The 110,108-nt window shown below is 69.2% G+C and carries 111 protein-coding genes and 4 tRNA genes (2 of these 115 running past the window's edge); 50 read left to right on the forward strand and 65 right to left on the reverse strand.

The features are described from left to right. Together ACIO3S_RS10945 and ACIO3S_RS10950 are read left to right on the forward strand one after the other, a co-directional pair. Positions 1 to 397, forward strand: partial view of an alpha/beta fold hydrolase gene (locus ACIO3S_RS10945; RefSeq protein WP_400462899.1) — the 3' portion only. It extends 302 nt beyond the left edge of the window; 397 of the gene's 699 nt are visible here — the last part of the coding sequence; its start codon lies beyond the left edge, outside the window; it ends in the stop codon at positions 395 to 397. 25 nt (positions 398 to 422) lie between these two features. Next, a complete protein-coding gene (locus tag ACIO3S_RS10950) occupies positions 423 to 1,316 on the forward strand; it encodes a transglycosylase SLT domain-containing protein (protein ID WP_400462901.1) in 894 nt (297 codons plus the stop codon). Between the two features lie 142 nt (positions 1,317 to 1,458). Here ACIO3S_RS10950 and ACIO3S_RS10955 read toward each other — a convergent pair whose 3' ends face one another. Together ACIO3S_RS10955 and ACIO3S_RS10960 are read right to left on the reverse strand one after the other, a co-directional pair. Then, positions 1,459 to 1,962 (reverse strand): GNAT family N-acetyltransferase, encoded by a 504-nt coding sequence (locus ACIO3S_RS10955; protein WP_160023509.1) that lies wholly within the window; start codon positions 1,960 to 1,962, stop codon positions 1,459 to 1,461. A gap of 57 nt (positions 1,963 to 2,019) precedes the next feature. Further along, entirely contained in the window at positions 2,020 to 3,048 is a 1,029-nt protein-coding gene (locus ACIO3S_RS10960; RefSeq protein WP_400462905.1) for a zinc-dependent alcohol dehydrogenase family protein, read from the reverse strand. A 139-nt stretch (positions 3,049 to 3,187) separates the two neighbouring features. On the opposite strand from ACIO3S_RS10960, the gene ACIO3S_RS10965 reads away from it, so the two are divergent. The 4 genes from ACIO3S_RS10965 to ACIO3S_RS10980 all read left to right on the forward strand — a co-directional run bounded on the left by ACIO3S_RS10965 (position 3,188) and on the right by ACIO3S_RS10980 (position 7,709). Further along, positions 3,188 to 4,714 (forward strand): UDP-N-acetylglucosamine 1-carboxyvinyltransferase, encoded by a 1,527-nt coding sequence (locus ACIO3S_RS10965; RefSeq protein WP_350844536.1) that lies wholly within the window; start codon positions 3,188 to 3,190, stop codon positions 4,712 to 4,714. 144 nt (positions 4,715 to 4,858) lie between these two features. Next, a complete protein-coding gene (locus ACIO3S_RS10970; RefSeq protein WP_400462909.1) occupies positions 4,859 to 5,731 on the forward strand; it encodes a glycerophosphodiester phosphodiesterase in 873 nt (290 codons plus the stop codon). Further along, positions 5,728 to 7,080, forward strand: a complete 1,353-nt coding sequence (locus tag ACIO3S_RS10975; RefSeq protein WP_400462912.1) for an MFS transporter — start codon at positions 5,728 to 5,730, stop codon at positions 7,078 to 7,080. Before ACIO3S_RS10970 ends, ACIO3S_RS10975 begins: the two co-directional genes overlap by 4 nt. Positions 7,081 to 7,322: 242 nt before the next feature. Continuing rightward, positions 7,323 to 7,709: an RNA polymerase-binding protein RbpA gene (locus ACIO3S_RS10980; RefSeq protein ID WP_008359714.1), complete on the forward strand. Its 387-nt coding sequence runs from the start codon at positions 7,323 to 7,325 to the stop codon at positions 7,707 to 7,709. Between the two features lie 101 nt (positions 7,710 to 7,810). Here ACIO3S_RS10980 and ACIO3S_RS10985 read toward each other — a convergent pair whose 3' ends face one another. From ACIO3S_RS10985 to ACIO3S_RS11010, 6 genes are all read right to left on the reverse strand, one after another. Beyond that, positions 7,811 to 8,287, reverse strand: a complete 477-nt coding sequence (locus tag ACIO3S_RS10985; protein WP_400462918.1) for an FxsA family protein — start codon at positions 8,285 to 8,287, stop codon at positions 7,811 to 7,813. Further along, complete coding sequence (locus tag ACIO3S_RS10990) at positions 8,284 to 9,036, reverse strand: polyprenol monophosphomannose synthase (protein ID WP_201451318.1); 753 nt, start codon at positions 9,034 to 9,036, stop codon at positions 8,284 to 8,286. Before ACIO3S_RS10990 ends, ACIO3S_RS10985 begins: the two co-directional genes overlap by 4 nt. A gap of 545 nt (positions 9,037 to 9,581) precedes the next feature. Further along, positions 9,582 to 9,968: a hotdog domain-containing protein gene (locus ACIO3S_RS10995; protein ID WP_400462921.1), complete on the reverse strand. Its 387-nt coding sequence runs from the start codon at positions 9,966 to 9,968 to the stop codon at positions 9,582 to 9,584. After that, the gene (locus tag ACIO3S_RS11000; protein WP_160023493.1) at positions 9,965 to 10,705 is read right to left on the reverse strand and encodes an OAM dimerization domain-containing protein; all 741 of its coding nucleotides are present in this window, start codon (positions 10,703 to 10,705) and stop codon (positions 9,965 to 9,967) included. Before ACIO3S_RS11000 ends, ACIO3S_RS10995 begins: the two co-directional genes overlap by 4 nt. Further along, positions 10,702 to 12,258: a lysine 5,6-aminomutase subunit alpha gene (locus tag ACIO3S_RS11005; protein ID WP_400462928.1), complete on the reverse strand. Its 1,557-nt coding sequence runs from the start codon at positions 12,256 to 12,258 to the stop codon at positions 10,702 to 10,704. The genes ACIO3S_RS11000 and ACIO3S_RS11005 overlap by 4 nt, the downstream gene beginning before the upstream one ends. Next, entirely contained in the window at positions 12,255 to 13,301 is a 1,047-nt protein-coding gene (locus tag ACIO3S_RS11010) for an L-erythro-3,5-diaminohexanoate dehydrogenase (protein WP_400462931.1), read from the reverse strand. The genes ACIO3S_RS11005 and ACIO3S_RS11010 overlap by 4 nt, the downstream gene beginning before the upstream one ends. A gap of 110 nt (positions 13,302 to 13,411) precedes the next feature. On the opposite strand from ACIO3S_RS11010, the gene ACIO3S_RS11015 reads away from it, so the two are divergent. After that, a complete protein-coding gene (locus tag ACIO3S_RS11015; RefSeq protein WP_400462934.1) occupies positions 13,412 to 14,791 on the forward strand; it encodes a KamA family radical SAM protein in 1,380 nt (459 codons plus the stop codon). A 38-nt stretch (positions 14,792 to 14,829) separates the two neighbouring features. Here the strand turns inward: ACIO3S_RS11015 and ACIO3S_RS11020 are convergent, their stop codons facing one another. The 3 genes from ACIO3S_RS11020 to ACIO3S_RS11030 all read right to left on the reverse strand — a co-directional run bounded on the left by ACIO3S_RS11020 (position 14,830) and on the right by ACIO3S_RS11030 (position 16,804). Then, the gene (locus ACIO3S_RS11020; RefSeq protein WP_160028865.1) at positions 14,830 to 15,273 is read right to left on the reverse strand and encodes an Lrp/AsnC family transcriptional regulator; all 444 of its coding nucleotides are present in this window, start codon (positions 15,271 to 15,273) and stop codon (positions 14,830 to 14,832) included. Positions 15,274 to 15,365: 92 nt separating this feature from the next. Continuing rightward, positions 15,366 to 16,067 (reverse strand): cache domain-containing protein, encoded by a 702-nt coding sequence (locus ACIO3S_RS11025; protein WP_400462937.1) that lies wholly within the window; start codon positions 16,065 to 16,067, stop codon positions 15,366 to 15,368. After that, positions 16,064 to 16,804, reverse strand: a complete 741-nt coding sequence (locus ACIO3S_RS11030) for a FadR/GntR family transcriptional regulator (RefSeq protein ID WP_400462940.1) — start codon at positions 16,802 to 16,804, stop codon at positions 16,064 to 16,066. Before ACIO3S_RS11030 ends, ACIO3S_RS11025 begins: the two co-directional genes overlap by 4 nt. A gap of 86 nt (positions 16,805 to 16,890) precedes the next feature. Between ACIO3S_RS11030 and ACIO3S_RS11035 the strand changes: the two genes are divergently transcribed. From ACIO3S_RS11035 to ACIO3S_RS11065, 7 genes are all read left to right on the forward strand, one after another. After that, positions 16,891 to 17,961 carry an ABC transporter ATP-binding protein gene (locus ACIO3S_RS11035; protein WP_400462943.1) on the forward strand — a complete coding sequence of 357 codons (1,071 nt, stop codon included), beginning with the start codon at positions 16,891 to 16,893 and terminating at the stop codon, positions 17,959 to 17,961. Between the two features lie 26 nt (positions 17,962 to 17,987). Beyond that, a complete protein-coding gene (locus ACIO3S_RS11040) occupies positions 17,988 to 19,163 on the forward strand; it encodes an extracellular solute-binding protein (RefSeq protein ID WP_160023479.1) in 1,176 nt (391 codons plus the stop codon). Continuing rightward, positions 19,160 to 20,020: an ABC transporter permease gene (locus tag ACIO3S_RS11045; protein ID WP_400462947.1), complete on the forward strand. Its 861-nt coding sequence runs from the start codon at positions 19,160 to 19,162 to the stop codon at positions 20,018 to 20,020. The genes ACIO3S_RS11040 and ACIO3S_RS11045 overlap by 4 nt, the downstream gene beginning before the upstream one ends. Next, positions 20,017 to 20,829 (forward strand): ABC transporter permease, encoded by an 813-nt coding sequence (locus tag ACIO3S_RS11050; RefSeq protein WP_400462950.1) that lies wholly within the window; start codon positions 20,017 to 20,019, stop codon positions 20,827 to 20,829. Before ACIO3S_RS11045 ends, ACIO3S_RS11050 begins: the two co-directional genes overlap by 4 nt. Before the next feature lie 24 nt (positions 20,830 to 20,853). Further along, positions 20,854 to 21,762, forward strand: a complete 909-nt coding sequence (locus ACIO3S_RS11055; RefSeq protein WP_400464613.1) for a 5'-3' exonuclease H3TH domain-containing protein — start codon at positions 20,854 to 20,856, stop codon at positions 21,760 to 21,762. Between the two features lie 101 nt (positions 21,763 to 21,863). Next, positions 21,864 to 22,301: an SsgA family sporulation/cell division regulator gene (locus tag ACIO3S_RS11060; protein WP_378831664.1), complete on the forward strand. Its 438-nt coding sequence runs from the start codon at positions 21,864 to 21,866 to the stop codon at positions 22,299 to 22,301. 162 nt (positions 22,302 to 22,463) lie between these two features. Beyond that, entirely contained in the window at positions 22,464 to 23,861 is a 1,398-nt protein-coding gene (locus ACIO3S_RS11065) for an OFA family MFS transporter (protein ID WP_400462953.1), read from the forward strand. Between the two features lie 115 nt (positions 23,862 to 23,976). Here the strand turns inward: ACIO3S_RS11065 and ACIO3S_RS11070 are convergent, their stop codons facing one another. Beyond that, the gene (locus ACIO3S_RS11070; RefSeq protein ID WP_400462956.1) at positions 23,977 to 24,798 is read right to left on the reverse strand and encodes an aminotransferase class IV; all 822 of its coding nucleotides are present in this window, start codon (positions 24,796 to 24,798) and stop codon (positions 23,977 to 23,979) included. A gap of 168 nt (positions 24,799 to 24,966) precedes the next feature. Here ACIO3S_RS11070 and ACIO3S_RS11075 point away from each other — a divergent pair. The 4 genes from ACIO3S_RS11075 (at position 24,967) to ACIO3S_RS11090 (ending at position 25,836) form a co-directional block, all read left to right on the forward strand. Next, positions 24,967 to 25,039: transfer RNA gene (locus tag ACIO3S_RS11075), tRNA-Gly, on the forward strand. Positions 25,040 to 25,074: 35 nt separating this feature from the next. After that, positions 25,075 to 25,145 (forward strand) — tRNA-Cys (locus tag ACIO3S_RS11080). Positions 25,146 to 25,196: 51 nt separating this feature from the next. Then, a tRNA-Val gene (locus ACIO3S_RS11085) sits at positions 25,197 to 25,271 on the forward strand. A 154-nt stretch (positions 25,272 to 25,425) separates the two neighbouring features. Continuing rightward, complete coding sequence (locus ACIO3S_RS11090; protein WP_400462958.1) at positions 25,426 to 25,836, forward strand: DUF6924 domain-containing protein; 411 nt, start codon at positions 25,426 to 25,428, stop codon at positions 25,834 to 25,836. A 145-nt stretch (positions 25,837 to 25,981) separates the two neighbouring features. Here ACIO3S_RS11090 and ACIO3S_RS11095 read toward each other — a convergent pair whose 3' ends face one another. The 4 genes from ACIO3S_RS11095 to ACIO3S_RS11110 all read right to left on the reverse strand — a co-directional run bounded on the left by ACIO3S_RS11095 (position 25,982) and on the right by ACIO3S_RS11110 (position 28,440). Further along, positions 25,982 to 26,257, reverse strand: a complete 276-nt coding sequence (locus ACIO3S_RS11095) for a hypothetical protein (protein ID WP_400462961.1) — start codon at positions 26,255 to 26,257, stop codon at positions 25,982 to 25,984. A 16-nt stretch (positions 26,258 to 26,273) separates the two neighbouring features. After that, entirely contained in the window at positions 26,274 to 26,825 is a 552-nt protein-coding gene (locus ACIO3S_RS11100; RefSeq protein ID WP_400462964.1) for a flavoprotein, read from the reverse strand. A 93-nt stretch (positions 26,826 to 26,918) separates the two neighbouring features. After that, positions 26,919 to 27,389 carry a hypothetical protein gene (locus ACIO3S_RS11105; RefSeq protein WP_400462967.1) on the reverse strand — a complete coding sequence of 157 codons (471 nt, stop codon included), beginning with the start codon at positions 27,387 to 27,389 and terminating at the stop codon, positions 26,919 to 26,921. A 163-nt stretch (positions 27,390 to 27,552) separates the two neighbouring features. After that, positions 27,553 to 28,440: a helix-turn-helix transcriptional regulator gene (locus ACIO3S_RS11110; RefSeq protein WP_160023459.1), complete on the reverse strand. Its 888-nt coding sequence runs from the start codon at positions 28,438 to 28,440 to the stop codon at positions 27,553 to 27,555. A gap of 135 nt (positions 28,441 to 28,575) precedes the next feature. On the opposite strand from ACIO3S_RS11110, the gene ACIO3S_RS11115 reads away from it, so the two are divergent. The 3 genes from ACIO3S_RS11115 to ACIO3S_RS11125 all read left to right on the forward strand — a co-directional run bounded on the left by ACIO3S_RS11115 (position 28,576) and on the right by ACIO3S_RS11125 (position 32,360). Then, complete coding sequence (locus ACIO3S_RS11115; protein WP_160023456.1) at positions 28,576 to 29,892, forward strand: MFS transporter; 1,317 nt, start codon at positions 28,576 to 28,578, stop codon at positions 29,890 to 29,892. A 64-nt stretch (positions 29,893 to 29,956) separates the two neighbouring features. Further along, the gene (locus ACIO3S_RS11120; RefSeq protein WP_400462971.1) at positions 29,957 to 31,585 is read left to right on the forward strand and encodes an AMP-binding protein; all 1,629 of its coding nucleotides are present in this window, start codon (positions 29,957 to 29,959) and stop codon (positions 31,583 to 31,585) included. Positions 31,586 to 31,592: 7 nt separating this feature from the next. Then, positions 31,593 to 32,360, forward strand: coding sequence for a thioesterase family protein (locus ACIO3S_RS11125; RefSeq protein WP_400462974.1), 768 nt, complete (start codon positions 31,593 to 31,595; stop codon positions 32,358 to 32,360). Positions 32,361 to 32,364: 4 nt separating this feature from the next. Here the strand turns inward: ACIO3S_RS11125 and ACIO3S_RS11130 are convergent, their stop codons facing one another. Then, the gene (locus ACIO3S_RS11130) at positions 32,365 to 33,804 is read right to left on the reverse strand and encodes an MFS transporter (RefSeq protein ID WP_400462977.1); all 1,440 of its coding nucleotides are present in this window, start codon (positions 33,802 to 33,804) and stop codon (positions 32,365 to 32,367) included. Between the two features lie 97 nt (positions 33,805 to 33,901). Between ACIO3S_RS11130 and ACIO3S_RS11135 the strand changes: the two genes are divergently transcribed. Next, positions 33,902 to 34,462 carry a TetR/AcrR family transcriptional regulator gene (locus ACIO3S_RS11135; protein WP_400462980.1) on the forward strand — a complete coding sequence of 187 codons (561 nt, stop codon included), beginning with the start codon at positions 33,902 to 33,904 and terminating at the stop codon, positions 34,460 to 34,462. A 16-nt stretch (positions 34,463 to 34,478) separates the two neighbouring features. On the opposite strand, the gene ACIO3S_RS11140 is transcribed toward ACIO3S_RS11135, so the two are convergent. Beyond that, the gene (locus ACIO3S_RS11140; protein ID WP_400462983.1) at positions 34,479 to 36,197 is read right to left on the reverse strand and encodes an AMP-binding protein; all 1,719 of its coding nucleotides are present in this window, start codon (positions 36,195 to 36,197) and stop codon (positions 34,479 to 34,481) included. 218 nt (positions 36,198 to 36,415) lie between these two features. Between ACIO3S_RS11140 and ACIO3S_RS11145 the strand changes: the two genes are divergently transcribed. Beyond that, positions 36,416 to 36,934 carry a potassium channel family protein gene (locus ACIO3S_RS11145; RefSeq protein ID WP_400462986.1) on the forward strand — a complete coding sequence of 173 codons (519 nt, stop codon included), beginning with the start codon at positions 36,416 to 36,418 and terminating at the stop codon, positions 36,932 to 36,934. A 22-nt stretch (positions 36,935 to 36,956) separates the two neighbouring features. Here ACIO3S_RS11145 and ACIO3S_RS11150 read toward each other — a convergent pair whose 3' ends face one another. The 4 genes from ACIO3S_RS11150 to ACIO3S_RS11165 all read right to left on the reverse strand — a co-directional run bounded on the left by ACIO3S_RS11150 (position 36,957) and on the right by ACIO3S_RS11165 (position 41,560). Then, entirely contained in the window at positions 36,957 to 37,436 is a 480-nt protein-coding gene (locus ACIO3S_RS11150; RefSeq protein ID WP_400462989.1) for an OsmC family protein, read from the reverse strand. A gap of 37 nt (positions 37,437 to 37,473) precedes the next feature. Further along, the gene (locus ACIO3S_RS11155; protein ID WP_400462992.1) at positions 37,474 to 38,970 is read right to left on the reverse strand and encodes an MFS transporter; all 1,497 of its coding nucleotides are present in this window, start codon (positions 38,968 to 38,970) and stop codon (positions 37,474 to 37,476) included. A gap of 86 nt (positions 38,971 to 39,056) precedes the next feature. Then, positions 39,057 to 40,226 carry a CaiB/BaiF CoA transferase family protein gene (locus ACIO3S_RS11160; protein ID WP_400462995.1) on the reverse strand — a complete coding sequence of 390 codons (1,170 nt, stop codon included), beginning with the start codon at positions 40,224 to 40,226 and terminating at the stop codon, positions 39,057 to 39,059. Between the two features lie 5 nt (positions 40,227 to 40,231). Further along, positions 40,232 to 41,560, reverse strand: a complete 1,329-nt coding sequence (locus ACIO3S_RS11165) for an SLC13 family permease (protein ID WP_400462998.1) — start codon at positions 41,558 to 41,560, stop codon at positions 40,232 to 40,234. A 110-nt stretch (positions 41,561 to 41,670) separates the two neighbouring features. Here ACIO3S_RS11165 and ACIO3S_RS11170 point away from each other — a divergent pair, with 110 nt between their 5' ends. Both ACIO3S_RS11170 and ACIO3S_RS11175 read left to right on the forward strand, forming a co-directional pair. Then, on the forward strand, positions 41,671 to 42,372 hold the full coding sequence (locus tag ACIO3S_RS11170) for a FadR/GntR family transcriptional regulator (RefSeq protein ID WP_400463001.1): 702 nt from the start codon (positions 41,671 to 41,673) through the stop codon (positions 42,370 to 42,372). Beyond that, on the forward strand, positions 42,369 to 43,130 hold the full coding sequence (locus ACIO3S_RS11175) for a sulfite exporter TauE/SafE family protein (RefSeq protein WP_400463004.1): 762 nt from the start codon (positions 42,369 to 42,371) through the stop codon (positions 43,128 to 43,130). The genes ACIO3S_RS11170 and ACIO3S_RS11175 overlap by 4 nt, the downstream gene beginning before the upstream one ends. A 12-nt stretch (positions 43,131 to 43,142) precedes the next feature. Here the strand turns inward: ACIO3S_RS11175 and ACIO3S_RS11180 are convergent, their stop codons facing one another. After that, positions 43,143 to 43,418, reverse strand: a complete 276-nt coding sequence (locus ACIO3S_RS11180) for a DUF4873 domain-containing protein (RefSeq protein WP_400463006.1) — start codon at positions 43,416 to 43,418, stop codon at positions 43,143 to 43,145. Next, positions 43,415 to 44,095: a TetR/AcrR family transcriptional regulator gene (locus tag ACIO3S_RS11185; RefSeq protein ID WP_400463009.1), complete on the reverse strand. Its 681-nt coding sequence runs from the start codon at positions 44,093 to 44,095 to the stop codon at positions 43,415 to 43,417. The genes ACIO3S_RS11180 and ACIO3S_RS11185 overlap by 4 nt, the downstream gene beginning before the upstream one ends. Positions 44,096 to 44,164: 69 nt before the next feature. On the opposite strand from ACIO3S_RS11185, the gene ACIO3S_RS11190 reads away from it, so the two are divergent. Next, positions 44,165 to 45,052, forward strand: coding sequence for a diiron oxygenase (locus ACIO3S_RS11190; protein WP_400463012.1), 888 nt, complete (start codon positions 44,165 to 44,167; stop codon positions 45,050 to 45,052). Positions 45,053 to 45,061: 9 nt separating this feature from the next. On the opposite strand, the gene ACIO3S_RS11195 is transcribed toward ACIO3S_RS11190, so the two are convergent. Continuing rightward, positions 45,062 to 45,640, reverse strand: coding sequence for a TetR/AcrR family transcriptional regulator (locus ACIO3S_RS11195; protein WP_400463015.1), 579 nt, complete (start codon positions 45,638 to 45,640; stop codon positions 45,062 to 45,064). A 60-nt stretch (positions 45,641 to 45,700) separates the two neighbouring features. Then, positions 45,701 to 46,885, reverse strand: coding sequence for an acyl-CoA dehydrogenase family protein (locus tag ACIO3S_RS11200; protein ID WP_400463017.1), 1,185 nt, complete (start codon positions 46,883 to 46,885; stop codon positions 45,701 to 45,703). Between the two features lie 139 nt (positions 46,886 to 47,024). Here ACIO3S_RS11200 and ACIO3S_RS11205 point away from each other — a divergent pair, with 139 nt between their 5' ends. Genes ACIO3S_RS11205 through ACIO3S_RS11215 form a run of 3 tightly spaced genes read left to right on the forward strand, consistent with a single transcriptional unit; the run spans position 47,025 to position 49,009 of the window. Further along, positions 47,025 to 47,696, forward strand: coding sequence for a YceI family protein (locus tag ACIO3S_RS11205; protein WP_400463021.1), 672 nt, complete (start codon positions 47,025 to 47,027; stop codon positions 47,694 to 47,696). A 39-nt stretch (positions 47,697 to 47,735) separates the two neighbouring features. Further along, positions 47,736 to 48,239, forward strand: a complete 504-nt coding sequence (locus tag ACIO3S_RS11210; RefSeq protein WP_160023390.1) for a sigma-70 family RNA polymerase sigma factor — start codon at positions 47,736 to 47,738, stop codon at positions 48,237 to 48,239. Continuing rightward, positions 48,236 to 49,009: an anti-sigma factor family protein gene (locus tag ACIO3S_RS11215; protein WP_400463030.1), complete on the forward strand. Its 774-nt coding sequence runs from the start codon at positions 48,236 to 48,238 to the stop codon at positions 49,007 to 49,009. The genes ACIO3S_RS11210 and ACIO3S_RS11215 overlap by 4 nt, the downstream gene beginning before the upstream one ends. A 4-nt stretch (positions 49,010 to 49,013) precedes the next feature. On the opposite strand, the gene ACIO3S_RS11220 is transcribed toward ACIO3S_RS11215, so the two are convergent. The 3 genes from ACIO3S_RS11220 to ACIO3S_RS11230 form a co-directional block, all read right to left on the reverse strand. Then, complete coding sequence (locus ACIO3S_RS11220) at positions 49,014 to 50,648, reverse strand: AMP-binding protein (protein ID WP_400463033.1); 1,635 nt, start codon at positions 50,646 to 50,648, stop codon at positions 49,014 to 49,016. Positions 50,649 to 50,701: 53 nt separating this feature from the next. Continuing rightward, positions 50,702 to 52,285 (reverse strand): GMC family oxidoreductase, encoded by a 1,584-nt coding sequence (locus ACIO3S_RS11225; RefSeq protein ID WP_400463036.1) that lies wholly within the window; start codon positions 52,283 to 52,285, stop codon positions 50,702 to 50,704. Between the two features lie 75 nt (positions 52,286 to 52,360). Then, positions 52,361 to 53,323 (reverse strand): tyrosine-type recombinase/integrase, encoded by a 963-nt coding sequence (locus ACIO3S_RS11230; protein WP_400463039.1) that lies wholly within the window; start codon positions 53,321 to 53,323, stop codon positions 52,361 to 52,363. Between the two features lie 101 nt (positions 53,324 to 53,424). Between ACIO3S_RS11230 and ACIO3S_RS11235 the strand changes: the two genes are divergently transcribed. From ACIO3S_RS11235 to ACIO3S_RS11245, 3 genes are all read left to right on the forward strand, one after another. Further along, positions 53,425 to 54,519 (forward strand): hypothetical protein, encoded by a 1,095-nt coding sequence (locus tag ACIO3S_RS11235; RefSeq protein WP_400463042.1) that lies wholly within the window; start codon positions 53,425 to 53,427, stop codon positions 54,517 to 54,519. Positions 54,520 to 54,576: 57 nt separating this feature from the next. Continuing rightward, a tRNA-Gly gene (locus ACIO3S_RS11240) sits at positions 54,577 to 54,652 on the forward strand. A 191-nt stretch (positions 54,653 to 54,843) separates the two neighbouring features. Continuing rightward, complete coding sequence (locus ACIO3S_RS11245) at positions 54,844 to 55,701, forward strand: DnaJ domain-containing protein (protein ID WP_400463045.1); 858 nt, start codon at positions 54,844 to 54,846, stop codon at positions 55,699 to 55,701. On the opposite strand, the gene ACIO3S_RS11250 is transcribed toward ACIO3S_RS11245, so the two are convergent. Then, a complete protein-coding gene (locus tag ACIO3S_RS11250; RefSeq protein ID WP_400463048.1) occupies positions 55,665 to 56,237 on the reverse strand; it encodes a 2'-5' RNA ligase family protein in 573 nt (190 codons plus the stop codon). The genes ACIO3S_RS11245 and ACIO3S_RS11250 overlap by 37 nt on opposite strands. A 75-nt stretch (positions 56,238 to 56,312) precedes the next feature. Between ACIO3S_RS11250 and ACIO3S_RS11255 the strand changes: the two genes are divergently transcribed. Further along, a complete protein-coding gene (locus ACIO3S_RS11255) occupies positions 56,313 to 56,951 on the forward strand; it encodes a class I SAM-dependent methyltransferase (protein WP_400463051.1) in 639 nt (212 codons plus the stop codon). Positions 56,952 to 57,037: 86 nt separating this feature from the next. Here the strand turns inward: ACIO3S_RS11255 and ACIO3S_RS11260 are convergent, their stop codons facing one another. From ACIO3S_RS11260 to ACIO3S_RS11270, 3 genes are read right to left on the reverse strand one after another with little or no spacing between them, the layout of a single operon-like run. Continuing rightward, positions 57,038 to 58,144, reverse strand: a complete 1,107-nt coding sequence (locus ACIO3S_RS11260) for a prenyltransferase (protein ID WP_400463054.1) — start codon at positions 58,142 to 58,144, stop codon at positions 57,038 to 57,040. Positions 58,145 to 58,151: 7 nt separating this feature from the next. After that, positions 58,152 to 58,919: a class I SAM-dependent methyltransferase gene (locus ACIO3S_RS11265; protein WP_160023381.1), complete on the reverse strand. Its 768-nt coding sequence runs from the start codon at positions 58,917 to 58,919 to the stop codon at positions 58,152 to 58,154. 3 nt (positions 58,920 to 58,922) lie between these two features. Continuing rightward, the gene (locus ACIO3S_RS11270) at positions 58,923 to 60,179 is read right to left on the reverse strand and encodes a glycosyltransferase family 4 protein (protein WP_400463057.1); all 1,257 of its coding nucleotides are present in this window, start codon (positions 60,177 to 60,179) and stop codon (positions 58,923 to 58,925) included. A 129-nt stretch (positions 60,180 to 60,308) separates the two neighbouring features. Here ACIO3S_RS11270 and ACIO3S_RS11275 point away from each other — a divergent pair, with 129 nt between their 5' ends. Continuing rightward, complete coding sequence (locus ACIO3S_RS11275; RefSeq protein ID WP_400463060.1) at positions 60,309 to 60,926, forward strand: DUF1707 domain-containing protein; 618 nt, start codon at positions 60,309 to 60,311, stop codon at positions 60,924 to 60,926. Here the strand turns inward: ACIO3S_RS11275 and ACIO3S_RS11280 are convergent. The 12 genes from ACIO3S_RS11280 to ACIO3S_RS11335 form a co-directional block, all read right to left on the reverse strand. Beyond that, positions 60,923 to 62,908 (reverse strand): phosphocholine-specific phospholipase C, encoded by a 1,986-nt coding sequence (locus ACIO3S_RS11280; protein ID WP_400463062.1) that lies wholly within the window; start codon positions 62,906 to 62,908, stop codon positions 60,923 to 60,925. The two genes, ACIO3S_RS11275 and ACIO3S_RS11280, sit on opposite strands and share 4 nt — an antisense overlap. Before the next feature lie 41 nt (positions 62,909 to 62,949). Continuing rightward, entirely contained in the window at positions 62,950 to 64,509 is a 1,560-nt protein-coding gene (locus ACIO3S_RS11285) for an ArnT family glycosyltransferase (protein WP_400463065.1), read from the reverse strand. A 98-nt stretch (positions 64,510 to 64,607) separates the two neighbouring features. Next, a complete protein-coding gene (locus tag ACIO3S_RS11290) occupies positions 64,608 to 65,906 on the reverse strand; it encodes a nitrate/nitrite transporter (RefSeq protein ID WP_400463068.1) in 1,299 nt (432 codons plus the stop codon). Between the two features lie 9 nt (positions 65,907 to 65,915). Beyond that, positions 65,916 to 67,562 (reverse strand): ArnT family glycosyltransferase, encoded by a 1,647-nt coding sequence (locus tag ACIO3S_RS11295; RefSeq protein ID WP_400463071.1) that lies wholly within the window; start codon positions 67,560 to 67,562, stop codon positions 65,916 to 65,918. A 233-nt stretch (positions 67,563 to 67,795) separates the two neighbouring features. Next, positions 67,796 to 69,937, reverse strand: coding sequence for an excinuclease ABC subunit UvrB (gene uvrB, locus ACIO3S_RS11300; protein ID WP_400463074.1), 2,142 nt, complete (start codon positions 69,935 to 69,937; stop codon positions 67,796 to 67,798). 64 nt (positions 69,938 to 70,001) lie between these two features. Continuing rightward, positions 70,002 to 70,427 carry a hypothetical protein gene (locus tag ACIO3S_RS11305; RefSeq protein ID WP_400463077.1) on the reverse strand — a complete coding sequence of 142 codons (426 nt, stop codon included), beginning with the start codon at positions 70,425 to 70,427 and terminating at the stop codon, positions 70,002 to 70,004. A gap of 8 nt (positions 70,428 to 70,435) precedes the next feature. Continuing rightward, positions 70,436 to 72,037 carry a hypothetical protein gene (locus tag ACIO3S_RS11310; protein ID WP_400463080.1) on the reverse strand — a complete coding sequence of 534 codons (1,602 nt, stop codon included), beginning with the start codon at positions 72,035 to 72,037 and terminating at the stop codon, positions 70,436 to 70,438. A 102-nt stretch (positions 72,038 to 72,139) separates the two neighbouring features. Beyond that, positions 72,140 to 73,309, reverse strand: coding sequence for a sulfotransferase family protein (locus ACIO3S_RS11315; RefSeq protein ID WP_400463083.1), 1,170 nt, complete (start codon positions 73,307 to 73,309; stop codon positions 72,140 to 72,142). Next, positions 73,302 to 74,096 carry an SDR family oxidoreductase gene (locus ACIO3S_RS11320; protein WP_400463085.1) on the reverse strand — a complete coding sequence of 265 codons (795 nt, stop codon included), beginning with the start codon at positions 74,094 to 74,096 and terminating at the stop codon, positions 73,302 to 73,304. The genes ACIO3S_RS11315 and ACIO3S_RS11320 overlap by 8 nt, the downstream gene beginning before the upstream one ends. Positions 74,097 to 74,136: 40 nt before the next feature. Further along, positions 74,137 to 76,512 (reverse strand): protein kinase, encoded by a 2,376-nt coding sequence (locus tag ACIO3S_RS11325; RefSeq protein WP_400463088.1) that lies wholly within the window; start codon positions 76,510 to 76,512, stop codon positions 74,137 to 74,139. Positions 76,513 to 76,557: 45 nt separating this feature from the next. After that, on the reverse strand, positions 76,558 to 77,724 hold the full coding sequence (locus ACIO3S_RS11330) for a hypothetical protein (protein WP_400463091.1): 1,167 nt from the start codon (positions 77,722 to 77,724) through the stop codon (positions 76,558 to 76,560). Further along, positions 77,721 to 78,605: a TIGR03619 family F420-dependent LLM class oxidoreductase gene (locus tag ACIO3S_RS11335; RefSeq protein WP_400463094.1), complete on the reverse strand. Its 885-nt coding sequence runs from the start codon at positions 78,603 to 78,605 to the stop codon at positions 77,721 to 77,723. Before ACIO3S_RS11335 ends, ACIO3S_RS11330 begins: the two co-directional genes overlap by 4 nt. 46 nt (positions 78,606 to 78,651) lie before the next feature. On the opposite strand from ACIO3S_RS11335, the gene ACIO3S_RS11340 reads away from it, so the two are divergent. Together ACIO3S_RS11340 and ACIO3S_RS11345 are read left to right on the forward strand one after the other, a co-directional pair. Further along, a complete protein-coding gene (locus ACIO3S_RS11340; protein ID WP_400463097.1) occupies positions 78,652 to 79,137 on the forward strand; it encodes a nitroreductase/quinone reductase family protein in 486 nt (161 codons plus the stop codon). Between the two features lie 14 nt (positions 79,138 to 79,151). Next, entirely contained in the window at positions 79,152 to 79,607 is a 456-nt protein-coding gene (locus ACIO3S_RS11345) for a nuclear transport factor 2 family protein (protein WP_400463100.1), read from the forward strand. A 3-nt stretch (positions 79,608 to 79,610) separates the two neighbouring features. Here the strand turns inward: ACIO3S_RS11345 and ACIO3S_RS11350 are convergent, their stop codons facing one another. Continuing rightward, a complete protein-coding gene (locus ACIO3S_RS11350) occupies positions 79,611 to 80,000 on the reverse strand; it encodes a winged helix-turn-helix transcriptional regulator (RefSeq protein ID WP_400463102.1) in 390 nt (129 codons plus the stop codon). A gap of 63 nt (positions 80,001 to 80,063) precedes the next feature. Here ACIO3S_RS11350 and ACIO3S_RS11355 point away from each other — a divergent pair, with 63 nt between their 5' ends. Then, on the forward strand, positions 80,064 to 80,801 hold the full coding sequence (locus tag ACIO3S_RS11355; protein ID WP_400463105.1) for an SDR family NAD(P)-dependent oxidoreductase: 738 nt from the start codon (positions 80,064 to 80,066) through the stop codon (positions 80,799 to 80,801). A 17-nt stretch (positions 80,802 to 80,818) separates the two neighbouring features. Here the strand turns inward: ACIO3S_RS11355 and pcaD are convergent, their stop codons facing one another. The 5 genes from pcaD to ACIO3S_RS11380 form a co-directional block, all read right to left on the reverse strand. After that, entirely contained in the window at positions 80,819 to 81,601 is a 783-nt protein-coding gene (gene pcaD, locus ACIO3S_RS11360; RefSeq protein WP_400463108.1) for a 3-oxoadipate enol-lactonase, read from the reverse strand. A 92-nt stretch (positions 81,602 to 81,693) separates the two neighbouring features. Then, positions 81,694 to 82,275, reverse strand: a complete 582-nt coding sequence (locus ACIO3S_RS11365) for a hypothetical protein (protein WP_160023363.1) — start codon at positions 82,273 to 82,275, stop codon at positions 81,694 to 81,696. A gap of 149 nt (positions 82,276 to 82,424) precedes the next feature. Next, positions 82,425 to 83,474, reverse strand: coding sequence for a 2Fe-2S iron-sulfur cluster-binding protein (locus tag ACIO3S_RS11370; protein WP_400463112.1), 1,050 nt, complete (start codon positions 83,472 to 83,474; stop codon positions 82,425 to 82,427). Next, positions 83,464 to 83,769 (reverse strand): hypothetical protein, encoded by a 306-nt coding sequence (locus tag ACIO3S_RS11375; RefSeq protein ID WP_165111934.1) that lies wholly within the window; start codon positions 83,767 to 83,769, stop codon positions 83,464 to 83,466. Before ACIO3S_RS11375 ends, ACIO3S_RS11370 begins: the two co-directional genes overlap by 11 nt. Beyond that, the gene (locus ACIO3S_RS11380; RefSeq protein ID WP_160023357.1) at positions 83,769 to 84,938 is read right to left on the reverse strand and encodes a Rieske 2Fe-2S domain-containing protein; all 1,170 of its coding nucleotides are present in this window, start codon (positions 84,936 to 84,938) and stop codon (positions 83,769 to 83,771) included. The genes ACIO3S_RS11375 and ACIO3S_RS11380 overlap by 1 nt, the downstream gene beginning before the upstream one ends. A gap of 84 nt (positions 84,939 to 85,022) precedes the next feature. On the opposite strand from ACIO3S_RS11380, the gene ACIO3S_RS11385 reads away from it, so the two are divergent. The 4 genes from ACIO3S_RS11385 to ACIO3S_RS11400 all read left to right on the forward strand — a co-directional run bounded on the left by ACIO3S_RS11385 (position 85,023) and on the right by ACIO3S_RS11400 (position 90,107). Continuing rightward, positions 85,023 to 86,225 carry an acyl-CoA dehydrogenase family protein gene (locus ACIO3S_RS11385; RefSeq protein WP_400463117.1) on the forward strand — a complete coding sequence of 401 codons (1,203 nt, stop codon included), beginning with the start codon at positions 85,023 to 85,025 and terminating at the stop codon, positions 86,223 to 86,225. A 74-nt stretch (positions 86,226 to 86,299) separates the two neighbouring features. Next, positions 86,300 to 87,376, forward strand: coding sequence for an acyl-CoA dehydrogenase family protein (locus ACIO3S_RS11390; RefSeq protein ID WP_400463120.1), 1,077 nt, complete (start codon positions 86,300 to 86,302; stop codon positions 87,374 to 87,376). A gap of 559 nt (positions 87,377 to 87,935) precedes the next feature. Then, on the forward strand, positions 87,936 to 89,177 hold the full coding sequence (locus ACIO3S_RS11395) for a DUF222 domain-containing protein (protein ID WP_400463123.1): 1,242 nt from the start codon (positions 87,936 to 87,938) through the stop codon (positions 89,175 to 89,177). A 270-nt stretch (positions 89,178 to 89,447) separates the two neighbouring features. Further along, positions 89,448 to 90,107, forward strand: coding sequence for a hypothetical protein (locus ACIO3S_RS11400; protein ID WP_400463126.1), 660 nt, complete (start codon positions 89,448 to 89,450; stop codon positions 90,105 to 90,107). A gap of 22 nt (positions 90,108 to 90,129) precedes the next feature. On the opposite strand, the gene ACIO3S_RS11405 is transcribed toward ACIO3S_RS11400, so the two are convergent. After that, a complete protein-coding gene (locus ACIO3S_RS11405) occupies positions 90,130 to 90,582 on the reverse strand; it encodes a MarR family winged helix-turn-helix transcriptional regulator (RefSeq protein ID WP_400463129.1) in 453 nt (150 codons plus the stop codon). Positions 90,583 to 90,644: 62 nt separating this feature from the next. Here ACIO3S_RS11405 and ACIO3S_RS11410 point away from each other — a divergent pair, with 62 nt between their 5' ends. After that, complete coding sequence (locus ACIO3S_RS11410) at positions 90,645 to 91,013, forward strand: VOC family protein (RefSeq protein ID WP_400463132.1); 369 nt, start codon at positions 90,645 to 90,647, stop codon at positions 91,011 to 91,013. Between the two features lie 27 nt (positions 91,014 to 91,040). Here the strand turns inward: ACIO3S_RS11410 and ACIO3S_RS11415 are convergent, their stop codons facing one another. Further along, on the reverse strand, positions 91,041 to 91,481 hold the full coding sequence (locus tag ACIO3S_RS11415) for a hypothetical protein (RefSeq protein ID WP_400463135.1): 441 nt from the start codon (positions 91,479 to 91,481) through the stop codon (positions 91,041 to 91,043). 91 nt (positions 91,482 to 91,572) lie between these two features. On the opposite strand from ACIO3S_RS11415, the gene ACIO3S_RS11420 reads away from it, so the two are divergent. Further along, entirely contained in the window at positions 91,573 to 92,085 is a 513-nt protein-coding gene (locus ACIO3S_RS11420; RefSeq protein ID WP_400463138.1) for a hypothetical protein, read from the forward strand. Here ACIO3S_RS11420 and ACIO3S_RS11425 read toward each other — a convergent pair. The 4 genes from ACIO3S_RS11425 to ACIO3S_RS11440 form a co-directional block, all read right to left on the reverse strand. After that, positions 92,069 to 92,560, reverse strand: coding sequence for a hypothetical protein (locus ACIO3S_RS11425; RefSeq protein ID WP_400463140.1), 492 nt, complete (start codon positions 92,558 to 92,560; stop codon positions 92,069 to 92,071). The two genes, ACIO3S_RS11420 and ACIO3S_RS11425, sit on opposite strands and share 17 nt — an antisense overlap. Next, complete coding sequence (locus ACIO3S_RS11430; protein WP_400463143.1) at positions 92,557 to 93,387, reverse strand: alpha/beta fold hydrolase; 831 nt, start codon at positions 93,385 to 93,387, stop codon at positions 92,557 to 92,559. Before ACIO3S_RS11430 ends, ACIO3S_RS11425 begins: the two co-directional genes overlap by 4 nt. A gap of 169 nt (positions 93,388 to 93,556) precedes the next feature. Then, on the reverse strand, positions 93,557 to 94,666 hold the full coding sequence (locus ACIO3S_RS11435; protein WP_218131216.1) for a nitronate monooxygenase family protein: 1,110 nt from the start codon (positions 94,664 to 94,666) through the stop codon (positions 93,557 to 93,559). Beyond that, positions 94,663 to 96,327 carry an acyl-CoA synthetase gene (locus ACIO3S_RS11440; RefSeq protein ID WP_400463146.1) on the reverse strand — a complete coding sequence of 555 codons (1,665 nt, stop codon included), beginning with the start codon at positions 96,325 to 96,327 and terminating at the stop codon, positions 94,663 to 94,665. The genes ACIO3S_RS11435 and ACIO3S_RS11440 overlap by 4 nt, the downstream gene beginning before the upstream one ends. Before the next feature lie 48 nt (positions 96,328 to 96,375). Between ACIO3S_RS11440 and ACIO3S_RS11445 the strand changes: the two genes are divergently transcribed. Further along, the gene (locus ACIO3S_RS11445) at positions 96,376 to 97,191 is read left to right on the forward strand and encodes a crotonase/enoyl-CoA hydratase family protein (RefSeq protein ID WP_350721187.1); all 816 of its coding nucleotides are present in this window, start codon (positions 96,376 to 96,378) and stop codon (positions 97,189 to 97,191) included. Positions 97,192 to 97,198: 7 nt separating this feature from the next. Here the strand turns inward: ACIO3S_RS11445 and ACIO3S_RS11450 are convergent, their stop codons facing one another. The 6 genes from ACIO3S_RS11450 to ACIO3S_RS11475 form a co-directional block, all read right to left on the reverse strand. After that, positions 97,199 to 97,828 carry a cytochrome b gene (locus tag ACIO3S_RS11450; protein WP_400463150.1) on the reverse strand — a complete coding sequence of 210 codons (630 nt, stop codon included), beginning with the start codon at positions 97,826 to 97,828 and terminating at the stop codon, positions 97,199 to 97,201. A gap of 99 nt (positions 97,829 to 97,927) precedes the next feature. Beyond that, entirely contained in the window at positions 97,928 to 99,505 is a 1,578-nt protein-coding gene (gene fadD8 / locus ACIO3S_RS11455; protein WP_400463153.1) for a fatty-acid--CoA ligase FadD8, read from the reverse strand. Positions 99,506 to 99,572: 67 nt separating this feature from the next. Beyond that, positions 99,573 to 100,283 carry a PaaI family thioesterase gene (locus ACIO3S_RS11460; RefSeq protein WP_400463156.1) on the reverse strand — a complete coding sequence of 237 codons (711 nt, stop codon included), beginning with the start codon at positions 100,281 to 100,283 and terminating at the stop codon, positions 99,573 to 99,575. Positions 100,284 to 100,292: 9 nt separating this feature from the next. Next, the gene (locus ACIO3S_RS11465) at positions 100,293 to 101,555 is read right to left on the reverse strand and encodes an NADH:flavin oxidoreductase (protein WP_400463158.1); all 1,263 of its coding nucleotides are present in this window, start codon (positions 101,553 to 101,555) and stop codon (positions 100,293 to 100,295) included. Further along, a complete protein-coding gene (locus ACIO3S_RS11470; RefSeq protein ID WP_400463161.1) occupies positions 101,552 to 102,412 on the reverse strand; it encodes an SDR family oxidoreductase in 861 nt (286 codons plus the stop codon). Before ACIO3S_RS11470 ends, ACIO3S_RS11465 begins: the two co-directional genes overlap by 4 nt. Beyond that, entirely contained in the window at positions 102,409 to 103,458 is a 1,050-nt protein-coding gene (locus ACIO3S_RS11475; RefSeq protein WP_400463164.1) for an LLM class F420-dependent oxidoreductase, read from the reverse strand. Before ACIO3S_RS11475 ends, ACIO3S_RS11470 begins: the two co-directional genes overlap by 4 nt. A 61-nt stretch (positions 103,459 to 103,519) precedes the next feature. Between ACIO3S_RS11475 and ACIO3S_RS11480 the strand changes: the two genes are divergently transcribed. The 4 genes from ACIO3S_RS11480 (at position 103,520) to ACIO3S_RS11495 (ending at position 107,819) form a co-directional block, all read left to right on the forward strand. Next, entirely contained in the window at positions 103,520 to 104,482 is a 963-nt protein-coding gene (locus ACIO3S_RS11480; protein WP_400463167.1) for a Zn-ribbon domain-containing OB-fold protein, read from the forward strand. Between the two features lie 10 nt (positions 104,483 to 104,492). Further along, positions 104,493 to 105,548: a thiolase domain-containing protein gene (locus ACIO3S_RS11485; RefSeq protein ID WP_400463170.1), complete on the forward strand. Its 1,056-nt coding sequence runs from the start codon at positions 104,493 to 104,495 to the stop codon at positions 105,546 to 105,548. Then, complete coding sequence (locus tag ACIO3S_RS11490; protein WP_400463173.1) at positions 105,548 to 106,711, forward strand: thiolase domain-containing protein; 1,164 nt, start codon at positions 105,548 to 105,550, stop codon at positions 106,709 to 106,711. Before ACIO3S_RS11485 ends, ACIO3S_RS11490 begins: the two co-directional genes overlap by 1 nt. 145 nt (positions 106,712 to 106,856) lie before the next feature. Next, a complete protein-coding gene (locus tag ACIO3S_RS11495) occupies positions 106,857 to 107,819 on the forward strand; it encodes an NAD(P)-dependent alcohol dehydrogenase (RefSeq protein WP_400463176.1) in 963 nt (320 codons plus the stop codon). Between the two features lie 50 nt (positions 107,820 to 107,869). Here the strand turns inward: ACIO3S_RS11495 and ACIO3S_RS11500 are convergent, their stop codons facing one another. Together ACIO3S_RS11500 and ACIO3S_RS11505 are read right to left on the reverse strand one after the other, a co-directional pair. Then, positions 107,870 to 108,466: a hypothetical protein gene (locus ACIO3S_RS11500; RefSeq protein ID WP_400463179.1), complete on the reverse strand. Its 597-nt coding sequence runs from the start codon at positions 108,464 to 108,466 to the stop codon at positions 107,870 to 107,872. Beyond that, on the reverse strand, positions 108,463 to 108,945 hold the full coding sequence (locus tag ACIO3S_RS11505) for a hypothetical protein (protein WP_400463182.1): 483 nt from the start codon (positions 108,943 to 108,945) through the stop codon (positions 108,463 to 108,465). Before ACIO3S_RS11505 ends, ACIO3S_RS11500 begins: the two co-directional genes overlap by 4 nt. 317 nt (positions 108,946 to 109,262) lie before the next feature. On the opposite strand from ACIO3S_RS11505, the gene ACIO3S_RS11510 reads away from it, so the two are divergent. After that, positions 109,263 to 109,664 (forward strand): HIT family protein, encoded by a 402-nt coding sequence (locus ACIO3S_RS11510; RefSeq protein WP_400463185.1) that lies wholly within the window; start codon positions 109,263 to 109,265, stop codon positions 109,662 to 109,664. A 5-nt stretch (positions 109,665 to 109,669) separates the two neighbouring features. Next, positions 109,670 to 110,108 carry the 5' portion of a GNAT family N-acetyltransferase gene (locus ACIO3S_RS11515; protein ID WP_400463188.1) on the forward strand. Its footprint extends 71 nt past the window's final position, so only the first 439 of its 510 coding nucleotides appear in the window; the start codon lies at positions 109,670 to 109,672; its stop codon lies off the right edge, out of view.

Consider the following 110,108-nt stretch of genomic DNA (forward strand, 5'->3'; position numbering starts at 1 on the left):
GGCCGAGCCGGGCATGATCCCGGCCAAGAACTTCCCCACCGACGGCGCCGACCTGCGGCCGGTGCCGTGGGAGGAGTTCGACGAGGCCGACGTACGCGACCTGGACCGCGCCACCTTCGAGGCGCTGCTGCGGCCCTCCCCCGCCAACCTGACCTCCGAGCCGTTCGAGCTCGGCGACGAGCGTCGCTACTCGGTCCCGGCGGTGTTCGTCTGTCCCGAATACACCGCTGCCGATCTGAAGGGGTGGATCGCTGAGGGCACCGAGTCGGTCGCTGCCATCCCGAAGCACAAGGACGCGACCTTCGTCGACCTGCCCACAGGGCACTGGCCGCAGCTGAGCAAGCCGGCCGAGCTCGCGGCCATCATCGGGCAGAGCGGCGGTCGCAGCGGCGCGTAGTCGGCCGTCGGGTAGCGTCGATCGCGTGCGCACTCGGCTCGCTGCCCTGGCCACCGTCACAGCCCTGGCGCTCGTCGCCGGCTGTGGCGGTGAGCCGTCCTCGGATCCGGCCGGCAGCCCGTCGGCGTCGCCGCAGGGACCGTCCTCGAGCCCCGTTCCCTCGCCGACGACGGTCCCTCTGGACGATGCGTCGGTGCCACTGGCAGACCGCCTCACCCAGGCGATGGCGACGGTCGCCGCTGGAGAGCCCGGAGCCGAGGACGTCCGCGAGGGCGCGCTGTTCGAGCAGACGACCGCCCGCGACCTCGCCCGTGGGTCGAAGGCCAAGGCCGAGGAGGTCCTGGGCGCGCTCGGCCGCGCCGACCGCGCCCAGCTCCAGTCGGACATCGCCGCGGCGCGCGAGCTCATGGTGATGACCGATCCCCAGCCCGAGCTCCCGGACTGGAAGATCCTGACGCCGCCGACGCCGGACGAGCTGCGCCCGCTCTACCGCAAGGCGCAGCAGCAGACCGGAACACCGTGGGAGTACCTCGCCGCCGTCCACCTGGTCGAGACCCGGATGGGCCGCATCCGCGGCACCAGCACCGCGGGCGCCCAGGGCCCGATGCAGTTCCTGCCCTCGACCTTCGCCCAGTACGGTGCCGGCGGCGACATCAACGACCCAGCCGACGCGATCATGGCCGCCGGCCGCATGCTCGCCAACAACGGCGCTCCCGGCGACATGGCCGGCGCGCTGTGGTCCTACAACCACTCCGACCGCTACGTGGCGGCCGTCAGCGCCTACGCCGAGCAGATGAAGCGGTCCCCCGCTGCGTACGACCTCTACTGGCACTGGCAGGTGCTCTACCGCCACCAGGACGGCACCATGCTCCTCCCCGAGGGCTACCCCCAGAAGAAGCCTGTACGCATCGCCGACTGACCTGCCGAGACGTCACCCCGGTCGTTCGAGACGTCAGGTACGTCGGGCGAAGCGTCAGCGCCTGACGCGTCGACCGTCCTGCGTGACGTCTCGGCCAACGCAGCTGACGTGTCGACCGACGTACCTGACGCCTCGGCAGGTGCTAATAGGGGCGCTCGACGGCGTACTGGACGAGGCCGACGTCCTCGCCGCGGTAGGTGTCGGAGCCGTGGCGGCCGGTCTCGATGAAGCCGGTCGCGCCGAAGAGCTTCTTGGCCCGGGTGTTGGTCTCGTGGGTCTCGGCCCAGATCCGGGTCAGGTCGAGGACGGAGAAGCCGTAGGTGAGCGCGGTCTTGATGGCACGCTGGCCCAGACCATGGCCCCACCGCGAGCTGGGCCCGATGGCGATACCGAGCTCGCGCGTGTCGGGGGCCAGGCCGTGGAGATCGGCGTAGCCGACGACCTCCTCGTCGAGCTCGACCGCGAGCCTGATGAGCTCGGGCGGCGGGGCATCGATCAGTCGGCGCCAGTGGCGGAGGTGACCGTCGCGGTCGCGCTCCGGCCAGCCGTTGGCCACCCGGAACTCCTCGTCGTGTGCCCAGTCGGCGAAGACGTGTTCGTCGCCCGGTGACAGCGGGCGCAGGCGCATGGTGTCGGTGCGGGGCATCGGCCGAGTCTCTCAGATGAGGCGCTCGGCCGATCCCCCGCCCGGGATCCGCGTGGATCAGTAGGTGAGCTGGACCTTGGTCGCGAGGCGCTCGTCCATGAGGCGGTAGCCCTCGGCGGCCTCCGCGAACGGCAGTGCCTTGTCGAAGACCAGACCGGGGTTGATCGTGCCCTCCAGCGTCAGGCGCAGGAGGTCGGGGAGGTAGCGGCGTACCGGCGCCATCCCGCCCTTGAGGCCGACGTTGGTGCGGAAGAGCGCGTTGACCGGAAGGTTGACGTCGTGCGGGACGCCGACGAACCCGACGGTCGCACCCGGGCGGGCGACGTTGGAGGCCGTCTTGAAGGACTGGTCGGTGCCCACGCACTCCAGGACGTAGTCGGCGCCGACGCCGCCGGTGAGCTCGCGTACGGCCGCCTCGCCCTCCTTGCCGCGGGCGGCGACGATGTCGGTGGCGCCGAACTTCTTGGCGATCTCCTGGCGGGCCTCGTGGCGCGACATCGCCACGACCCGCTCGGCGCCGAGCTGAGCGGCAGCCAGCACGCCGCACAGACCGACCGCGCCGTCGCCGACCACGACCGCGGTGCCACCCTGGGCTCCGTTGCCGAGGCCTGACATGACCGCGGCGTGCCAGCCGGTGGCCATCACGTCGGTGAGCGCCAGCAGGTCGGGGTACATCGACGGGTCCGGCGTCTCGTCGAGCTTGACCAGCGAGCCGTCGGCCTGGTTGACCAGGGCGTACTCGCTCTGTCCGCTGACCGTGAACCCGAGGTTCTCGCAGACAGACTGGACTCCGGCCAGGCAGTGCGGGCAGGTGTTGTCACAGTGGTCGAAGGGGACGATCACGAAGTCGCCGACTGTGAAGTCGCGTACGTCGGCACCGACCTCCTCGATCACGCCGATGCATTCGTGGCCGATGGTGCGGGGCTCCTCGATGTCGCCGTTGGAGCCGCGGTAGTTCCACAGATCGGAGCCGCAGATGCAGGAGCCCACCACCTTGACTATGGCGTCGGTGGGCTTCGTCAGGGCAGGATCGGGTACCTGGGTGAAGCGGATGTCGCCCACCCCATGGATAGTCGTCGCGCGCATGGTGGCATCCTGTCACCCGGCGTAAAGAGATGTTGCACACGGTGGCCGTTCCACGAGCCAGGCAACAGCCCTGAAACGAAACGCCGACACTTCGCGGGGAATCCAGGCTTATCTCATATATGAGTTACGGTGGTGCACCATGACCGACGGATACAAAGGTCGTATCGGGAACCTGATTCGCGATGCGCGCAAGCACAAGGGTTTGACCCAGGCACAGCTCGCTGACCTCCTCAACACCAGCCAGAGTGCGATCAACCGCATCGAGCAGGGACAACAGAACCTGTCCCTGGAGATGATCGCCCGGGTCGGTGCCGCTCTCGACTCCTCCCTGGTCGACATCGGGGCGGGGCCGACGCACCTGCGCGTCACCGGTCCGACCACGCTGTCGGGTGAGATCACGGTCAAGACCTCGAAGAACGCCGGGGTCGCCCTCCTGGTCGGCTCGCTCCTCAACCGGGGCCGTACGACGCTGCGCAAGGTCGCGCGCATCGAAGAGGTCAACCGGATCATCGAGGTGCTCAACTCGATCGGTGTGCAGACCCGCTGGCTCAATGACGACAACGACCTCGAGATCGTGCCGCCGAAGGAGCTGCGCCTGGACGCCGTGGACGAGGCCGCCGCGCGCCGTACGCGCTCGGTGATCATGTTCCTCGGACCGCTGCTGCACCGCCTGGACACCTTCGAGCTGCCCTACGCCGGCGGCTGCAACCTCGGCACCCGGACCGTCGAGCCGCACATGTCGGCCCTGCGCCCCTTCGGCCTCGAGGTCAAGGCGACCGACGGCGCCTACCACGCGAGCGTCAACCGGGAGATCCAGCCGGGCCGCCCGATCGTGCTGACCGAGCGTGGCGACACCGTCACCGAGAACGCCCTGATGGCTGCCGCGCTGCACCCGGGCACCACCACGATCCGCAACGCGTCGTCCAACTACATGGTCCAGGACCTCTGCTTCTACCTGCAGAAGCTGGGCGTCGAGGTCGAGGGCATCGGCACCACTACGCTGCGCGTCACCGGCCGCGAGGTCATCGACGTCGATGTCGACTACGCGCCGAGCGAGGATCCGATCGAGGCGATGTCGCTGCTGACCGCCGCGATCGTGACCGACTCCGAGATCACCATCAAGCGTGTCCCGATCGAGTTCATGGAGATCGAGCTGGCGACGCTGGAGGAGATGGGCTTCAACTACACCCTCTCCGAGGAGTACCTGGCGCTCAACGGCAAGACCCGCTTGGTCGACATCAACACCAAGCACTCGGTGCTGCACGCCCCGCTGGACAAGATCCACCCGCTCCCCTTCCCCGGTCTCAACATCGACAACCTGCCGTTCTTCGCCGCGATCGCCGCGGTGGCGCAGGGTCAGACGCTGCTGCACGACTGGGTCTACGAGAACCGGGCGATCTACCTGACCGAGCTCAACAAGCTCGGCGGCAACGTCACGCTCATGGACCCGCACCGGGTGATGATCGAGGGGCCGACCCACTTCTCCGGCACCGAGATCGTCTGCCCGCCGGCGCTGCGTCCCGCCGTCGTCGTGCTGCTCGCGATGCTCGCCTCGAAGGGCACCTCGGTGCTCCGCTCGACCTACGTCATCGCCCGCGGCTACGAGGACCTCGCCGAGCGGCTCAACCAACTCGGCGCGAACATCACCGCCTTCCGCGACATCTGAGCAACGATCCCGTCGAGTCGGCGCGTCATGACGCGCCGACTCGACGGGATTTTCGGTCAGGACGCGCCGACTCGACGTGCTTGCTGGGTTGTGGCGACATCTGAGTTCGCGGGCTCATGTGTTCCGGGACTCACGGGTGGTTAGATGCTCCCCGTGAGGGAGCAGCAACGACGCATACGCGCCTATGCGCACCGTGGCGGAGCGCTCCATCCCGACCTGGTCGGGATGGAGAACACCATGGAGGCGTTCCGGCATGCGGTGGAGCTCGGCTACACCCATCTCGAGACCGATGTGCACGTCACCCGCGACGGTGTCCTGCTCGCCTTCCACGACGAGGCGCTCGACCGGGTGACCGACGTCCGCGGGCTGATCGCGGAGATGACGTACGCCGAGGTGCAGGCCGCCCGGATCGGCGGCCTGCACGGGGTGCCGACGCTGGCAGAGCTCTTCGAGGCGTTCCCCGAGGTCACCTTCAACATCGACCTCAAGTCCGACGGCGCTGTCGGCGCGGTGGCCGAGCTGCTCGCCGCGACCGACCACGAGGACAAGGTCATTGTCGGCTCGTTCTCGGTCCGGAGGCTGACGGCGTTCCGCCGGCTGACCGAGGGGCGGGTGCGGACCTCGGCGCATCCACGCGAGGTGCTGGCCTACCTGCTGGCGCCGACCACCGGGATCGCCAAGAGGCTCGTCGGCTCGCGGTTCGACGCCTTCCAGATCCCTCATCACCAGCGCCTTCGCGGGCCGCTGTCGATCCGGGTGGCGTCTCGTGGTCTCGTCCGCCGCGCCCACAAGGCGGGCAAGGAGGTCCATGTCTGGACCGTCGACGACCCGGCCGAGATGGAGCGGTTGCTCAAGCGCGATGTCGACGGACTGATGACCGATCGCACCGACGTACTGAAAGCGTTCCTGGAGGAACGTGGGCTGTGGGAGGCTGTGCCGTCTCGGGTCGAGCCCGTCGACGAGATCGAGTCCGCTGCCGGGTTCGACAAGGATCAAGACGAGGAGCCCGAGAAGTGACCACATCAGCCGGGATCGGAGACTTCACGCCGGTCGAGCGGGCGCGGGAGCAGAAGGGCTGGTTCTTCACCGACTGGGCCGTCTCCGCCTTCCAGACGACGGTGGCCGGCGTGCTGTTCGCGCCCTACCTGATCGAGATCGCGAAGGCAGCCGCCGTCGACAACCGGATCGACGTGCTCGGGCTCTCGATCGCGCCCGGCGCGCTGCCGTCGTTCGTCATCACGTTCTCGACGATCCTTTCGGCGATCATCTACCCGCTGGTCGGCGCGATCGCCGACCGCACCTCGCGCAAGCCGGACCTGATGGCCGGATTCGCCTGGGCCGGCGCGCTCTGCGCTGCGCTGTTGTTCTTCATGACCGGGGACAACTGGTGGTTCGGATCGATCATGTTCATCATCGCCAACCTGTGCGCCGGCGCGGCGGTGGTGGTCAGCGACTCGATCCTGCCGCTGATCTCGACCGAGGAGGAGCGCGACCGGGTCTCCTCGATCGGCTGGGCCTACGGGTACGCCGGTGGCGGGCTGCTGCTCGCGATCAACTTCCTGCTCGTCACCTTCGCCGACCCGCTCGGGCTCGGCACGGCGCTGGCGGTGCGGATCTCGATGCTCTCGGCGGGGCTGTGGTGGGCGGGGTTCATCATCATCCCGTGGCGCCGGATCCGCCGACGTGAGCCCGCCGACGTCGAGGACGTCTCCGGTGGTGTCGTGGCGCGCTCCTTCGGTCAGCTGTTTGTGACGCTCCGGGAGCTGCCGCAGTATCCGGTAGCGCTGACCTTCCTGCTGGCGTACCTCTTCTTCAACGACGGCATCCAGACGGTGATCAGCTCGGCGTCGATCTACGGGGTCGAGGAGCTCGGGTTCGAGACCGGCACGATGCTCGGCATCTATCTGCTGGTGCAGTTCGTGGCGGTCGGTGGGGCCGTCTTCTTCGGCCGGCTGGCCAAGAGCTTCGGCGCCAAGCGGGTGATCCTCGGCGGCCTGGTCGGCTGGATGGTCATCGTCGTGGCGGCCTACTTCGTGCCGGAGCAGACCCTGCTGCCGCTTCTGGTCGTCGCGGTCGGGATCGGTCTGGTCATGGGCGGCACCCAGGCGCTGGCCCGGTCCTACTTCTCGCTGTTCATCCCGGCCGGCAAGGAGGCGGAGTACTTCAGCCTCTACCACGCGATGGACCGCGGCACCTCCTGGCTCGGCACCCTGGTCTTCGGACTCGTCTACCAGCTCACCGACTCCTACCGCCCCGCGATCCTGGCCCTGATCGCCTTCTTCGTCCTCGGCGGCGGGCTGCTCGCGATGGTGAACACCGCGAAGGGCATCGAGCAGGCGGGCAACCGGGCGCCCGAGCGGGTCTAACACAGCGCCGGGCGGCTGGCGGGTTCGGGACATCGGCCGCTCAGGACTTTCTCAGAGAGATCCGCAGGTCAGGCGGGTCCTGTGTCGAACAACACGGCGAGGATCTCGACAATTCACGGAATCATCACCTCCTCTGTACCGTTGACGATGTGAAGAGGCCTGACCGGCCTGCGTCATGAGTCCGCAGACCGCTTCGCTCTTCAGCTCATTCAACGGGGGACGATCGACTCAGGAGGTGCTTCATGGCCGAGCGCACGTTGCGCGGCGCCCGACTGGGCGGACAAAGTTTTGAGGACGAACGCGGGATCGAGTTCGCGGGTCGTCAGCAGGTGGCATACCGCTGCCCGCAGGGTCACGACTTCGAGATCACGATGTCGGACGAGGCCGAGGTTCCGGCCATCTGGGAGTGCCCGCGCTGCGGCATGGAAGCTCTCAACCTCTCCGGCGCCAAGCCGGAGGAGAAGGCCGAGAAGCCGGCGCGTACGCACTGGGACATGCTCCTGGAGCGGCGCTCGGAGAAGGAGCTCGAGGACATCCTCAAGGAGCGCCTCGACCTGCTTCGTGGTGGCGAGATCGGCCCGGCTCACCTGCACCGCAAGGGACCGGGGAAGAAGAAGGCCAACGCTTGATCTGACGCCGAGACGTCACGTACGCGAATCGAGTGGTCACTTCGGTGACCACTCGATTCGCTTTTTGTGACGTCTCGGCCGACGTAGGTGACGCCTCCGCGCTAGGAGGCGTCCTTGTCGATGACCTCGCCGGTGACGATGTCGTCGTTGCGCGGCCTGGTTCCGGCGCCGAACGTGGAGGGCATGGTCGCGGTGACCAGGCGCCTCTGCACGACCTTGGCCAGGATGCGGCGGAAGAACGGCCGGGTGAACGGCAGGATCAGCACGATGCCGAAGATGTCGGTCACGAATCCGGGGCTGAGCATCAGCGCGCCACCGAGCAGGATCAGCGCGCCGTCGGCGATCTCGTTGGACGGGAGCTTGCCCGAGGAGAGCGCCGTGGACAGCGCCGACCAGGCTCGGGAGCCCTCGCGGCGCATCAGCCAGGCACCGAAGATCGAGTCGGCGACCAGTAGCAGGATCGTCCACCACACGCCGATGACCTGGCCGACCTGGATGAGCACGAACAGCTCGGCCAGCGGCATCACCAGGAACAGCAGCACCAGCACCCAGGAGAACCGGCGGCGACGCGTCGTCATCGACGGCCTCCCACGAAACGGTCCAGCCCGAATCGGCGCAGCAGGCGGAGCAGTTGGTCGCGGCGTTCGGCCAGGCCCCAGCGGGTCACCCGGCGCATCGACTCGGCGGCCACCGCGGGGCTCATCTTCGACTCGCCCCGGACCCGCTCGATGAACTGGATCGGGACCTCCTTGACGGTCAGGCCGGCACGCAGCGTACGCGTCACCATCTCGGTCTGGAAGACATAGCCGGTCGACTCGACGCTGTTCAGCTGCAGCTTCTCCAGCGTCGTACGCCGGAAGAGGCGGTAGCCCGCGGTGGCGTCGTGGACGCCGATGCCGAGCAGGAGCCGGACGTAGAAGTTGCCGCCCACCGACAGCACGCGTCGCGACAGCGGCCAGTTCACCACCGAGCCGCCGCGGATCCAGCGGGCACCGATCACGAGGTCGGCGGAGGTGAGCGCCTCGAGCAGCAGGTGGAGCTCCTCAGGCTGGTGCGAGCCGTCGGCGTCCATCTCCCCCACGACGTCGTATCCCTGCTCGAGGGCCCAGCCGAAGCCGTGCAGGTACGCAGCCCCCAGCCCGGCCTTCTCGGTGCGGTGCAGCACGTGGATCTGCTCGTCGTTGTCGGCCAGCTCGTTGGCGATCGTGCCGGTGCCGTCGGGCGAGCCGTCGTCGACGATCAGCACGTCGACGCGTGGCTGCGCCTTGCGTAGCCGCCCGACGATCCAGGCGAGGTTGTCCGCCTCGTTGTAGGTCGGGATGACCATGACCGCCCGGCCGATCTCGGTCCAGGGTGGAAGCTGCTCATTCGTCACGTACGCCGGCCTTGTCAAGGAATGGGGGTGGAGATCACAGGATATCCGCCCACCGGTTGATCCCAAGATCCCCGATCGAGCGGGACAGATCGATCGGGACGGTGCGATGGCGAGGCGATCAGAGACAGAGCGCGGGAGGAGCAAGACGTTCTTCGGGCCGTTCCGATCCCTGCTGGCGACAGGGGGACGATCGTTGTCTAAGGGCGCCTTGGCCCTCCCGCGTTGCCCTCGCGGCCGTTGACCGCGCCCACGAAAACGCGTCGAAGGCATGCCTGGCTCGACACCCCCCGACCCGATTCGTCGAGCGCCGGTCCGCCGACCGCAACTCTGCATGGGCGAACGTTGCCACCATCACCCGCTGGCTCCGCAGAAGTCAACACGGCTCTGACCTGCGGAAACATATGTTTCCGCAGGTCAACCACAGCCTGTGGAGCGCGAGAAAGTGAGGAATTATCGAGGAACGTCGGCGTGTCGCCTGCGCGTACGCGTTACGGCGCTCACGGAACGACGACAGTACCGCGCGCGGAGGTGGCCAGGAGCGGCACCCCCAGGATCTCAGCGGCCCCGGGACGGGCCTCGGTCGCGGCTCCGCGGGCCACGACGTACACGGCGAACTCCATCACCCGGGACCGGGTCCCGGCCTTGATCAGCTCGCAGGTGATCTCCAGGACGTCGCCGGCACGCACGGGTGCCTTGAACTGCACGTCGTCGTAGGAGGCGAAGAGACCTTCGTCGCTGTCGGTGAGGATGCACATCTCGGTCGCGACGTCGCCGAACAGGCCCAGGCTGTAGGCGCCGTCGACCAGGTTCCCGGCGTAGTGGGCGTGGGAGTAGGGCACGTAGCGGCGGTGGACGACCTTGGTGCCGATCTCGGGACTGCTCATGCCGCGGGCTCCTTCGAGGTGGTGCGGTGGACGAGGTAGGAGGCGACCTCGGCGGGAGTGGTGCCGCGGCCGAAGATGCGGTCGACGCCGAGCTCGGCGGTCATCGACTCGTCGAACCGCGGACCGCCGGCGACCAGGAGCGGCCGCTCCCCCGCAGGGTAGGCCTCACGGAACGCCGCCGACATCTCGCGGGTGTTGAGCAGGTGCGCGTCGCGCTGGGTGACGACCTGGGAGACGAGCACGGCGTCGGCGCGCCGGGTGACGGCGGCCTCGACCAGGGAGGGCACCGAGACCTGGGCGCCGAGGTTCACGACCTCGATCTCCTTGTAGTACTCCAGCCCCTTCTCCCCCGCGAACCCCTTGATGTTGAGGATCGCGTCGATCCCGACGGTGTGGGCGTCGGTGCCGATGCAGGCACCGACGACGACCATCGGCCGCCGCAGCGTCTCCTTGATCACCGCATTGGCCTCCTTGGGCGTCAGCAGCGGGAAGTCACGCTCGACGACCTGCACCTTGTCGGTGTCGACGAGATGGTTCACCTGTCCGTAGACGACGAAGAAGGTGAAGTCGTCGCCCATCGGCTTGGAGTGGACGACCATCGCCGGCTCCATGCCCATCTTGTTGGCGAGCTGCAGCGCTGCCCCGTCGGCGACCTTCGAGTGCTTGATCGGCAACGTGAAGGAGAGCTGCACCATCCCGTCCCCGGTGGTGTCGCCGTACGGCCTGATGATGGTCATTCCTCACCCTCCAGGATGGTGCTCGCCGGGTTGTAGTACGCCGAGGACTTCTCGGCTACGCCCTCGAGGCCTTTGCCGGCGTCGGCGGGGCGCTTCATCAGTCCGAAGGTGCCGTCCGCGATCGCGTCCAGCAGCCCGTTGGGCTCGTCGATGATCTTCCCGAGCAGGTCGATCGACTCCCCCAGGACCTCGCGCGCCCGGTTGGCGATGAAGCCGTCGGGGGCCGGGTGGAAGTCTTCGCCGAGCTTGCCGGCCGACTCCATGACGTACCGGACGTTCTGCAGGGCCAGGTCGCGGTCGGAGAGCCACGGCGTCACCACGGCTTCGGTCATCATCCCGACCAGCAGGATGCCCTGGTCGGTCATCGCGCCCGCCAGGTTGAAGAACCCGTCGAGCAGGTAGCCCTTGAAGATGTCGCCGGTCATGTGCCGGGTCGGCGGCATCCACTTCAGCGGGGCGTCGGGGAAGATCGTCTTCGCCAGCAGCGCGTGCGCGAGCTCGAGACGGAACGAGTCCGGTACATCCGGATTGATCTCGAAGGCGTGGCCCAGGCCCAGCTGCCAGTCCTCGAGACCGGCTTCCTTGGCGAAGTACTCGTTGAGCAGCTGCGAGGTGGTCACCGTGTGCGCCGCCTCGACCGCGTCGGCGGTGGTGAGGTAGTTGTCCTCGCCGGTGTTGATGATGATCCCCGCCCGTGCGTGGATCTGGCGCGAGAGCCGCTGGTCGACGAACGTACGCACCGGGTTGATGTCGCGGAACAGGATCCCGTACATCGAGTCGTTGAGCATCATGTCGAGACGCTCCATGCCCGCCAGCGCGGCGATCTCGGGCATGCAGAGACCGCTCGCGTAGTTGGTGAGCCGCACGTAGCGGCCGAGCTCACGGCTCGTCTCGTCGAGCGCGGCCCGCATCAGCCGGAAGTTCTCCTGGGTCGCGTACGTCCCGGCGAACCCTTCCCGGGTGGCGCCCTCGGGCACGTAGTCGAGGAGCGACTGGCCGGTCGAGCGGATCACCGCGATGATGTCGGCGCCCTCGCGCGCGGCTGCCTGCGCCTGCGGGATGTCCTCGTAGATGTCGCCGGTCGCGACGATCAGGTAGATCCACGGCTTGCGGGGTGCGTCGCCGATCTCGGCGATCATCCGCTCACGGGCCACCCGGCTGGCGTCCAGGCGGGCGATGCCGACCCCGACCGCCTCGCGGGCGTGCTTCGCGGCCAGCTCGGCCTCGGCGCCCTCGGGCAGATGGAAGGTCACCTGTCCGGCGGCGGCCTCCTCGGCGAGGCGGGCCAGATCGTTGTCGTAGGCGCTGAGCGCCTGCCACACCGGCAGCGAGACGCCGTGCTCCAGCCCGATGTCGGCGCGCACCGCGTCGACCAGGTGGTTCACCCATGGGGTGCCGTCCGGGTCGGCTCCGGCGAGCCCGGCCAGGCGCAGCGTCGCTCGCTCGACGGCGACCGTGGTGTGCTTCTTGGCCATCTCGACGATCGGGTCGCCGACCTTCGCCGCGAGCGCGCGGGCCTGGGCGATCGTGCGTGGGTCCAGTTCGAGTCTCACAGTTCCAGTCTTCCTTCGAACAGTGCCCGGACCCCGGCATTGGCGCGGAGAAGATCCAGGGCGTAGGCGGCGTGCCCGGGGACGTAGCCGTTGCCGACCAGCATGGTGACGTCGGCGGCGAGTCCCTCGGCGCCGAGCGCGGCGGCGGAGAAGGAGGTGGCCATCGAGAAGAAGATGACGGTGCCGCGGTCGGCGGTGGCGAGGATGGCTCCGCCCTCGCAGCCGGGTACGTCGACGCAGACGACGGTGACGTCGGCTGGTCCGCCGGCCTTGGTGACCGCGTCACGCAGCGCGACCGGGTTGCGGGCGTCGGCGATCACGACCTCGTCGGCCAGGCCGGCGTCGCGAAGCCGCTCGGCCTCGGCCTCGGTCGGGACGATGCCGATCAGATGGCCGGCCCCCGCGTCGCGGGCCGCGGCCAACGACAGCGATCCGGACTTGCCGCCGCCACCGATCACCGCGACGACCCCGCCTGCGTAGCGCTCCGAGACGACCCGCCGGGTCAGCGCCGGTGCGCCGCACACGTCCATCACCGACAGTGCGAGCTCGGGGCTGAGGTCGTCGGGCAGGACGGCTGCGATCGAGCGGCCGAAGAGGATGGCGTAGCCCTCGCAGGGCACCTGCTCGGAGTCACCGCCCCAGCCGGCGAGCCCGTCCTCGATCACCAACGGCGTCAGGGTCAGCGACACCAGGGTCGCGACCCGGTCTCCGACCTTCAGCCCCAGCGGTGACTCGGGGCCGACCTCCTCGACGACACCGACGAGCATGCCGCCCGACCCGGTCACCGGGTTCTGCATCTTGCCGCGCTCGGCGACGATGTCGAGCACCTCGCGGCGTACGGCCTCTCCGTCGCCGTCGTGTGCGGACTCGAGCTGCCGGAACGAGGCGGCGTCGAGGTTCAGACGCTCCACCCGGATCCGCACCTCGTCGGGCCACAACGTCTTGCGAGTGTCGAGTCTGCGGGCGGCCTGGGGCAGCGGCAACGAGCCGCCCACCGGCTCGTCGAGCACCCGGTGCAGGCCTGTCGGGTCAGAAGTGGTCATCGTCGTACGCCTCCTTGCGTCCATCTCACGGCGGACCCTACCAGCGGTTGCGGGAAGAATTGCGGCCGATGGTTGCAGATGCCGCAGGATCTCCCGCTATGGTGGAGGGCATGACGGCAACCATCGAGCCTACGACCCGAGACGGACAGCCCTACGCCTACCAGCGCGTAGAGCTGGTCGAACCCGACTGGACCCGGTTCCCAGGCTGGGCCGACATCACCGAGGAGCAGTGGCGCGACGTGCAGTGGCAGCGCGTCAACTGCATCAAGAACATCCGCCAGCTCCGCGCGCTGATGGGCGATCTTCTCGACGAGCGGTTCTACGCCGACCTCGAGCGTGACATGGCCGAGCGGGCGACGATGTCGATGCTGGTGCCGCCGCAGATGGTCAATACGATGGTGCCGTCTGGCGCGTCGGCCGGCGAAGAGTTCACCGCGGCGTTCTACGCGGACCCGATCCGGCACTACATGATCCCGGTCTTCTCCGACCGCCGCACCGACTGGCCGTCACACCCGCAGGCGAGCCGTGACTCGCTGCACGAGCACGACATGTGGGTCGCCGAGGGTCTGACCCACCGCTACCCGACCAAGGTGCTCGCCGAGTTGCTCTCCACCTGCCCGCAGTACTGCGGTCACTGCACCCGGATGGACCTGGTCGGCAACTCGACCCCGGTCATCGACAAGCTCAAGCTCACCGGCAAGCCGGTCGACCGCCACGAGGCGATGCTGGAATACCTCCGTAACACCCCGCAGGTGCGCGACGTGGTCGTCTCCGGCGGCGACGTCGCCAACCTGCCCTGGCCGCGGCTGGAGGACTTCCTCACCAAGCTGATGGCGATCGACAACATCCGCGACATCCGACTGGCCACCAAGGGCCTGATCGGTCTCCCCCAGCACTGGCTCCAGGAGCCGCTCCTGGAGGGGATGAACCGGGTGACCACCATCGCCCGGGAGCGCGGCGTCTCGCTGGCGATCCACACCCACGCCAACCACGCCAACTCGGTGACTCCGCTGGTCGCCGAAGCGTCCAAGGCGCTGCTGGCGGCCGGGGTTCGCGACGTACGCAACCAGGGAGTGCTGCTGGCCGGCGTCAACGCCGACAGCCACAGCCTGCTCGACCTGAGCTTCCGTCTGCTCGACGGCGCGCAGATCATGCCCTATTACTTCTACATGTGCGACATGATCCCCTTCAGCGAGCACTGGCGGGTCTCGGTCGCCGAGGCGCAGCGGCTGCAGCACGACATCATGGGCTACCTGCCCGGGTTCGCCACCCCGCGCATCGTGTGCGACGTACCTTTCGTCGGCAAGCGGTGGGTCCACCAGATCGCCGACTACGACACCGAGCGCGGCATCTCCTACTGGACCAAGAACTACCGCACCTCGATCGAGGCCTCGGACCCCGAGGCGCTGACCAGGACGTACGAGTACTACGACCCGATCCACACCCTGCCCGAGTCGGGCCAGGAGTGGTGGCGTACGCACGCAGAGTGACCCGAGCGTGACTGGGACCCGGCGCTGGGCGCCGGGTCTCAGTGCGTCATGGTGGGGCGGTTCTCGTAGTAGGTGTACATCGCGATCGTGGTGCGCGTGGACACGTTGGCCACCGATCGGATCCGGCCGAGCAGCTCCTCGAGCGCCTCGGGCGTGGCGACGCGCACCTTGAGCATGTAGGACTCGACGCCTGCGATGGACCAGCAGGCCTCGACCTCGTGGAGGTCGGCGACGCGCTCGGGGCAGTCGTCGGGCTGTGAGGGGTCCATCGGCTGCACCGCGACGAACGCGGTCAGCGGCACCCCGATCGCGGCGTAGTTGACGGTGGCGCCGTAGCCGGTGATGAGACCACGCTGCTCGAGCCGCTTGACGCGCTGGTGCACCGCCGAGGTCGACAGGCCGGTCGCCTTGCCCAGGTCCGTGTAGGACATCCGGCCGTCCTCCGCAAGAAGCTGGAGGATTTTACGGTCGGTGGCCTCGATCTCAGGTGCAGTCACGGCGACAGCGTACCCATAACAGCAATATCTCCGCCGCAACGTCCAAAAAAGTAGTTGATGTCGAAAGATTTCCGGCTTCAGCAGGGCCAGCCGGCGAGCGTCTTCAGCTCGCCGCGACCGTCCGCAGAAGGCTGGACGACCGACAGCAACCGCCCGTCGACGGCCTCGTCGCGGACGGCGTTCATGACCTCGCCGGTGGCCAGGTGCGGGTCGGCGGAGACGACGACCCGGCCGTGCGAGCTGACCAGCGTGGCACCGACCTCGCGCAGGCCGGGCAGCAGCATCCGCTCCAGCGTCTCGACCGAGGTGTCGGCGCCGGCGACACCGACCATCCGCCCGCCTGCGTGGACCGGCAGCGTCGCGGTCATGACGTACTCGTCGGTGCAGACGAAGTCGACATAGGGCCCGGCGAGGTGCAGCGCTCCGGTGCGCGCCGGGATCCGGAACCACGGCTGGCGGGTGTAGTCGAGGACCTCGCCCGTCGCCGGCACCACTGCGTCCCCGAGGAAGTCGCGGCCGGCACCCTGCCACCAGGCCAGGTAGAGCCGCCGGTCGACGAGCGCGTCCGGCGCGACGACGAACCCGCCACCCAGCAGGATCGGGTCCTCGAGGAACGCCAGCGTCCCCGTCTCGACCTGCGCGATCAGCTCGTCCGAGGTGACCGGTCCCGCCGCGAAGAGCGCGCCGACCTCGGCGCGCACCCGCTCGAGCTCGATGAGGATGGAACCGAAATGCTGTTCGATCCGGACGGCACAGTCGGCCGACACATCGGTGTTCACGGTCGTACCACCTCATGGATCTCGGTCAGACGTTCAACGGCGTGGGTCACGTGGTCGCGTACGCTCCCCCGCGCCGCGGCGACATCGCCCGTCTCCAGCGCGGCGACGAGCGCCCGGTGCCGCGCGGCGGATGCCTGACGGAAGTCCGACTCGCTCAGCGGCACTCGCAGCAACGTACCGAAGTCGGCCTCCTGTCGCACCACCTCCCGGGTGAGCCGCGCCGACTGGGTCAGCGCCGCCACGGAGAGATAGAGCTCGCTCTCCGCGTCGCGCCACCGGCCGACGTCGTCCTCGTCCATCGGGATCAGCAGGTCCTGGAGGTCCTCGACCTCGTCAGGGGCCGCTCGTTCGGCCGCGAGCTCCGCACAGCCGGTCAGCACGACCTGATAGAGACTCGCCCGGTCGCGCAGCTCCACCCGCGACATCGTGGCGAGCCGCCCCTTCACGACGTCGCCGGGATCGGGAGCGCGCACGAACGAGCCGCCGCCGCGGCCTCGGGTCGTCACGACCAGGCCCTGTGCCCGCAGTGACACCAGCGCCTCCCGGGCGGTCACCGTCGCCACGCCCAGCATCTGGGCGAGCTCCTGCTCGCTCGGGAGCCGGTCGCCGTCGGCGAGCACGCCGGAGCGGATCGCCTCCGCCAGTCGGTTCTCGACACGTACGGCTCTGCCTTCGTCGCCGATCGGCGCGAAGATCGCCGACCGAGCGCGCGAGGTCATCGCACGAGCGTTGGCCACGATCGGGCTCCTCCTTCGAGTGGGTTTACAAAGAACTTACGCAGATACCCTTTAAAATCTAAGATCTGGTTCCATATGATTCAGCAATGGGACCGACCGAATCTCCGCAGATCCAGCTCGAAGCTGTGACCAAGGCGTACGGCGACGTGATGGCTGTCGACGCCCTCGACCTGACCATCGGCGATGGTGAGTTCTTCTCGATGCTCGGGCCTTCCGGCTCCGGGAAGACGACGGTGCTGCGCCTGATCGCAGGCTTCGAGCACGCCGACTCCGGCACGATCCGCCTCGGCAGCGAGGACGTCACCGCCCTGGCGCCCTTCGACCGCGACGTCACCACCGTCTTCCAGGACTACGCGCTCTTCCCGCACTTCAATGTGCTCGAGAACGTGGCGTACGGCCTGCGCGTGCGTGGCGTACCGAAGGCCGAGCGCAGCGCCCGGGCACGCGAGGCGCTGGAGATGGTCCGCCTCGGCCACGTCGCGAACCGGAGGCCGACCGAGCTCTCCGGCGGGCAGCGGCAGCGGGTGGCGTTGGCTCGCGCCATCGTCGTACGTCCCCGGGTGCTCCTCCTCGACGAGCCGCTCGGTGCGCTCGACCTCAAGCTCCGCGAGCAGATGCAGGTCGAGCTCAAGCAGATCCAGCGCGAGCTGGGGATCACCTTCGTCTTCGTCACCCACGACCAGGAGGAGGCACTCACCCTCAGCGACCGGATCGCGGTCTTCGACAGCGGCCAGATCGTGCAGCTGGGCACGCCGAAGGAGATCTACGAGCGGCCCACCTCGCAGTACGTCGCCGACTTCGTCGGCACCTCCAACGTCTTCGACGAGCAGGCGTCGAAGCGCATGCTGAAGATGGACGGCGCCTTCGCGCTGCGGCCCGAGAAGATCCTGCTGTCCCCGGAGACCGCGAGCGCCCCGCTCGGCGCGATGACCGCAGCCGGCGTGATCACCGAGTCCATCTACATCGGCACCGGGCACCGGGTCCACATCGAGCTCGAGGACGGCACCAGGCTGGTCGCCCTCGAGCAGAGCCGTGGCTCGCTGCACCCGGATGCCTCCGAACCAGAGTCTCGGGGCGACCGCGTGGTCGCCTCCTGGTCGCCGGGCGACCTGGTCCCCCTGGGCACCGATTCGTCCCGTGCCGTGCAACACCGATGAGCCAGAGAACACCAGAGAGGTTGACCATGCGAAACATCCGAACCAGACACACCATCGGGGGCGCCCTCGCGGCCCTGTCCCTGATCACGCTGAGCGCCTGTGGAGGCGACGACGGCGACTCCTCGACCGGAGCGGTCGAGAAGCTCGGCGAGAACGAGGGCGAGGTCTCGATCCTGGCCTGGCCCGGCTACGTCGAGGACGGCTCGACCGACCCCGAGGTCGACTGGGTCTCCGGCTTCGAGGAGGAGACCGGCTGTCAGGTCACCGCGAAGGTCTACGGCACCTCGGACGAGGCCTTCAACCTGGCCAAGTCGGGTGAGTACGACGTCGTGGCCGCCTCCGGCGACCTGACCCTGCGCATGATCGCGGCGGGCGAGGCGGCTGAGGTGAACACCGACCTGATCCCCAACTACGAGGGCATCTACGACTTCCTCAAGGACCGCGAGTGGAACACCGTGGACGACAAGAACTACGGCATCCCGCACGGCTACGGCGCGAACCTGCTGATGTACAACACCAAGGACGTCACCCCGGCCCCGACCTCCTGGAAGGCGGTCTTCGAGGACGCGCCGAAGCACAAGGGCCAGGTCACCGCGTACGACTCGCCGATCTACATCGCCGACGCCGCGGTCTACCTGATGGCGCACCAGCCCGACCTGGGCATCGAGAACCCCTACTCGCTCGACGAGAAGCAGCTCGCCGCGGCCGTCGACCTGCTCAAGTCGCAGCGGGCCTCCGTCGGTGAGTACTGGTCGGACTACACCAAGACGCAGGCGTCCTTCGAGACCGGCGACACCGTGGTCGGCACCACCTGGCAGGTGATCGCCAACCTGATCGACCCGAAGAAGGCCTCGGTCGAGGCGATCCTCCCCTCCGAGGGCGCGACCGGGTGGAACGACACCTGGATGATCTCCTCGAACGCGAAGTCTCCCAACTGCGCCTACGCCTGGCTCAACCACATCTCCGACCCGGAGATCAACGCCCAGGCGACGGAGTACTTCGGCGAGGCGCCCAACTCGGACAAGGCCTGCGAGTTCGCCTCCGAGGGCCACTGCGAGACCTTCCACGCCGGCGATGAGGAGTACGCCGAGAAGATCTGGTTCTGGAACACGCCGATCGAGAAGTGCCTGGACGGCCGGACCGACGTGAAGTGCACCGACTACCAGGACTGGACCAAGGCCTGGGCAGAGATCAAGGGGTGACCTTGAGCTCTGTCAGCAGCACGCTCAGCAGGAGGCCGGGGTTCCGCCTCGGCCTCCTGCTGGCCGCACCCCTCACCTGGCTGGTGCTCGTCTACGTCGTCGCCCTCGCCGCGCTGCTGGTGACGGCCTTCTGGACGATCGACTCCTTCACCAACGAGCTCGAGCGCACCTTCACCCTCGACAACATCCGTGAGATCACCGGTCAGGCGCTCTACCGGACCGTCACGCTGCGCACCATCGGTGTGGCGCTCCTGGTGACGCTCATCGACTGCGTGATCGCGCTGCCGGTCGGCTTCTACATGGCCAAGGTCGCCTCGCGGCGCTCACGTCACCTGCTGGTCATCGCGTTCCTGACGCCGCTGTGGGCGTCCTACCTCGTCAAGGCGCTCGCCTGGCGCTCGCTGCTGTCCAACGGCGGGCTGCTGGACTGGGCCGGCGGCCTGGTCGGTCTCGGCACCCCGGGATTCGGCCTCACCGCGATCGTGCTCACCCAGGCGTACATCTGGCTTCCGTACGTCATTTTGCCCGTCTACGCGGCCTATGAACGTGTCCCGGACTCGCTGCTCGACGCCGCCGGCGATCTCGGCGCCCGGCCCGCGCTGACGTTCCGCACGGTCGTGCTGCCGCTGGTCGTCCCGGGACTGGTTGCGGGCTCGATCTTCTCGTTCTCGCTCACCATGGGCGACTACATCACGGTCAACATCGTCGGCGGCGCCAACCAGATGCTCGGCAACCTCGTCTTCATCAACTCGGGGTCCAACCTGCCGCTGGCCGCTGCGATCGCGCTGATCCCGATCGTCGTGATCATGATCTACCTGGCGTTGGTACGCCGCACCGGAGCTCTGGAGAACCTATGACCATCTCGAGATCGACCCGGCGCCTGCTCGCCGTGATCACCGGCCTGGTGCTCGCCATGCTGTACGCACCGCTCGCCCTGGTCGTGGTGAACTCGTTCAACACCTCCCAGGCGCTGACCTGGCCTCCCAGCGGCTTCACCACCCAGTGGTGGCAGCGGGCGGCGGTCAACCCGGGAGCCCACGACGCGATCCTCACCTCGCTGACGGTGGCCGCCTGCGCGACCGTGATGGCGCTCCTCCTCGGCACCCTGCTCGGCCTGGCGATGCAGCGCTACTCCTTCTTCGGGAAGGACACCGTCAACCTGCTGGTGGTGCTCCCGATCGCCCTGCCCGGCATCGTCACCGGTATCGCGCTGTCCAACGCGTTCTCCTCGATCCTCGGCGTACGCCTGGGGTTCTTCACGCTCGTGGTGGCCCACGCGACCTTCTGCATCGTGACCGTCTTCAACAACGTGCAGGCGCGGTTGCGGCGGATGGGCGGCAACCTCGAGGAGGCCTCCGCCGACCTGGGGGCGGGGATGTGGACCACGTTCCGGCTGGTCACGCTCCCCCAGCTGCGTTCGGCGCTGCTGGCCGGCGGGCTGCTGGCGTTCGCGCTCAGCTTCGACGAGATCATCGTGACGACCTTCGCCGCAGGCCCCGGCGTCACCACGCTTCCGGTCTGGATCCTGACCAACCTGTTCCGCCCCGGTCAGGCGCCGATCGTCAACGTGGTGGCGGTCGTCATGATCGTCGTCTCGGTCGCGCCGATCTGGCTCGCCCAGCGACTCTCGTCCGACCCGGCCGACACGACGCGGGCGATTCACTAGGCTTCACTCGTGGCTGAACCTCGAATGCTCCTGCTGGACACCGCGTCGCTCTACTTCCGCGCCTACTTCGGCGTGCCCGACATCCGAGCCGAGGACGGCACTCCGGTCAACGCCGTCCGTGGCCTGCTGGAGTTCATCTCCCGGCTGGTCAACGACTACTCCCCCACCGACCTGGTGTGCTGCTGGGACAACGACTGGCGACCACAGTGGCGGGTCGACCTGATCCCTTCCTACAAGTCGCACCGGGTGGTGGAGGAGCTCGAGACGGCGCCCGACGTCGAGGAGGTCCCCGACCCCCTGCAGGTACAGGTGCCGATCATCCGCGAGGTGCTCGCCGCTGCCGGGATCTGCGTCATCGGCGCCGACGGCTACGAGGCCGACGACGTGATCGGCACCCTCGCGACGGGTGCGGGGATGCCGGTCGACGTCGTCACCGGCGACCGCGACCTCTTCCAGCTCGTCGACGACGCTGCCGGCGTACGCATCCTCTACCCGACCCGGGGCGTGAGCGACCCGGATCTGGTCGACGAGAAATGGGTGCTCGCCAAGTACGGCATCAGCGCGGCGCAGTACGCAGACTTCGCCACCATGCGTGGCGACACCTCCGACGGGCTGCCGGGCGTGAAGGGCGTCGGCGAGAAGACCGCCGCCAAGCTGCTCGAGCAGTACGGGGACCTCGAGGGGATCATCGCCGCCGTCGCCGACCCGACCACCCCGATCACCAAGGCGCAGCGGCAGAAGTTCATCGACGCCGTCGACTATCTGGCGGTCGCGCCGAAGGTCGTGGCGGTCGCTCGGGACATCCCGCTGGACCGCACTGGTACCGCTCTACCGAGCGCTCCAGCCGACCCGGCACGCCTGCACGAGCTGGCCGCGACGTACAACCTGGCCTCCCCCGTCGCCCGTCTGGAAGCCGCTCTCGCGCAGGTGTGACACAGGTCTCCACAACTCGATTCAGAAAGTTCGTAGAAACGGCATCATCAGCCGCGTACGTCTCCGTCTCCTTGGCAAGACCACCAAGAAGGAGCGGACGAATGAGCGACATCAAGCACCCGGCAGTGCAGCAGGACATCAAGATCTCGTGCCTCGACCCCTGGGGCCGCACCGTGGAGGTGCCGACGACCCTCGGCTACCGCGAGAACGACCCGTACGCAGTGAGCCTGACCTTCCACTCCGGCGCCGGTGACGTCGAGTGGGTCGTGTCCCGCACGCTGATGCTGCAGGGCCTGGCCGCCCCCGCAGGTGAGGGCGACGTGAAGATCTACCCCAGCATCGACGAGGACGCGAAGGCCGTCGCCGTCTTCGACTTCAGCTCCCCCGACGGCCGCCTGATCGCGACCGCCGACTCGCGCGAGGTGCAGATGTTCCTCGGCAAGTCCTTCTCGGCCGTCCCTGTCGGCTCCGAGAGCCAGCACCTGGATCTCGACGCGCTGATCGCAGACCTGCTGGGCAGCTCCTTCGACGCTGAGTAGGCACTCCGCCCGCCTGCTCATTCGTTCACGAACCCTCCCGTCCCGGATTCCCCCGGGGCTGGAGGGTTCGTTCATTTCGCTGGCCGGAAGCAATCGCTCGCCGTTGCCACGTCAACTGTGGTAGTGATGTGCGTCACCCGCACCACCACCTCGGAGGTCACAGTGCTGCCAGCTTTCCTTTCTCGCGAGCGAACGGTGGCCGGTCCCGGCTTCAGTCGCTGGCTCATCCCGCCCGCCGCCCTCGCCGTCCATCTCTGCATCGGCCAGGTGTACGCCACCAGCGTCTACAAGACCGCCCTGGTCGAGCACTTCGACACGAGCCAGACCGCGATCGGGGTGATCTTCTCGATCGCGATCGTGATGCTCGGCCTCTCGGCCGCGGTGATGGGCACCTGGGTCGACCGCAACGGCCCGCGTGCGGCCATGACCGCGGCCGCGATCTTCTGGTCCTCCGGCTTCTTCGTCGGCGCCCTCGGCATCGGCACCGGCCAGCTGTGGCTGGTCTACCTGGGCTACGGCGTGATCGGCGGTATCGGACTCGGGATCGGCTACATCTCGCCCGTATCCACGCTGATCAAGTGGTTCCCGGACCGGCCGGGCCTGGCCACGGGCATGGCGATCATGGGCTTCGGCGGCGGCGCGATGATCGCCAGCCCGCTGAGCGGCCGGCTCCTGGCGCTCTACGACCCGTCCTACACCGGTGATGCCAGCACCGTCCCCGACGGCCACGCGGTGATGATGCTCTTCCTGACTCTCGGCGTGCTCTATCTGGTCTTCATGTCCTTCGGCGCAGCCACGGTCCGCGTCCCACCCGAGGGCTGGACGCCGGCGGGCTGGGACCCGGCCAGCGTCAAGGAGAAGAAGCTCGTCACCACGGCGAGCGTCTCGGCCAACAACGCGATCAGGACGCGGTCGTTCTGGCTGGTGTGGATCGTGCTCTTCTGCAACGTCACCGCCGGCATCGGCATCCTCGAGCAGGCGGCTCCGATGATCCAGGACTTCTTCCGCACCGACGGAGTCTCCTCTGTCAGCGCGGTCGCGGCCGGCGGCTTCGTCGGGCTGCTCTCGATCGCCAACATGAGCGGCCGGTTCATCTGGTCCTCGACCTCCGACGTCATCGGTCGCAAGCCGATCTACATGATGTATCTCGGGGTCGGACTGGTGCTCTATCTCCTGCTGGCGACCATCGGCGACACCTCGATGGCGCTGTTCGTGCTGCTCGCCGTCGTGATCCTGTCCTTCTACGGCGGCGGCTTCGCCACTGTCCCTGCCTACCTGCGCGACCTCTTCGGCACCTTCCAGGTCGGCGCCATCCACGGCCGACTACTCACCGCCTGGTCGGCCGCCGGCATCGCCGGACCGCTCATCATCAACGCCTTCCTCGACGCGCAGGGTGAGCCCGGCACGCTCACCGCCGCCGCCTACCGGCCGGCTCTGCTGACCATGGTCGGCGTCCTTGCGGTCGGCTTCATCGCCAACCTGCTGGTGCACCAGGTTCCGGACCGGTTCCACGAGCCGAAGTCCGCCGACTCCACCGAGACCGAGAGGAGCGCAGCATGAACCCCAAGATCGTCGCTGCCTGGGCGCTGGTCGGGATCCCGCTGGCGTACGGCGTCATCGAGACGCTGCGCCGTGCGGCGCAGCTGTTCACGGGCTGAGCCCGGCGTCAGTCAGGTCAGAGGCCGAGCAGGCTCGGCTCGTTCGTACGCCACGCCTCCTGCGCCGCCTGGGTGACCGGGCCGTGCGGGAGGGTGCGCGTGCCCCACTCGGTCACGGCCTGGACGTCGCGCAGGCTGGAGGTGAGGAAGACCTCGGTGGCGTACTCCTCGACCTCGGCCAGGGGCTCGTCGGTCTCCTCGGCACCGAACCACTCCAGCACCAGGGCGCGGGTGATCCCGGCGAGCGGACCGCTGGAGAGCGTAGGAGTCTTGAGCGCGCCATCGAGCACGTAGAAGATGTTGCTCCCGGTGCCCTCGCACAGGTCGCCCACGGTGTTGGCGAAGATCGCCTCGCTGGCCCCGTGCTTGCGCGCCTCGGCGAGGGCGATGACGTTCTCGGCGTACGACGTCGTCTTCAGGCCGGTCGTCGCGCCGTGCTCGTTGCGGCGCCACGGCACGCTGACGACCTTGGTCTCGGCCGGGTTGGGCTCCGCGTCCTCGAGGCCGATGATGATCGTGGGCGCCACCTCCGCGCGCCCGGACCCGAACGGCGCCGGCCCGCCCGTGACGGTGATCCGCAGCCGTCCGTACACCGTCGGGGTCGCCCCGAGCACGGCCTCCACCCCTTTGGCGACTAGTCCGCGGTCGAGGGTGGGCAGGCCGAGGCCGCTCGCGGAGCGCTCGAGGCGGTCGAGGTGAAGGGCGAGCGCGAACGGCTGGTCCTTGATCACCTTGAGCGTCTCGAAGACGCCGTCGCCGACCACCAGACCGTGGTCTCTGATGGAGACCGCCGGGGCTGCCGGGTTGTCGAGAAGCTGGCCATCGATCCACGCGCGCATGCGGCAACTCTAAAACGTCCCTGGTCAGAGCGGGGAAAGCGCGCCGGAGTGATCCTCGAGATGACAGGTGAATGACACGCAGGTGACCCCGGATTTGGCCTCCGGCAGCGGCTCCGATAATGTTCTTCTCGTCGCCAAGGGCACGGGAAACCGGGCCTGAAGCAGCAAGCGGACGTAGCTCAGTTGGTAGAGCGCAACCTTGCCAAGGTTGAGGTCGCGAGTTCGAGCCTCGTCGTCCGCTCGGAGTAGGTCTCCACCGGAGGCATTGCCTCCAGCGGTGGGTTGGCCGAGAGGCGAGGCAACGGACTGCAAATCCGTGTACACGGGTTCAAATCCCGTACCCACCTCGAAGCACCACCCTGATATAAACTGAAGCAGTACCAAGTTGAATACAGCACGGACGATTGGCGCAGCGGTAGCGCGCTTCCTTGACACGGAAGAGGTCACTGGTTCAAACCCAGTATCGTCCACCACCGAAAGCTCCGTCTGATCAGGCCAAAACGCCCGGCAGGCGGGGTTCTTCTATACGCTCCTCCTCCGCCATATGGGCCGCTGAGGGACGCGTGATGCGAGCGCGGTCGTCGGTCTCGCGGACCTCGTGCACTGAACTGGGATCTAATCGGCGGCATGGTCACTTTGCCGTCTGCTCGCGAGTCGCTTCTGGTCCGTGTCGAGTTCTCCGACGACGATGCCTGGCAGCAGGCAATGGCCGCAGCCACCGCAACCTACGACGACGGATTCTGCGCCTACCTGCACCCCGTCGACGACCCATCGAACCAGGGCGCTTCCTGGGAAGAACTTGTGCAGGCTGCCCCGGAGTCATCACACGGACCCGCTGTGATGTTCGTCGTCGACCACGAGGCATTGGGCCCCGAGCATCCGGTCTTGGTGGTCGACCTGACCAAGGATCGCCCACCGTTCCGCTGCGTCGCCGCTGAGCTGTGGGGCATAGACAACAACCTCAACATCTCGAACATGGACTGGGAGGAGTTCGCGCTAGCGACAGACACCCATGGTGTCTTCCGTGGGTTCAAGTAGCGGACTCGTCACCTGTGGGGCGTAGGTCCATGTGAGAACTTTCTCCGCCGACCCAGGGCGCGCTCTGCGCGCTGGCCCGCCGCTGCGGATCATGGGTCGGCCGCGGCACCTGTCCCGCGGCCTACTTCTTATCGGGGCAACGCTTTCACCGGGACTGGAACAGATCCGGTCGCCAACCCTCGATCACAGAATCGAGGTCGCCTCGCCGGATATCGGCCAGTGCTGCGGCGTAGCCAACCTCGATCGCTCGCGTGAACGCTTCGATCAACTCGGTCGGCGCATGGAGGTAGCCACTCCCGGAGGCCAGATTTGCGGCAGCTTCCGATGCCGTACGGACGTCTTCGTCATGCACGGTCGCCGCGTAGAGGTCGTGGACCGCCTGTACGAAGTTGTCGAGGTGTTCCCGCTGGGTCGCATCCATGAGGACCATAATGGCCCTACCGTCGACCTGCGGCCTGCCGGGCGGCTTCGACGATTGCGCCCCACGGCAGCTTCTGGTCCGGAGGTATCTGGCGGGGCGGGTGGAGGGGCCAGACGTCGGGGCCCTCGATGAGGTCAACGCCGGCTGCACGTAGGGCTGCCACGTGGGAGGGCCAGGCGGGGTGCTCGGCGTGGGCGGCGTTGATGAGCGGGAAGAGTACGACTGGGACGGTCGTGAGGCTCTCGGTGACGACGGTGAGTGCCTGGTTGTCGGCCAGACCCAGGGCGATCTTGGCGGTGCTGTTGAAGGTCGCGGGGGCGACGACGATGGCGTCGAGCTGCGCGGGATGAGTGCGCGGCTCCCACGGGAGGCGGCTCGGGCCCCGCACAGGGAAACCGGTGAAGGTCTCGATCCGGTCTGCCTCGCCGTTCGCGCTGAGCCAGGTGAACGCTGTCGGCGTCAGGGTCACCGGGACCTGGTGACCCGCATCCACCAACGGAGTGACCAGTTCGTCGCAGAGTTGCTCCACGCCGCCTGCAGCGCAGGCGATGACTCCGACGATGGCCACCCCGAGAGCGTACGTGACGTGGACTGTGACAGAGGGTCCGACCTTGTGATCACTTCACAAGGTCGGACCCTCTGTCACAGCGACGTCACGCCGTTACGGCCTCCATCCGTCCTCCACCCAACCTTGCCGAACCTGGGTGCTGCCACTGCACTTGCCGTCGTCCGAGCTGGGCCAGATCTGCACGACATCGACATCGCCGGCCCAGGTGCCTCCGCGCGTCGGATGCGCATAGAACCCCAGATTCACGTAGGTGTCAGCAGGAATGCAGAGGTAGCGATCCGGGCTCACGCCGGTGTCCAGAAGCCAGACAGAGTCGTCGTTCTTGGTGTTGATGACGGAGTCCGCCACGTTCCGATCGCCCTCGGGAAGGATCAGGTACCCCGGGGTCCAGTCCTGCCAGATCTTCGTGCCGCCGTTGTAGGAGCCGTCCTTGAGACAGACGTTGGGATAGCTGCAGCCGTAGTGCGACGCCGCTTGGGCCGGTGTCGCGACAAAGACGCCGACGACCGCCGCGAGGGCTGCCAGGACAAGACCGCTGATGACCGTTCTGAAGCGTTCGAGCATGTGCACTCCTTCTCCACGTGATGGGGTTAGAGAAGGTAGTGAGGTCGTTCGCACGCTGCCGCCCGTACAGGCCCGTACCGTTTCCGTACGCAACGATTCGTAGGGTGGCAACAGCACCGACTGCGACCCGACGACGGTGCCCGCGAATGGCCCGGCTCAGGTGTCAGTCGATCAGGCCGGCTTCACGCGCCATCCGGACGGCGTGGACGCGGTTGTTGGCGTTGAGCTTGCGGGTGGCGCTCTTGAGGTAGGACTTCACGGTGCTCTCGACGATCCCGAGAGCCTCGGCGGCCTGCCGGTTGCTGCTGCCGAGCGCGACCTGACGGAGGACGTCGAGCTCGCGGGCGGCCAGACGTACGGCCGGAGCGAGCTGAGCCGGCTGCTTCTCCCCCGGCGCGGCGGTGAGCCGGAGGACCATGGCCTCGAGGCGGCTGCGGACCTCGGGGTCGAGCACCTGGCCGGCCAGGTCGGTGAGCTCGGCCGCCATCTCCCGGCGTTCGGCGAGGTCGCGCTTGGCTGCCGCCTCGTCCGGGCTCGGAGCCCGGCTCGGTGCGGGCGCCAGCCGGGAAAGCCGGTTGCGGACCTCGTCGTCGATCAGGATCTCGCGCTCGAGAGTGCGGATCAGCGGACGCAGCGAGTCGAACCAGACGCCACCGAGACCCAGCCGTGAGCGGGAGGCTAGGTAGATGAGCATCCGCGGGGCCCGGTCGACCAGGATCGGCAGGGCGGCGACGGTCTGGATCTGCTCCTGAGCGACGGCGGTGTCGTAGAGGTGGGTGATCCCGCGAGCGGTGTAGTAGTGGTCGACGGACCCGGGTTGCCGGGTCTGCAGGGTCTTGCCGCCCAAGCCCTCCCCGTTGACCACCCGCAGCCCGCGCAGTGAGGCGCCCTTCGCGCCACAGGTCGCGGTGATGTCGATGGCCGTGCCGTCACCGCGCACCGGGCCGCCGAAGGCGAGATCCAGCCCCGACGCGGTCCGGAAGGAGGCCAGCGTCTGGGCGATCCGGGACCCGTCGTACGGCGCCTCTGGGGCGATGGCTGCGGTGCTCATGGCGTTGAGCGTAAGTGACGACCATCACAAGCAACAAGAGGTGTACCCCCTCTTTCGAGGGCACTCGTCCGGGGGTATCGGACAGGTGATGTCAGTCCCACACTCGGTTCACCCACCCGAGTAGGAGGCACGATCATGGCCCAAATCGCGGCTAACCGAGCCGAGGTCGACGGGCGCACCATGCGCCGCGTCGCGACGGCGTCACTGACCGGCACCACCATCGAGTTCTATGACTTCCTCATCTACGGGCTCGCGGCAGCCCTGGTCTTCAATGCCGTCTTCTTCCCGTCCATGGGCGGCCCCGAGGGCACCCTGGCCTCGATCGCGACCTTCGGCGTCGCGTTCGTCTTCCGACCATTGGGGGCGATCCTCTTCGGCCACTACGGCGACCGGATCGGCCGCAAGGCCACGCTGATCACCACCTTGATGATCATGGGCACCTCGACCTTCGCGATCGGCCTGCTGCCGAGCGTGGAGTCGATCGGCAAGGGCGCCGTGGTGATCCTCGTTCTGCTGCGCGCACTGCAGGGCATCGCGCTCGGCGGCGAGTGGGCGGGCGCTGCACTCCTCACCACCGAGTACGCCGCCAGCGGCCAGCGCGGGCGCTACAGCATGTTCCCACAGCTCGGCCCCAGCCTCGGGCTGATCCTCGCCGCGGCAGCCATGCTCACCACCTTCCGGCTGATGGAGCCCGCCGCGTTCGCGGCCTGGGGCTGGCGGATCCCGTTCCTGGCCAGCGCAGTCCTCATCGCGGTCGGCCTCTGGGTCCGGCTGAAGATCGCCGAGACGCCGTCGTTCAAGAAGGTCCAGTCGGCAGGTACCCGCAGCGCCCTTCCGTTCGTCGGCTGCATCCGTGACCAGTGGCGGCAGGTGCTGCTCAGCGGCGGCATCATGGCCGTCGTCTTCGGCGCCTTCTACACCGGCGCCAGCTTCATGGTCGCGCACGCGGTCGGCACCCTCGGCCTGAGCATGAGCCAGGCCCTGCTCGGCGTCATCGTCGCGGCCTTCGCGATGAGCGTGACGGTGATCGCCTCCGCGTGGCTCTCCGACGTCCTCGGCCGCCGCGTGGTCCTGCTCATCGGCGCGGCCTTCGGCCTCGTCGCCGGCCCGCTGTCCTTCGCCATCATGGAGCCGGGCAGCTTCGCGAGCTTCGCCCTCGGCAACAGCCTGATGCTGTGCGTACTCGGCCTCAACTACGGTCCGATCGCGGCGTTCCTGCCTGAGATGTTCCAGGCGAAGTACCGCTACACGGGAGCCGGCCTGGGCTACAACATCGCGGGCATCCTCGGCGGCGCGGTCCCGCTGGTCATCGCCGAGGACCTGCTGGCCAGGTGGGGCACCGACGGCATCGCGTACTTCCTCAGCGCCCTGGCCGTGCTGAGCATCGGCTGCCTGCTGGTGGCCAAGGAGACCAGCCGCGTGGAGCTCGACGCGGAGCCCGCACTCGCCTGATCCGGCACGGCTCACCCTCCTTCGGGGGTGTGGCTGCCACCGTGGTCTCGGTCATGCTCGCGGCATGACCGAGACCTCATCCATCACCGCTTCGTCGGCCCGTGGCGACATCGACGTCCCGCTGCTCGAGGAGACGATCGGAGCCAACTTCGAGCGCGCCGTCGCCCGCCACGGAGACCGTGAGGCGCTCGTCGAGATCGCCACCGGACGACGCTGGACGTACGCCGAGCTGGATGCCGACGTGGACGCTCTCGCGGTCGGCCTCCGCAAGGCCGGCATCGGCAAGGGTGACCGCGTCGGCATCTGGGCGCCGAACTGCGCCGAGTGGACGATGGTCCAGTTCGCCACGGCCAAGATCGGCGCGATCCTGGTCAACATCAACCCCGCCTACCGGACCCACGAGCTCGCCTACGCGCTCAACCAGTCCGGTGTGCGGCTGCTGATCAGCGCGACCGAGTTCAAGACCAGCGACTACGTCTCGCTCGTCCGCGAGGTGGAGGGCGACTGCGGTGCCCTCGAGCAGACCATCTTCCTGGGTACGCCGCAGTGGGATGCGCTGCTGGCCGCCGGCCGCGGCGAGCGGCTGGCCGAGCACGTCGGCTACACGCTCGACCCGAACGACGCGATCAACATCCAGTACACCTCCGGGACCACGGGGTTCCCGAAGGGCGCGACGCTGTCGCACCGCAACATCTTGAACAACGGCTTCTTCGTCACCGAGACGATCCACTTCACCGAGCAGGACCGGCTCTGCATCCCGGTGCCCTTCTACCACTGCTTCGGCATGGTGATGGCGAACCTCGGCTGCACCACCCACGGCGCGACGATGGTCATCCCGGGCCCTGGTTTCGACCCTGCTGCGACGCTGCAGACGGTCCAGGACGAGAGGTGCACGGCGCTGTACGGTGTGCCGACGATGTTCATCGCGATGCAGAACGACCCGGACTTCGCCTCCTACGACCTCTCGACGCTGCGTACCGGGATCATGGCCGGCGCACTGTGCCCGATCGAGGTCATGAAGCGGTGCGTCAGCGAGATGCACATGAGCGAGGTCGCGATCGCTTACGGGATGACCGAGACCTCACCGGTCTCCTGCCAGACCCGCACCGACGACGACCTCGAGCGGCGCACCGAGACGATCGGCCGGGCCGCCCCGCACGTCGAGATCAAGATCGTCGACCCAGCCACCGGTGAGGTGGTCCCGCGCGGCACGGCGGGCGAGTTCTGCACTCGCGGCTACTCGGTGATGCTGGGCTACTGGGACGACGAGACGAAGACCGCCGACGCGATCGACGCCGACGGCTGGATGCACACCGGCGACCTGGCGGTCATGCGCGAGGACGGCTACTGCGTGGTGGTGGGCCGGATCAAGGACATGGTGATCCGTGGTGGTGAGAACATCTACCCTCGCGAGATCGAGGAGTTCCTCTTCACCCATCCCGACATCGCCGAGGCCCAGGTCGTGGGCGTCCCCGACGAGAGGTACGGCGAGGAGCTCTGCGCCTGGATCCGGATGCGCCCCGGCGCCGAGCCGCTGGACGCCGAGGCCGTCCGTGCCTTCGCCAGCGGCAAGCTCGCCCACTACAAGGCACCGCGCTACGTGCTGATCGTCGACGAGTTCCCGATGACCGTGACCGGCAAGGTCCGCAAGATCGACATGCGCGAGCAGAGCGTCGCGCTGCTCGGCCTCTGAGCCGCTGATGAGCTATTGGCACCGCACCGGTCCCCGCACCGTCACCCCGACCGAGCACGTCGGCGGCGCCTGGGACCTGAACACGCAGCACATCGCCACCCTGCTCGGGGTGCTCGCGCACGAGGTCGAGCGGGACCGCGACGCCCGCCGCGACGACGGGCTCCAGATCACCCGAGTCAGCTACGACATCCTCGGCACCGTCCCGCTCGAGCCGGTCGACCTCGAGGTCACCGTGCTCCGCGCCGGGCGCACGATCGAGCTCGTCGAGGCGCGGGCCTGCCATGGCGGCCGGCCCGTCGTGCTCCTGCGTGCCTGGCTGACCGCCGGCTACCCGACCGCGGAGCTCGAGGGCACCCGTCACCCACCGATGCCCGCACCGGACGAGGTGCCGGCCTGGGACATGACCGCCCTGTGGGACGGGGGCTTCATCGCCTCGGTCGAAGTGCGCCGCGACGACCTCGGCCCGGGGCGGGCGCAGTCCTGGGTACGTACGGCTCACCCCCTCGTCGCCGACGAGGAGGTGAGCCGGCTGGCACAGGTCGCCGGGCTGCTCGACATCACCAACGGCGTCGCCGTCCGCGTCGACCCGAAGGTCGTCAGCTTTCCCAACCTCGACCTGACCGCGCACCTGTTCCGGGCCCCAGCTCCTGGCTGGTTGGGGCTCGACACGACCGTCTCGTTCGGCCCGGAGGGCGCCGGTGTGACCACGTCCGTGCTCCATGACGAGCAGGGCGCCTTCGGCGTCAGTACGCAGTGCCTGACGGTCCGTCCCTGACGGCTCAGCTGGCGGCAGCGACCGTGACCGGCGCGGTCGACCTGCTGGCACGCCGGTGGGCGGTGAGCATGACCACGGCGACGATCACGGCAAGGGCGTAGAAGCCGGTCGCGACCTCGAAGACGGTCGAATAGCCATGGGCCTGGGCGACGGCGCCCGGCGCGGAGTCATGGTGCACCGCGCTGCCGTACACCACAGTGAGGAGTGCGAGTCCGACCGAGCCACCGATCTGGTGGGCGGTGTTGACCAGGCCGGAGGCGGCGCCGGCGTCCCCAGGGTCCACCTCGGCCATCCCGAAGTCGGTGAGGAGGATGATCGCGATGCCCTGACCGATGCCCAGCACCAGCAGCGGCGGCAGGATCGACGCCACCGGGGTCGTCGCGTCGATCCGGCTCAGCCAGGCCATGCCGATCCCCGCGGTGGCCAGGGAGGTCAGCAGCAGCACGGGCTTGCTGATCCTCGGTCCGGCCCGGCGTACGGCGTAGACCATGGCGAAGAACATGCCGGTCATCGGGATGTAGACGAGGCCGGTGGCGAGCGGGCTGAGGCCACGTACGTTCTGGAGATACTGCGAGAGGAAGTAGAACGTCGAGAACATCGCGCCGACGATCAGGATCCGGCCGAGGTACGCCCCGGAGCGCTGCACGCTGAAGAAGAGCCGGATCGGCACGATCGGCTGCGAGGCCCGCAGCTCGATGAGCACGAAACCGACGAGCAGGACCACCGACGCCGTCAGCGGGAGCAGGGTTCGGGCGCTGCCCCAGCCGATCTCGGCAGCCTCGACGAGGCCGTAGACGAGCGCCGACATACCGACGGTGACGCTCAGCGCGCCCAGGATGTCGACCCGGCCGGGCCGCGACTCGGTCTCGGGGAGGTAGCGCGGTGAGAGGGCGAGGATCAGGATCCCGAGCGGGACGTTGACCAGGAGACCCCAGCGCCAGGAGAGGTACTCGGTGAAGACGCCGCCGACGATGATCCCGACGCTCGCTCCGGCACCGATCACCGCGCTGTAGATCGCGATCGCCAGGGTGCGCTCCTCGGGCTCGGGGAAGCTCGTGATCAGCAGCGCCAGCGTGGACGGGATCGCAAAGGCCGACGCCAGCCCCTGCAGCGTGCGCGCGGCGATCAGAAGCTCGGCCGACGACGCCAGTCCGGCCAGAAGCGAGGCCGCGGTGAAGAGCGCCGTCCCGGCGATGAACACGCGACGCCGACCGAACAGGTCACCGGCTCGTGCGCCGAGCAGCAGGAGGCCGCCGAAGGCGAGCACGTAGGCGTTCTGGATCCACGACAAGGACGAGTCGGTGAAGCCGAGCTCCGCCTTGATGTGGGTGAGCGCCGTGGTCACGATCGAGGCGTCGAGGGTCATCATCAGCTGGCAGCCGAGGATCACCATCAGGACCACCGCCCGGTGACGGGCACCGGCGCGCGGGGGTGTCGGAGACATGTGTGCACTTCCTAAGTAACTAACGAGTTGGTTATTTCAGTGAAGCACTGAACGCCGCGAGATGCAACTAACTAGTTACTTGCTTTAGGGTGGAGGCATGGCCAGAGACTCCGAGGCGACCCGCACCCGCATCCTCGACGCCGCCGAGGCCGAGTTCGCGGCGTACGGCATCGCCGGCTCGCGCGTCGACCGGATCGCGGAGACGGCGCTGGCGAACAAGGCGCTGATCTACAAGTACTTCGGCACGAAGGACGAGCTCTTCGACGCCGTCTTCGCCCACCGGGTGCTCGCGTTCGTCGACGAGGTCGAGTTCGACGCCACCGACCTGCCCGCCTACGCCGGACGGTCCTTCGACCTCTACGAGCGCTTCCCCACGACGCTGCGGCTGACGACCTGGTACCAGCTCGAGCGCCCCACCGGGAAGCTCCCGGCGATCGTCGCCTCCAACGACGCCAAGCTGGCCAAGATCGAGGAGGCGCAGCAGGCGGGGAAGCTGACGACCGCCTACTCGCCGCTCGAGCTGCTCACCGAGGTTCGCGCGCTGGCGATGAGCTGGCACCTCCACACCCCCGAGCTCGCCCTGGTGCGCCGGCCGGGCCGCGCTCGGTGCCGGGAGATCGTCGTCGAGAGCGTCCGGCGCCTGGTGGCTCAGGACTGACGCTCTGGACTGACGCTCAGGACTGACGGGAAAAGAAGTCCTCGTAGCGGTGCTCCCCCGGCGGCCGCTGGTCGACCACCTCCTGCTCACGGGCCCGGAGCTCGACGCGCCGGATCTTCCCCGAGATCGTCTTGGGCAGGTCGAAGAACTCCAGGCGCCGCACCCGCAGGTAGGGCGGCAGGTGGTCGCGGGCGAACTCGAGGATGGCCCGGGCAGTCTCGGCGGTCGGCTCGTGGCCGGCGGTGAGGGAGACGTACGCCTTGGGGACGGCCAGCCGCACCGGGTCCGGTGCCGGTACGACCGCTGCCTCGGCCACCGCGGGGTGCTCGATCAGGACCGACTCCAGCTCGAAGGGCGAGACCTTGTAGTCGGAGGCCTTGAAGACGTCGTCGGTGCGGCCGACGTAGGTGATGTAGCCCTCCTCGTCGCGGCTGGCGACGTCGCCGGTGTGGAAGAAGCCACCGCGCATCGCGTCGGCCGTCCGCTTCTCGTCATCGCGGTAGGCCGTCATCAGCGTGGCCGGTCGTGCGGCGAGGTCGAGGCAGAGCTCGCCCTCACCGGGGCCCTCGATCACGATCCCCTCGATCGGGTCGACCAGCACGACCGGGACGCCGGGCAACGGGCGGCCCATCGAGCCCGGACGTACCGGTTGGCCCGGGCTGTTGGCGACCGTCGCGGTCATCTCGGTCTGCCCGAAGCCGTCCCGGATGGTCAGGCCCCACGCCTGGTGGACCTGGCTGATCACCTCGGGGTTGAGCGGCTCGCCGGCGCTGATCGCCTCGCGCAGCGACCCGCAGCCGCCAGAGAGGTCGGCCTGGATGAGCATCCGCCACACCGTCGGCGGAGCGCACATGCTGGTGACGTGCTCCTCCCGGATCCGCTGCAGCAGCGTGGCCGCCTCGAAGCGCGCGTAGTTGAGGACGAACACGGTCGCGCCGGCGAGCCAGGGCGCGAAGAAGTTCGACCAGGCGTGCTTGGCCCACCCGGGGCTGGAGATGTTCATGTGGACATCGCCGGGGCGCAGCCCGAGCCAGTACATCGTGGACAGGTGCCCGACCGGGTAGGTGTAGTGCGTGTGCTCGACCAGCTTCGGACGGCTCGTGGTGCCGCTGGTGAAGTAGAGGAGCAGCGCGTCAGAGGTCGCGTTGCCCGGGTGCTCGAGCGGCTCCTGGGCCTCGGCGGCGGCCGCGGCGTAGTCGTTCCAGCCGTCCCGCTCCCCCGCGCCGAGCCCGACGCCGATCCGTACGTAGTCACCGGGGACGCCGTCGAACTTGTCCGCGTCCTCGGCGTTGCAGACCACGGCCTTGGCCCGGCCCCGGTCGAGCCGATCGACCAGCTCGGCGGTGCCGACCGCGGTCGTCGTCGGCATCAGGACCGCACCGACCTTCATCGCCGCGAGCATCGTCTCCCACAGCTCGACCTGGTTGCCCAGCATGACGACCACGCTGTCCCCCGAGCCGACGCCGAGACGCCGGAGGTAGCGGGCCACCGCGTCCGAGCGGCGCGCCAGCTCGTCGAAGGAGTACGCAGCCCGCGACCCGTCCGACTCCGCGATGACCAGCGCCGGAGCGTCGTTGCCCCGAGCCATCGGGTCGAACCAGTCGTGGGCGAAGTTGAAGCTCGCCCCGACGTCGGGCCAGCGGAAGGTGTCCAGCGCCTCGGCGTAGTCCAGGCGCTGGGCGATCAGCGCGTCCCGGGCGGCGAGCAGGGCGTCGGTCGAGGTCGTACGAGTCATGCCGGTCATCATCGTCGCGAGGCCGACTCCCGCCCTACCCCCGGAAGAGGGGGCTGGGTGCAGCGAATCCTGGCTGGCTGGTTCCGGTGTCACCCGTGACGGGTGACGCGGGACCCCGTCCGTGACCGCATCCTGAGGGTTCAGTTCGTACGATGAATCGAGACTTCCATGGGGAAAGCCGCCTACGAGGCGCCTGCCTCTGGCCAGCGGAGAGCCCGGTGACGAGCAGTCGATCAGATGAGCGGAGTCCCCGGTCCAAGGCCTGGTCGCGTCCGATCCTGACCTTCGGGGGCCTGTTGGTCGCCTACTACGCCTTCCCTCTGAAGTGGACGGCAGACTCGGCCGTGGCCGTGGGCGCGAGCCTGCTGGTGACAGTGGGCGCACTCGCGCTCGTCGGGGCGGTGATGATCAAAGAGCTCGGCTCCGTCCGCAGGGGCGCACCTGGTCGCAGCACGCGGGTGCTGGCTATGTTGTTGATCCTGCTGGTGATGGCGGCGTCGCTGACCTTCTTCCTGCTCGACCAGGTACGCCCTGACGAGCTCGTCGGCCTGAAGACGCGGACCGATGCTCTCTACTTCACCTTGAGCACCATGACCACTGTTGGCTACGGAGACGTCCACGCCGAGGGTCAGGTCGCGCGGGCGTTGGTGTGCGTGATGATCGTCTTCAACATCGTGGTGGTGGCGTCGCTCGTCCGGGCCCAGACCAGTTCCCCGACTCGCCCTCGGACCGACTAGGCAGCTGGGCCGACCACCATCGCTACGCCGTCAGTCCACCGACGATCACGGTCGGCTCGACGTCGACCGGGAAGTTCACGCTGCTCGCGATGAAGCAGTCCAGGTGGGCCTGGTGGTGGGCGGAGGTCGCGGCCTCGATCATCCCGGCCTCGGCGACGGTGACGACCGGGTGCAGCACGGCCCGGGTGAACCGGCCACCGGTCCCCTGCGTCTCCATGGTGGCGGTCGCGGCGTCGTGGTAGTCGAGAACGACCACGCCCACCGTCACCGCCTGGTGCAGGTAGGAGAGCATGTGGCACTGCGCCAGCGAGGTCAGCAGCAGTTGCTCGGGGTTGTGCCGACTCGCGTCGCCGCGGAAGGTCGGATCGGCGGAGCCCAGGATGTCGGGCAGGCCCTCAATGCGTACGACGTGGTCTCGGGCGTAGTCGCGGTAGCCGCTCGTCCCGGTGCCACGGTTGCCCGTCCACTCCACCGAGACCTTGTAGTCGTGGATCAGCGCCATGCCAGCACACTAGTGCGGCTAGCTGCCCGAGCCGAGCTCAGTGGTCGGCCGGGTGCAGCTGTGGCCCGGTCACACCGCAGTGCGCACAGTTCTCGATGTGCATCCGGTGGTCGTCGGGCCCGGCTTCGGCGGCGAGCGGACGCCGTACGAACACCGCAGCGAGCGCCGCGCCGAGGATCAGCAGGCCGGCGTTGATGAGCATCGCCAGGCCGTATCCGTCGTCGAAGGTCTGTGGGTTGGTGTAGTCGTCGCCGGCGATCCCGACCGCCGCAGGAATGACGGCGACGGCCAGCAGCCCCGCGGTCCGGGCCACCGCGTTGTTGACGCCCGAGGCGATGCCGGCATGCCGGTCGTCGGCGGCGTCGAGCACGGTGGCGGTCAGGGGCGAGACCAGCAGGGTGAGGCCGACGGCGAAGAGCAGGACGGGCGCGAGCACGTCGAGGACGTACGACGCGTCGGGGCCGATCCGCCCCATCCAGAGCGCGCCGCCGGCCGCGAGCAGCGGTCCGAGGGTCATCGGCAGGCGCGGACCGATGCGCTGCGCCAACGCGCCCGCACGGGACGAGAAGAGCAGCATCACCACGGTCACCGGCAGCAGCGCCGACCCCGCTGCGAGCGGGGACCAGCCGCTGACGATCTGGAGCTGGAGGACGAGCAGCACGAAGATCACGCCGAGCGCGGCGTACACGAGCAGGGTCACGGCGTTGGCCGCGCTGAACTGAGGATTGCGGAACAGCTCGAGCGGGACCAGCGGATGGGTCGAGCGGGCCTCGACGACCACGAAGGCGACCAGGCAGGCGACTCCTATCGCGGTGGTCGCCGCCACGGAGCCGACGAGGCCCACCTCGCCCGCACTGGTGAGTCCGAAGGTGAGAGCGCCGAGCCCGGCGGCGGCGAGCACCGTGCCGGTCAGGTCGAGCCGGCCGCCGGCATCCGGGTCTCGGCTCTCTGGCACGTAGCGCAAGGCAACGATGACGATGAGCACCGCGACGGGGACGTTGATGAGGAAGACCAGCCGCCAGTCGATCTCGACCAGCCAGCCCCCGACGAGCGGTCCGACCGCGGCCGCGACACCGCTGAAACCCGACCAGGCGCCCACGGCCGCGGGCCGGTCGTCGACATGGAACGACGCCGCGATGATCGCCAGACTCCCCGGAGTCAGCAGGGCACCGCCGACCCCCTGCAGCCCCCGCGCGGCGATCAACAGCTCGATGTTGGGAGCCAGCCCGCACAGCAGCGACGCGAGGGCGAACCACACCACGCCGATCAGGAACACCCGGCGCCGGCCGAAGCGGTCACCGAGGGAACCGCCGAGGAGGATCAGCGCCGCGAGGCTCAGCGTGTAGGCGTTGACCGTCCACTGCAGACCGGAGAAACCCGCGTCGAAATCATCCCCGATCCGGCCGAGAGCGACGTTGACGACGGTCGAGTCGAGCAACGCCAGGCCGGAGCCCAGCACCGTCGTCGCCAGCACCCAGCGGCCGCGGGGCGTGCCCAGCCGGAGAGGAGCCCGGTCACTCGGAGAGTCCTGCATGATCGGGCTCCTTCCCTCGGCGGCAGAGACGCGGTGTCAGTAGTATCCCAGTCAGACACCTGCCATCGGCGCGTTCAGGGCCGGGTTCACGGCTGGTCCGCCACCCACGTACGCAGCCCGGTGCCGTGCTGGTCCAGGGTGGGCGGCGCGGCGTGGTCGGTGGGGGTCACCTCCGCCCCGTCGGCGAAGAACCGCAGCGGCGGCCCGGGGAGGGTCAGGTGGCCGAGGGTGGAGTGGTCGACGTCGATCAGCAGACCCTGGCTGGCGGTCTGCTCCCAGGCGTAGACCTCGTCCAGGGAGCGGACCTTGCCGGCCGGGACACCGGCCTCCGCCAGCTTGACGAGCAGCTCCTCGGCCGGCCAGGGCGCGAAGAGCGTCTCGACGAGCTCGACGACCTTCTCGCGGTTGGCCGCCCGCTCGGGGTTGGTGGCCATGCCCTCGAGGTCCGGTGAGATGTCGAAGGCGGTGCAGAATCTCCGCCACAGCCCCTCGCTGCCCACGGCGATCTGCACGGTCCCGTCGGCACAGCGGAACAGACCGTACGGCGAGATGCTCGGGTGATGGTTGCCCTGGGCTCGCCCGACCTCGCCTGCCACGGTCCAGCGGGTGCCCTGGAAACCGTGGACGCCGACGACGGCGGAGAGCAGCGAGGTGCGTACGACCGTGCCGCGGCCGGTGCGGTCGCGCTCGTGGAGAGCGGCGAGCAGACCGTAGGCGCCGTACATCCCGGCCAGCAGATCGGCGATCGGGGTGCCGACCCGCTGGGGGTCGTCGGGACCAGATCCGGTGAGCGACATCAGACCCGCCTCGCCCTGCGCGATCTGGTCGTAGCCGGACCGGCCGCCCTCGGGGCCGTCGTGGCCGAACCCGGTGATCGAGAGCACGACGAGGCGTGGGTTACGGGCCTGGAGCTCGTCGATGCCGAGCCCGAGCCGGTCCAGGACTCCGGTGCGGAAGTTCTCGATGAGGACGTCGGCCCGGTCGACCAGGCGCAGCAGCACGTCCTTGTCGTCGGTGTCCTTGAGGTCGAGGGTGATCGACTCCTTGTTGCGGTTGGCGGAGAGGAAGTACGTCGCCTCCCGCTGCCCCTCCTCCCCCACGAACGGCGGGCCCCAGCCCCGGGTGTCGTCGCCGTGTCCGGGCGCCTCCACCTTGATCACGCGGGCGCCGAGGTCGCCCATCATCATCGCGGCGTGCGGCCCGGCCAGAGCGCGGGAGAGGTCGAGGACGACGACGTCGTCGAGTGGTCCACGCATGCGCGTCACCAGCCCGGGAGGACCATGGTGGCCCAGACCAGGAGGGGACCGACGAGCACCACGATGACGCTGTAGCCGAGGATCTGCTTGTAGTAGCGCTCCTCGGTGATGGTGTCGGGCCGGTTGGCGAGCATCAGCGCTCCGTTGGTGGAGAACGGGCTCACGTCGACGATGGTCGAGGAGATCGCCAGCGCGGCCACGAACATGGCGGCGGAGATCCCGCCCTCGGCGATCAGCGGCACCGAGATCGGGATGATGATGGGCAGCAGCGCCGTCGAGGATGCGAACGCGGAGACGACCGCGCCGACGTAGCAGAGGATGAGCGCGCCGACGGCCGCGACGCCCAGGCTCGCCGCCCAGCCACCCACGAACTCCGGCGATCCGGCGGTGTTGAGGATCGTGGCGTACGTCGAGACGCCGGCGACCAGGAGGACCGTCGGCCAGGCGATCTGGCGGATGGCGTCCTTGTGCTGGCTCGGCGAGAGCGCGGCCAGGACGGTCGCGGCGGTGATCGAGGCGAAGCCGATGTTCTTGTCGAAGAACAGGGCGACGGCGGCGACGATCACGAAGGCGGCCAGGGTGAGGACCTGCTCGGTGCGGATGCCGGGCTTGGTCCCGGTCGGGGCAACGGTGCCGTAGCCGCGGGCCGGGACGGTCACGCCGCCCTCGTGCAGCTCGCCCGGTACGCCGGCGGCGGCGCCGGCCGCCTCATCGGGGTCGAGTCGCATGCTCATCAGCGATCGACCGCCGAGGGCGAAGAACAGGATGGTCGCCATGATCAGGTTGACCACCAGGCTGGCGACGAAGATCGTCATCTCGCTGGCGGGCAGGCCGTTGTCGGCCATGACCGAGTTGGTGATCGTGCCGTAGATGCTGATCGGTGAGAAGCCACCGCCCTGGGCGCCGTGCACGACGAACATGCCCATCATCAGCGGGTTGATCTTGTAGCGGCCCGCGAACCCGAGCGCCACCGGCCCGATGATCGCGCAGGCCGCCGGGCTGGCGGCCCCCATGGCGGTCAGCAGCGCGGTCACGCCGAACATCACCCACGGGATCAGCGCGACCCTGCCGCCCACCGCGCGTACGGCACTGCTGACGATCAGGTCGACCGTCCCGTTGTTCCTCGCGATCGCGAACAGATAGGTCACGCCTATCAGCGTCAGGATCAGGTCGGCACTGACTCCGCCCAGGATCTCCTTCTCGTCGAGGTTCAGCGCGAACATCCCGACAAGCCACGCTGCGACGTACGCGAGCGCTCCCATGTTGATCGGCAGCAAGGTGCCTGCCACGAACAAGGCGACCAGCGCGATGATCGCCACCCATTCCGGTCCCATCGGACTTCCCTTCTGTTTGGCCCCCGTCTGGCACCGGTGTGACTCGCATCACCATCGGCTCAGTGGCCTAGCCAATAGGACAATCGGTCGAACGTCAATACCCTGTAGCCATGAGTGAGTCCGCGCGCTTTCCACGTCCACTGCAGCGAACCCGCCTGTATGAGCAGGTCGCGGAGCAGATCACGGCCTGGATCTCGGAGAACGATCTGAAGTCCGGAGACCGGCTGCCGCCGGAGAGACAGCTCGCCACCAGCCTCGGCGTGAGCCGAGCGACCCTCAGCCAGGCCCTGGTCGCGCTCGAGGTCATCGGCGTCGTCGCGGTACGCCACGGCGACGGCACGGTGCTGACCGACAAGCCGCGGGTCGAGCGCATCACCGATGCGATCCGGGCTCACGCGGAGCGGATCCCCGACGTCATCGAGGCGCGCGACGCGCTCGAGACGAAGCTCGCCGCGCTAGCGGCCCAGCGGCGTACGCAGGAGGACCTGGACCGCATCGACGCGGCGCTGAGGACGATGGACGAGGACATCACGGGCGGCGGGCGCGGTGTCCACGGCGACGAGCTGTTCCACCGGGCGGTGACGCAGGCGGCCCACTCCCCTCTGCTCGAGCAGATGATGTCCGAGATCAGCGAGCTGATCCGCGAGACCCGCATCGAGTCGCTCTCCCAGCCCGACCGGCCCAAGACCTCGCTCGCCGGCCACCAGAAGATCGCCGACGCGATCGCCGCCGGAGACGCCGCAGCAGCGGCGGCGGCGATGCACGGCCACGTCATGCTGGTCAGCGACGTGGCGCTGCTCCGCGACGCATGACGCCGGTCGACCAGCTCGTCGTGCTCGCCGCGGGCCTGGGTGCGGGCATCCTCACCTCCACCGTCGGCGTCGCGTCGCTGCTCAGCTTTCCGGTCCTGATCGCGGTCGGCCTCCCGCCGGTCGTGGCCAACACGTCCAACACGGTCGGGATGACGCCGGCCGGGCTCAGCGGCTCCTTCGGCTATCGGCGAGAGCTGGCCGAGCATCCCGGCGTGACCGCCGCCGTGCTGCTCACCGCGGGTGGCGGCAGCATCGCCGGCGCGTTGCTGCTGCTGTGGTTGCCGGGATCGGTCTTCGAGGCGGTCGTGCCGTGGCTGATCCTGGGCACCTGCGTACTCGTGGGGGTGCAGCCGCGGCTGAGCCGCTTCCTGCGCCAGCACGCCACCGATGACGAGCCGCGGGTGCGGATCTCCGGGCTCACCACGGTCTTCGCAACGCTGACCGGTGCCTACGGCGGCTACTTCGGCGCCGGGTCCGGGGTGATGATGATGGCCGTGCTCGGGCTCGGCACCGACCTGGAGTTCCGTACGGTCAACGCACTCAAGACCCTCGCGGTGATGGCCTCGAACGTGGTCGCGACGGTGATCTTCCTGGCCATCGCCGAGCTCGACTGGCGGGCCGTGGCCCTGCTGGCCGCGGGATCGGTCGTGGGCGGGTACGTGGGGGCGCACATCGGCCGCCGGCTGCCGGCCACGGTCCTGCGGTCACTGATCGTCGTCGTCGGGATCGGCGCCGCGACGCTCATGCTCGTGCGCTGAGGTTCCGCGGCGTCAGAACGGCGGCCTTCCCGTCCCGGAGACACGGAACCGCCCCCAGGGGTCGATGTCGGAGAGCCGCCCCTCGGCCGCGCCATGGTCGGTGCGGACGGTGACGCTCTGGCCGTTGCGTACGCCGTCGAGGGCCGTGCCGACGCGGCCGTACCAGTGGAAGTGGCCATCGATCGGCTGGAAGACGCCGCGCAGCGCGACATCGACCTCCCAGGTGCCGTGCTCGGACTCGAGGCGTGCGGGACCGTCGTAGAGGTGCTGGGGCTCGTGCTCGCTCATCGGGGGCTCTTTCGCAGTGGGGTGACGATCTCGGGGCGGTCCAGGGCACTCAGGTCGACGCCGTACTCGGCGGTGGTGCCCTCCAGTGCATGCCAGACGAACTCGCTCAGATAGCGGGTGAACGCGGCGCGGGACATGGTGCGCCGCTCGAGCCACCACTGGCCCGCGGACTCACCGATCCCGACCAGGCTGTGGGCCCACGGCTCGGCACCGGCTGCGTCGACGCCGAGGCGGCCGAAGGTGTCGCCGAGCAGCCGCGCGAAGGTCGCCGCGATGAGCTGCTTGCCGTCCGCCAGCGGGTCGGTGCCCCCAGTGTGCTGGCGCACCACGAGCAGGTAGACGTTGGGGTGCTCTGCGATGGTCTCGACGTACGCAGCGACCCCGGCCTCGACCCGCTGGCGGGTCGAAGCGGGAGCGAGCACGGCGTCGACGACCGCGTCGAGGATCTGCTGGGCTGCCCACATCCCCACCGCTGCGTGCAGCTCGGCCTTGTCGGCGAAGTAGCGGTAGAGCACCGGCTTGCTGACCCCGGCCTCCGCGGCGATGTCGGCGATCGAGACCTCTGCCCCGGCCGAGTCGACGGCGCGTACCGCTGCCGCCACCAGCTCCGCCCGTCTGGTCTCGCGGTGCGCATCCCAGCGTGAGGAGCGGCCGTCGTCCTTGACCTTCCGTGTCATGTCCTGCACTCTAGCAACTACCCGTAACTCTGGGTAACACCTAGTTCGCCCGCTCAGTCAGGGAGAAGAATGACCATCGCCGACCCCACCTCCGACCGGCTCCTGCGCTCCACCGCACGTCAGTCCTACGACCCGGAGGTCGACCTCGACTGGGACGCCGCGCCCGTCGAGGGACTGTGGTGGATGCAGCCCGAGCGCGTCTCCCTGTACGGCACCCCGACCTGGGACCGGCTCAGCCAGGAGCAACAGATCGAGCTCTCGCGGCACGAGGTGGCCAGCATCATGAGCGTCGGACTGTGGTTCGAGGTGCTGCTGATGCAGCTGCTGCTTCGCGAGGTCTACGGCGCTGACCCACGCACGGCGCGCACCCAGTACGCGCTGACCGAGATCGGGGACGAGACCCGCCACTCGGTGATGTTCGGCCGGGCGATCGCGGCGATGGGCGCACCGGCGTACGGCCCCAGGCCCGCCGTCCTGCGCATCGGGAAGCTCGCTCCGCTGCTGCACGGACCCAGCGTCTTCTCCGCGACCCTCGTCGGGGAGGAGCCGCTCGACCGGTGGCAGCGTGAGCTGATGAAGGACGAGCGCTGCCAGCCGCTGACCCGGATGGCCTCCCGCATCCACGTCACCGAGGAGGCCCGCCACGTCACCTTCGCCCGCGAGGAGCTCGCCGCGGCGATGTCGCAGAAGATGGGGCGTACGCAGCTTCGGATGCACCAGAACGTCACCGCCCGCTCGGCCTACGTGATGGCGCGCTCGCTGGTCCACCCGGACTGCTACGCGGCCGTCGGCCTCGACCCGATGGCGGCCCGCCGCGAGGCGCTCGGCAACGAGCACTACCGCGCGACGCTGGCCTGGATGGGCGAGAAGATGATGCCCTACCTCACCGAGCACGGGATGGTCTCAGCGAAGGACCGCAAGCTCTGGCGCGCGTCCTTCCTGGTGCCACGCGACTGAGGCGGCGCGTCAGATCACGGCGAGGCGGTCGACCAGCAGCTCGATCCGGTGCTCGGCGTCCTCCGGCAGCAGTCGCCTCGACCGGGTCAGGGTCGCGATCCCGTGCAGGGAGGCCCAGAACACCTCGGTGAAGAGCTCCGGCTCGACGCCGTCGCCGGCGACGTCACCTAGTGTCTCCATCAGCGCCGCGAAGGCGTCCTTCAACTGCTCGGGGGTGTCCTCCTGGGCGTACGCCAGGCCTCCGTCGAGCTGGAACAGCGCGTCGTAGACCGCCGGGTTGCGCTCGGCGAAGTCGAGATACGCGCGGGCGAGAGCAGCGACTCGCTCGCGCGGAGCGCTCACGGCCGCAGTCGCCGACCGCATCGCCACGGCCATCTCCGAGGCACCGTCGAGGGCGACGGCACCGATGATCTCGCGCTTGCCGCGGAAGTGGCTGTAGAGGACCGGCTGGCTGTACTCGATGCGTTCGGCGAGCCGGCGCGTCGTGACCGCGTCCCAGCCCTGCTGCTCGGCGAGCTCGCGGGCCGTCGCCACGATGAGCCGCTCGCGGTCCGCCCGCTCGCGCTGCTTGCGTTCCTGTACCGACATGGCTCGATCCTAGCAGTGCTAGGCATTCGAGCGGCAGCACTGGCAGCGCCGACTCGTCGGTCAGCGGAAGGCGGACTCCCCCGTGAGCGCCTGGCCGATGATGAGCTGGTGGACCTCGCTGGTGCCCTCGTACGTCAGGACCGACTCGAGGTTGTTGGCGTGGCGCAGGATCGGGTACTCGAGGGTGACTCCGGCGGCGGCGAGGATGGTGCGGCACTCCCTGGCGATGGCGATGGCCTCGCGGACGTTGTTGAGCTTGCCGAGGGAGATCTGCTCGGAGCGGAGGGTGCCCTCGTCCTTCAGCCGGCCCAGGTGAAGTGCGAGGAGCATCGCCTTGCCGAGCTCGAGAGTCATGTCGGCGAGCTTGGTCTGGGTGATCTGGAAGCCGGCCAGGGGCTTGTCGTAGATCTCGCGGGAGGCGGCATACGCGATGGCGGACTCGAGGCAGTCGCGGGCCGCGCCGACGGCGCCGAAGACGATGCCGAAGCGGGCCTCGTTCAGGCACGACAGCGGACCCTTCAAGCCCCTGACCTCGGGGAACGCGGCAGACTCCGGGAGGCGTACGCCGTCGAGGACGATCTCACCGGTGACCGAGGCGCGCAGGGACAGCTTCTGCTTGATCACCGGCGCCGAGAAGCCCGGCGTGTCGGTGGGGACCACGAAGCCGCGGATCCCCTTGCCGTCGGGTGCTTCGTCGGTCTGGGCCCAGACGACCGCGACGTCGGCGACCGGGGCGTTGGTGATCCACATCTTGGTGCCGGACAGGATCCAGTCGCCCGAGGCATCTCGGCGCGCCCGGGTCCGCATGCCGGCCGGGTTGGAGCCGAAGTCGGGCTCGGTGAGGCCGAAGCACCCGATCGCCTCGCCGGCGGCCATCCGCGGCAGCCACTCCTGCTTCTGCTCCTCGCTCCCCCAGTTCCAGATGGCGAACATCGCCAGCGAACCCTGCACGGAGACCAACGACCGGATCCCGGAGTCGGCCGCCTCGAGCTCCATGCAGGCCAGGCCGTACGCCGTGGCGCTGGTGCCCGCGCAGCCGTAGCCCTCCAGATGCATCCCGAGCACGCCCAGCTTGCCGAGCTCGGGAGCGAGCTCGCGGACCGGGACCTCGCCGGCCTCGAACCAGCCCGCGAGGTGCGGCTTGATCTCCTTCTCCGCGAAGGACCTCACCGTGTCGCGGATCGCGCGGTCCTCATCGCCGATGAGTGCCTCGGTGCCGAAGAGCTCGAGCGGGGTCTGGGGCATGGGGTCTCCTTGGGGTCGAGAGAGGGCGCTGCCGATTGTGTCACCCGTCACTGGAAGTCGTTTGAACCGTTCGCCACCGCGCTCCGTAGTAGGGGGTGAAGGCCGGCATCGGGTCAGCCTCCAGGCGAGAGGAAACGGCGTGCGGACACGTACGAAAGCAGCAGTCGGGATCGGTGCGGCAGTGGTCGTGGTCGGAGGCGCCGCGGTGATCTTCGGACCCGGTTGGTACGCGGACCGGGCCGAGGACGCGGCCGCGGACGAGCCCAGCCTCAGCGCGTCGGCAGCGCCCGCGGACGGCGCGGACAGCAGCGGGACCTGGACCGTCTCGGACGGCTCCTACGCCGGCTACCGCCTCGACGAGGTGCTGCGGGGCGAGGACGTCACCGTCACCGGCCGCACCGAGGACGTGACCGGCGAGGTCACCATCGCCGACGCCGAGGTCACCGAGGCGAGCATCGAGGTCAAGGTCGCCACGATCGCCACGGACTCCGACAACCGTGACGGCTACTTCCGCGAGAACGCGATCGAGGCCGATCAGTTCCCCACCGCCACCTTCGAGCTGACCGAGCCCGCCGCCCTCGAGGAGGGCGCGACCGAGGTCGAGCTGATCGGTGACCTCACCGTGCACGGGGAGACGAAGTCGGTGACCGTGGACGCCGAGGTCGGCGGCGACGGCGCCAGCGCCCTGCAGGTCGTCGGGAGCGTGCCGATCACGTTCGCCGACTTCGGCGTCGAGGCGCCGAACCTGGGCTTCGTGAGCGTCGAGGACACCGGCAGCGTCGAGTTCTCGCTCGACCTGGCCAAGAGCTGATCCGGGACTCTGGGATCCTGGGTGCGTGCGGGAGGTGACATGGGTGCGGAGGACGAGCTGCTCGTAGCGGTGCACGACGCCCACTCGGAGGCGCTCTACCGCTACGTCGTACGCCGCACCGGTGACGCCGAGGAGGCCCGCGACGTGGTTCAGGAGACGCTGCTGCGCGCCTGGCGCCACCCGGAGGTGCTGCAGCGGCCCGACGAGGGCGTACGCGCCTGGCTGTTCACCACCGCCCGCAACCTCGTCATCGACGACCTGCGAAGCGCGCGCCGAAAGCGGGAGTACGCCGCCGAGTCGCCGCCCGAGGCGACGCGTGCGGACGAGACCCAGGCGGTGCTCGACTCCTGGGTCGTCGCCGATGCGCTGCTGGCCCTCTCCCCCGAGCACCGTGCGGTGGTGGTGGGCGCCTACTACGGCAGCCGGTCGGTCACCGAGCTCGCCCATGAGCTCGACATCCCGCCCGGCACGGTCAAGTCCCGGCTGCACTACGGTCTGCGAGCCCTGCGTCTCGCCCTGCAAGAGAAGGGGGTCACCTCATGAACGACGACCTGGACGCCTCCGCGCACGAGACGTACGCCGACTGGGATGCGTCCTACGTGCTCGGGGCTCTGAGCCCGAGCGACCGTCGTGCCTATGAGCGGCACCTGGCCGGCTGCAGCGTGTGCCACGATGCCGTCGCCGAGCTCGCCGGCATGCCGGGTCTGCTCGGCGCGCTCTCGCGGGAGGAGGCCGAGGAGCTGCTCGAGGAGCCGGCCGTCGAGGTCGCGACGCCGCCGCTGGCGGAGCTGGCCGGGGCCGTACGCCGGTCCCGGCTGCGTCGCCGGGCCTTCGCGGTCGCGGCCGCGGCCGTCCTGCTCGCGGGCGGGACCGCGATCGGTGGCCTGGCCATCGGTCGCGACGGCAGCCGGTCGCCGGTCGCCGACCCCTCGGCCCCGGTCACCCCGACCAGCTCGACGGCCGCGAACGTACGCACCGTCGACCTGCGCCCCGTGGGCAGCGTCGACATGTGGGCCCAGCTCGTCGTCACGCCGACCTCCTGGGGCACCAAGCTCAACTGGAGCTGTCACTACCCACCCAAGCCTGGCAAGAGCTCGCCGGGGCCGTCCGACTATCCGGTCGAGCCGGTGACGTACGACCTGGTGCTGGTCGGCCGCGACGGCGCGCGCACCGTCGCCGGGTCGTGGACCTGGTCGGGTGGGGAGACGCTCGGGTTGGACGCCTCCTCCGCGGTGCCGATCGCCGACGTCGAGCGGGTCGAGATCACCCTCGTCGGCGAGGACACCGCGGTCGCGGCAGCCTCGCTGACCTAGGGACCTAGAGTCCGAGCTCGGAGACGGTCTTCTCCCGCATCTCGACCTTGCGGACCTTTCCGGTCACGGTCATCGGGAACTCCTCGACGACCAGGACGTAGCGCGGGATCTTGTAGTGGGCGAGCTTGCCGCTGGCGTACGCCTTCAGGGTCTCCGCCGTCATCCGCTCGGCGCCGGGGCGCAGGCGGACCCAGGCGCAGAGCTCCTCGCCGTAGGTTTCGTCGGGCACGCCGATGACCTGGACGTCCTCGATGTCGGGGTGGGTGTAGAGGAACTCCTCGATCTCGCGGGGGTAGATGTTCTCGCCGCCACGGATGACCATGTCCTTGATCCGGCCGACGATGTTGCAGTAGCCGTCGGCGTTCATCACGGCGAGGTCGCCGGTGTGCATCCAGCCGTCCTCGTCGATCGCCGTCCGGGTCTTCTCCTCGTCGGCCCAGTAGCCGAGCATCACCGAGTAGCCGCGGGTCTGGAACTCGCCCACCTCGCCCCGGGGCAGCACGGCGCCGGAGGTGGGGTCGACGACGCGTACTTCGACGTGCGGGTGCACCCGGCCGACGGTGGCGGTGCGGTGCTCGAGATCGTCGTCCATCCGGGTCTGGGTCGAGACCGGCGAGGTCTCGGTCATCCCGTAGGCGATCGAGACCTCGCTCATGTGCATCTCGTTGACGCACCGCTTCATCACCTCGACCGGGCACGGGCTGCCCGCCATGATCCCGGTGCGCAGCGTGCCGAGGTCGAAGGTGCCGAAGCCCGGATGGTTCTGCATCGCGATGAACATGGTGGGTACGCCGTAGACGGCCGTGCACCGCTCGTCCTGGACCGCCTTCAGAGTGGCCGCCGGGTCGAAGGCGGGGCCCGGGATCACCATCGTGGCTCCGTGGGTGATGCAGCCCAGGTTGCCCATCACCATCCCGAAGCAGTGGTAGAAGGGCACCGGGATCGCCAGCCGGTCGTTCTCGGTGAAGCCGATCGTCTCGGTGGTGAAGTAGCCGTTGTTGAGGATGTTGCGGTGGCTCAGCGTCGCGCCCTTCGGGTAGCCGGTGGTGCCAGAGGTGTACTGGATGTTGATCGGGTCCTCGGGGCTCAGCTCGTAGGTGACGTGGTCGGCCAGCCGCTCGCCGGCGCCGGCGTCGAGAAGCGCGGTCCACTCCGGGTCGCCGATGAAGACGGTCTGCTCGAGGTCTGGGCAGTCGCCGCGGACGTCGGCCACCATCGAGCGATAGTCGGAGGTCTTGAACGCGGGGGCGGAGACGAGCAGCCTGATGCCCGACTGGGTCAGGGCGTACGCCAGCTCGTGGGTGCGGTAGGCCGGGTTGATGTTGACCAGGATCGCGCCGATCTTCGCGGTCGCCACCTGGGTCAGCGTCCACTCCGCGCAGTTGGGTGCCCAGATGCCGACCCGGTCGCCCTTCCCGATCCCGGCCTTGCGCAGGCCGACGGCCAGCGCGTCGACGTCGCGGCTCATCTCGGCGTACGTCCAGCGTCTGCTCTGCTGATCGCCTCGGGCTCCGCTTCGGCCGCAATCGACCAGGGCTTCCCGGTCACCGAATCTGGCGACGGTGCGGTCGAAGCTCGCGCCGATCGTCTCCTCCAGCAGCGGCGTGGTCGTCTCTCCGGCAGCGTAGGAATCCGTCATGGGCCCAGTGTGACCTGAGTCACGGGTGGGTTCCAAGGGTCTGCTGGGGGGTGTCAGTCGCCGGTGATGAGCTCCGCGGCGCGCTCGCCGATCAGGATCGCGGGCGCGTTGGTGTGGCCGCGCACGATCCTGGGCATGACCGAGGCGTCGGCGACGCGGAGGCCCTCGACGCCGCGTACGCGCAGCCGGGGGTCGACCACGCTGGCCTCGTCCGTGCCCATCCGGCAGGTGCCGGTCGGGTGGTAGAGGGTGTGGGCGTGACGTGCCAGGAGCGCGTCGGCGACCTCCTCCGCGGACGAGCCCACCGGTACGTCGGGGCGCAGGAACTTGCCGAGGAACGGCTTGAGCGCGGGCTGCGAGGCGATCTCCAGCGTCACCCGGACCCCTTCGACGATGGCAGCGCGGTCCCTGCCCTCGGGGTCGGAGAGGTAGCGGGGGTCGATGATCGGCTTGGCGGCCGGGTCCTTGGAGGTGAGCGTGACGCTGCCGCGGCTGGCCGGGTCGACGAGGATCGGGCCGGCCACGACAGCCTCACCCACGAACGGGATCAGACCCTCGTCGAAGAAGCCGACCGGGGCGAAGATCATCTCGATGTCGGGCGCCTCCAGGTCGGGGCGCGAGCGGATGAAGCCGTACGCCTCGCCGACGTTGGAGGTGAGCATCCCGCGCCTGCGCAGCAGGTAGTTGAGCAGGTGACGTGCCGACTCCGCGGTCGCGAGCGAGCCCTGCTCGACCTCCCAGCCGATGCCGGCGACGAGGTGGTCGGTGAGGTTCTCCCCCACCTGTTTCGCATCGCGTACGACCTCGATGCCGAGGTCCTTCAGGTGGGCCGCCGGGCCGACCCCGGAGAGCATCAGCAGCTGCGGGGTGTTGATCGCGCCGCCGGAGAGGATCACCTCGCGCCGGGCGGTGATGGTCGTCTGCTGTCCGTCGACGACGGCCTCGACGCCGGTGGCGCGGGTGCCGTCGAAGGTCACCCGCGACACCAGGGCGCCGGTCACCACGTTGAGGTTGGCGCGCCTGGCGGCGGGCTTGAGGTAGGCCGCGGCCGTGCTCCACCGGGCGCCGCGGCGCTGGGTCACCATGGTCTCGACGTACGCCTCGGGGTTGGGGCCGTTGGCCCGTCCGCGCCGGTAGCCGGCCTGCTCGGCGGCCTGGAGGAAGGACTCGGTGTAGGGACGGGGGCTCCGTTGCCGCTCGACGCGGACCGGGCCACCGGTGCCATCCAGCGCGGTGGCGTCCTCGACGTCCTCGAGCTTCGCGTACGTCTTCTTGACGACATCCCAGCCCCACTCGGGTCCGGCCGCCGCGCCCCACTCCTCGTAGTCGGCCTGGAGGCCCTTGACCCACATCATCGCGTTCATCGAGGACGAGCCGCCGAGCATCCGGCCGCGGGGCCAGTAGATCCGCCTGCCGCCGAGGGCCGGCTGGGGCTCGGTGGAGTAGTCCCAGTCGTGCTCGGACCGGAAGAGCTTCGAGAACGCCGCCGGGATGTGGATGTTCATGCTCTTGTCGCGCGGTCCGGCTTCGAGCAGGGTCACCTGGACACTCGGGTTCTCACTGAGACGCGCCGCGAGCACGGCCCCTGACGATCCGGCCCCCACCACCACGTAGTCGCTGGTCAGTTCCTGGCTCATACCGGATCTCCTTCGTCAACGATGACGGGCTTCCGGAAGATTACCGCCGCGAAGGCGAGCGTGGGGAGGGATGCGTCAGTCGGCCAGGAAGGCGCCCAGGGCGTAGGCGGGGTGCCGGTCGAGGTTGTGGCGGCCGCGGTCGTAGCGGCGGGTGGTGCGGGGGTCGGCGTGGCCGGCGGCGTCCTGAACGTCCTCGAGGGGTACGCCGGCCTCGCGGGCCAGGGTGACGAAGGTGTGGCGGAGGCTGTGCGGGGAGAGCTTGTCGCCGTGCTCGATGCCGGCCGCGGCGCCGAGCCTGCGGATGAGTCGGAAGGCCTCGGAGCGGTGCCAGCGGTTGCCGGTGCCGGTGATGAAGACCGGGCCGTCGGCCCGGGCGTCGAGGTAGGCGCCGAGCGCCTGTGAGGTCGCCGGGTTGAGGACGACGTCGCGCCGGGCGCCGCCCTTGCGGGTGATCGTGAGGATGCGGTGGCCGCGGGCGTGACTGAGGTCACTCACGTCGGCGCCCAGGGCCTCGGAGATGCGCAGGCCGTCATGGAGCAGGAGGGTCACCAATGCGGCGGCGCGGCTGGAGTGCTCCCGCGCGGCGGCGAGGAAGGCGCGCGCCTCTCCCCTGTCCATGCCGAGAGTCTGGGAGTCGTTGCTGGTCTTGGGGCGCTTGATGTGCTCGGCCGGTGAGGCGCTCAGGACGTCCTCCGCCACGCCGTAGCGGTAGAAGCCGGCGATCGCGGAGAGTCGTCGCGCGATCGTCGCGGGGCTGCGCCTCGTCTCCAGATGCCGGGCGTAGCCGTCGACCATCGCCCGGTTGGCGGCGAGCGGGTCGATCTCCAGCGCGGCGCACCAGCCGAACCAGTCGGCGAGGTCGCGTCCGTACGCAGCGCGGGTATGCCCTGCGTAGGAGAGCAGGAACCTTCTGGCGAGCGCTTCGGCCCTCTTCTCCTGGGGCAGCTCCCCCAGGTCTTCCAGGAACAGCTCTCTGACGGATTCCGTCACGGAGAGGTCTGTTGTGGGGGTCTGCGGACGGTCCTCGATCGCGCTCACAGACACACATCATAATGCCGGTTATGTTGTGTGTCTCGTCAAGATCTCATTTGAGCGGGATTGAGTATTCGTTACGTCTTTCGTCACGCTATGCTGACGTAATGACGGAAACGATTGCTGTCGACGAGAAGCTCTGCCGCTTCCCTGGCTGTCCGCTGCCCGCGGCGGCCTCGGAGAGCGGAAGCGGCCGGCCGCCGGAGTACTGCGACGACCCCGCCCACAACCGAGCCGCCGCCTGGCGGGAGCGGAAGCGCCTGCAACGGCTCGTGGAGACACGGGATCCCGAGGAGGCCGCGCGACCGGTGCAGGCCGCCCAGCAGCGGGCCGCGGAGATCACCACGCAACTGACCCAGCTCGCCGACAGGTTCCTCGACCAGCTCCCGAAGGCACTTGAGGAGCTGCGTACGCTCGGCGACCTGACCGCTGCCGAGGCCCAGATCGCGACCGTTCAGAGCGAGGCACAGGAGCAGATCGCCGCCGCGAGCGCTCGTGCCGTGCGCGCCGAGCAGGCGCAGCGTACGGCCGAGGCGGAGCGCGACGAGGCAGATGCCGCTGCGGCGGAGGCGTTGGAGGAGTCGGTGCGCTCAGCCGAGATCCTGCGGGAGGCACTGTCCGCCACGGCCGCAGCGGAGGAGTCCCGTCAGGCCGCACAGGCGGCACGGGAGCGAGCAGAGTCCGACGCGGCGGCCGCGGCGAGGACCGCCTCCGCGACGATCGCCTCCCTGGAGAAGCATCTCGAGGAGACGACCACGGCGCGCGACGCCCTGGCCGAGAAGCTCGAGAAGCTGCGGGCCGAGCACGCCTCGGCCCTGCAGCGCCAGCGGAGCGAGACCGCGCGTGCCGACCACGCCGAGAAGGCGACGGCACGGCTACAGGAGCAGCTGATCGCGGAGAAGAAGGCCGCCGAGAAGGCGGCGGCGAGTGCGGAGACGACGATCTCCGGGCTGCGTACGCAACGCGACGCCGCCCGCGAGCAGATCGATGCCCTGCGTGACCAGGTCGCCGACCTTCGCGGGAGCGAGGCGGCGGCGAAGGCGGATCGCGATGCCACCCGCGCCGAGCTGGACCGCGAGCGCGCCCATGCGAGCGAACGGCTCGAGGATCTGCGGGCGGCACACCAGGCCCAGGTCGCGCAACTGGTGGAGCAGATCGAGCGGCGTACGGCATCACCCGATCTGCCGGAAGCGGGTGCGTGACACGCGGGACCCCAGTTGGAGCTCAACGGACCACATCCGCTACTGTTCTTCTCGCAAGCGGACGTAGCTCAGTTGGTAGAGCGCAACCTTGCCAAGGTTGAGGTCGCGAGTTCGAGCCTCGTCGTCCGCTCCACTTTCGCCGAAGGCGAAGATGTATAGAGCGAGGGCCGCCCGGTCGGGCGGCCCTCGCTCAATTTCCCGTGGCGAAACCAGCATCTCGCCGCGACTGCTCTAGGATTTCATTGCTCTGGGATTTAGGCACCGGGTGTGGATGAACCCGGAGGCAAGGCCGACAACCAAAGGACTGTGCGTGGGGGGCGTTGAGTGAGCGGGAAGTTCATCGACGCCTATGCCGTGCTCGAGATCGCTTCGGACGCGGACGACGCGGCTGTCCGAGCTCGCCATCGCGAGCTCGCCAAGCAGTTCCACCCCGACCGTGGCGGCCGTGCCGCCGACGGCGAGCTGATGATGCGCATCAACCGGGCGCGCGACGTGCTGCTCGACCCGGTCGCCAGGGCCACTCTCGACGAGGAGCTCGCCCGTCGCCGCCGTAAGGCTGCTGCGTCGGGGTCCGCGGGGACGGCGCCCTCAGCCGCCTCGCCTGCTACTCCGCCACTCAGCCGGGACCGGCGTTGGCGAGCGGAGTGGGGCGCAACGACTCCTCGGCCCGCTCCGCCGGCCGGCAGCAGCTCGCCGGCCCCGGTGCCGCCACCCGCTCGAGTGCGCCCGTCGGCCAGCCGGCTGCGCCAGGCCACGCGGCAGGCTCGAGCGGCGAACGCCGCGCTCTCCTCGCGACAGCGGACCCCGGCACCGAAACCCCCTCGCACGGTGACCGAGCCGCCGCCTCCCCAGCCCGCGGCCCCGCAGCCCGCGAACCCTCAGCCGGTGACTCCACAGCCGGCTCCCCCGCAGCAGAAGACCGCGCCGTCGGCAGACAAGCCGACCAACGCCTGGTCGCTCTACTCCGTACCGCTCGACGCGGTCTCGGTCGCGTCGCTGCTGGCCAGCGTGCTGATGTGCGGCCCGCTCGGCTTCATCCTGGGAATCATCGGCCTGGCCCGCACCGCCGACGACAAGCGTCGGGGCCGCTGGGCCGCGGTCGCCGGCATCGCCATCAGCAGCCTGACGATGCTCGTCGCCGTCGGCTACGTGATGCAGGCGATGTCAGCGCCTGGACCCTGACGCCGGGCTTCGCCCAGCGGCCACTCGGCGATGGTCCGGCAGCCGTGGTTCGCGTACCACTGCAGACTGACCCGGTCCGCGTGACATCGCGCCGGGAGGAACGGCGCCAGGGACGTACGTGTCGAGTCGAGGTCCACTCCCCCGGCGATGTGGTCGACGGTCAGGTGCGGCACCGGTTCGAAGAGTCCGTCATAGCGCGGGCACTGCGGGAATGCCGCACTCAGCTCGGCGGTCAGCGCCGCGAAGGGATCTGCAGGGTCAGGATGCAGATAGATCGTGCCCCCGGAGAAGAGACGTACGTCGTCCAGCACGAAGTCGAACGCCGCTGCCGCGGCCGCGATCTTCCCGACCCGCTCCAGATCGTCCGTCGTGGGTGCGGCCAGAAACGGCGCGAGCAGCGTGATGTGCGCGTGCACGAACGTGGGGTCCGCGGAGACGAACGAGTCGTCATAGTGGCGCGTCCGCTCCAGGACGTACGCCTCCAGCTCCGGCACCGGGACGACGAGCACCGAGTGCCCGGCGGAGGATCTGCTCATGGCGGGATTCTCGCGGGCACCACAGGTCGATGACCACTCGACGCGGACCTCTCGCCACTCGGCTAAGGTGCCCGGGTGTCTACGCCTGAGATGCCCGCCGAACTGCTCAAGCACGCCCTCGACGCGACGGGGTTCATGCCTCCCGAGGAGGGCACGGCACTGTTCGAGTACGCCGTGGAGCGACTGCCGCACGGACCGGCCGTCGAGATCGGGACCTACTGCGGGAAGTCGTCGGTCTATCTCGGCGCCGCGGCGAAGCTGACCGGGGGCACGGTGTTCACCGTCGACCACCACCACGGCAGCGAGGAGAACCAGGCGGGCTGGGAGCACCACGACACGACCCTCGTCGACGAGCGCACCGGACGGCTGGACACGCTGCCGACGTTCCGGCGGACCATCGAGCAGGCCGGCCTCGAGGACGAGGTGGTCGCGGTGATCGGTGCCTCGACGACCGTGAGCCGGTGGTGGACGACGCCGGTCTCGCTGCTGTTCATCGACGGCGGCCACGGCGTCGAGCCCGCCCAGCTCGACTACCGCGGCTGGGCCCCGAAGGTGATGCCCGGCGGGCTGCTGCTGGTCCACGACGTCTTCCCGGACCCGGCCGACGGCGGGCGCCCGCCGTACGAGGAGATCTACCTCCCCGCGCTCGCCTCGAAGCAGTTCGAGGAGATCGACGCGGTCGGGTCGCTGCGTGTCCTGCGTCGGATCACCTGATCCCAGGTGCCACAGGAGTCACATCGATCAGGCATTTCCTGCACTTCTCCGGTGTTGCATTGCCAGAGAAGTGCAGGAATACCCGGTTAACCGGGTATTCCTGCCGAACTCGTCTCGCACCCACACTCCAGCGCCAGTTCCTCGAACGGCGCCGCGAGGGAGGTGCCGCGCATGATGGCGGAGCCCGGGGTGGACCCACCGTAGCGCTCCCCCAGCGCGTCCGCGGCCAGGATGACGGCGGCGGCGGTGAAGGTGGAGTGCTCCTCGGGCCAGTAGGCGTTTGGGTTGGGGTTGGGATAGTCGGGCGACTCGTAGACCCAGCCGGTCCAGTAGCCGCCGTCGTCGGCGCGCATGTGCTGCATCTCGGTCAGCAGCCGGAGCGCGCGGCGGTGGTCGCCGATGTTGTCGAGCGCCATCGCCAGCTCGCAGGTCTCCGCACCGGTCACCCACGGGTTGGTGTCGACGCAGAGGGCGCCGAGGCCGGGGCGTACGAAATGATCCCAGCGCGACGCGATCAGGTCGTGCCCGTCGGCACCGACGACGGCGCCGCCGAGGACCGGGTAGTACCAGTCCATCGAGTGGTGCGACTTGTCCTCGAACGAGTCGCGGTGGTGGCGCAGGGCGTGACCGAGCCGGCCGCCGACGATCTCCCACTCCGGCTGCGGGTCGTCCAACAGGTCGGCCAGCGCGACCCCGGCACGCAGCGACTGGTAGATCGAGGACGAGCCGGTGAGCAGCGCGAACGGGTCGCGCGGGGTCCAGGCGATCCCGCCGAAGGGCAGCTGCAGGCCGACCACGAAGTCGAGTCCCGCGCGCACCGAGGGCCACAGCCGCTCCACGAACGCCCGGTCCCGGCGGATCAGCCAGTGGTGCCAGAGCCCGACGGCGAAGTAGGCCGACATGTTGGACTCGCCGATCGTCTCCACCGCCGAGCCGGCGACGATCTTCATCGGCCAGGACCCGTCACCGTTCTGCAGGGACGGGATCCAGTCGTACGCAGCCTCGGCCTCCTCCACCAGGCCACCGACGAGCAGTCCCATGGCCGCCTCGACGTGGTTCCAGATGTCGGTGTGCTGACCGGGGACCCACGGGATCGCGCCCGACGCCTCCTGGGCGCGGGCGATCGACCCGGCCGTGGCGACGATCTGGGCAGGGGTCAGCACCCCGTCGACGTACGGGATCTCGACTCTCATCCGCGAATCAGGCGGCCGAGGTGGGGTCGGTGGCGATGGGGCCCGGCTTGCGGAAGTAGAGGACCATGCTCTTGCCGATCATCGGGTCGAGGACCTTCCCGGCGAGGCGCAGCGGCAGCGGGTTCTTCATGATCTCCCAGACCAGGATCTGGTGGTACGCCTTGACCAGGACGTGCTTGTCGTTGTCGACGCCGACGGCCGACTTCAGCCACCAGTAGGGCGCGTGCAGGCCGTGGGCGTAGGACTTGCCCTCAAAGATCATCGCCTCACCAGGGGTGCCGTCGTTGGGCCGGCCGGCCTTGGTGACCTTGTCGATGAGCTCGTGGTCGGTGTAGATGCGGATGTGGCCGCCGGTGGTGTTGTGGTAGTCCTCGGAGAGCTTCCAGTTGACGACCTCGGGCAACCAGCGCGGCACCGAGATGGCGAGGGTGCCACCGGGACGGAGCACCCGGACGAGCTCCTTGATCGCGTCGACGTCGCGGTGGATGTGCTCGAGCACCTCGGCGGCCACGATCCGGTCGAACTCGCCATCGGCGAAGGGCAGCGACAGCGCGTCTCCCTCCTTGACCTCCGCGTTCGCGCCCTCGGGGACCTCGTCGCGCATCGCGAAGAACCAGTCGCTGACCTTGGCCAGCTCCTCGGCGTCCTGGTCGAACGCGATCACGTCGGCGCCGCGGCGGTACATCTCGAAGGCGTGCCGGCCACCGCCGGCACCCATGTCGAGCACGCGCTCTCCGGCCTGAAGGCCAAGGCGGTCGAAGTCAACGGTGAGCACGGCTCACTTCCTCTCGTCTGTGGTGAACTCGTCGATGGACTGCTGATATAGGGCCGTCATCCGCTCGGCGACGGCGTGCCAGGAGAAGTGCTCCTCGACCCGGGCGCGCCCGGCGGCCGAGTAGCGGGCTCGGCGCTCAGGGTCGTCGAGCAGCGCCGCGATGGCCTGTTCGAGCTCCTCGGTCTCGCCCGGGGTGACCTGCTTCGCGCACAGGTCGTCGGGGCCGACGACCTCGGGGATCGCGCCGGCGCGGGAGACGACGAGCGGGGTGCCACACGCCATCAGCTCGGCGGTGGGCAGCGAGAACCCCTCGTAGAGCGAGGGCACGCAGGCGATCTCCGCGGAGCCCATCAGCTCGACGAGCTCGGCGTCGGAGATGCCGTTGACGAAACGTACGTGGTCCTTGATCGCGAGCTTCTCGATGAGCTGCTCGGTCGGACCGCCCTTCTTGGGCTTGGAGACCAGGACCAGCTCGAGATCACGTTCGGTACGCAGCTTGGCGAAGGCCTCGAGCAGGAAGGCGATGCCCTTCAGCGGGGCATCGGCACTGGCCATGGCCAGGATCCGGCCCGGGGTGCGGGGCCCGGTCGGCGGGACGAACTCCTCCGGTACGCCGAGATGCACGGTCTGCACGCGCTCGGAGGGGACGCCGAAGTCGGTCAGGATGTCGCGCTTGGAGTTGTCCGAGGGGGTGATCACGTGCCGCAGCTGCGAGGCGACCTTGGCCTGCATCTTCACGAACGAGTACCAGCGCCAGACGCCGAACTTCTTCTTCCAGCCCTGGGCGCTGTCCAGCTCGATGCGTCGGTCGAAGGAGATCGGGTGGTGGATCGTGGTCACCAGCGGCAGGCCGACCTCGGGCTCGATGCTCAGCAGCGGGGTGGCCAGCGTCTGGTTGTCGTGGACGATGTCGAAGTCGCCCTTCCGCTCCTTCAGCACCTTGAGGACGCGCTTGGCGAAGGTCAGCGGCTCCGGGAAGGCGCCGGTGCGCATCCGGGCCCACTCCTCGACGTCGATCAGATCGCGGAGCTCGGAGAGCTTCGGGTTGCCGAACGGGTTGGGCTCCTCGTAGAGGCCCAGGCTCGGCACCTTGGTGAGCGTCACGCCCTCCCCCAGGAGGTCGAGCTCGGGATAGGGCTGACCGGAGAAGACCTCGACCGTGTGCCCGAGCTTGGCGAGCTCCCGACTCAGATGGCGGATATAGACGCCTTGACCGCCGACGTGCGGCTTGCTGCGATACGACAGCAGAGCGATCCGCATCCGCCACCTCCCTCAAACCTAGGCAGAGCAAAACTAGAACGTGTTCTATACTAGCAGGTAGCCAGCGCGAGTCACTCTAATGCAGGCGCTTCACCAGACGGTGTCGGGCTTGGCGTCTAGGCTGGTGGTGTGGAGGGTTTCTGGACCCGGTTCCGCCTCGACCCGAGGCAGGCCGACAACGCACGTATGCGCGCCTCCGATGCCGATCGGGAGGTTGTCCGCGCCGTCCTCACCGATGCCTTCGCCGACGGCCGGCTGACCCGCGAGGAGCACGAGGAGAGGGTCGACACCCTCTTGGAGGCTCGTACGCTCGGGGAGCTGCCCGCGCTCGTGGACGATCTCGTGGTCGCCGAACCCGCTCCCGGCGAGCCCGGGGCGAACCTGCCCGAGACGCTCGGCTTCCGCGAGCAGGGCGCGGCTGCCTACCGCAAGGAGCTCCAGGAGGCGCTCGCCACCTTCTTGATGGTCAGCCTCATCACCTGGGGCATCTGGCTGTTCACCTCGGCTCCCGACGGACATCCGTGGCCGATCTATCCGATGCTCTTCCTGGTGGTCAACCTGGTCGGCACCGGCGTACGCCGCGAGGCGATCGTCCAGCGCGAGGTGCACCGCCTCGAGAAGAAGGCCGCCAAGAAGGCGGCGAAGAAAGCGGCCAAGGCCGAGATCGAGGCAGCCCCCGAGACAGCTGCCCCGATCCTCGACCCGCCGGCCCAGTCCGAGAAGGACCGGCCCGACGATCCCGCCTAGGCGCCCAGCTGCGGGTCGCTCACGGAGGGACGTCCGTTCTCCAGGTGGCCGGCGAACCCACGTGCCCAGGTAGTGCCCGGGAGCGTGAGGGTCAGGTCGTACCAGCCCCCGGTGGCGCGGGTGTCCAGGTGGCGCGAGCGGATCTTGCCGGCGTACGCGCTGGTGATCTCGGCCTTGCGGGGCGCGGTCACGGTGAGTCGCTGCGAGCGGCCCTCCCGCCGGACGTTGGCGGGAGCGGGGTCGGCGCCTGCGGTGCCGGCGTAGGAGCGGAAGAACCCGTTGGGCCCGTGCAGGTGGATCTCGTAGTCGCCGCTGACCGGCCAGCGCACGGAGAGAGTGTCGCCGGCGCCGACTGTGTAGCTGTGCGGCGTTCCCTCCGGGGCGAGCAGCCGAGCCTGGAAGTGGGCGCCGACGCTGCCGGTGTTGTGGATCTCGACGGCGATCTCGCCGACGGCGGCGGTCTCGACGACCTCGAGCCGGTAGGGCGTCGGCCGAGCCGGGCGGGTGCCGCGCTCCTGCGTCGGCATGGTCCCGTTCGCCGGAGCCTCCGGGACGTAGTCCGGGTGGCGCTCGCGGTCGGCGGGCTCCCACCCACTCGTGTCCGGGAGCACGGGCGGCTCGGCGGTGCGGGAGAAGTCGAACGCCGAGGTCAGGTCCCCACACACGGCGCGGCGCCAGGGCGTGATGTTGGGCTCGGCGACACCGAAGCGCTTCTCCATGAACCGCAGGATCGAGGTGTGGTCGAAGGTCTCCGAGGAGACCCAGCCGCCGACGCTCCACGGGGAGACGACGAACATCGGCACCCGCGGCCCGAGGCCGTAGTGGCCGTCGCCGTGGGAGCCGGTGTAGAGCTCGTTCTCCGTCGAGACGGTCGACTCCCCCGGCACCAGCGGGCTGTTGATGTGCGGCGGCACCAGGTGGTCGAAGAAGCCGTCGTTCTCGTCGTAGGTGATGAAGAGCGCGGTCTTGGCCCACACCTCGGGGTTCGAGGTGAGCGCGTCGAGGACCTTGGCGATGTACCAGGCGCCGTAGTTGGTAGGCCAGTTCGAGTGCTCGGAGAACGCCTCCGGTGCCGCGATCCAGCTGACCGAGGGCAGGTTGTCGGCCTCGACGTCGGCGCGCAGGATCTCGAAGTAGTCCTGTCCGTCGATCGCACGGGTGCCGGTGCGGGCCTTCTCGAAGAGCGGGTCTCCGGGCCGGGCGTCCTGGAACCTGTTGAAGTAGAGCAGCGAGTTGTCGCCGTAGTTGCCGATGTAGGCGTCCTTGGTCCAGCCCCACCAGTTGTCGCCCTCGGCATTGAGGCCGGTGCCCTCGTCCTGGTAGACCTTCCAGCTGACCCCGGCCTTCTCGAGCCGCTCGGCGTAGGTGGTCCAGTCGTAGCCGGCCTCGTCGTTGTAGAGCACCGGCCCGCCGCCCTTGCCGTCGTTGCCGGTCCAGCCCGAGAGCATGTAGTAGCGGTTGGGGTCGGTGTTGCCGATGAAGGAGCAGTAGTAGGCGTCGCACACCGTGAACGCGTCGGCCAGCGCGAAGTGGAAGGCGGCGTCCTGCCGCTGGAGGTACGCCATCGTGGTGGTGCCCTTGGCCGGCACCCATCGGTCGTAGCGACCACCGTTGATCGCCTGCTGGCCGTCGGGCCAGCTGTGCGGGAGACCCTCGAGGAAGGCGGCGCCGAGGTCGTCGACCTCGGGATGGAACGGGAGCAGATCGCCGTCACCGTTCGGCTGGTGCCACACCGGCTTGCCCGAGGGCAGGATCGCCGGGTGCGGGTCGTCGAAGCCGCGTACGCCGCGCAGGGTGCCCAGGTAGTGCTCGAAACTGCGGTTCTCCTGCATCAGCACGACCACGTGCTCGATGTCGCGGATCGTGCCGGTCCGGCGGGCGGCGGGGATGGAGGCGGCTCGCGCGATGCTCTGGTCGAGCATGGTCAGCGCGGCTGCGCCGCCGACAAGACCTAGGAACCGACGACGATCGATGTCAACCACAGGAGCTCCTTGACGTGGGGGTGGAGGGCCACCATCGCGGCTCAGATGTTCACCGCGGCAACAGGTGACTGGTCGTCAGATGACCGGTGGGCGAAGAGTTCGCCGTCCGGCCGTAGCCGGCGGCGCAGCTGCGCGGTGACGTACGCGGCGACGACGAACATGACCAGGTCGGCCGCGATCAGCGCGAACAGCCAGGACGCGTCGGCCGGTCCGTCGATCCGCTGCTGGATGTGGAGGTGGGCGACCATCGCCGAGACGATGAACCCGACGCTGGCGTAGAGGGTGATGCGCAGATCCACCCGCTCCTCGTCGAGGCCGCGCACCCAGTGGCGGCCGACCCGCAGGATCGCGAGCGAGGTGAGCGCCGCGATCACCGGCAGGAACGGCACCGCGTAGCGGGCGTGGATCCAGCCGCCGCCGGCGTGGAACGAGGCCAGGTTGACGATGATGATCACGCAGTAGATCCCCATCAGCGCCCGCACCGCCACCTCCAGGCGGCGCTCCAGGACCGTCGGCTGCGGCCCGGGGATCGGGACGCGGCGCATCACCCCGTCCGGCCTCGGCCGCGCCTTCGCGTTGACGTCGAGCACCATGCCGGTGACCGTGAGCACCAGAGTGGCCGCGGCAGCGAGGATCCAGATCTTCGGGATGACGTCGTCTGCCCACAGCGAGCCGTAGAGGTGCAGGTAGAGCTCGGGGTTGACCAGCTGGAAGAGCGTGTCGCCGTGGGTCTGGCGGGAGAACTTCTCGAAGAGCACCGCGGAGGCGGTCGGGTCGCCGTAGAGGACGATGTTGCGTACGTAGAACCAGCCGATCACGGCCACTGGGGCCAGCCCGATCCGGATCGCCAGGCCCACACCCCGACGGAACGTACGCAGCGTCGGGTCGCGGAGCCACAGCGCGGCCAGCACGCAGGCACCCAGCACGAGCACCGCCACCAGGCCGGTCGAGCGGAAGCTGGCCGCCGCGACGCCGGCTACCGTCGCCCAGATCAGCCTGTCCCGGGTGACGCCGTCGCGGACCATCCGGAAGCCGAGGAGCAGGGTCAGCGAGGCGGCGACCGTGCCCCAGCCGTCGTTGTAGATCGCGCCGCCGTCGTAGGTCACCGCGCCACAGCCGAGCACCATCGCCGCGGCGAGCACAGGGACCACCCGTCGCCTGGGCACCAGCTCGCGCGCCAGCAGCCCGACCAGGATGATGCTCAGCGCGTAACCGAGCGCGTTGAGCAGCCGCATCCCGAGCAGCGTCACCCCGACCCCTGCCGCACCGCCGACGGCGTCGCCGAGCCAGACCAGCGGCAGGCTCATCACGTAGAACAGCGGCGGGTGGTTGGCGACCCAGATGTCGCGGCGTGGCTCGTCGAGGCCGAAGAGCGCCTCGGCGAACTGCGGATAGCGCACCGGGTCGGCCGGGGTGTTGGTGTCGATCGTGGGCAGGACGCCCTGGGACAGGACGATGGCATAGGCCGCGTGCTGCTTCTCGTCGGCCTTCAGCAGCGGCGGCATCCCGATCGCGTACTGCGCACTCATCGCGAAGCCGAGCACCCCGAGCAGGAGCAGGCATACGGTCACCTGGGACAGCGAGCGCGTAGGCGTGAGCACCTCGACAAGCTAGTGGGCCGGGATGTTGTTCAACCGCCACCGCGGTTGGCGGTCAGGTGACGAGTCGGCGAACTGTGCGTGGTTTGCGGCGGCTGCGCTCAGTCGACGACCATCGAGGACCCGGCGGCGACCTGCTCCCGGGTCGTACGCCGCCGCACGTCGCGCCGGTGACGCCAGATCTGCACCACCCCGAGGCCCCAGAACAGGTACTGCACCGACATCGCCCAGCGGAACGCCTCCGGCGTGTAGGCGGTCGAGGCCCCCGGCGTACGCCAGTCGAGGATCCAGCCGACAAGCACGATCACGAGCAGCGCGGCGACGAAGCCGCCCTGGTTGATGATCCCGCTGGCGCTCGCCATCCGCGCGGGCGGGTTGCTGGTGCGGCCGACGTCGAAGCCGATCATCGAGGCCGGTCCGCCGAAGCCGACCACGGCCATCAGGAGCAGCAGCACCGGCAGCGGCGCCTCACCCGGCCACGCGAGCACGAGCGTCCACACCGACACCAGGGCCGCGATCATCGTCAGCGCCACCGTCGAGCGGTGCCACGGGTGACGTCCGGCGAGGACGCCCATCACCGGGCCCGCGGCCAGGGCGGCTACGACGGTGACCGAGAGCAGGGTGCCGGCGAGGGTGTCGGAGAGCCCTTCTGCGGTCACCAGGAACGGGAATCCCCACAGCAGCCCCATCAGGTGGGAGCTGAACGGGGTGGAGAAGTGGATCCAGAAGCCCAGGCGCGTGCCCGGCTGGTACCAGGACGCCTTCAGGCTCCGGCCGAGCTCACGGGGCTTGAGGGAGGTGCCTCGGCGGTGTCGGTCACCGGGGCCGTCGTGGACGAAGAGGCGCAGCAGCACGAGAAGCACCGGGCCGATCAGCGCTGCCGTGAGGTAGGCCCTGGTCCAGCCGAGCTGGCCGAGCGCCCACGTCATCGGGACCGCTGCCGCGATCGCGCCCAGCTGTCCGACGGTGCCGGTGAGCTGGCTGACCAGCGGCACCTTGCGGGCCGGGAACCACGACGGCACCAGCCGCAGCACGCAGATGAACGTCATCGCGTCGCCCATCCCCACGAACGTGCGCGCGAGCAGCGCCAGCGGATAGGAGTCCGCGAACGCGAACCCCGCCTGAGCGAGCGCCAGGATCAGTGCGCCCGCGGAGAGGACCGTACGCGAGCCGAACCGGTCGACCAGCACCCCGACAGGCACCTGCATGAGGGCATAGACGAGCAGCTGCAGCATGACGAAGGTCGCCAGCTGGCTGGCGCCGATCCCGAAGCGCTCGGTGGCGACCAGACCGGCGACCGCAAGGCTGCTGCGGTGGAAGACCGCCAGGCCGTAGACCGCGAGGGCGATACCCCACACGAGCCATGAGCGTGCGGACGACTGGGGGTCTTCGTGGCTCACAGAGAGAGGTTACGGCGCCTTCGAGCTCGTCGAGATGCCGGTGGTCTCTCGTGGACGGCCGGAGGCGACCTCGGTCACAGGTCCGGTCGCCACGTGCGCGGTGAGGGTGCGCGGAGTGTCGAAGGTGCCCGGGCGCATCCGCCGGCGCAGCTCCGTGGCGACGTACGCCGCGACCGCGAACATCACCAGGTCGGCGGCCACCAGGGCGACGAGCGCGAAGGTGCTGCTGACCGGCCCGTCGACGTACTGCTCGGTGTCGAGGTGGCAGACCAGGCCGACCACCATGAAGGCCAGCGAGACACCCAGGCCGATGCGCAGGTCGCGTGCCTCGTCGAGCGCGGTCACGTCGGTTCGTGAGCCGGTCGGGACCCGCAGCGGCAGGAGCCGCCCCAGCCGGAGTGCGGCGATCCCGGCACCGGCGGCGAGGAACGGCAGGAACGGGACCGCGTAGCGAGCGTGGATCCAGCCACCGCCGGCGATGAACCCGGCGACATTGATCAGGATCAGCAGGCAGTAGCCGCCCAGGAGCGCCCAGATGGCCAGGTCCTGGCGGTGCTGCATCGTGCTCTGCGGGGCCAGGCGGATGCGCCGCAGGACTCCCGTACGGCGCGGGTTGGCCTTCGCCGCGGCGTCGAGCACGAGCCCGACCAGGGTGAGCGTCAGCACGATGACGGCTGCCTGGCTCCAGGTGTTGGCGATGTTGCCGTCGGTCCACAGGCTGCCGAGCAGGTGGCCGTAGAACTCGGGGTTCACCAGCTGGAACAGTGTGGTGCCGTTGGGCTCGCGCCCGAACTTCTCGAAGAGCGAGCCCGACGCGGTCGGGTCACCGTAGAGCTGGACGTTGCGCACGTAGAACCAGCCGAACACGACCACCGGCGCCATGCCGATGCACGCCGCGATCCCGACAGCTCGCCAGAACGTACCGCGCAGGAACGTACGCAGCGACGGCTCTCGCAGCCACATCGCCACCAGCACGCAGGCGCCGAGGAAGAGCACCGCGACCAGGCCGGTCGAGCGGAACCCGGCGGCCGCGACGCCGACCGCGGCCGCGGCGATCAAGCGCTCACGGGTCACGCCCTGGCGGATCATCCGGAACCCGAGGTAGAGCGTCATGAACGCCGCTGCGGAGGACCAGCCGTCGTTGTAGATCCCGCCGCCCACGAAGGTCATGGCGCCGCAGCCGATGCACATCGCCGAGGCAATCACCGGCACCGCCGGGCGTCGTGGCACCAGCTCGCGCGCCAGCAGGCCGACCATGATCGTGGTCAGCGCGAACCCGAGAGCGTTCAGCAGACGCATGCCGAGGAGTGTCAGGCCTGGCGAGCCGACCGCGTCGCCGAGCCAGACGAGCGGCAGGCTCATCGCATAGAAGAGCGGCGGGTGGTTGGCGACCCAGATGTCGCGGTGGGCCTCATCGGCCCCGAAGAGGCTCTCGGCCAGCTGCGGGTAGCGCCCCGGGTCGTCGGGGATGTCGGTGTCGATCGTCGGCAGCGTCCCCTGGGACAGCGCCACCGCGTACGCCGCGTGGGCCCGCTCGTCGGCCTTGAACAGGGCCGGCATCGCGATCGCCACCTGGGCGCTCATCGCGAAGCCGAGCACACCCAGCAGCAGGACGCAGATCGTGGATTGGGACATCGAGACCCGTGGAACAGTCACGAATGCGACGTTAACCGCCGAAACTGACGGGACACACGAGCCACGGCTCACGGGCGGTGAACAGAGCGCGACGGGCCGGTAGCCGACGGTTGACGCAACTCCCCGCTGGTCGAGCCGGATTCGTGAGGGACGAACGAATCCGTGTCGAGACCAACACAGTCCCGGCGGCGCTCGATAGGACCGTGTTGGTCTCGACACGCTCGCTGGCGCTCGCGGCTCGACCAGCAGAGGTCCTACTTGGTTGCTTCCATCATCTGCCGCAGCTCCTTCTTGAGGTCGGAGATCTCGTCGCGCAGACGGGCGGCGACCTCGAACTGGAGCTCGGCGGCGGCGCCCTTCATCTGGTCGGTGAGGTCGCCGATGAGCTGGGCCAGGTCGGAGGAGGGGAGGCCGACGAGGCCGCGCTCGCGGGCCTCGCGGGCGGCGTCGCCGAGCATCGGGGTCGGAGACTTGGCCGTGGTCTTGCCCGCGCGGCCCTTGGCCTCGGTGCCGGCCCAGGTGTTGAGCAGCTCCTGGGTGCTCTCCTCCTCGCGGGCGAGCATGTCGGTGATGTCGGCGATCTTCTTGCGCAGCGGCTGCGGGTCGATGCCGTTGGCCTCGTTGTAGGCCATCTGGATCGCGCGGCGGCGGTTGGTCTCCTCGATCGCCGACTCCATGGAGGGGGTGATCTTGTCGGCGTACATGTGCACCTGGCCGGAGACGTTTCGGGCGGCACGGCCGATGGTCTGGATCAGCGACTTGTCCGAGCGCAGGAAGCCCTCCTTGTCGGCATCGAGGATCGAGACCAGCGATACCTCGGGGAGGTCGAGACCCTCACGGAGCAGGTTGATGCCGACCAGCACGTCGTACTCCCCCAGCCGCAGGTCGCGGAGCAGCTCGATCCGCTTGAGCGTGTCGACCTCGGAGTGGAGATAGCGCGTTCGGATCCCGGCATCGAGGAGATAGTCGGTGAGGTCCTCGGACATCTTCTTGGTGAGCGTGGTGACCAGGACGCGCTCGTTCTTGGCGACCCGGTCGTTGATCTCGCCGATCAGGTCGTCGATCTGGCCCTTGGTCTGCTTGATGATCACCTCGGGGTCGATCAGGCCGGTCGGGCGGATGATCTGCTCGACCACATCGGGTTCGCCGCCGTCGCGGCTGACCAGGTCCAGCTCGTAGTTGCCCGGGGTCGCGGAGAGGTAGATCGTCTGGCCGATCCGCTCCAGGAACTCCTCCCACTTCAGGGGCCGGTTGTCCTGGGCGCTGGGCAGCCGGAAGCCGTGCTCGACCAGGTTGCGTTTGCGGGACATGTCGCCCTCGTACATCCCGCCGACCTGCGGGACCGCGACGTGGGACTCGTCGACGACGAGGACGAAGTCCTCCGGGAAGTAGTCGAGCAGACAGTTGGGCGCCGAGCCGCGCTCACGGCCGTCGATGTGCATCGAGTAGTTCTCGATCCCGGAGCAGGACCCGACCTGGCGCATCATCTCGATGTCGTAGGTCGTACGCATCCGCAGCCGCTGCGCCTCGAGCATCTTGCCCTGCTTCTCGAAGGTGCTCAGCTGCTGGTCGAGCTCGGCCTCGATGCCGTTGATCGCACGCTCCATGCGCTCGGGGCCGGCGACGTAGTGGGTCGCGGGGAAGACGTAGAGCTCCTGGTCCTCGGTGAGGACCTCGCCGGTGACCGCGTGCAGCGTCATCAACCGCTCGATCTCGTCGCCGAAGAACTCGATCCGGACCGCGTGCTCCTCGTAGACCGGGAAGATCTCCAGGGTGTCGCCGCGCACCCGGAACGTGCCTCGGGTGAAGGAGAGGTCGTTGCGGGTGTACTGGATCTCCACCAGCCGCCGCAGGATCGAGTCGCGGTCGTGCTCCTCCCCCACCCGCAGCCGGATCATCCGGTCGACGTACTCCTGCGGGGTGCCGAGACCGTAGATGCAGGAGACGGTCGAGACCACGATGACGTCGCGCCTGGTCAGCAGCGAGTTGGTGGCCGAGTGGCGCAGCCGCTCGACCTCCTCGTTGATCGAGGAGTCCTTCTCGATGTAGGTGTCGGTCTGGGGGACGTACGCCTCAGGCTGGTAGTAGTCGTAGTAGGAGACGAAGTATTCGACCGCGTTCTCCGGGAAGAGCTGGCGCAGCTCGTTGGCGAACTGGGCGGCGAGGGTCTTGTTGGGCTGCAGCACCAGCATCGGACGCTGCAGCTGCTCGGCGGTCCAGGCAACGGTCGCCGTCTTTCCGGTGCCGGTCGCGCCGAGCAGGACGACGTCCTTGACGCCGCCCTGGATCCGCTTGGTGATCTCCGCGATCGCGGTCGGTTGGTCACCCGAGGGCTGGTAGTCGGAGACCACCTTGAACGGGGCGACACGACGCTCGAGATCGGTGACTGGACGCATGAGGTCCAGGCTACTCGGGACCACCGACAGTCTTGGCGCCCCAACGTCCACGCCGATGCTGCGGCTACTCGCGGCGACGAAGCCCCATGACCACCGCCGCCGTCCGGACCAGGCCGACGATCGGCCCGAACGGCAACGCGAAGCCCCACCAGTAGACGAGCTCGAACGGGAGCAACGCGAACGAGAGCCATCCGCCGAGGCGCGGCCGCGTCCACAGCAGGAAGCCGACCACTGCCTCGGCCGCGCACACCGCGGTGAACCCGGCCAGCAGCAGGACGCTCGTCGGGATGCCGACGTCGACGAACGGACCGTGGCCGTACGTCGGGAAGCCCATGAAGGTCCACACCTCGTCGTGCGTCGCGAAGTAGTAGGTGCCGTACGCGGCCGGGATGCCGAAGCCGATGGCCAGCAGGCCGGACAGCAGTGCGGCGGTCCTGCTCCAGACCTTCGATGCCGCGCGGTCGGAGTCGGGGAGGACGTTGGCGGTCATGCCGACACTCAACCGCGCCCGGCGCCCCGGAGAGCGAGTAGTGCGCTACCTGTCCCGGACGAGCGCATGCCGGCTCCCGAAGGATCACCACGCGGCCGCCAGACGAGCGGCAGGCCCACCGCGGCGAGCGCGCAGAGAGCGCCGATGAGCAGGATGACGTACGCCGCCGGGCGGATCTCCGGAAGCATCGGGTCGCGACCGAGCCCGATCTGAGTCTGCACCCACACGGCGAAGGTCGCGGCCGCCAGCCCGACCAGGAACGCCGAGACGACGGCCGCTGCGATCTCCTCGCGCCGGCGGATCTCGCCCCACGGCACCGCGTCGACGATCGCCAGCAGGCCCACGGAGAGCACGATCGCGACCAGCGGCATGACCGTCATCAGGTAACGCTCGTGCGGGTTGCCGCCGCCGGAGCGGAACTGGGCGAGGTTGACGACGATCACGAACGCGTGCGCTATCAGCACGAGAAGACCGACGGTCGCCACCGAGGGGACCCGGGGAGCGCTGACGACGAGACCCCGCTCGCGACCGTGGTCCCGCAGACGCGCGACGACCCCCAGGGCCAGTCCGAGCAGCGCGACGAAGGTGATGGCGTCGATCACCCAGTGCAGCGACGTGCCGCGCAGCTGGAGCGGCACCCACAGATGGTCGTACCAGCCGTGCCAGAAGCGGGGCGCGGTCATCACCTCGAACCAGGTGTCGACCTGCACCCGCTGGTAGCGCGACAGCAGCGCCGAGCTAGCGGTCGCGTCGCCGTAGAGCACGATGTTGCGTACGTAGAACCAGCCGATCGCCAGGCCCGGCGCTCCGGTGGCGATCGCGGTCAGCCAGGTCGCCCGGACGAAGCCCTTCCAGGTGCGGTCGCGAAGCAGCAGCGTCACCCCGAGCGCGGCACCGCACATGATCACCGTGATCACGCCGGGCGCCTTCGTCGCGGCGGCCAGGGTGCCGGCGACCGCCATCACGAGCATCCGGTTCCGGGTCACCCCGAGACGGAGGATGCGTAGCGTCGCGAGCACCGTCAGCGACGAGGCCGCGACCGACAGGCTGTCGTTCATGATGAACCCCGCCGCGATCGCCAGCACCGCCGGCGAGGCCGTGATCGCGGTGGCGAGCATCGCAGCGGCCGGGCGCCGTGGGGTGACCTCGAAGGCGATCAGACCGACCAGGAACACCAGCGCCCCGTACGCCAGGGCGCTCATCGCCCGCATTCCGGCGATCAGCACCTGCGGGCTGTCGAGCGCGTCGGCCAGGGCGACCCAGGGCACGCCGAGGAGGTAGTAGAGCGGCGGATGGTTGGCGGTCCAGATCAGCCGGTGGCGATCGAACTCCTCCCGGTTCGCGCCCTGGGTGATCTGTGGGAAGCGCTCCGGGTCCTGCGCCACCGGCGTGTCGATCGTCGGCAGGTCGCCGCCGTGGAGCGCGATGGCGTACGACGCGTTCGGGCCCTCGTCACGCGCGTGGTACGACAGCGCCTGGGTGGTGGCGACGTAGAGGCTCATCGAGGCCGCGAAGGCTGCCAGCAGAGCGAGCACCGTGACCAGCCTGGCCGACGGCCTGGCGGGCGCGTCCGTCGGCTCGGCGCTCAGCACCGCAGCGGCATGGCTCATCACATGGCTCCCGTGGTCGGACGGCGTCATGAGCCGCACACCCGTGAGCTCGCGTCGAACCGTAGGGCACCTCGATGGAGCAGCGGTGGAGGCCGTACGGAATCAGAAGGTGAACGCCTGGCGAACCTCGTCCTCGGTCAGCCCGTAGTCGGCCAGGCTGTAGTCGTGCTTGGGCCGGGCGCTCCCCGAACGCGACTCGGCGTCGATGCGGGAGACCTCGGCGCGGGCGGCGTCGCTCCAGGGGATGTCGAAGTGGGCGTAGATGTTCTCGACGGTGCCCACCGGGTCCTTGACGAACCCGCGGTAGTCGACGTCGAGGAACTGCGCCGGGTCGTACCTCTTCCGGGTCTCACCGAACGAGCGCCACGAGCGGGAGAGCATCTCCAGCTGGGTCTTTCCGATGATCTCCCCGACGAACGTGGTCGACATGCCCGCGGTCGCCTCTGCGGAGAGCGAGCAGCCGGAGGCGACCGAGACGACCGGGTCGCGGTGGGTGACCACTACGAGGGCGTCCGGGTAGACCTCCATCAGCGCCTCGAGTGCGACCAGGTGCGAGGGGTTCTTGAGGACCCAGCGCTTGTCGGTGTCGTTGAGCCCGATGAGCTGCAGGGTGCGGCGGTGCAGCTCGTACGCATCGCGCCAGTCCTGCTTCGCCAGCCAGGCCGAGTAGCGCGGGACGTGGGCCAGCGACTCGAACGAGATCGACTTGCCGCTCTGCCGCAGCACCCGCCAGCACTCCTCCACGCTGGTGGCGTCCATGTAGTGGATCCCCATGAACTCGGGGTTGGCGACATGGTGCTGCCGGTAGGCGCCCTGCAGCGCGTTGAAGACCGGGTCCAGCTCCCAGGTCTCGCGCGGGGGCCGCGGCTGGGGGAACTCCGTCAGCCAGGTCTCCAGACCCTGGTGCGCCGGGTCGGCGGCCAGGAGCCGGTGCAGGGCGGTGGTGCCGGTGCGGACGAGTCCGGTGACGAAGATCGGCCGCTCGATGCGTACGTCCTGGTGCTGGGGGAACTCCGCGAGCCGGGCCTGCGTCATCAGCCGGCCGACGAGGGCCGACTTCACCTGGGCGCGGTGGAAGTAGTTGCCGATCGGGGTCAGCCCGGCCTCGGGGCTCGCCAGATCCTCGACGAGCAGCCGCAGCCCTTCCTGGTGATCGGACCCACCGAAGGCTCTCAGCCCGGTCGTGCGGGTGGCGGCGGCGCAGATGTCCTCGTACGTCCCGACGTCGGCCCGCTCGCGCGGTGTGGTCTCTCCTGGGCGTGTCTCAGTCATGGAACTCCCCGCAGTCCACGTTGAGCACGGTCCCGGTGATGGCGGAGGCCAGGTCGCTGCCCAGGAACAGCGCCGCCCGGGCGACCTCCTCGGGGGTGGCGAGCCGCTTCAGGTCGGTGGGGGCGGCCTTCTCGGCGTACACCTCCTCGTGGGTGCGCCCCGACTCCGACGCCATCCAGTCGAAGTAGGCCTTGTTGACGTCCTCGTAGATGTAGGACGGCGCGACGGAGTTGACCCGGATGCCGCGCGGGCCGAGCTCGGTCGCCAGCGAGGAGGCCAGATGGGCGAGCGCTCCCTTGGAGAGCTTGTAGCCCGCGAACTCCGGCTGGCTCTGGTAGAGCACCGCGGAGTTGATCATCACGATCGCGCCGCCGGGCTTGTCCGGGGTGGCCGCGAGCGCGTCGGCGAAGAGCGCCGAGAGCCGTAGCGGGGCGTACACGTTGGACTCCTGGGCCAGCCGGAGCGCATCGAGCGGGATCTGGGTGAGCGGGTCCATCGGCGGGATGCCGAAGGCGTTGTTGAGGAGTACGTCGACGCGGCCGAACTCCTCCAGCGCGGCATCGACCAGGTGCCGGCGCGCGTCCTCGTCGGTGATGTCGGTCGGCACCACCAGCGCACGTCGCCCGTGCTCCTCGATGACGCCGGCCATCTTCTGCAGCCGCTTCTCGGTGCGGCTGGCGAGCACCAGGTCGGCGCCCATCAGCGCGGCCTGCTCGCCCAGCGAGCGGCCGAGGCCGGGGCCGACCCCCGAGAGCACGACGACCTTGCCATCCAGGAGTCCAGTCATGGCGCCTAGACTAGAACGTGTTTCACTTTTGGGGAAGGGGTCAGATCGGGAAGCTGAACCTGGCGACCTCGTCCACCCAGGCGGCGTACGCCCCGACATCCTGCGGCACCTGCTGCGCCCGGACGAGGTCGGCATGGGCGCGGAGCACCCGGGACCAGTCGGCGCACGAGCCACAGGTGGCCCGCCCGCAGCCCGCGGTGTGCTCGCGTGCGACCTTCTCCAGCAGCTTCCTGAAGGTCGCACCGTCCTCGCCCGCCGCCAGCGACTCGACCACGGCTCCGAGCACCTGGACGGCCTGCGCCGGCGCCCCGACGAGGATCGCCATCAGGATCCCGAGGGCCTGCTGGCCGGCCGGGTCGGCGTTCCTGCCCACCACCGGGGCCGTGCGCGCCAGCCGATAGACCGCGAGCAGCTTCCGGGCAGCTCCGGGCGTGGGGCAGAACCTCGCCAGCTCGCTCGTGAACAGCGCCTCACCCGGCGTCATCTCGAAGCTCTCGACCGGGCTCGTACGACCCATCCGGTCGCCGTTGCCCGTGGCCAGCGCTGCCGGCCACGACGGCACCGCCTGACGCATCAGCGACCGCATGAACCGCACCGCGGGGTCACCCGCGAACGCCCGCAGCCCGAACGGCACGTCGAAGACCCGGGAGAGGTACGCCGCAGGCTCCGCCACGCGGCCCCCGATCGCCCGCCGCAGCGTCTGGGCGTCCACCGCCGCCACGATCGCGACACCCTCCTGGCTGCTCAGCTCGTCGATCGCCTGCAGCACCCCGGCCGCGGTGGCCGGATCGCACCTGTCCAGGTCGTCGACGTAGACGATGGTGCGGCTCGCCTGCGGTCCTCTCAGTGCGCCGGCCGGCGGGCGCGGCGGCGGCCCGGGCGGGGCTGCCCGCAGCGCCGCCTCGTAGGCCGCGACCTCGCGGTCCATGGCCGCCAGGGCCATCGTCGTGCTCATCGGCTGCGCGCGCCGCTTGCCGCGGGGGCCGTCGTCCTCGGGCACGCCCGCGAGCGCGGCGCGCAGCTCGGCGGTCCGCCGCTGTGCGGCCTGATGCCTCGCCACCAGCGGCGGCGGCTCGCTCTTCCCGGCGCTCCGCACACTCTCGAGCACCGCGCCCGCCACGTCTCCCTCGGCGTACTGGCGGGCATCGACGCGTACGTGGGTGGTGCGGGCGGAGTAGGTCTCGTCGTTCTCGGTGAGCCACTCGATGCGCTCCTGGACCTTCCGCAGGAAGGTCGACCGGCCGCTGCCGGGCAGTCCCTGGACGGCGACCGAGATCGGGAGCTGGGTGCGTACGGAGGCGAGCAGGCGGGCCAGCCGGTCGACGTCGACCCGGTGGCCGAGGACGTCGTCGTCGGTCTGCTCGAGCACCGGCGCGGGGGCGATCACGGGTTCCGCCACCGGCTCGATCACGGGGCCGGTGACGACCGGCACCTCCGCCGTGTCTCCCGCCCCCGGCGACTCGACCGGCGACGGGACCGGGTCCGGAGCGACCTCGATCGGGGGCGCCTCGGCCACCTTCGCAACCTCGGCGACCTCGGCAACCTGGTCCCGAGACTCGCGCATGTCCGCGAGCGGCGTGACCGGCAGCCCGAGCTCCTCCTCGACTGCCTGGAGAGCCTTGGCGAAGTCGGCGGCGCTCCAGTGCCGTCCGGCGCGGCGCTTGAACATCGCCTTACGCAGCGCCTCGTCGAACGACGCCGGGACGTCGTCGCGCTCGATGGGCAGCGGGTCGTACTCCCGGATCCGCTCCGACAGCGCCGCGGGTGCGTTGCCACCGCCCGGCCCCTCGAACGGCGTACGTCCCGCCAGCAGCGTGTAGCAGGTCGCGGCCAGACTCCAGATGTCCGCCCAGCCGCTCGGCTCGGGCGGATCGGAGAGCATCTCCGGAGCCATCCATGGCAGCGAGGTCGAATCGGCACCGCCGGGGCGCCCGGCCGAGGAGAGTCCGCCGAAGCCGACCAGCTGCGGCTCGCCAGCACCGGTCAGCAGGATGTTGGCGGGCTTGACGTCGCCGTGCAGGATCCCGTGCCGGGCGGCGACGTCGAGCGCGCCCGCCACCTTGATCGTGATGCTCAGCGCCTCCGCGACGGAGAGCCGCTCGCGCTGCCAGCGGGCCTGCAGGTCGCCCCCGGTGCGATGGTCCATCACCACGAAGCAGCGGTCGTCGTCACTGACGCCGACGGCGTGCAGCGGGAGCACATGGGGATGGGCGGCGAGCTCGGCGACCTCCTTGGTCTCCTTGGCGAGCGCGTCCTGGGTCTCGCCGCTGAGCCGGTCGTTCCAGACCTTGACGACGACGTCGACCTTCTCCTGCGGCCACTCGTAGAGGAAGACCTCGGAGGAGCCGCCTGTGCCGATCAGCCGACGGTGACGGAAGCCCGGGATCGTCGGTGGCTCGTGGTGGGGACTGGCCATGGGCGGCAATCATAGGCGTCCTACGCCTTCGCGTCGCGCCCCCTCTCAGCTGAGCATCCTGCGCGCAACTGCCCGCTGACGTGCGGTGATCCGCTCCGCATACCCCCCGGGGCTCAGGGTCTCGGTGTGCGGCAGCAGGTCGCGTACCTCACCCATACCCACCTTGTGGACCACCGGTCCGTCGGCGGCGATGAGGTCACGTTCGAGCCGCTGCCAGCGCAGCATCAGCGAGCCGGTGCGGTGGCCGGTGGTCTCGAGCCAGTTCGCGATCGGCTTGCCGCCCAGGGGTGGGCGCTCGGAGATCACGAAGCGCATCACGCCGTCGGGGTCGGTGACGGCCTGCGCCTTGGTGAGACTGGTCTGGTGGGTCTCATAGTCGGTCGAGGCGTACCAGTCCGAGCCGACCTGGATGCCCTGGTAGCTGCAGTCGTCACAGCGCGGCACCTCCACCACGAGCGCCTCGTCCTCGGCCAGCTCGTAGTGACCGATCGAGGAGAACTGCGACTCCAGTCCGCCGGGCGTGCGCGCCGGGACGGTGAGCGTGTTGACCGGCTCCTTGTACTGGAAGAACTGGGGGAAGGCGAACCAGGTCTGGATCGAGCCGGTCAGCGACCGGGCGGCGACCTCGTACTTCTTCCGGAGCAGCTCCTGGGTGAGCGGGCGGCGCGGCCGGCCGAGGGTGTCGGGGCGCTCGATGGTGATCGAGCCGCGGGTCTCGGTCTCCCAGTCGTTGAAGACCTCGCGGACGATCAGGGTCTTCGCGCCAGGCTCGGCGGTGTATGTGAACTCGAAGGATCCGTCGTCGTCGAGCTGGAGCTTGCGGTCGTCGAAGGCCATGAGGCTGGTCGCGGCGGAGTCCGCGGTGTAGGCGCCGCCCATCACCTGGAAGGAGAGGTCGGCACTGGTCCCGCGACGGCCGCGGACGACGTACTCGACGCCTTCTCTCAGGTAGGCGCTGAAGTAGATCGCGTCGGGGTTGTCCAGGCCCTGCTTGGAGAACTGGTGGGTCGGGTTCACGAAGAGCGGCTGCTCGAGGTCGTAGTCGAACGCCGTCTGCATCGCCATCCGGATCCGGCCGGAGAGGTACTCATATCCCTCGAGACGATCGGCTTCGGTCCGGATGAAGGGCGCGTTCGCGATCAGCTCCTCCGCCTCCGCGATCGCCCGCTGCAGCGGCTCGGTCAGGCCGTACGCCGCACTCTGCTCGGTCACTGCGCAACCTTCGCGATGATGTTCTCCCCGTACCACTCCAGATGCTTGATCTTCTTCTCCAGCGGCTCGGGGTCAGCGCCCTTCACATACGGGTCACGGAACCCGACGATGCAGTCGGTGACGCCCTTGTCCTCGAGCCGCTTGATCCCGTCGAGGTCGTACGCGTCGTAGCTGATCACGTGGACCTCGAAGTCGTCCCGGGTGTCGCCCTCCTCGCGCCTGATCTCGGCGAGGCGGACCAGGAGGCGGTCGAGCTCCTCACCGTCGCCGCCGGCATGCATCCAGCCGTCACCCTTGAGCACCGCGCGGCGCAGGGCGGCGTCGGCGTGGCCGCCGACGAGGAGCGGGATCTTCTCGGTCGGCGCGGGGCGCTGCTGGAGCGGCGCGAACTCGTAGAACTCGCCCTCATAACCGAAGAAGTCGCCGGAGGGATCGGTCAGGCCGCGCAGGATGTCCATGCACTCGTCCATCCGCTTGCCGCGGCGCTTCCAGTCGACGCCGAGGGCGGCGAAGTCCTCCGGCCACGGGGACAGGCCGACGCCGAGTCCGAGCCGGTTGCCGGAGAGGAAGGCGAGGCTCGAGGCCTGCTTGGCGGCCAGCACCGGCGGGCGGACCGGCAGCTTCACCACGAACGGCGTCAGGCGCAGCGTCGTGGTCACCGCGAAGAGGTGGGCGCACAGGATGAACGCTTCGATGAACTCCTTGCCCTGCAGGAACTCCCGGTCGCCGGTATCGGTGTAGGGATAGGTGGAGTCGGACTCCTCGGGATAGATCAGGCTGTCGGCCACCGTCATGCTGGTGTAGCCGGCGGCCTCGGCCGCTTGGGCCAGCGGTGCGTAGTAGTCGGCCTGCGTCATTGCCTCGGCATAGGTGAAGCGCATGTGCCAACACTAGAACGTGTTCTAAGTTTCTGCCAGAGTGTTCGTCATGTCGCCTTCTCTCGAACGTCCCGCAGGCCTCGACTCGCCGCTGACGGCGAGGATCATCAAGTACGGCGCCCGCGCCAACACCGCGCTGTTCAAGCTGACCAACGGCCGCATCGGCGGCACCTGGCGGGTGATGGCCGGCTGGCGCAAACCCGCTCCCGTCCTGCTGCTCGAGCACATCGGCCGCAAGTCGGGCCGCACCTTCACCACCCCCCTGCTGTTCATGCGCTCGGGCGACGATCTCGTCGTGGTCGGATCCCAGGGCGGTCTTCCGAAGGACCCGCAGTGGGTGGCCAACCTGCGCGCGCAGCCCGACGTCGCGGTCCGCGTCCCCCGTCGCGGGCGAAGGCTCGTCCGGGCACGCATCGCCGACTCCGAGGAGCGGGCCGCGCTGTGGCCGCGGCTGCTCGAGACGTACGCCGACTTCGAGACCTACCAGACCTGGACCGACCGGGAGATCCCGGTCATCGTCCTCTCGCCCCGCTGAAGGAGACCCCTGTCATGGACGTTCAAGAGCTGATCGACCGCGCCGAGATCACCGACGCGCTCACCCGCTACACCCTGGCCGTCGACGACGGCGACTGGGACGCGCTCGACACGGTCTTCGCCGCCGACGCGACGATCGACTACTCCGAGTCCGGCGGTACGGTCGGCGAGCTCGCCGAGGTCAAGAAGTGGCTCGCCGAGATGCTGCCCGCGTTCTCCCAGAAGCGCCTGCACACGATCGGCCAGGTCGGCATCACGTTCACCGACGATGGCGCGGAACCGAATGCCTCGGGCTTCGCTTCGGCAGAGGTCGTGGCGTACTTCGACAACCCGATGGTCATCTCCGACGGGTCCGGCGGCGAGCGCGTCGTCGAGGTGGGCGGTCGCTACCGGCACAGCTTCGTGCGCACGCCGGAGGGTTGGCGCTCGCGCCACCTCCACGAGGAGGTCTTCTGGACCCGCGGCTTCTGAGCCTCAGGCAGCGCGGCCCCGGATCACCCAGTCCGCGAGCTCGCCGAGTGGCACCAGCAGCTCCCGGCCGCGGTCGCTGAGTCCGTACTCCACCCCCGGGGGCACCGTCGGGAAGACCGTACGCGTCACGATCCCCTCCTGCTCCAGGACGCGCAGCGTCCGGGTGAGCATGCGCTGGCTGATCCCCTCGACCCGGCGCCGCAGCTCGTTGTAGCGATGCGGGCGCTCGGCCAGCATCATCACGATCAGCAACGTCCACTTGTCACCGAGCATCTGCACCGCCTGCGTCACCGGGCAGGTCTCGTACTCCCCCGCCGGAACCTTCTGCGGCAGGCCGGGCCCGAGCGCCGCGCTCACGATGTGCCGGGGTACATCGGTGTTCCCATCTGACATTGAAGTGCCTTCTTCCGCGAACGCCGCCGGGCGGCGAGGGTTGCTGACATCAGCAACCTATCCATGAGGGAGAAGAAGATGAGCACGATCGCGGTCCTCGGCGCCGGCCCCGGCCTCGGCATGTCGGTGGCGAGGAGGTTCGCCAAGGAGGGGTACGCCGTCGGGTTGGTCTCACGCAGCACGGACCGGCACCCGGCCTATCTCGAGGAGCTGTCGGCGAGCGGCGTACCCGCTGTCGCGGTCGCCGCCGACCTACGGGCGCCAGGTGCCGCCGCCGATGCCCTCGCCGAGATCACCTCGGCGCTGGGACCGATCGACGTCGTCTATCACGGACCCGGCGCCCAGAACCTGAGCGCACCGATGCTCGGGATCCTCGAGACCCAGCCCGCCGACATCCGTCGCGCCATGGCCGAGACCCTCGAGCCGGCCGTCGAGGTGGCCAACCTGGCCCTCCCCACGATGCGCTCGCGCGGCAGCGGCGCGCTGGTGTACGTCTCAGGACTCAGCGCGCTCGTCCCCCTGCCGTTCCTCGGCCCCTACGCCCCCGCCTCGGGCGCCCTACGGACCTACGCCCGCACCCTCGCCGCCGCGTCCGAGGACGGAGTGCACGTCGGCTCCCTCGTCGTCGGCGGCCTGATCGAGCGCGGCGACATCCACCGGATGCTCACCGACCCCGCCACACCCGCCCCGTACGCCACCCTCGACCCCGACGAGCTCGCCGACGCGGTCTGGCGGCTGGCGTCAGGAACAGAGGACGAGGTGGTCTTCGACGTGCTCACGCAGGACCAGACACGGGGCTGACGTCGCTCCGGGGTCCGTCAACGCGCCTCGAGGTGGTCGACGATGGCACGGGTGATGGTCTCGGGCTGCTGGGCGTTGGCCAGGTGCGCCGAGTCCGGGACGACGAGGAGGCGGCCGTCCTGGACGGTGCCGGCGATGGCCTCCAGGTGCGGGGGCGGCGTGGCGGGATCGTCGGCACCGGCGATGGCCAGGGTCGGGGCGCTGATCGCGGGAAGGTCGGCGCGGAGGTCCATGGCGGCGATGACCTCGCAGCACCCGGCGTAGCCCTCGTCCGGGGTGGCGGCGACCATGGCCTCACAGGTCACCTTCACCTCGGGGTTCGTCTCGAGGAATCCCGGCGTGAACCAGCGGGCCACGACCGCCTCGGCGACGGCTCGGGTGCCGTCGGCTCGCACCGTGGCGGCCCGGTCGCGCCAGGCGGAGGAGGGCGTCAGATGAGCGCCGGTGCACAGCAGGACGAGGCGGTCGACGCGCTCGGGGTGGCGGGCGGCGAGGCGCATCCCGGTCATGCCGCCGAGCGAGAGGCCCACGAAGTGGGCCCGCTCGACGCCGAGGCGGTCGAGGAGTGCGACGACGTCGCCGGCCAGGTCGTCGATCACGTAGGGGCCGGGACGTACCGGCGAGCGACCATGTCCCCGGGTGTCGTACCGCACCACCCGGAAGTGCCGCTCGAGGTCGGGCAGGTTCTCGTCCCACATCGCGTGCGTCGCGCCCAGCGAGTTGGACAGCACCACCACCGGACCGTCCGGCCGGCCGGAGACGACGTGGTGCACTCGGACGGGCTCGTAGGTGGCGTCCATGCCCGAGAATCTAGGATCGCCGACCTGTTGTTGGGAAGTATCGATTCCCGGCCGATTGATACGCCCGGCGTATCAATCGCCGCGCGGCTTGGTCAGCCGAGACCCGGACGCGCGTGCAGCCCGCCACCGGACTCGTAGAGCAGGCCCTTGTCCTTGATGAGCTGGCCCGCGGCAGCCAGGATCGGGCTGTCGCCCACGGCGGACCCGGCCATCGAGGCGATCGCCTCGAACATCTTGATCGCCGCGTCGTCGACAGCCGGCCAGTTCCACTCCGACGGAGCGGCACCGATCGGCTCCACCGCGTGCCAGCGAGCCGCACGGGCCTCGGCCATCGTGTTGAGCGTGCTCCAGCCGAGGCCGCCGAGACCGACGACGCCGCCGAAGTTGAGCCCGATCAGACCCCAGCCGTTGCACCGGTACTCGAAGGCCGAGGGACCGAACTCCGACTCCTCCAGCTCGACCCTGGTGATCACCGGCTCCGGGCCGGTGTTGGGGGCGTACAGCTTGAACGCGGGCCTCGCGGCGAGCAGCGAGGCCGATGCCGTCGTGGTGATCTCGGTCAACGGCTGGCCAGGTGCCGAGTAGGCATCGAAGACTCGGAAACCGAGGTCGAGGGCATAGCCGACGACGAAGCGCCGATCGTCCTGGGCGGCGTAGAAGTTGCGATTGAACACGTTGGGGGAAACCTCGCTTGAGCCCTACCGGTCAGCCGACGACGTTCCTCGGGGTGACTCGGTGGGATGTGGTTCGGGCAGCGCGACACTATCGCGCCGCGCGCCTCGACCTGGCAACCGGTTGGTGATCTGTGTCTCCGGCGAGTCCCTCAGGAGTAGGTGCCGCGGACGGTGTCGGTGGTCGGCAGCGACTGACAGCCGAGCCGGATCCCGTCGTCGAGATCCTCCTGCTCGAGCACGTCGTTGCGCACCATCTTCACCTCACCCTCGAGCAGCCGGAACGCGCACGCCGAGCACTCACCCTCGCGACACGAGTAGGGCGCCTTCACACCCTTCGCCTCGAGGAACTCGAGCATCGGAGTGCCCGGGTCCCAGTCGTCGTACGTCGTGGTGGTGCCGTCGAGCTCGATCTCGAGCGTGGCGGGCTGCTTGGGTCCGTCGTCGACGACCTCGGTCTCCGTCTCCTTGACCGGGGCGACCTCGCCGAACGGGTTGCCACCCAGCGAGGCGAACTTCTCCTGGTGCCGCCGCGCCCGCGGGAACTCGAGCTCCTTGAGCGCCGCGATCGTCGCCTTCATGAACGGCGCCGGCCCGCAGACGAAGGCGTCGTACGTCAGGCGGTCGGCCGCGAACGCCTTGAGCTGCTCCCCGGTGGGCAGCCCCTGGACCGACTCGAGCCAGTGGACCACCTGGAGGCGGTCCGGGTGCTCGGCGGCCAGTCGTGCCCATTCCTCGGCGAAGATCACCGAGCGCTCGTCGCGGTTGGCGTAGAAGACCACGATCCGTCCGGTGCCCTCGCGCAGGGCCGTACGGGCGATCGAGATGATCGGGGTGACGCCCGAACCGCCGGCGAAGAGCAGGAAGTCGGCGTCGATGTCGGCAGGGGTGAAGATCCCGCTCGGTGGCAGCACGCGGAGCGTGTCGCCGGGCCGAAGGTTGTCGCAGATCCAGTTGGACGCATAGCCGTCCACGGTGCGCTTGACGGTGACCGTGAGCGGGTCGCCCGGGGCGCTGGAGAGCGAATAGCAGCGCGCCGCCAGGCCGTCACGGTCGCTCGGCACGGCGACGGTGAGGAACTGCCCCGGCTTCGGCTGGAACGCATGCCTCACATCGTCGGGCAGCTCGAAGACGATCGAGTGGGCGTCGTCGGTCTCCTTGACCACGTCGCTGACGGGCAGCAGGAAAGAGTCAGTAGCCATCCTCGGCTCCGATCTGGATCCGGCCGTCGGCGACGGCTGCTTCGATGGACGCGGCCAGGCGAGGGCAGCGGGCGTGGACGAGCCGCGCGCCGTCGGCGGCGGCCTTGCGGCGTACGAGATCCGGACACTGTGCCTGCGCCTCGGCCGTCCACTGGACGGAGGTCTGGTGCTCGCTGTTCTTCTTCACCCCGACCCGGGCGAGACAGTCCAGGCACTCCACCTCGACCAGGCGGGCCTGGGTGTAGAGCCGCTGGTCCTCGACGGTGTCCTGCGACGTCGGGACGAACGAGGCCATCAACTGACCCCTGCGTCGCTCGACTCAGGGTTCTCGGCCTTCTCGGCCTCGATCCGGCGCAGGTTCTCGGCCACCTCCTCGTGCCAAAACTCGTTGGCCTTGGTGGTGTCGACCTCGAACTCGAACCGGGCACGCATCTCGGGCTCGATGTCGGCGACGTCGACGTAGAACTGCTCGTACCAGCGGCGCAGCTGGTAGACCGGGCCGTCCTCCTCGCACAGCAGCGGGTTCTGCACCGGCGCCTTGTTCTCCCAGATCGCCACGTCCTGGAGGAAGCCGTCGCCGAACATGTCGGCGTACTTCTTGCCGATGAAGTTGGCGGTCTTGTCGTCGAGGCCCTCGGGCTTCTTGACGGTGATGCCGTACTGCAGGAGGAACGAGTCGGGGCCGGTCGGGATGTGGCAGTTGATCAGGATCACCTCGGTCACGAAGCCCTTGTAGTCGACCTCGAGCCAGTTGATCATGTACGCCGGGCCGTAGTAGGTCGCCTCGGACTTGAGGAACATCTCGGCGTCACCGTAGCCGCCGGACACGTCCGGACGTCCTCGAGAGGCCATGTACTGCGTGGCCATGTGGTCCTCGAAGACGTTGCGGAAGTCGGTCGGGAAGGCGAAGTGCACGTAGTAGAAGTGCGCCATGTCGACCACGTTGTCGATCAACTCGCGGCAGTGGCTGCCCTTGATCGGGACGGTGTTCCAGATCCAGTCGGTGTAGACCTCGCGGTTGCTGACGTCGGGCAGCTCCGGCGGCAGGATGTCGTAGTCGGGCTTCGAACCCTCGGGGTCGTGCCAGATCAGCAGCGAGTCATTGCGGATCACGGTCTCGTACGCCTTGGTTCTTGCTCGCAGCGGGACGCGGCGGGCGTAGGGGATCTGCTTGCAGCGGCCGTCGGCGCCCCAGCGCCAGTCGTGGAACGGACAGCCGACCTCGTCGCCCTTCACGGTGCCCTGGGTCAGGTCGCCGCCCATGTGGCGGCAGTAGCCGTCGAGCACGCCCAGCTCGCCCTTGGTGTTCTCCCAGACGACCAGCTTGCCGCCGAACGCCTCGACGGCGTGGGGCTTGCCGTCCTTGAACTGGCTGGCCAGGCCCAGGCAATGCCAACCGCGCGCGAAGCGCTCCGGCTGGGAGCCGTGGTCGAGCGTGCGGGTCTGGGTGGTGGGGTCGGCCATCGTCGTACCTTCCGCTGGTCTGTTCGCTGGGCCCTATTCGCTAGACCCTGTTCAAATGGGTAGAACCTGTTCTAGTTTTATCACATGCATGTGGCCTTGACACCCGCCCAGGAGCAACTTCGCTCAGAGCTCAACTCCTATTTCGCCCAGTTGGTCACGCCCGAGCGTCGTACTGCGCTCGCGCGGGCATCGGGCGAATTCGGGGACGAGGCCGACAAAGAGGTCTACCTCTCGACCATCCGGCAGATCGGCGCGGACGGCTGGCTCGGGATCGGCTGGCCGAAGGAGTACGGCGGCCAGGACCGCTCCATGGTGGAGCAGCTGATCTTCACCGACGCCGCCGCCGTGGCCGGGGTGCCGATCCCCTATCTCACGCTCAACACTGTCGGCCCGACGATCATGCGGTTCGGGACCTCGGAGCAGAAGGAGTACTTCCTGCCCAAGATCCTCGCTGGCGAGCTGCACTTCTCGATCGGCTACTCCGAGCCCGGCTCGGGGACCGACCTTGCCTCGCTACAGACTCGCGCGGTGCTCGACGAAGGCACCGGCGAGTGGGTGATCAACGGCCAGAAGATGTGGACCTCGCTGATCCAGTATGCGGACTGGATCTGGCTCGCCTGCCGCACAGAGCCGGAGGCGTCGCGGCACAAGGGGCTGTCGATGATCCTGGTGCCGACATCTTCGGAGGGGTTCTCCTATACGCCCGTCCAGACCGTCGCCGGGGTCGGCACCTCGGCGACCTACTACTCCGACGTCCGCGTGCCGGCGTCGAACCTCGTCTCCTCGCGCGGCGGGGGCTGGGCACTGATGACCAACCAGCTCAACCACGAGCGAGTTGCGCTGACCTCGGCGGCACCACTGGTTCACTCGCTCGGACTGATGAAGGAGTGGGCGCTGACCACCGTGCTCCCTGACGGCAGCCGGGTGATCGACGCCGAGTGGGTCCAGCTGGCTCTCGGACGAGCACATGCGCGCATCGAGGCGCTCTCGCTGATCAACTGGAAGCTCGCCTCGGACGCCGACCACGGGGTCGCGCTCTCGCCGGCCGAGGCGTCGGCGACCAAGGTCTACGGCTCCGAGCTCGCGACCGAGGTCTACCGGACGCTGATGGAGATCGTCGGACCGCACGCAGGGATCACCGCCGACTCCCCCGGCGCCGTGCTCGCCGGCCGCCTCGAGCGGTTCCACCGCTCTTCGCTGGTCATGACCTTCGGCGGCGGCACCAACGAGATCCAGCGAGACATCATCGGCTATGTGGGCCTCGGCCTCCCCGCCGCCAAGCGCTGACCCAACCACCCGTCGGTCGAGCCGCGAGCGCCAGCGAGCGTGTCGAGACCAACACAGTCGATTGCGAGAACACCATGGACTTCTCCTTCACCACCGAATCCGACGACGCCGCCGAGCTCGCGGCCAAGATCATCGGCGACGCGACCTCGGTCGAGCGGCTGCGTACGGTCGAGGCGGCCGCCGGCGACCGCGGCCGCTTCGACACTTCCCTCTGGTCCGCCCTCGGCGAGGCCGGCCTGCTCGGGCTGCATCTGCCCGAGACGTACGACGGCGCCGGGCTCGGACTCATCGAGCTGTGCCGGGTACTGGTCGAGGCCGGGCGGCGGGTCGCGCCGGTGCCGCTCGCGGTGCATGGGCCGTGTGGCCTGCTGCTTGCCGAGACCGCGGCGGACGCTCTGACCGGCGTCGCCGACGGATCGCGGGTGCTGACGGCCGCGGTCGCCGAGGAGCACTCCCACCTGCCCGACGTCCCGATGGTCGTCGCCACCGGGGACACGATCACCGGCGTGAAGACGCTGGTCAGGGCCGGGATGATCGCCGATACGTTCCTGGTGACCGCGGCATCCGCGGACGGCACCGTCGGGGTCTTCCTGGTCGAGGCATCTGCCGAAGGCGTCGACCGCCGTGCGCAGCACACCAGCGACGGCGACGTCACCGCCCTGGTCTCGTTCGCCTCGGCCCCCGCCCGTCGGATCGGGGACTCCTCGACCGCTGCCCGGCTCGGCTCGCTGTTGACCGTGGCGGCGGCCGCCGAGCTGTTGGGCGTCACCGAAGGAGCCCTCTCGCTCACCTCGTCGTACGCCAAGACCCGGGAGCAGTTCGGCCGCGCCATCGGCACCTTTCAGGCCGTCTCCCAGCGGCTGGCCGACGGGTTCATCGACGTGCTCGCCCAACGGCTCACCCTCTGGCAGGCCGCCTGGCGCGTCTCCTCCAGCCTCCCTGCCGCCGACCAGGTCGCCGTCGCCAAGCTCTGGGCCGCCGACGCCGCCCACCGTCTCGCACACACCACCGTCCATGTCCACGGCGGTGTCGGCATCGACCTCGACGGCGAAGCGCATCGCTACTTCACGACGGCCAAGCGCTTCGAGTTCGTCTTCGGCGGAGCATCCGAGCAGGCGCTGCGGATCGGGCGATCGATCGCTGCATCCTGACTCTTCACCGACATCTTGAGAGGGCTCCGGCGCCTGCCGGAGCCCTCTCCCTTTCTTGGCTGGCGTTTGTGCTGTATCGCCGCGAGCGACTTTGGTGTGCGATAGCGCTTTGGCTTATTGACTGGTCCGGGTCTTCATTCGGATGTGTGTCTGTTTGGTCTCGTGCTTGGGTTCCAGCACGGGTGGGGCCAATACCGGGTTTGGGTTGGGAGATTTAGAAGCAGGGTGTCTGGGTTGGGTGCCATTTACCTGTCTTGCGGGCTTCCAGCAGCGGTCTGGGTTTGTTGGGGATATCTGTCCCTGATTGGGTTCATTGGTTTTGTCTTGTGTGGTAGGCTCGGCGCAGGCGTAAACGTGAAGGCCGACCACCTCGAAAGAGGCGTGCCCCAGCCACCCGAGACACAACGGGGGTGGGGTAATCCAGGGGAACCAGGGGCGTGAACGCTGAGCTGCGAGGGTAAGTAATAGCCCGTACTGCCGGGCCTCCGAGACCAGCGAACCAACACACACCTGCATCAGCGGGTGTGAAGAGTTCGTACGTCGGGAGGTGACCGGTTCGATGACCATGCTGCAGCAACCTCAGCACCCCGTGCTGGGGGCCGTGGTCGCAGTCACCGGCGCCCTCGAGGGAGTTGCTCAGGCGAACCCCTCGTTCATGGCCACCGGCCAGAAGGCAGCCGCGCTGCTCGAGATCGCTCGCGCGAAGGCCCAGTTGGCCGAGCTCGAACTGCGCGTGCTTGCCACCGCTGACGATGTCGCCGCCGAGTCTGCCGCGCGGGATGTGGCGGCGTGGCTGCATCACCACACCCACCAACGCCCCGAAACCCTCCGCGCCGACCTGCGCCTCGCCGAGGCCCTGGACCGCTCTTATGGGCTGATTGGGGCCGCGATGCGGGCCGGTGCCTGCAACCCGGCCCAGGCCCACGTCATCGTCAACGCCCTCGACGACCTCCCGGCCGATCTCGACCCCGAGATCAAGACGAAGGCCGAAGAGGCCCTGGTTGCCTATGCGACCCGGTTCGACCCCACCCAGCTGCGTCGTCTGGGGCGCCGGATCCTCGATGTGATCGCGCCCGAGATCGCCGAAGCGGAAGAAGCGAAACGGCTCGCCGCCGAGGAAGCCCACTCCCGCAAGAAGACACGCCTGGCCATGCGGCGCCTCGGAGACGGCACCACCCGGATCACCGCGGTCATCCCGGATGCGGCCGCGGACCGGCTGGCCACCACCTTGGAGGCCTTCGCCTCACCCCGACGCGATGACGGCACCCGCACCGACACAGGCGACTACCTACCCTACGACCACCGCCTGGGACGCGCGTTCTGCCAACTGCTGGAGACCCTCGACCCAGCCCGGCTCCCGATCCACGGCGGCGATGCGACCACGGTGATCGTCACCATCGACCTCGACCAGCTCCGCAAGGACGCCGGCATCGCCCAGATCATCGGCGGCAGCCCGATCACCGCCGCCGAAGCCCGGCGGCTGGCCTGCACCGCGAACATCATCCCCGCCGTCCTCGGCGGCGCCTCCGAGGTCCTCGACCTGGGCCGCAAGGAACGCTTCTTCACCGCCGCCCAACGCCGAGCCCTCCTGCTGCGTTCAGCGACCTGCGAGGCCGAGGGCTGTGACATCCCCGGCACCTGGGCCGAAGCCCACCACTGGCTCGAATGGGCCCAAGGCGGGGCCACCGACCTCGACAACGCCGCCCTGCTCTGCTCCCATCACCACCACCGCGCCCACGACGCCGCGTACCTCCACGAGCGCTTACCCAACGGCGACATCCGCTTCACGCGACGCACGTAGAGATCCCAGGATCAGCACGGCCGCATCACCGCCTGCCCATGGACACGCGCATGGACGCGATTCCGCTTCGTCGTCCCGGCCGTTTGTGCTGTATCGCGCCAAATCAACACTGTGTGCGATAGCGCTAGGTCGTATCAGCCCACTGCCGGAGGCCACCCGGATCCGTCTCGGACGAATGCCGATCAAATCGCGTGCGGTGCACGCCGATGCGTGTCATCATCGCTCACAATTGCGAGCACTGCTCTCGCGCACCCACCGAGGAGTTCTGCAGTGACCGTCCCCCACACCTACCCTGACCGTCGCATCCGGATGGGCGCCGTAGCGTTCGCGATCGCCGGCATCCTCTTTGCCGTCTATGAGGTCGTTGCCCCACGTGCCGACGAGACCACGCTCGACGGCGCGGCGGCGTGGGCCTCCGCCGGCTGGAGCATCGCGCACGTCAGTGCCATCGTCGGCCTCATTCTCTTCCCGCTCGGCTATGGCGCGATTCGTGGCTTTCTCGACGGGACGCCGCAGGAGGGGACCGCGCACCTCGCCACTGTCATTGGCTCCATCGGCTCCGGTCTGACAATCTCCTACTACGGCGCCGAGGTCTACGGGCTCAAGGCCATCGGCGAGCGTGCAGTGGCCGACGGCGACGCCAGCTTGACCGACGTGGGCAACGACTTTCGCCTCGATCCGACCGCGATGACCATCTTCTTGATCGGACTGGTGCTCGTCGCCGTCGCTGCCGTGCTCGTCGCGATCGCGGTCTGGCGCTCTGGGTCCCTCCCCCGCTGGAGCGCCGTCCCGCTGGCCGCTCTCCTGGTCACGATGCTCCCCCAGTTCTTCCTCCCGCACGCGGGGCGGATCGTCTGGGGCGTACTCGTCGCCTTCGCGGCCCTCTGGCTTGCCGCCGCGCTCTGGCGGGCTTCAAGCGTCCGGCCATAGGCTCCTCGAAGTTGCAGAGCAGTCAGGCGCCGTCACTACTATCACGTAGGGCGTGGATCATGCCCTGCAGGATCCGGAACGCGTCGGACTGATCGGCCGGACTCATGCCGGTCAGCATTCTGACCTCGACAGAGCGAACCGCGACGGTGGCCTCCTCGAGCTTCCGCCTTCCTTGATGCGTGAGCCGCGTGGGGAGGACTTTCCCGACGGGGGCTTCCGCCGGCCTGGTCACGTCGCCGCCTCGCTCCAAAGCGCGGAGCAGGACGTTCATCGTCTGGCGCGTCACGAATGCCCCTCGAGCGAGCTCGGAGTTCGACAGACCGGGCCGCTGCGCCAGCAGTTCGAGGCATGCGTAGTGGGTGACGCTCATCCCGAGGGGGCGCAGCACCTCCTCCATCGCGGCGCGCAGAGCGCTTGACGCCTCCTTCAGCAGGTAGCCCAGCGACTTGTCCAGGTCGACGCCGTCTTGACTCATGTCAGTATTCTGACATAGCTTCATCGTGTCAGATAACTGACACACACTGAAGGAGCATCACCATGCCCGTCACCGGCCCCGACTTCATCTCCCTGCAGGCGCGCGACCTCGACGCGTCGCAGGCGTTCTACGAGCACTACCTCGGCCTCGTCCGCTCGCTGACCGGGCCTCCGCATGCCGTCGTCTTCGAGACCAAGCCGATCGCGTTCGCGCTTCGCGAAGTCGTGCCGGGCACCGATCTCGCGTCCGTCGCTCAGCCGGGTATCGGTGCTGCGATCTGGCTCCATGCCACCGACGTCCAGGCCATCCACGATGCTCTCGTCGCCGATGGGCACACCATCACCTCCCCGGCGATCGACGGCCCCTTCGGGCGTACGTTCACCTTCGCCGACCTCGACGGTTACCACATCACGCTTCACGACCGCGGCTGACGGCAGCTCAACGGACGGCCTGCCGTGTCAGCCACCGACGCACTCGTCGTTGTCACCGCCGGAGTAGCAGGGTGGGGCGCGATAACCGCCGTCCTCCTCCCCCTCCGGTGCCGGTAGATCCACCGCGCCAGGGATGTAGCAGAGCAGGACCATCGCCGTGCCGACGGTGATCACCAGGCCCTGCCAGAAGGTCCCGAGCATTCGGCGGTCGGGGTTGAGCATGTGGGCGACCGCGCCGCACAGTAGCGCGGCGAGCGCGATCGCACCCCAGAGGCGGTACGCGGCGATGTTCGCCGGGTCGATCTCCGGCTGTTCGCCGAAGAAGACCAGATAGACGTCCAGCCAGTTCAGCGCCAGATTCCCGACGGCGAGAAGGGCCACGACGGACGCGAGGGCCGTGGTCACGGGGAACCAGGGCACGCGCGTGATACGCCAGCGGACACTGGCCGGGCGGTCGAATGCGAGCATGCGACGAGTCTCACGGCGCTGCGGCGTGGCGGGATGAGCCCGCGTACTCAACTCTTGACCTTCAGGTCGGGCGAAGCCTCAGCATCGGCGCATGACCGCGACCCCTGCAGCCGATTCGACGATGGACGCCATCACCGCCGCCGTGACTCTCGGCCACCAAGGCGAGACCGCCAGAGCACGACAGGAGCTGCTCGCCATCTGGGAGGACCTCGGGGTGCTGGGTGATCCGCTTCACCGGTGCACGCTCGCCCATCATCTCGCCGATCTGCAGACCGATCCTGCCGCGGCGCTCATCTGGGACGTACGCGCTCTCGACGCCGCCGGCGCACTCACCGACCGACGGGCCGCTGAACATCATGCGGGCCTTCAGGTCGCCGGCTTCTACCCGAGCCTGCACCTCAACATCGCCGATAACCTCCGCCGCCTGGGCGCCTTCGAGGCCGCCGCCGAGCAGATCGGTAAGGCGCAGGAGCGGGTCACTGCCCTACCGACAGGACCGTACGGCGACATGATTCGCGCGGCGATCGGCGGTGTCAGCCATGCGATCACCGCCCGCGACATGACATCGCGGTCGACGTCTCCGACCGTCAGCGCGACCGGCTGAGCGCCGGCGCCGGTAGAGCCGCTGCGAGCCAGACCGACCCTGCAGCCGCGACGGCCACGGTCACCGGCCAGAACCACCACGGAACCGAGCCCGGCACAAGCTGTCCGATCCCAAGGAACCCGACCACCGCGATCGGCAGCGTGATCAGGACTGCCAGCCACGCGCGCCCGAATCCCGTGCCTCCGAGCGCCAGACCCATCGCCGCCAACGGCATCACCGCCACGACGGTGAGCAGCACGACAACCGCAAGGAAGATCGCAGCCAGCATCGCCCCCAGCGCCCCGAGCCCGGTGGCCAGCGCGTCGCCCACCGCCGATCCGGTGTCGGCGGCGTCCACCTCGATGACGCCACCGAAGAACCCTACCGCCGGCGAGAACAGCAGCCTCATCAGCCCGATGCCGGCCAACGCACCAACGGCCGCGGCGACCGCACCGATCACCGCGTGGCGCGCCACCCCACCTCGGCCCAGACTCACGACCGGCTCGCCCCGGCGATGGTCGAGAGGATCGCGTCGGCGGCCGCATGCGGCGCCTTGGTGGGGATCCAGTGGCTGACCCCGGTCAGCTCGATGAACGCGTAGGGACCGGTGACGGAGTCCTCGTTGCCCTCCAGGGCAGTCCGGCCGATCGCGACGTCGCCATCGCTCCAGAGCATCGTCGTCGGTACCGAGACGCGGCCGACGCGCGGGGCCAGGGGCAGGGAGCGATACCAGCCCAGACCGCCAGGCAGCGCGCCGTAGTCGACGATCTCCTCCCGGAAGCGCTCGACGTCCTCGTCGTTCCAGCCGCTCCCCCGCATCATCCGCTCCATCCGGCCGTCTCGCCCGGAGACCAGCTCGGGGAGCAGCGGGATGTTGAAGAGTGCGATGTAGACCGACTTGCGCCGCTGCTGCGGACCCTTCATCGACCGGGCGAACGGGACCGGGTGCGGCACCGACATCGCAGTCCAGCTCCGGACCAGGTCGGGCCGCTTGGCCGCCACTCCCCAACCGACCGCACTCCCCCAGTCGTGACCGGCCAGGTGCACCGGCCGGCCGATCTCGTCGATGAGCGCCACTACGTCCTCGACCAGCCGGCCGGCGCCGTAGCCGAGACGCGTACGCGGCCGGGCACCCGGCGAGTAGCCGCGCTGGTCCGGGGCGATGGTGCGGAAGCCGGCCTCGTGCAGGATCGGTGACACCTCACGCCAGCAGGTCGCCCGCTCCGGGAAACCGTGCAGGAGCACGACCGGGTCGCCGTCGGCCGGGCCCGAGTCGATCACGTCGAAGGTGAGTCCGTCACGTACGTAGCTCGAGATCGTCACGCGTCCATCCTGTCAGCGCTTCGCCCGCCTCTGCGGCGGGGTCGTGGTGTGCGGTAGCGGCGCCGTTGACCAGGATGTGCGATAGCGCGCTGAGGTAAGGCGCGACGAGCCGCGGCATGAGAAAGGCGCCGGCTCGGTCGACGAGCCGGCGCCTTCGTGGTGCTTCGGACTATCCCTCGGCGATCGCGTCCAGGCGCTTGACCGTGGCCTCGAACTCGGCGATGAGGTCGGCCATGACCGCGGCGACGGGGCGTACCTCGTTCATCCGGCCGACGATCTGTCCGACCGGCATCGCGACGACGTCGGGATCCCCGGCGGCGTTGATCCGGTTGTGGGCGTCGGAGACGAGCAGGTTCTGCAGCGGCATCGGCAGCGGCGCCGGCGAGCCCTCGGCCTCCCAGGCGTCGGTCCACTTCGACTTCAGCAGCCGGGCGGGCTTGCCGGTGTAGATCCGCATCCGGCGGGTGTCGGCGGAGGTGGCGCGGGTGAACGCGCTCTCCCAGCCGGCGTGGGTGTTGAGGTTGCGGTACTCCGAGGTCCCGAGCCAGATGGAGCCCGTCCAGACACCCTGCGCGCCGAGCGCCAGCGAGGCGGCGATCTGACGGCCCGAGCCGATCCCGCCGGCACCCAGCACCGGTACGTCCGGCCCGACCGCGTCGACGATGTCGGGCTGGAGCACCATCGAGGCGATCTCCCCGGTGTGCCCGCCGGCCTCGTAGCCCTGGGCGACGATGATGTCGACGCCGTTCGAGACGTGCGAGACCGCGTGCTTCGGGGCTCCCGCGAGGGCGGCCACCTTCACGCCGTGCTCATGGGCCTTCTCGATCACGTCGTTGGGCGGGGTGCCGAGCGCGTTGGCGATCAGCACCGGCCGGTGCTGCAGCGCGACGTCGACGTGCGAGCGCGCGGTCGAGTGCAGCCAGCCGAGCACGCCCTCGCGCCCCTCCCCCTCCGGCAGCGGCGGTACGCCCAGGGAGAGCAGCGTCTTGTCGACCCACTCGGTGTGCTCCGCCGGGATGTAGGCGGACAGGTCGGTCGAGGTGCCTTCGGTCGGCACCTTCATCGGCATGACCACGTCGACGCCGTAGGGCTTTCCGTCGGTGTTCTCGTCCATCCACGTCAGGGTGCGGTCGAGCTCCTCGGCGTCGTTGAAGCGTACGCAGCCCAGCACGCCCAGCCCGCCGGCCTTGGAGACCTCCGCGGCCACGTGCTCCGAGGGGGTGAAGGCGAAGATCGGGTAGTCGATCCCGAACGCCTCGCACAGTGCCGTACGGATCATGCCTTTGCTCCTTCGGGGTCCTGCTCTGCTGCGGTCGCTTGGGTGGCCAGGGCGATCTCCTTGGCCTTGGGGTACTGGGCCTTGCCCGTGGCGTTGCGGGGCACCTCGTCGACGATGGTCAGGGCACGCGGCAGCTTGTAGCCGGACAGGTGAGCCCGCAGGAACGTACGCAGCCCCTCCAGCTCGATGGTCGCGCCCGGTCGCGGCTGGACGACCGCGGCGACGGCCTGGCCGTAGCGCTCGTCCGGGATCCCGACGACGAGCGTGTCGTAGACGTCGGGGTGTGCCTTGATAGCGGCCTCGACCTCCTCGGGGTAGACCTTCTCGCCGCCGGTGTTGATGCAGTTGGAACCTCGTCCGAGGAGGGTGAGGCGATTGTCGGTCTCGATCCGGGCGTAGTCGCCGGGGATCGCATAGCGGGTGCCGTCGATCTCGACGAAGGTCTTCGCCGACTTCTCGGGGTCCTTGTAGTAGCCGACCGGAACGTGGCCCTTGCGGGCGGTGCGGCCGATCTTGCCGACGTCGGTGGCGAGGTCGAGCGGGTGGCCGTCGTCGCCGATCACGGCGGTGTGGGCGCCCGCGGTGACCACGGGGCCGTCGGTCGAGAGCGCGGATGCGTCCTGGAGCCCGGTGCCCTGGAAGCCGGTCTCGGTCGAGCCGATCGAGTCGGTGAAGACCGCGTTCGGGAAGGCCCGCATCCAGCGTTCCTTGACCGACTTGGAGAAGATCGCGGCCGAGGAGGCGATGGCGAACAGCGACTGGCCGTCGAAGCTCTGCCCATTGCCGGGACCGGCCTCGTACGCGTCGATGAGCGGCACCGCCATCGCGTCACCGGTCATGAACATCATCTGGACCTTCTCGCGGTCGACGATCTCCCAGGTGCGTACCGGGTCGAACTTGGGCTCGAGGATCGTCACCTGGCCGGCGAAGAGGTGCATCAGCAGGCTCGCCTGGGCGCCGCCGTGCATCAGCGGGCTGAGCGGCAGGGTGATGAGTCCGCCGCCGGCGGCCTGCTTGGACTGGTCGTACTCCTCCAGCGGCACGCCCGTCATGAAGTCGATGCCGCCGCCGAGGACGCGCCAGAAGTCCTCGTGACGCCACATCACGCCCTTGGGGAAGCCGGTGGTGCCACCGGTGTAGATGACGTGGATGTCGTCGGGGCTGCGCTCGCCGAAGTCGCGCGCGTCGGACTGCCCGGCCTGGGCCTCCTCGAGAGTGACGCCGCCGAACGGGCTCAGGTCGGAGTCGTCGTGGGGCTCGAGCGGGTTGGGGACGGCGACGAACGTCTTCAGCCCCTCCAGCTTCGGGGAGACCTCGGCGACCAGCGGCGCGTAGACGCGGTCGTGCACCAGGGCCTTGAGGTCGGCGTTGTCGAAGAGGTACTCCAGCTCGCCGGCGACGTAGCGATAGTTCACGTTGATCGCGACGGCACGGATCTTGAGGATCGCGAGCAGGGCGATGACGTGCTCGACGGAGTTCTTGGAGTAGAGCCCGACGTGATCCCCCTTCCCGATCCCCTGGCCGGCCAGGTAGTGGGCCAGCTTGTTGGACTCACGCTCGAGCTCTGCGTAAGTCACTTTGCGGTCGCCGACTTGGACCGACACCTTCTCGGGCGCAGCGTCGACGGCGTGTTCGAAGAGGTCAGCAAGGTTCAGCGCCATGACTGCGAGACTAGAACACGTTTCAGTTTTCCGCTAGGGTCTGATGTTATGCCGATCACAGAATCTTCTGCTGAGACCCACTCCGGGCCGCACGCGATCGTCGAGCAGGACGGCCACAAGCTCATCGTCACGATGAACCGTCCCGAGCGCCGCAACGCCCTCTCCTCCGAGATGCTGCGGATCATGGAGGACGCCTGGGACCGGGTGAACTCGGACCCCGAGATCCGGGTCTGCATCCTGACCGGCGCGGGTGGCTATTTCTGTGCCGGGATGGATCTGAAGAAGGCGGACGAGAAGCCGCCCTCGGAGTCGTTCGAGGAGGGCTTCGACCCGTCGGTGATCAAGGGTCTGCTCAAGGGCTTCCGGCTCACCAAGCCGCTGATCGCGGCCGTCGAGGGCCCCGCCATCGCCGGCGGCACCGAGATCCTGCAGGGCACCGACATCCGCGTCGCCGGCGAGTCGGCCAAGTTCGGCGTCGCCGAGGCCCGCTGGTCGCTCTACCCGATGGGCGGCTCCGCGGTCCGTCTCCCCCGTCAGATCCCCTACACCGTCGCCGCCGAGCTGCTCCTGACCGGACGTACGCTGCTCGCCCCCGAGGCCAAGGAGCTCGGCCTCATCGGCCACGTCGTCCCCGACGGCACCGCGCTCGAGAAGGCCCACGAGCTCGCCGACATGATCGCCGCCAACGGGCCTCTGGCCGTCCAGGCGATCCTCCGCACCATGCGCGAGTCCGAGGGCAAGCACGAGGAGGAAGCCTGGGCCGACGACGCCAAGGTCGGCGCCGCCGTCTTCGCCTCCGAGGACGCCAAAGAAGGGCCCAAGGCCTTCCTGGAGAAGCGCAAGCCCGAGTTCAAGGGACGCTGAGACCCCGTCAGGCCCGGCCCTTCCTGACGTACGCAGCCCCTGGCAGCATCCTCGGCAGCAGCCCACGCCGCAGCACCAGCAGCAGATGTGCGCCGAGCGCGACGAAGAACGCGATGTGGGCGGCGATGTGCAGCGCGACCAGGTCGTCGGAGACCGCCACCAGCGCGAGGCCGGTCAGCGGAACGATGAACATCAGGGAGAGCAGCGCACGCTCGGTGACATGGGCCAGCCGCCGGTCGGACGCGGTGAGCCGCGGGGTCCACGGGGGCAGCGGTGCGATCATGCGCCAGGCGACCCGGAGGCCGCCGAGGAACAGGATGGCCAGACCGAGCAGGATGTGCAGCTCAGGGAGGCTGATGCCATCCACACCGATGCCGCCACCCCACAGCTCGGACCACGCAGTCTCGAGCGTGCCCTCGTCGCCGAGTCGAGCCTCGCAGGCCTCCTCGATGCGGTCGATCCGCTCGTCCTCCGCGTCGGAGGTGTCACCGCCGCTGCGGTCCTCCCCCGGCGGATCGCAGTCGGCCTCCGGCGACATGGCATAGCCGACCACGAACTGCAGCACGAAGGCGGCGACGGTCAGCCAGTGCAGGGTCTTGGTGACGACCCCATAGCCCGTTGCCGTCGCGCCTGACATCGGAGTCAGCGTAGTGGGACCGCCGAGCCCGTCGTGTCGGATCGGCCGGATTCCGATCGTGGTCCTGGTGAGCGCCGCCCTCCGCGGCGTACGACCACGTCACTGCGAGAAGCGGGCCCGGAGGGCCTTCTTGTCGGGCTTGCCGAGGGCGGTCATCGGGATCGCGTCGATCTCGATGACCGACTTGGGCGCGTGGACGGACCCCTTCCGCTCCTTGACCAGGGCCTGGATCTCGGCGACGACCTCGTCCGAGAGCACGGCGTCGGGGCGAGGGACGACCACGGCAGTGACGGCCTCGCCGAACTTCTCGTGCGGGGTGCCGATGACGGCGACCTGGGCGACCGCGGGATGGGTCGCGATGACGTCCTCGACCTCCCGAGGGAAGACGTTGAAGCCGCCGGTGACGATCATGTCCTTGGTGCGGTCGACGATGTACCAGAAGCCGTCCTCATCCTCCCGCGCGACGTCGCCGGTGTGCATCCAGCCGTCCCGGAAGGTCTCGGCGGTGACCTCGGGCAGCTGCCAGTAGCCACCGGAGAGCAGCGGTCCGGCGACGCAGATCTCGCCGGGCTCGCCAGGCGCGACCGGCTGGCCGTCCGCTCCGATCAGGGCGGTACGGACCAGCGCGGACGGCCGGCCGCAGGAGGTGAGCCGATGAGTGAGCGGCTTCCCGTCGGAGTCGACGTGGTCGCCCTTGGCGAAGTAGGTGATCGCCATCGGCGCCTCGGACTGGCCGTAGTACTGGGCGAAGATCGGCCCGAACCGCTCGATCGCCTCGGCCAGGCGCACCGGGTTGATCGCGGAGGCGCCGTAGTAGACGGTCTCGAGCGACGACAGGTCGCGGGTGCGGGAGTCGGGGTGGTCGAGGAGTGCGTAGAGCATCGTCGGGACCACCATCAGCGAGGAGATCCGCTCGCGCTCGATGGTCTCCAGGACGGCGGCCGGGTCGAACCTCGGCATCACGAACAGGGTGCCGCCCTTGATCACGACGGGCACGAAGAAGGCCGCGCCGGCGTGCGAGAGCGGAGTGCACATCAGGAACCGGGGCGCCTCGGGCCACTCCCACTCTGAGAGCTGCACCTGGGTCATCGTCGCGAACGACCCGGACAGCCCGATCACTCCCTTGGGCTTCCCGGTCGTGCCACCGGTGTAGGTGATCGAGGTGACATGGTCGGGCGGGAGCAGCCTCGCGGCGAGTGGCTCGACCGGATAGGTCTCCGCGGCGGCGACGAGATCGACACCGACGTCCGCCAGCTGCGGCGGGACCGGCCCGATGGTCAGCACACGCTTCAGCCCTGGGCACATCTCCAGCAGCTCGACGGCACGATCGGCGAAGTAGGGGTCGATGATCAGACCGGTGATGCCGGCATCGTTGATGACGTACGCCTGGTCCTCCGCGCTGCCCAGCGGGTGCAGCGCCGTGCGCTGGAATCCCTGGGTCTGGCCGGCGCCGAGGATGAAGAGCACCTCGGGGCGGTTGAGCGCGAGCAGCGCGGTCGCCGAGCCGGTGCCGGCGCCGAGCGCCTCGAAGGCCTGGACGTACTGACTGATCCGCGCCGCCACCTCCGCCCCGGTGAGACTCACGTCTCCGAGATGGATGATCGGACGGTTCTTGTGGCGCTCCAGCGCCGAGACCATCAGATGACCGTTGTGGGGACCGATGCGGCTGGTATCCATGCCCGCACCTTACCGCGAAACTAGAACGTGTTCTAGCCCTGGTGGAGGCTGCTGATCGAGAGCTGGTTCAGGCGTCGCCGACGTGGTCCCGGTCGGCGGCGGCCATCGCCTCGCGTGCCCAGCGCGGCAGGATGAAGATGCCCTCTGCCTCGACGCACACCACCGGCTCGGAGCCGTCGGTCGGCCGGGTCAGCAGCCGCCCGCGTACGACCGCCTTCACTCCCTCGGTCGACGCGATCCGCGCCTCACCGCGCAGCGGCCCCAGCGGGGTCCCCTGCTTGTAGACGATCGTCAGGGTGCCGGTCATCCCGGGGCGTCCGCCGGCCGAGGCGGCCTCGCCGAGCAGCTGGTCGAGGATCAGCGCCGAGACACCGCCGTGGACCAGCCCCGGCGGGCCCTCATAGGCGGGCCCGAGCGTGAAGTCGGCCCAGACGTCCTCACCGTCGCGCTGCACCACCAGCGGCGGGGCGAAGGCGTTCCCCTTCCCGACCACCGGGTTGCCGTAGTTGCGGAAGCCGCCGTCCGCCCCGAACCGGACCCCGTGCGGACCGGGCAGTGCCTCGGCGAGCAGCTCATCGGTCAGCGCCTCGACCCGGCCGCGTACGTCATCGAGGACCGAGTCCGAGACCTGGGTGCGCACGACGGCGTCGACGAGCCGGCGCACCGAGTCGGTCAGCGGGACCAGGCTGGCCTCCCGCTCCTTGATCTCGGCGTCGGTCATGTCGTCATGGACGTAGCCGGCAGGAGCCTTCGGGTGGTGTGCACGTCCGTAGTGCATGGAGGACATCTAGCTTCTCGTCTCAGGTCTGTCGGCCGAGGAGGCTTCGGCCAAGATCGGGTGAGCCTCACCGTAGACGTGCTCGTCGTCGAGATGGCAATGGGTCCCCGGGTAGATCGTCGACATGCACAGGTTGCAGTGGATGCATCGCGACACCGTCGAGGGGTCCGCCCGGAGGCGGTTGACCAGGTCCGGCTCGCGAAGCAGCGCGCGGGCCATCGCGACGTACTCGAAGCCCTCGTCCATCGCGGTCCGCATCCCAGCCAGGTCGGTGACCCCGCCGAGAAGGACCAGCGGCATGCTCAGCGCACGACGGAACTCGCGGGCGTTGTCGAGGAAGTAGAGCGACTTGTAGGGGTACTCCTTGAAGAAGCCCTTGCCCACCATCCGCATGCCCATCCGGATCACCGGGTGCAGCGGCATGTTGGCGGCCATCTCGCGGTAGGGGGCGTCGCCGCGGAAGAGGTACATCGGGTTCATGAACGAGGAGCCGCCGGTGAGCTCGAGCGCGTCGAGGTGACCGTCGGACTCGAGCAGGCGCGCGAACTCGACCGACTCGGGCAGGTCGAACCCGCCGCGGTAGCCGTCGCGCATGTTCATCTTGGCGAGCACGGCGACCTGGCCGCCACCCACATCAGCAACCGCCTCCCGCACCGCAGCCACGATCTGGCGCGGGAACGAGGCTCGGTTGGCCAGCGATCCGCCGAACTCGTCGGTACGGGGGTTGAGGCGCGGGCTGAGGAACGAGCTGGGCAGGTAGTTGTGGCCCAGGTGCACCTCGATCGCGTCGAACCCGGCTTCGACCGCCATCCGGGCCGCGGCGCCGTGCTGCTCGACGACCCGGGCGAGGTCCGCCGCGGTCGCGGCGCGGTTGAAGGCCATCCCCAGCGCGTTGAACGAACGCGTCGGCGCCAGCGACGGCACCCCGTTGGACTTGGCGTTGGCCACCGGGCCGGCGTGACCGATCTGGGCCGAGATCTTGGCGCCGGTCGCGTGGACCTCATCGGTCAGCCGCCGCAGCCCCGCCAGTGCTTCCGGGCGCCAGTAGATGCAGTCGGCGTGCGTACGTCCCTCCGGGGCCACGGCGAGATAGGCGACCGTGGTCATCCCGACGCCGCCCTCGGCGACGGCGAGGTGGTAGTCGATCAGCCGGTCCGAGACGAGCGCCCCGGGTGAGGCGCCCTCGAAGGTCGCCGCCTTGATCACCCGGTTGCGCAGGGTCACCGGACCCAGCGTCGCGGGCGCGAGCGGGTCGGTCATGGAGTCGGTCACGCGCGTACCTTCCTGAACTCACGCATCCTGCGCAGATAGCCCCGCAACCGCCGGCCCGGCACCGGCCGCGGCCAGTCGTCGGCCCGGAACCAGGCGTCGGTGCCGCCGTCGACCACGACGACGCTGCCGACCATGAAGTCCGCGGCGGGGCCGAGCATGTGGATCACCCAGTCGGCGAGCAATCCGGGGTCTCCGTAGCCGCCGGCCGGGACCGGAAAGGACCGGATCGCCTTCGCCTCCCCCGGCGTCGCGAGCTGCCTCTCCAGCAGGGGCGTCAGCACCGCGCCCGGCGCGATCGCGTTGAGCCGGATCCCGGCCTGCACCCATTCCGGCTCGACCGCGCGCCGCCGCATCCAGCGGGTGACCGCGACCTTCGAGGCGCCGTAGGCCATCGCCGGCGCCTGCTTCCCGAAGATCCGGTACGCCTTCAGCGCCCGCTCCGCGTCGCCCTCGAGCAGCGCCGCGACCGCTCGTCCCGGGATCAGCGGCATGGTGGTGGTCGAGTTGCTGGAGAAGACCACGACCTTGGCGTTCCTGGTGGCGGCGAGCGCCTCGCGCCAGCCCTCGAGAAGCTCGACGACACCGAGGTAGTTGACCTGCGTGATCAGGGCGGGCCTTTCGCGCCCCGGCGCCGGACCCAGCCCGGCCGCGAGGACCGCGCCGTCGAGCCGGCCGCCACAGGCGGCGAGCACCTTCTCGGTCGCGTCGCGGCGACCCTGCGGCGTCGACAGGTCGGCGACCACATCCGCCTCCGCGATGTCGACGGTCACGACCCGGTGTCCGGCGGCGAGGAGCCGCTCGACCACCGCGGCTCCCATGCCCGAGGCCGAGCCGGTGACGGCGTAGACAGCCGTCACCCGAGCACCTCGGCGATGCGGTGAACGTCGGCGGCCGAGCCGAGGCTCAGCAGCAGGGTGGTCACACCGGTCTCCTCCCACTGGGCCACCTTGTCGCGTACCTCTGCCTCGGTGCCGATGATGTGCAGGTCGTCGACGAGCTCGTCGGGGATCAGCGCGGTGGCCTTCTCCTTCTCACCGGTCAGGTAGAGCGCCTGGACCTGCCCGGCGAGCTCGGCGTAGCCCATCCGCTCGAAGACCTGGTTGTGGAAGTTCTGCTCCTTGGCCCCCATCCCGCCCATGTAGAGGGCCGCGAACGGCTTCATCGCCTCGAGCGCGGCCTGCTTCTCGTCCGCGTCCGCGACGACCTGGAGATGGCAGGTCGCGGCGATCTCGAAGTCGTCGGCAGTACGCCGCGCCCCGGGTCGCGCGAAGCCCTCGGCCAGCCAGTCGGCGTACATCGGGGCGGACCTGGGGGTGTAGAAGATCGGGATCCAGCCGTCGGCGATCTCGGCGGTCTGGGCGACGTTCTTGGGGCCTTCGGCACCGAGCCAGATCGGGATGTCGGCCCGCAGCGGGTGCACGATCGGCTTGAGCGGCTTACCGAGCCCGACCGAGCCCTCGCCCGTGAAGGGCAGCGGGTAGTGCGGCCCGTCGTTGGTCACCGGAGCCTCCCGGGCGAGCACCTTGCGGATGATCGAGACGACCTCGCGGGTGCGGGCCAACGGCTTGCCGAACGGCTGGCCGTACCACCCCTCGACCACCTGCGGGCCGCTCACGCCGAGACCGAGGATGAACCGGCCACCGGAGAGATGGTCGAGGGTCAGCGCGTGCATCGCGATCGACGTCGGCGTACGCCCGGACATCTGCACGATCGAGGTGCCGAGACGGACCCGAGAGGTCTCCCGGCCCCACCAGGCCAGCGGCGTCAGGGCATCACTTCCCCACGCCTCGGCGGTGAAGATCGCGTCGAACCCGGCCTCCTCCGCGGCGGCGACGAGCTCGCCGACGCCCGTCGGTGGCTGTGCTCCCCAGTAGCCAAGCTGTAGCCCCAACTTCACTCTCATCGACTCCTTCGTCGCCTCTTACGGGTTGTGGCCAATACTAGAACGTGTTTCACTTTCTGTCATGAGTCGCACCCTTCAGGCACCCGTGACGGTCGCCTTCGACTACACCAGATCCACAGGCCCGGTGATCGGCCGCTTCCTCACCGGACTGCGAGACACCACCATCGTCGGCGGCCGGCTCGGCGACGGTCGAGTCGCGGTCCCACCCCCTGAGTACGACCCGGTCACGCACCAGGCCGTGACCGAGTTCGTCGAGCTGCCCGACACCGGCACGGTCACCTCGTGGACCTGGGTCAGCGAGCCCGTCGCCGGCCAGCCGTTCGAGAGGCCGTTCGCGTACGCCCTGATCACCATCGACGGCGCCGACACCCCGTGGCTGCACGCCGTCGACGTCGCCTCCCCCGACGACATCGAGACCGGGATGAAGGTCCGAGCCCGATGGGCCGAGGAACGCACCGGCTCGGTCAACGACCTGGTCTTCGAGGCCGACGGCGGCGACCCAGCAGGCGACCCAGCAGGCGACCCGGCGCAGGCCGGAGGCGAGGACGTCAGCCTGATCGTGACCCCGGTCAGCCTCGACTACCACTACGCGGCCTCGCCGGAGGAGTCCTCGTTCTTCCGCGGCCTGGCCGAGGGCCGGATCCTGGGTCAGCGCTGCCCGAAGTGCCGGAAGGTCTACGTCCCACCGCGCGGCGCCTGCCCGACCGACGGCGTGCCGACCGCGGAGGAGATCGAGCTCTCCCACGTCGGCACGGTGACCACCTTCTGCGTCGTCAACGTCCCGTTCCTGGGACAGAAGATCAAGCCGCCGTACGTCTCCGCGTACGTCCTACTCGACGGCGCCGACATCGCACTGCAGCACCTGATCCTGGACATCCCGGCCGAAGAGGTCCGGATGGGGATGCGGGTCAAGGCGGTCTGGAAGCCGCGTGACGAGTGGGGCACCAGCATCGAGAACATCAGCCACTTCGCGCCGACCGGTGAGCCGGACGCGGACTTCGACAGCTACAAGCACCACCTGTGAGGAGCGCTCAGTGAGAGACGTTGCCGTCGTCGGGTTCGCCCAGCGACAGATGAAGGACTTCGACGGGTCGCCGAGCATGGCCGAGCTGCTCGTGCCGATCCTGGCCGAGTGCTACGAGCAGACCGGATGGGCCAAGAAGGACATCGGCTTCTGGTGCTCGGGCTCGTCCGACTACCTGGCCGGCCGGTCGTTCTCGTTCGTGAGCGCGATCGACGCGATCGGGGTGCTGCCTCCGGTCAACGAGTCGCACGTCGAGATGGACGCCGCGTGGGCGCTCTACGAGGCCTGGATCAAGATCCAGACCGGTGAGGTGGACACCGCGCTGGTCTTCGGTTTCGGCAAGGCGTCGGCGGGCGTCCTGCGCCGCACGCTGTCCCTGCAGCTCGACCCTTACACGATGACGCCGCTGTGGCCCGACACCGTCTCCCTGGCTGCGCTCCAGGCGCGCCTCGGGCTCGACGCCGGGCTCTGGGACGAGGCGGCTCTGGCCGAGGTCGTCAACCGGTCGCTGACCGATGCGGAGAAGAACGAGTACGCCGTCCGTGCCGGCGGCTCCTCGGTGAGCGAGCTGCTCGCCCGGCCGATGTTCGCCGACCCGCTGCGCAAGCACGACTGCGCTCCGGTGACCGACGGCGCCGCCGCGATCGTGCTCGCCGCCGGCGACCGCGCGTACGACGCCAACCAGCGTCCGGCCTGGATCACCGGCATCGCGCACAGCTCCGACGGTCTCTACCTCGGCACGCGCGACCTCACGATCTCCGGCTCGGCCCGGCGGGCAGCAGCCGCCGTGGGCGGAACCGCGGGCGTCCAGGTCGCCGAGCTGCACGCGCCGTTCAGCCACCAGGAGCTCGTCCTGCGCTCAGCGCTCGGACTGGGTGATGACGTACAGATCAGTCCTTCGGGCGGGGCGCTCGCCGCCAACCCGATGTTCAGCGCCGGCGCCATCCGGATCGGCGAGGCCGCCAAGCGGATCTGGGACGGGTCGGCCGACAAGGTGCTCGGCCACGCGACCAGCGGTCCGGCACTGCAGCAGAACCTCGTGTGCGTGATGGAAGGACGAAACTGATGGGCAAGACCCCAGCCGCCGTGATCGGGATCGGCCAGACCCACCACCGCGCCAAGCGCGAGGACGTCTCGATGGCCGGGCTGTGCCGTGAGGCGATGGACCGGGCGCTCGAGGACGCCGGCCTGACCCTCGACGAGGTCGACGCCATCGTCATCGGCAAGGCACCGGACCTGTTCGAGGGCGTGATGATGCCCGAGCTCTACCTCGCCGAGGCGCTGGGCGCGGCCGGAAAGCCGCTGCTGCGCGTGCACACCGCCGGCTCGGTCGGCGGCTCGACCGCGATCGTCGCCTCCTCGCTGGTGCAGGCCGGCGTCCACAGACGCGTCCTCACCGTCGCCTTCGAGAAGCAGTCGGAGTCCAACGCGATGTGGGCACTCTCGGTGCCGATCCCGTTCGTGATGCCGGTGCATGCCGGCGCGGGCGGCTACTTCGCCCCGCACGTACGCTCCTACATCCGCCGCGCCAACGCGCCCTCGCACATCGGTGCGATCGTCGCGGCCAAGGACCGCAACAACGCACTGAAGAACCCGTACGCGCACCTGCACAACGAGGGCACCACGGTCGAGTCGGTCCTGGCCTCGCAGATGCTCTGGGACCCGATCCACTACGACGAGACCTGCCCCTCCTCGGACGGCGCCTGCGCGATGGTGATCGCCGCCGAGGACGTCGCCAAGACGTACGAGGCTCCCGCCTGGATCCACGGCACCGTGATGCGCTCCGAGCCCACCTCGGCCGCCGAGCGCGACCAGGTCAACCCGCAGGCGGGCCGTGAGGCCGCCGCGGCGCTGTGGAAGGCGACCGGGATCACCGACCCGGCCCGCGAGATCGACTGTGCCGAGATCTACGTGCCGTTCGCCTGGTTCGAGCCGATGTGGCTCGAGAACCTCGGCTTCGCCGCCGAGGGCTCGGGCTGGAAGCTCACCGAGGCCGGCGAGACCGCCCTCGGTGGCAGCCTCCCGGTCAACATGAGCGGCGGCGTACTCTCCTCCAACCCCATCGGCGCCTCCGGCATGCTCCGCTTCGCCGAGGCCGCCCTGCAGGTCCGGGGCCGCGCCGGCGAGCACCAGGTCGACGGCGCCCGTCGCGCGCTCGGGCACGCTTACGGCGGCGGCTCGCAGTTCTTCTCGATGTGGGTCGTGGGTTCGGAGCCTCCGCAGAACTGACCCTCGCCCGCAACTTCCCCTCATATGCGGGGAAGTTGCACCCACCGCGCGACTGACCGGTGTCACTTCCCCGCACATGTGGGGAAGTGACACCGGCGTCGTCGGCACGGCGGTAGCCTCGTACGTCGAGAACAGGAGGCGGCCGATGCTGGCGCTGACACAGCGAACCTACGGCGGTCTCGGCGCCGTCACGATGGAAGATCTACCGGTGCCCGCGCCCGCGCCCGACGAGGTGCTCGTCAAGGTGCACGCCTGCTCTCTGAACGGCTCGGACCGCGAGAATCTGGCCGGCAGCCCGTTCTACTCCCGCCTCGGCGGCCTGCGGCGACCGAAGCATCCGGTGCCCGGCTCCGACATCGCCGGTGTGGTGAGCGCGGTCGGCGCGGAGGTCGGCGAGTATGCCGTCGGCGATGCGGTGTTCGGCGAACTGGCGGGCTACCGCGGCGGTCTGGCCGAGTACGTTGCCACGCGGCCCGCACTGCTCGCCCGGAAACCACCCGGCCTGACGTACGCCGAGGCAGCAGCGATCCCGCAGGCCGGCGGCATCGCGGTCCGCGCCATCGAGGGGCGGGTCACGACGGGCGACCGCGTGCTCGTCAACGGCGCCGGTGGTGCCGGTGGTCCTTTCGTGGTCGGGCTGGCGGCGGCGTACGGCGCGGAGGTCACCGCCGTCGATCGTGGCGAGAAGGCGGACTTCCTGCGTGCGGTCGGCGCGAGCGCTGTCATCGACTACCCAGGCGAGGACTGGGCCGATCAAGGGGACCGTTACGACCTGATCGTCGACCTGGTCGCCCACCGCTCGCCGTTCCGGGTCCACCGGGCGCTGCGCCGCAGCGGCAGCTACCTCCTCGTCGGCGGATCCACGCGCACCCTGGTCGCCACGCTCCTCGCCGGCCCGATGATCCGCGCGACGACCGGGAAGCGGGTCGGGGTGCTCGTGGTCCCGCAAGCCCGCGAGCACGCCGAGTCCGCGGCCACGGCGGTGGCCGAGGAGCAGATGTCGCTGCACATCGACAGCACCTTTCCGCTGAGCGAGGCGGTCGCGGCGTACGAGCGCCTCACCAGTGGCGCCAACCACGGCAAGATCGTGGTGGTCATGCCCGAGTGAGCCGATCTGGCCTCGACCGACGGCCTTGTGCATTTCGACGCCCGGTCATGTCAAGCAAGACCGACCTTGCAGGCTTCCGGCGCGTTCGGCATGGTGACGAACGCCGAGAATCCAGATCCCTCCGTCGTCAGGTCCAGCTCGAGGGCTCCTCGACCAGACCCCCGCACCAAGACAGCATCCATTCGGTCGGGGCCTCCGTCCTCGCCCTTCACGAACTCCTCATCGTCGACCTTCCACCCCAGCTCCTTGAACCGATCGGCCAGGAGCCGGAACTCGACTCGATCGGATGCCGTAGGGCCACTCGACCTCGGACCCTTGTGGGAAGGCTTCTGCCAGGTCACCGCCACGGACGGCTGATCCACAGAACTCGTCGAATCGTCGTAGATGCAGGGAAGGACGCCAGCGTCCAGGCCCGTGATAGCCGTGCCACGCGGTGCCTCTATCGACATCAGCTGGTCGGCCCAGGGCTGTAGGTCACTCATCGCCTGTCGCTCTGCCGCCTCGTCGACCACCATCTTCTTGGGCAGGAGGAACCAGATGACCAGGCCGACAACGGCAAGCGCGACGAGCAAGACCAGCGCAATCAGCACGGCGGCCACGAAGACCCATCCTGGAACCCTGACGCGGTCACCGTCGTGGCGCTTCACCCCTGCATCCATTCCTCGCCGAGTTCAGGATCGTCGAGCAGCTCGCAGCCTCCGGGTCTCGAGGAGAAGGCGATGACCATCTTCACGCCCGCATCCTCGGTCCGTTGCCCGCGCAGAAGGTAGGCCTCGATGACGCGGCCCTCGACAGACTTCTGGTAGCACATCGGAACCCGGCCCTCCACCACCCAACCGTTGGAAGACATCAGCTCCTGATACGTCCGGAGGACGACTTCCCAAGGATCTGTCGAGGACAGGCGAATCTCTCCGGAGATCGATCGGTCGTCCGGATCGCAGCTCGCCTCGAGCTCACGCTCGGATGCGAAGGCTTCTCGAGCGGCACGATTCACACCGTCCGACTCCAGGGCTTCCATCACCGAATAGTCGCTCGGCGCGCAGACGAACAGCCCGACGTAGCCCCACAGTGCGCTCTCGATTCCACGGACACCACCGCCACCGAAGAAGACCAGCGCGGCCAGCACGGAGAGGACACCAACGACCGCGGTCAGAGGACGGCGTACGAAGCCGACTGCGGTCCGGATGGGCAGACGGGAAGGAGGAACCATGGAACGGACTCCCCTTTCGACGAACCACGGATGACGAGGCTGGTCCGGGATCATGGCCCGACCAGGAACGAAGACCGTAGTCCCCCAAAGGGGCACACCAGGTGGGGGCCGCTGATCCCTACCGAGTTTTTGCCATCTGAATTGGCAGCATGTGTCGGCTAACGTGCGATGGCATGGAGTGCCAGACCTGCGCCATTGGCGAAGCCGAGGTGGATACCCCTCGCGGATCGATCGTGACGACTACGCACTGGCGGGCGTCGCATGCGCTCAACACGTCGCTGCCGGGCTGGCTGGTCCTGGTCACGCGTGAGCACGTGACGGCCCTCGATGTCCTCGACGCCGAGGGGCATGCCGAGCTCGGCACCCTCCTCGGGCAGCTCTCGCGGGCGCTGCGGACCCTGACGGGGTGTGAGAAGACCTACGTCATGCAGTTCTCCGAGACTCCAGGACACCACCACCTGCACGTCCATCTGGTCCCGCGGATGCCGGGCCAGCCGGCGGACAGGATGGGCCCGAAGGTGTTCGGCTACCTCGTCGTCCCAGAGGACGAGCAGATCCCGGCGTCCGAGCGGGACCGCATCGGGCTCGCGATCCGCTCGACGCTTGCCAAGCAGCTCGCCGGCGAACTCAGGTGAGGAACGTGAGCTACGCAGGACTGAGCAAGCTGCTCGTCGTGCCGGACGGGTTCGAGGCACCTCGGGTGCTCACCCACGGTGACCTGACGGCGCGGCCGCTGTCGCGTGACTGCCTGGCCGATGACGTACGCGCCATCAACGCCGACCGGGAGCTCATCAACGCGACCCGGGGTGGCGGGTGGCCGGACGGGCCGACGTCGGAGGAGGACGACTACATCGACCTGGTCTGGCACGAGGGCGAGTGGAAGGAGAACAAGTCGTTCTCCTATGTCCTGGAGACGCCCAGGCTCGGCTATGTCGGGTGCGCCTATCTCTACCCGCTCGGCGTACGGCAGGAGCTGAGCGAGGAGCTGGCGGCGTACGACGTCGACGTCAGCTGGTGGGTGACCACCGAGGCGTACGAGCAGGGGCTCTACGAGATGGTCTACGAAGCGCTGAAGAAGT

This window comes from Nocardioides sp. NPDC087217, assembly GCF_044744805.1.
GTDB lineage: Bacteria > Actinomycetota > Actinomycetes > Propionibacteriales > Nocardioidaceae > Nocardioides.

Excerpts from the sequence above, each read along its gene's own strand:
- ACIO3S_RS10955 (WP_160023509.1), bottom strand. The coding sequence starts at position 1,962 with ATGCCCCGCACCGACACCATGCGCCTGCGCCCGCTGTCACCGGGCGAC.
- ACIO3S_RS10960 (WP_400462905.1), bottom strand. The coding sequence starts at position 3,048 with ATGCGCGCGACGACTATCCATGGGGTGGGCGACATCCGCTTCACCCAG.
- ACIO3S_RS10965 (WP_350844536.1), top strand. The coding sequence starts at position 3,188 with ATGACCGACGGATACAAAGGTCGTATCGGGAACCTGATTCGCGATGCG.
- ACIO3S_RS10970 (WP_400462909.1), top strand. The coding sequence starts at position 4,859 with ATGCTCCCCGTGAGGGAGCAGCAACGACGCATACGCGCCTATGCGCAC.
- ACIO3S_RS10980 (WP_008359714.1), top strand. The coding sequence starts at position 7,323 with ATGGCCGAGCGCACGTTGCGCGGCGCCCGACTGGGCGGACAAAGTTTT.
- ACIO3S_RS10985 (WP_400462918.1), bottom strand. The coding sequence starts at position 8,287 with ATGACGACGCGTCGCCGCCGGTTCTCCTGGGTGCTGGTGCTGCTGTTC.
- ACIO3S_RS10990 (WP_201451318.1), bottom strand. The coding sequence starts at position 9,036 with ATGGTCATCCCGACCTACAACGAGGCGGACAACCTCGCCTGGATCGTC.
- ACIO3S_RS10995 (WP_400462921.1), bottom strand. The coding sequence starts at position 9,968 with ATGAGCAGTCCCGAGATCGGCACCAAGGTCGTCCACCGCCGCTACGTG.
- ACIO3S_RS11000 (WP_160023493.1), bottom strand. The coding sequence starts at position 10,705 with ATGACCATCATCAGGCCGTACGGCGACACCACCGGGGACGGGATGGTG.
- ACIO3S_RS11010 (WP_400462931.1), bottom strand. The coding sequence starts at position 13,301 with ATGACCACTTCTGACCCGACAGGCCTGCACCGGGTGCTCGACGAGCCG.
- ACIO3S_RS11015 (WP_400462934.1), top strand. The coding sequence starts at position 13,412 with ATGACGGCAACCATCGAGCCTACGACCCGAGACGGACAGCCCTACGCC.
- ACIO3S_RS11035 (WP_400462943.1), top strand. The coding sequence starts at position 16,891 with ATGGGACCGACCGAATCTCCGCAGATCCAGCTCGAAGCTGTGACCAAG.
- ACIO3S_RS11040 (WP_160023479.1), top strand. The coding sequence starts at position 17,988 with ATGCGAAACATCCGAACCAGACACACCATCGGGGGCGCCCTCGCGGCC.
- ACIO3S_RS11050 (WP_400462950.1), top strand. The coding sequence starts at position 20,017 with ATGACCATCTCGAGATCGACCCGGCGCCTGCTCGCCGTGATCACCGGC.
- ACIO3S_RS11055 (WP_400464613.1), top strand. The coding sequence starts at position 20,854 with ATGCTCCTGCTGGACACCGCGTCGCTCTACTTCCGCGCCTACTTCGGC.
- ACIO3S_RS11060 (WP_378831664.1), top strand. The coding sequence starts at position 21,864 with ATGAGCGACATCAAGCACCCGGCAGTGCAGCAGGACATCAAGATCTCG.
- ACIO3S_RS11070 (WP_400462956.1), bottom strand. The coding sequence starts at position 24,798 with ATGCGCGCGTGGATCGATGGCCAGCTTCTCGACAACCCGGCAGCCCCG.
- ACIO3S_RS11090 (WP_400462958.1), top strand. The coding sequence starts at position 25,426 with ATGGTCACTTTGCCGTCTGCTCGCGAGTCGCTTCTGGTCCGTGTCGAG.
- ACIO3S_RS11095 (WP_400462961.1), bottom strand. The coding sequence starts at position 26,257 with ATGGATGCGACCCAGCGGGAACACCTCGACAACTTCGTACAGGCGGTC.
- ACIO3S_RS11105 (WP_400462967.1), bottom strand. The coding sequence starts at position 27,389 with ATGCTCGAACGCTTCAGAACGGTCATCAGCGGTCTTGTCCTGGCAGCC.
- ACIO3S_RS11110 (WP_160023459.1), bottom strand. The coding sequence starts at position 28,440 with ATGAGCACCGCAGCCATCGCCCCAGAGGCGCCGTACGACGGGTCCCGG.
- ACIO3S_RS11115 (WP_160023456.1), top strand. The coding sequence starts at position 28,576 with ATGGCCCAAATCGCGGCTAACCGAGCCGAGGTCGACGGGCGCACCATG.
- ACIO3S_RS11120 (WP_400462971.1), top strand. The coding sequence starts at position 29,957 with ATGACCGAGACCTCATCCATCACCGCTTCGTCGGCCCGTGGCGACATC.
- ACIO3S_RS11125 (WP_400462974.1), top strand. The coding sequence starts at position 31,593 with ATGAGCTATTGGCACCGCACCGGTCCCCGCACCGTCACCCCGACCGAG.
- ACIO3S_RS11130 (WP_400462977.1), bottom strand. The coding sequence starts at position 33,804 with ATGTCTCCGACACCCCCGCGCGCCGGTGCCCGTCACCGGGCGGTGGTC.
- ACIO3S_RS11135 (WP_400462980.1), top strand. The coding sequence starts at position 33,902 with ATGGCCAGAGACTCCGAGGCGACCCGCACCCGCATCCTCGACGCCGCC.
- ACIO3S_RS11140 (WP_400462983.1), bottom strand. The coding sequence starts at position 36,197 with ATGACTCGTACGACCTCGACCGACGCCCTGCTCGCCGCCCGGGACGCG.
- ACIO3S_RS11150 (WP_400462989.1), bottom strand. The coding sequence starts at position 37,436 with ATGGCGCTGATCCACGACTACAAGGTCTCGGTGGAGTGGACGGGCAAC.
- ACIO3S_RS11155 (WP_400462992.1), bottom strand. The coding sequence starts at position 38,970 with ATGCAGGACTCTCCGAGTGACCGGGCTCCTCTCCGGCTGGGCACGCCC.
- ACIO3S_RS11160 (WP_400462995.1), bottom strand. The coding sequence starts at position 40,226 with ATGCGTGGACCACTCGACGACGTCGTCGTCCTCGACCTCTCCCGCGCT.
- ACIO3S_RS11165 (WP_400462998.1), bottom strand. The coding sequence starts at position 41,560 with ATGGGACCGGAATGGGTGGCGATCATCGCGCTGGTCGCCTTGTTCGTG.
- ACIO3S_RS11170 (WP_400463001.1), top strand. The coding sequence starts at position 41,671 with ATGAGTGAGTCCGCGCGCTTTCCACGTCCACTGCAGCGAACCCGCCTG.
- ACIO3S_RS11175 (WP_400463004.1), top strand. The coding sequence starts at position 42,369 with ATGACGCCGGTCGACCAGCTCGTCGTGCTCGCCGCGGGCCTGGGTGCG.
- ACIO3S_RS11180 (WP_400463006.1), bottom strand. The coding sequence starts at position 43,418 with ATGAGCGAGCACGAGCCCCAGCACCTCTACGACGGTCCCGCACGCCTC.
- ACIO3S_RS11185 (WP_400463009.1), bottom strand. The coding sequence starts at position 44,095 with ATGACACGGAAGGTCAAGGACGACGGCCGCTCCTCACGCTGGGATGCG.
- ACIO3S_RS11190 (WP_400463012.1), top strand. The coding sequence starts at position 44,165 with ATGACCATCGCCGACCCCACCTCCGACCGGCTCCTGCGCTCCACCGCA.
- ACIO3S_RS11195 (WP_400463015.1), bottom strand. The coding sequence starts at position 45,640 with ATGTCGGTACAGGAACGCAAGCAGCGCGAGCGGGCGGACCGCGAGCGG.
- ACIO3S_RS11200 (WP_400463017.1), bottom strand. The coding sequence starts at position 46,885 with ATGCCCCAGACCCCGCTCGAGCTCTTCGGCACCGAGGCACTCATCGGC.
- ACIO3S_RS11210 (WP_160023390.1), top strand. The coding sequence starts at position 47,736 with ATGGGTGCGGAGGACGAGCTGCTCGTAGCGGTGCACGACGCCCACTCG.
- ACIO3S_RS11215 (WP_400463030.1), top strand. The coding sequence starts at position 48,236 with ATGAACGACGACCTGGACGCCTCCGCGCACGAGACGTACGCCGACTGG.
- ACIO3S_RS11220 (WP_400463033.1), bottom strand. The coding sequence starts at position 50,648 with ATGACGGATTCCTACGCTGCCGGAGAGACGACCACGCCGCTGCTGGAG.
- ACIO3S_RS11225 (WP_400463036.1), bottom strand. The coding sequence starts at position 52,285 with ATGAGCCAGGAACTGACCAGCGACTACGTGGTGGTGGGGGCCGGATCG.
- ACIO3S_RS11235 (WP_400463042.1), top strand. The coding sequence starts at position 53,425 with ATGACGGAAACGATTGCTGTCGACGAGAAGCTCTGCCGCTTCCCTGGC.
- ACIO3S_RS11250 (WP_400463048.1), bottom strand. The coding sequence starts at position 56,237 with ATGAGCAGATCCTCCGCCGGGCACTCGGTGCTCGTCGTCCCGGTGCCG.
- ACIO3S_RS11260 (WP_400463054.1), bottom strand. The coding sequence starts at position 58,144 with ATGAGAGTCGAGATCCCGTACGTCGACGGGGTGCTGACCCCTGCCCAG.
- ACIO3S_RS11270 (WP_400463057.1), bottom strand. The coding sequence starts at position 60,179 with ATGCGGATCGCTCTGCTGTCGTATCGCAGCAAGCCGCACGTCGGCGGT.
- uvrB (WP_400463074.1), bottom strand. The coding sequence starts at position 69,937 with ATGCGTCCAGTCACCGATCTCGAGCGTCGTGTCGCCCCGTTCAAGGTG.
- ACIO3S_RS11305 (WP_400463077.1), bottom strand. The coding sequence starts at position 70,427 with ATGACCGCCAACGTCCTCCCCGACTCCGACCGCGCGGCATCGAAGGTC.
- ACIO3S_RS11310 (WP_400463080.1), bottom strand. The coding sequence starts at position 72,037 with ATGAGCCATGCCGCTGCGGTGCTGAGCGCCGAGCCGACGGACGCGCCC.
- ACIO3S_RS11315 (WP_400463083.1), bottom strand. The coding sequence starts at position 73,309 with ATGACTGAGACACGCCCAGGAGAGACCACACCGCGCGAGCGGGCCGAC.
- ACIO3S_RS11320 (WP_400463085.1), bottom strand. The coding sequence starts at position 74,096 with ATGACTGGACTCCTGGATGGCAAGGTCGTCGTGCTCTCGGGGGTCGGC.
- ACIO3S_RS11325 (WP_400463088.1), bottom strand. The coding sequence starts at position 76,512 with ATGGCCAGTCCCCACCACGAGCCACCGACGATCCCGGGCTTCCGTCAC.
- ACIO3S_RS11335 (WP_400463094.1), bottom strand. The coding sequence starts at position 78,605 with ATGCGCTTCACCTATGCCGAGGCAATGACGCAGGCCGACTACTACGCA.
- ACIO3S_RS11340 (WP_400463097.1), top strand. The coding sequence starts at position 78,652 with ATGTCGCCTTCTCTCGAACGTCCCGCAGGCCTCGACTCGCCGCTGACG.
- ACIO3S_RS11345 (WP_400463100.1), top strand. The coding sequence starts at position 79,152 with ATGGACGTTCAAGAGCTGATCGACCGCGCCGAGATCACCGACGCGCTC.
- ACIO3S_RS11350 (WP_400463102.1), bottom strand. The coding sequence starts at position 80,000 with ATGTCAGATGGGAACACCGATGTACCCCGGCACATCGTGAGCGCGGCG.
- ACIO3S_RS11355 (WP_400463105.1), top strand. The coding sequence starts at position 80,064 with ATGAGGGAGAAGAAGATGAGCACGATCGCGGTCCTCGGCGCCGGCCCC.
- pcaD (WP_400463108.1), bottom strand. The coding sequence starts at position 81,601 with ATGGACGCCACCTACGAGCCCGTCCGAGTGCACCACGTCGTCTCCGGC.
- ACIO3S_RS11370 (WP_400463112.1), bottom strand. The coding sequence starts at position 83,474 with ATGGCTACTGACTCTTTCCTGCTGCCCGTCAGCGACGTGGTCAAGGAG.
- ACIO3S_RS11375 (WP_165111934.1), bottom strand. The coding sequence starts at position 83,769 with ATGGCCTCGTTCGTCCCGACGTCGCAGGACACCGTCGAGGACCAGCGG.
- ACIO3S_RS11380 (WP_160023357.1), bottom strand. The coding sequence starts at position 84,938 with ATGGCCGACCCCACCACCCAGACCCGCACGCTCGACCACGGCTCCCAG.
- ACIO3S_RS11385 (WP_400463117.1), top strand. The coding sequence starts at position 85,023 with ATGCATGTGGCCTTGACACCCGCCCAGGAGCAACTTCGCTCAGAGCTC.
- ACIO3S_RS11390 (WP_400463120.1), top strand. The coding sequence starts at position 86,300 with ATGGACTTCTCCTTCACCACCGAATCCGACGACGCCGCCGAGCTCGCG.
- ACIO3S_RS11395 (WP_400463123.1), top strand. The coding sequence starts at position 87,936 with ATGACCATGCTGCAGCAACCTCAGCACCCCGTGCTGGGGGCCGTGGTC.
- ACIO3S_RS11405 (WP_400463129.1), bottom strand. The coding sequence starts at position 90,582 with ATGAGTCAAGACGGCGTCGACCTGGACAAGTCGCTGGGCTACCTGCTG.
- ACIO3S_RS11410 (WP_400463132.1), top strand. The coding sequence starts at position 90,645 with ATGCCCGTCACCGGCCCCGACTTCATCTCCCTGCAGGCGCGCGACCTC.
- ACIO3S_RS11415 (WP_400463135.1), bottom strand. The coding sequence starts at position 91,481 with ATGCTCGCATTCGACCGCCCGGCCAGTGTCCGCTGGCGTATCACGCGC.
- ACIO3S_RS11420 (WP_400463138.1), top strand. The coding sequence starts at position 91,573 with ATGACCGCGACCCCTGCAGCCGATTCGACGATGGACGCCATCACCGCC.
- ACIO3S_RS11435 (WP_218131216.1), bottom strand. The coding sequence starts at position 94,666 with ATGATCCGTACGGCACTGTGCGAGGCGTTCGGGATCGACTACCCGATC.
- ACIO3S_RS11440 (WP_400463146.1), bottom strand. The coding sequence starts at position 96,327 with ATGGCGCTGAACCTTGCTGACCTCTTCGAACACGCCGTCGACGCTGCG.
- ACIO3S_RS11445 (WP_350721187.1), top strand. The coding sequence starts at position 96,376 with ATGCCGATCACAGAATCTTCTGCTGAGACCCACTCCGGGCCGCACGCG.
- ACIO3S_RS11450 (WP_400463150.1), bottom strand. The coding sequence starts at position 97,828 with ATGTCAGGCGCGACGGCAACGGGCTATGGGGTCGTCACCAAGACCCTG.
- fadD8 (WP_400463153.1), bottom strand. The coding sequence starts at position 99,505 with ATGGATACCAGCCGCATCGGTCCCCACAACGGTCATCTGATGGTCTCG.
- ACIO3S_RS11460 (WP_400463156.1), bottom strand. The coding sequence starts at position 100,283 with ATGCACTACGGACGTGCACACCACCCGAAGGCTCCTGCCGGCTACGTC.
- ACIO3S_RS11475 (WP_400463164.1), bottom strand. The coding sequence starts at position 103,458 with ATGAGAGTGAAGTTGGGGCTACAGCTTGGCTACTGGGGAGCACAGCCA.
- ACIO3S_RS11480 (WP_400463167.1), top strand. The coding sequence starts at position 103,520 with ATGAGTCGCACCCTTCAGGCACCCGTGACGGTCGCCTTCGACTACACC.
- ACIO3S_RS11490 (WP_400463173.1), top strand. The coding sequence starts at position 105,548 with ATGGGCAAGACCCCAGCCGCCGTGATCGGGATCGGCCAGACCCACCAC.
- ACIO3S_RS11495 (WP_400463176.1), top strand. The coding sequence starts at position 106,857 with ATGCTGGCGCTGACACAGCGAACCTACGGCGGTCTCGGCGCCGTCACG.